This window comes from Buchnera aphidicola (Neophyllaphis podocarpi) (genome assembly GCF_964059055.1).
GTDB classification, from domain to species: domain Bacteria; phylum Pseudomonadota; class Gammaproteobacteria; order Enterobacterales; family Enterobacteriaceae; genus Buchnera_M; species Buchnera_M aphidicola_A.
Genome location: NZ_OZ060386.1, coordinates 403,698 through 519,040 on the forward strand (window position 1 = coordinate 403,698; position 115,343 = coordinate 519,040).

Below are 115,343 nucleotides of genomic sequence, written 5' to 3' on the forward strand. Positions count from 1 at the left end.
TGCAAATACATGATGAATTGATATTTGAAATTAATAAAAATAATATTTATAAATATTGTGAAAAAATTAAAAAAATAATGGAAAATAATAAAAAACTAACTGTACCAATTAATATAAATATAAAAACTGGAAAAAATTTACTAGAAATGAAACTAATAAAAATATTAAAATAAAAATATTAGTATCTAATTAATACCTTAATTAGTAAATTAAAAATATATTAATTAATTTTTATATTAAATTTAATTTTTAGACCATAAATCTAACATATTAGATAATTTTTTAACACTATCTTTGTTAAAAATTGAAAATAATTCAACTGTTATTGTATTGTTATAATCTTGAAATATAATATGTTTTATCTGAATTAAAACTTTTTTTTGTAAGCTAAATGATATTTTGTCAGATTTAGTCAATAAAATTAAAACTTGTATTTTATTTAAAAATGCTAGTTTAATAACTTCTTGATCTATTTTTTTCATAGGATGACGAATATCCATAAAAACAACTATACCCTGTAAAATAGTACTTGTATTTAAATATCTAAATACTACATTTTTGAAATTTGAATTAATTAAATAAGAATATTTAACATATCCATAACCAGGAAAATCTAATAAATAAAATCCTTTAAATACTTCAAAAAAATTAACTAGTTTAGTACAACCTGGAACTTTACTAGTACGTGATAATTTTTTTTGATTAGTTAGAAAATTTAAAGCACTAGATTTTCCAGAGTTAGAATAACCTAAAAATGCTACTTCAATTCCTGAATTTATATTTTTATAAGTTATATTAGGTTCGCTTTTTAAAAATCTAGTTTGGTGATAATTATATTTTGACAATTATTATATCCATAATTTTTAGAAAATTATAAAAATTAAATTATTTAATATTTTACATGATAAAATAAATTAAATAAAGTTATTAAAATTAATAAATAATAAAAATATTAAAAGTTTAATAGAGAGGTAAATAAAATTAAACAATGATTAAAAGAATTAGAAACATAGCTGTGATAGCTCATATTGATCATGGAAAAACTACTTTAATAGAAAAAATATTAGAACAGTCAGATACTTTTAAAAAAACACATAAAACAATTAATAAGATAATGGATTCTAATGTAATAGAAAAAGAAAGAGGAATTACTATATTAGCTAAAAATACCTCAATTACATGGAATAATCATACTATAAATATAATAGATACTCCTGGTCATGCAGATTTTAGCGGTGAAGTGGAAAGAATTATTTCTATGGTAGATTCAGTTCTTTTAATTGTAGATGCATTAGAAGGTCCTATGCCTCAAACTAGATTTGTTACAAAAAAAGCATTTGAAAACAACATAAAACCAATTGTAGTAATAAACAAAATAGATAGAAAAGATGCTAGGCCTGATTGGGTGATAAATGAAATTTTTGATTTGTTTATAAACTTAAACGCAACAGATGACCAGCTAGATTTTAAAGTAGTATATACTTCAGCATTACTAGGATCATCAGGAACTGAAATAAATAAAATCAAAAATAATATGGATGCTTTATATAATAGCATAATTAAATATGCTCCTTATCCTAAAGTAAAATTAAACGGTCATTTTCAAATGCAAATTTCACAATTAGATTATGATAATTATTTAGGAATTGTAGGTATAGGTAAAATTAATAGAGGGATAGTTAAAACAAATCAACAAGTTGCAATTATAAATAGTAAAAATGAAATTAAATACGGAAAAATAAATAAAGTTTTAAAATATCAAGGAATAAATAAATTTGAAAGTGAATCAGCAAAAGCAGGAGATATTATCGCTATTACTGGTTTAAATAATATCAAAATTTCTAATACAATATGTGATTATAAAAACATAGAAATAATGAAAGAAATAAAGATTGAAAAACCTACTGTAACAATGTTTTTTGGAGTTAATACATCACCTTTCTCAGGTAAAGAAGGTAAATATATTACATCTAGAAAAATATTAGAAAGATTAAAAAAAGAAACTATAAATAATATAGCTTTAAAAGTAGAAGAAACTAAAAAAAATAACGTTTTTAGCGTATCAGGTAGAGGAGAATTACATATTTCAATATTAATAGAAAATATGAGGAGAGAAGGATTTGAATTAGAAATTTCTAGACCAAAAGTAATATTGAGAAAGATCAATAATATTATAAAAGAACCATTTGAAGATGTATTAATAGAAATAAAAGAAAAACATCAAGGAATAATTATGAAAATAATGGGAGAAAGAAAAAATGATCTAAAAAGTATAAATAAATCAGAAAATAAAGATAGAGTACGTATGCACTATACAGCAACAAGTAGATCTTTGATAGGATTTAGATCAGAATTTATAAATATAACATCTGGAACAGGAGTATTATACTCGTCTTTTAGTCACTATGATAACTTACAAAACTATAATAAAAAACAAAGAGAAAACGGAGTATTAATTTCTAATAAAGAAGGAACATCTATTGGATTTGCTTTATTTAATTTACAAAATAGAGGAAAGCTCTTTATAGGACCAGGAGAAAAAGTTTATGAAGGTCAAATTATTGGAATACATAATAGAAATAATGATTTAACTGTAAATTGTTTACTTGCAAAAAAACTTACTAATATGAGAGCATCAGGTTCTGATGAAGCTATTAATCTAACAACACCAATTAGAATGAGCTTAGAGGAGTCATTATCATTTATAAATGATGATGAATTGATAGAAGTAACACCTAAGAATATTCGTTTACGAAAAAAATATTTGACTATAAATGCAAGAAAAAAAACAAGTAAATATATTAAATAATTTTAATTAAAACTTATAATAAAAAGGTAAGTAATATAATTCAAAATTTATTAAATTATAATTAATAATAAAAATTATATTACTTACTAAAAACACTAAAAATGTATAAATTATCAACAATAATTAATTCATTATAATTACTTAGATAATAAATATAAAAATAATAAATAATTAATTATTTAAAAGTTCATTAATTAAAAGTTTATATTTAATTTTCTGGCGATTAGTAGATAAACGTTCTGCGCAAATAATATTTCTTAAATTAATTATAGATGAATTAAAATTATCATTTATGATTAAATAATCATATTCAACATAATGATTCATTTCTAAAACAGATTTAGACATACGTTTTTTAATAATATTATTACTATCTTGAGAACGAAATAATAATCTATTATACAATTCACTTTTTGAAGGAGGAAGCAAAAAAATACTCTTAGAATCAGGAATTTTATCTTTTATTTGTTTAGCTCCTTGCCAATCTATATCTAAAAAGATATCCATACCTTCTGATAAAACTTTATAAACATTTAATTTAGAAGTTCCGTAATAATTATTAAATACTTTAGCATATTCTAAAAATTGTTTTTTTTTAATCATATAAAAAAATTCTTCTTTAGATATAAAGTAATAATGTTGACCATTATTTTCACCTGGTCTAATTGTTCTAGTAGTATGCGAAATAGATACTTTAGTATCATAAATTAATTTTGTTTTTAACAAAGCATTAATTAAACTAGACTTACCAGCTCCACTAGGAGCCGAAATAATAAAAATTTTTCCTATAGACATAAAATTTAATTTATTTAATCATAAAAATATATTTGTATTTAAAAAATAATTATACATTTTAAAATATTTTTTTATTTAAATTTTATATAAAATTAAAAATAAAAATAATAAAAATTATAAAAATAATATATATTATATTATTTTCAATAAAATATTTGTTTTATAAATACGTAATTTAATATCATTAACTAAATTTTTATCTAATACTCCCTGAATTATAAAATATATATTACTTACTGTTATAATATTTAAAATTTTTCCTGCAATATACCATTTACCAAAAACTTGTTTTTCAATTAAATTACTATTAACATATAAATTATTATATTTTCCAAATAAACAATACAAAGATTTTTTATTAGATTTAGAAAAATTAATTTTAGAAATCATTTCCTGTCCAATATAACAACCTTTATCAAAACTTAAACCATGATTAGAAGCTAAATTTAAATTCTGAGGAAAAAACTTACCAATGATTTTATTATTTATGATAGGGAAATTAGATCTAATTAACAAACTTAAAAAGTAAGAATTATCATAAGAAACAATGTTTTTATTTAATTGCTGAATACGATTATTAAAGTTATCAACATGTATAATTATTAAAAAATGTTTAATAGGATATTTAAAACTTAAAACAAATATATCTTTATTGCATATTAATAAATTATTAAATTTATTAAACTTAATTTCAAAATTTTCTTCTAAGAAACTAACAGCTTTAAAACCTAAAACACCAATCAATACTAATTCAGAATTTTGTTCAATATTTAATCTAGAAAAAATGGAATATTTTTTTAATTCAAAAATTTGTTTATTAGTAATATTAGAAGGCTGAATATAATAAAAATCTTTTAAATATTTGAATATGTAAAAAACACTTAAAATCTTTCCTTTATTATTGCAATGAGCAGAAATTAAATAGTTATTTTTATTTAGTAATTTAATATCAATAGTAAATTGACTTTGCAGATAATTAAAACTATCAATACCACATATTTTAATTATTTTTAATTCATTCAATAAAAATAATTTTAACGGTACATCTTTTTTTAAAATAGTATTTAAATCAGAAAAAGTATCTAAAACCATAAAATGTCGCCTAGAAATATTTTTATATACAATAAATAGTATTAATTGTAAATAAATATATCATATTGTACAAAAACATATAAGTTTATATAAATAAAATAATATAAAATTAAAAAATATTATATAATTTTTAATATTTTATTCAAAAAAGAAAAATATAATATGAAAGATATATATATAATTAAAAATAAAATAAATTATATAAAAAAAAATATAAAAATAATAAAAAAAAATTTACAAATTAATAAAAAAAACAAACGATTAAAAAAAATAAATCAAGAATTAGCAACACCGCAAATTTGGAAAAATAATAAACTTTATGCAAAAAATTTAAATAAAGAAAAATATAATTTAGAAAAAATTATAAATAAAATTAACATAATACAAACAAGTATTAATGATATTAATGATATAATTATTTTTTCTTTAAAAGAAAAAGATAAATCTTTATTAAAAGAGACAGAAAAATTATTAAAAGATCTGGAAAAAAGAATAAAAAAAATTAAAATACAGCAAATGTTTTTTAAAAAAAATGATAAAAATAATTGTTATATAGATATTCAACCAGGATCAGGCGGAATAGAAGCTCAAGATTGGGCTAAAATGCTATTAAAAATGTATTTAAAATGGGCTGAAAATAAAAATTTTAAAAGTGAAATAATAGATATATTACCAGGAGAAATAGCTGGAATTAAATATGCTACATTAAAAATAGAAGGAAAATATGCTTTTGGATGGATGAGAACAGAAAACGGTATACATCGTTTAGTACGCAAAAGCCCATTTGATTCTACAGGAAAAAGACATACATCATTCAGTTCAATTTTTGTTTATCCTGATATAAATAATAAAGATATAAATATAGATTTTAATCTTTCTGATATCAGAATAGATGTATATAGAGCTTCAGGAGCAGGAGGTCAACATGTTAATAGAACAGAATCAGCTGTAAGAATAACCCATATACCAACTGGCATAGTAACTCAATGTCAAAATGATAGATCTCAACATAAGAATAAAGAAACAGCTATTAAACAAATGAAATCTAAATTATATAAATTAGAACTTATTAAAAAAAATATAGAAAAAAAAAATCTAGAAAAACAAAAATCAGATATTAGATGGGGTAATCAAATTAGATCTTACATATTAGACGATTCTAGAATTAAAGATATAAGAACTAATATAGAAAGCAGAAATATACAAGCAATACTAAATGGAGAATTAGATATATTCATATTAGAAAGTCTAAAATTAGAACTACAAAAGGATTATGAAAATGATAGAAAAAAAAATAAATAAAAACAATAATGAATTTCAAGTCAGGTTAAATAAATTACAAGATATAAAAAGAAAAGGTATAGCTTTTCCTAATAATTTTAAAACTAGTGATAATATTTATACAATAAAAAAAAAATATATATCTGAAAGTAATGAAAAATTAAAAAAAATAAATAAAAAATTTTGTATAGCAGGAAGAATAGTAAATCAAAGGAAAATAGGTCAAGTGACATTTCTTTCACTGCAAGATATAAATGGAACAATTCAGATATATATAAAAAAACAAGTAATAACCAAAAAAATTTATGATAAAGAAATAAAAAAATTAGATTTAGGAGATATAATTGGAGTTAAAGGTAAATTATTTAAAACTATAACTAAAGAACTTACTATCTATTGCGAAAAATTTCAACTTTTAACTAAATGTTTAAGATCTTTACCAGATAAATTTCATGGATTAGCTAATAAAGAAATAAAATATCGAAAAAGATATTTAGATCTTATAACTAATAGAAATATATGTAATATCTTTAAAAAAAGGTTTTTGATTATAAAATCAATTCGTAAATTTATGGATAATAATGATTTTATAGAAGTAGAAACTCCTATGATGCAAAATATTCCAGGAGGAGCTATAGCTAATCCTTTTATCACATATCATAAATCTTTAAATATAAATTTATATCTAAGAATATCACCAGAATTAAGTTTAAAACAATTAATTATAGGAGGATTTAATAAAATATTTGAAATAAATAGAAATTTTAGAAATGAAGGTTTATCTCTTCGTCATAATCCAGAGTTTACAATGATGGAATTATACATATCATATATCACATATGTTGAAATGATGCAATTTGCTGAAAATTTATTAAAATATTTAGTAAAAAAAATCTTTAAAAAAAATAAAATAAAATTTAAAGGATATAACATTGATTTTAGTAAAAAATTTCAAATATTAACAATGAAAGAGTCTATTTTAAAATTTTATCCAAAAATAAAAATAAATGACTTAAAAAATAAAAATGAAATTATAAAAATTGCTAATTATTTAGATATTAATGTAGAAAGTAACTTTACTAAAGAAAGAATTATATTGGAAATATTTGAAAAAAAAATAGAAAATAAATTAATAGAACCTACATTTATCACAGAATATTCATTAGAATCTTCTCCTCTTGCTAGAACAAATGATAACAATCCTAATGTAGCTGATAGATTTGAATTATTTATAGGAGGAATGGAAATAGGCAATGGTTTTTCAGAATTAAACGATTCTGAAGATCAAAGCAATAGATTCAAAAAACAATATATTGAAAAATATAAAAATAAAAATATAGAAAAACAATTCTACGATAAAGAATATATAAAAGCTCTTGAATATGGTCTGCCTCCTACTGCTGGTATGGGTATAGGTATAGATAGAATAGTTATGTTATTAACAAATAGCTATAATATAAAAGATGTTATATTATTTCCAATATTAAAACCAATAAAATAAAAACAAAAATGAAAGAAATAAATAAAAAAAAATTTATAAGTAATAATAAAATTATTAGTATAATGAAAAAGATAAAAAAACCTATATGGATATATAATGAAAAAAAAATATGTGAAAAAATTAAAGAACTAAGCAATTTTGATATAGTTAGATATGCACAAAAAGCATGTTCAAATATACATATATTATCTATAATGAAAGAAAATGGACTTAAAGTAGATGCAGTTTCTTTAGGTGAAATAGAAAGAGCTTTAGCTGCAGGTTACAGTACGCAAAACGAAGATATAGTTTTTACTTCTGATATTTTTGATATAAATACGCTAAAAAAAGTTTTAAAATTAAATATTACAGTTAATGTTGGTTCAATAGATATGATTCATCAAATAGGAGAAACATCACCAAATCATAATATTTGGATTAGAATTAACCCAAGATTTGGTCACGGACATAGCAAAAAAACCAATACTGGAGGAGAAAATAGCAAACATGGTATATGGTATATAAAAGAAGCTAAAGAAGCTATAAAAAAATATAAATTGAAATTAAAAGGTTTGCATATGCATATAGGTTCAGGAGTAGATTATAAGCACTTGAAAAAACTATGTCAATCAATGGTAGAACAGGTAAAATATTTAGATCAAGATATAAATTTAATATCAGCAGGAGGAGGATTACCTATTCCATATAAAAAAAATGATAAGTCTATCAACATAAAACACTACTTTAAATTATGGAATAATGCAAGAAAAGAAATAGAAAAATATTTAGGTCACAAAATAAAATTAGAAATAGAACCTGGGCGTTTTTTAGTAGCTGAGTCAGGTCTACTTATAACTCAAATTAGAGCAATAAAAAAAATAAAAAATAGAAGATTTATTTTAGTAGATGCAGGATTCAATGATTTAATGAGACCAATTATGTATGGAAGCTACCATCATATATCAATAATACCGCATAATAGTAGAAAAATAAAAAAAGATGAGTTAATTGAAACAGTAGTAGGAGGACCATTATGTGAATCAGGAGATATTTTCACACAAACAGAATTAGGAGATATTGAAACTCGTTTACTTCCAATTGCATATCCTGGAGATTATTTAATATTTTATGATACTGGAGCATATGGAGCTTCTATGTCATCAAATTATAATAGTAGACCATTAATTCCAGAATTTTTATTAAAAAAAAGTAATATATTATTTCAAATAAGAAGACCGCAAACTATAAAAGAATTATTAATGCTAGAAAGAATTAAAAAAATATTTTAGTAAAATTATAATGAATTTTTCTTTAAACTTTCAGTTATATAATTATGTTATTTTTTTAACTAAAAATATACCTATAAATTGGTATGGATTAATGTATATTTTTATATTTTTAATATATATAGTGTATGGAACTAAAAAATCAAACATTCCAAATTTTTTTTTAACAAAAAAAGAAATAGAAAATTTGTTATTTTATGGTTTTTTAGGTATGCTAGTAGGAGGTAGAATAGGATATATAATATTATATAATATAAAATTTTTTATTATTAATCCTATTTATATATTCAAAATATGGATGGGAGGCATGTCATTTCACGGAGGATTAATAGGAATATTAATCTCATTGTTATTTTTTTCTTATAGAACTAAAAAAAACTTCTTTTATATTTCTGATTTTATTACCCCATTAGCACCATTAGGAATTACTTTAGGAAGATTAGGCAATTTTATAAATGGAGAGTTATGGGGAAGAATATCAGTTAATAATAGTTTTTCAATATTATTTCCTAATTCAAAATATGTAGATCTAAAAGAAACAATAATCCATCCCCAATATAAAATATTTATAAATAAATTCGGGGTAATTCCTAGACACCCATCTCAATTATATGAACTTTTATTAGAAGGAATAATTTTATTTTTATTACTAAATAAAATGAATAAAAAAAATAAAAATCCGGGATACATATCTTCACTGTTTTTAATATTTTATGGAATACTAAGATTTATATGTGAATATTTTAGAGAACCTGATTATCAAATTAAATTTATAATAAATTATTTTACAATAGGTCAAATTTTATCTTTTCCAATGATTATATTAGGTATAGTAACTATTACAAAATGTTACATAAATTCATTCATTAAAAAATTAAAATAAAATGAAACAATATATAAAACTATTAAAAAAAATCATTAAACATGGAAAAAATAAAGACGATAGAACAGGTATAGGTACAAAATCAATTTTTGGCTATCAAATGAAATTCAATTTAAAAGAAGGTTTACCTATACTTACAACAAAAAAATGTCATATACCTTCTATTATTCATGAATTACTTTGGTTTTTAAGTGGAGATACAAATATAAAATATCTTCAAAAAAATAAAATCTCAATTTGGAATGAGTGGGCAGATAAAAATGGTAATTTAGGTCCTATATATGGTAAACAATGGAGAAAATGGACAAATAATGAAGGAAAAAACATAGATCAAATAGCTAATATAATAAAAGAAATAAAACATAACCCAAATTCGAGAAGAATAATAGTATCTTCATGGAATGTAGGAGAAATTGATAAAATGCTTTTACCTCCTTGCCATATAATATTTCAATTTTATGTTATAAACAGGAAATTAAGTTGTCAAGTATATCAAAGATCTTGTGATGTATTCTTGGGATTACCGTTCAATATAACTAGCTATTCAATATTACTATCTATGATAGCTCAACAATGTAATTTAAATATAGGAAAATTTATATGGACAGGAGGTGATGTACATTTATATAAAAACCATATAAATTTAGCAAAAATTCAAATTTCTAGAACTCCATCTAAATTACCTGAATTAATTATTAATAAAAAACCTTCTTCGATATTTAAATATAATTTTAATAACTTCGAAATAAAAGGATACAAACCACAATCTACAATTAAAGCAAAAGTAGCTATTTGAAAAAATTTAAAATAAAAATATATAAATAAAATAAAATATGAACAAAAAAATACATATAAAAACCTGGGGATGTCAAATGAACGAGTACGATTCATTAATTATCACCAGGACACTACAAAAAGATAAATATACTATAACAAAAGTAGCAGAAGAAGCAGATGTTTTAATTTTAAATACTTGCTCTATACGTGAAAAAGCACAAGAAAAATTATTTCACCAATTAGGTAGATGGAAAAAAATAAAAGAAAAAAAACCTAAATTAATAATTGCTGTAGGAGGTTGTGTAGCTGCACAAGAAGGTAAAAAAATTAAATTAAGAGCAAAATATATAGACATAATTTTTGGTCCTAGAACATTAAATTTATTACCTAATATGATTAAACAAATAAGTCAAAAAAATAATTTTGTAATAAATATAGATTCACCTAAAATAATTAAAAAATTTAATATCAATTTAAAAAAAATAAATAAAGGAATAAAAACATCAATTTCTATAATGGAGGGATGTAATAAATATTGTAGTTTTTGTATTGTACCACATACAAGAGGAACAGAAATTAGTAGACCTCATAATAGTATTATATCTGAAATATCAGAATTATCACATAATGGAACAAAAGAAATAACTTTATTAGGCCAAAATGTAAACGCTTATAGAGGAAAAAACGAACACGGAGAAAAATGTAATTTTGCTGATTTAATAAGACGTATATCTTTAATAAAAGAAATTAAACGTATAAGATTTATTACTAGTCATCCTGTAGAATTTAATGAGGAAATTATAAATTTATATAAAGAAATACCTAAGTTAGCTAGCTTCTTACATCTTCCTGTACAAAGCGGATCAGATAAAATACTTAAACTTATGAAAAGAAGACATACTATTAAAGAATATAAAAATATAATAAAAAAAATATTGAAATTTAGACCTAACATGCAATTTAGTTCTGATTTTATAATAGGATTTCCAGGAGAAACAGAATCAGATTTTAATAAAACATTAAAGTTAGTTAAAGAAATAAAATTTGATTTTAGTTTTAGTTTTATATATTCTCCTAGACCAGGAACTCTAGCATGTAATTTTGTAAATAATACAACATTAAACGAAAAGAAAAATAGACTTAATATATTACAGAAACAAATACTTAATCAAGGTAGAATATGGACTAAAAGTATGCTAAATACAAAACAAGAAGTTTTGGTTGAAGGATACACAAAACAAAAAAATAATGAGTTTTTTGGAACAACAGAAAATAATAGAACTATATATTTTAATAGCGATTATAATATAATAGGAAAATTAGTTATAGTAAAAATAAAAAATATTTACAAAAATAAAATTTTAGGAAAAATTATATAATCAAAAATAATTTTATGATACATATACTAAATACAAAAACAATGAAATTATAATGAAAAAAATTATTGTAAATGTACAAATAGCCTGTAAAAAAAAAATATACCAGAGAAAACAAAATTAATATACTGGATTAAATATATATTTAAAAAATTCAAAAAAAAAATAAATATAACAATAAGAGTTGTTAGTATAAAAGAAATAAAAAATTTAAATCAAAAATATAGAGGAAAAAATACACCTACAAATATATTATCTTTTCCTTTCATAAATCATCCTTATAAAAAATCATTGTTAATAGGTAATTTAATTATCTGTAATAAAATTATGCAAATTGAAGCAAAAAAGCAAAGAAAAGAAATAAATGAACATTGGGCACATATTATAATACATGGAGGATTACACTTAATGGGATATAATCATATAAAAAACAAAGAAGCAAATACTATGGAAAATTTAGAAATTAAAATTTTAAAAAAAATGGGTTATAAGAATCCATATATTAAATAATACATTACTAAATTAATTAAAAGAGAAACAAAAAAATATATGAACGATGATAGTTGTTCAAAAAAAACAGATAAATCCAATAGAAAAGGTTTTTTTTCTTTATTGTTACATCAAATATTCAATGAAGAACCAAAAAACTGCGAAGACTTATTAAAATTAATTCGTAATTCAGAACAAAAAGAATTAATAGATCATGACACAAGAGATATGATAGAAGGAGTATTACATATAACTAAAAAAAGAGTAAGAGAAATAATGATTCCAAGAACACAAATGGTTACATTAAAGTTAAATTTCAGTTTAAGTAAATGTTTAAATATAATCATAAAATCTGCTCATTCAAGATTTCCTGTAATAAGTGAAGATAAAGATCGTATAGAAGGTTTTTTAATTGCTAAAGATTTACTACAATTTATGCATAATGAAAAAAATTTTTTAATTAATAAAATATTAAGACCAGCAATTATAGTACCTGAAAGTAAATATGTTAATCAAATGTTGAAAGATTTTAAATCTAAAAGATATCATATGGCAATAGTTATAGATGAATTTGGAGCTTTATCAGGATTAGTAACGATAGAAGATATTTTAGAGTTAATTGTAGGAGAAATAGAAGATGAATATGATAAAAAAAATCAGGAAGATAAAAATATAAATCAGCTTAGTAAAAATACTTACAAGATAAAATCTTTAACTTTAATAAAAGATTTTAACGAGATATTTAATACTAATTTTAGTTATGAAGAAGTAGATACAATTGGGGGTTTAGTAATGCAAAAATTTGGAAGATTACCAAAAAAAGGAGAAAATATTAAAATTAATAAATATAATTTTAAAATTTCAATAGTAAATAGTCATCGTATAATACAAGTTGTTGTTATGATTCCTAAAGACATGCCTATTCCCAAAAAATTACTAGATATTTGATACTCATAATAATTTTAATAAAAAAATAAAAATGTTAATAAAAAGATAATAGTTATGTATTATAATTAAATAATATATAACTATTATCTTTAAAAATAAAAAAAAATGAAAAAAGAATATAATTTTAAATCTATAGAAAGCAATATCCAAAAATACTGGGAAGAAAATAAAATTTTTAAAGTCAAAGAAGAAAAAAATAGAAAAAAATTCTATTGTTTATCTATGTTACCTTATCCTTCTGGAAATTTACATATAGGTCATGTTAGAAATTACACAATAGGAGATGTAATATCAAGATTTTATCGAATGTTAGGGAAAAATGTTTTAAATCCTATAGGATGGGATGCTTTTGGATTACCAGCAGAAGAAGCAGCTATTAAAAATAATACATCAGCAAAAATATGGACTAAAAAAAATATTTCATATATGAAGAAACAATTAAAAAAATTAGGATTTTCATTTGATTGGAGTAGAGAAATAAATACATCTAAAAAAGAATATTTTATATGGGAGCAATGGTTTTTTATACAATTATATAAAAAAAAATTAGTTTATAAAAAAAAATCATTAGTAAATTGGTGTCCTACAGATAAAACTGTATTAGCAAATGAGCAAGTAATTAATAAAAGATGCTGGCGTTGTAATTCAGAAATAAAATTAAAAAATATGTATCAATGGTTTATAAAAATTACAAAATATGCTGAAGAATTATCAGATGATTTAAATAGTCTAAATGATTGGCCTAAGAAAGTTAAAAAAATGCAAAAAAACTGGATTGGAAAATCAAAAGGAATGGAAATAATATTCAATGTATATAATAAAAGTAGTAAAATATCAGTTTACACTACTAGAATAGAAACATTAATGGGAACAACATGTATATTATTATCTTATAAACATGATTTTGTAAAGAAATATTTAAATAAAAACTTAAATATTACCAATTTTATAAAATCTCATGATTTAGATAAAGATAAATATCTTTATAAAAAAAATGAAAAAATAGGAATAAATACTAATGAAATAGCTATAAATCCTATAAATCAAGAAAAAATACAAATATGGATTGTGAATTTTATTTACTCAGATTATGGAACAGGAGCAGCAATATGTGTTCCAGCTCACAATAAAAATGATCTTGAATTTGCATTAAAATATAATATACCTATAAAAAAAGTTTTATTAAAAAATGATAATAAAAATAAATTAAAAAAAACAGATGAAAGCATACTATGTAATTCAGGTGAATTCAATGGTTTAAGTATTACAAAAGCGAATAAAATAATTTCAGAAAAAATAATCAAAATGAATAAAGGAAAAAAAAGAATTTTTTTTAAACTTAAAGATTGGTGTATATCAAGACAAAGATATTGGGGAACACCTATTCCTATGGGTGTAATAGATAATAAAAAAATTACATATGTTCCTGAGAATAAATTACCAATAACTCTAAATACAAAATCTTATAATAAAAAAAAATTATGTAATAATAATATTATAATTAATGATAAAAAAAATATAATTTTAGAAAAAGATACATTTGATACATTTATAGCATCATCATGGTATTATGCTAGATATACATGCCCTAAATTCACAAAAGGTATGCTTAATCCTAAAAAAACAAGTTACTGGTTACCAGTTGATTTATATATAGGAGGAATTGAACACGCAATAATGCATTTACTATATTTTAGATTTTACCATAAATTAATGCGTGATTTTAAACTAGTAAAAGGAAATGAGCCTGTAAAAAAATTATTATGTCAAGGTATGGTATTATCTGATGCATTCTATTATACAACAAAAAAAGGAGAACAAAAATGGATTAAAAAAAATGATGCCTTAATAACATACAACAAATCAGGAAAAATAAAAAATGCATATTTAAAAAACACAAAACAAAAATTGATACATGTAGGAATGACTAAAATGTCTAAATCTAAAAACAATGGGGTAAATCCAAATGAAATAATAAAAAAATATGGCTCAGATACTTTACGTTTATTTGTAATTTTTGCAGCTCCAATAGAAAATAATTTAGAATGGAATGAAGCAGGAATAAGAGGTATGAGTAGATTTTTAAAAAAAATATGGAGAATAACATATAATTATATAAATCAAAAAATAGAAAAAAAAATTGAATGTAATAACAAAAAAAACGAAATAAAAGAAATAAATAAAATACAACAAAAATTACATGAAACTATTAAAAAAGTATCAGAAGATATAAAAAATAAAAATTCATTAAACACTGCTATATCTGCAATAATGAAATTTACTAACAAAATTAGTGAAATCAATTTAATTACAAATAAAAATAATTCATTAATTAAAGAATCAATAATATCAATTATAAAAATGTTATATCCTTTTGCTCCTCATTTTAGCTGTGCTCTATGGAAAGAAATACAAGGAAATTATAATATAGAAGATCATAAATGGCCTGTATTAAATAAAAAATTACTTGTTTGTAATAAATACTTAATTATCATACAAATAAATGGTAAAACTAGAAGAAAAATTAAAATAAATAAAAATTTTACTAAAGAAGACATTTTTAATAAAATTAAAAAAGATAAATTAGTAGATAAATATATTGAAAATAAGAAAATAAAAAAAATTATATTTATTCCTAAAAAAATTATAAATATTGTTATATATTAATAATATGTTCAAAGACAAAAAATATAAGATAATAGTATTAATTTTATTAATTAATATGTTTATGATATCTGGATGTGTATTAGAAGAAAATGCATTAATTAAAATAGATCCTATAATTAATATATTATTAGATGATAGCAGAATAAATGATAACTCTATTAAGGAAATAATAAGAGAAAAATTTAGTTATTATAATGTAAGTATATTAAATAAAACAAAAGAAAATAAAAACACGCCAGAATTAATTATTTTAGATATAAAAGAAAAAAAGAAATCCGATAACTTAAGCAATAAAAATAATTTATATGAATATTATATTCATATTAAAATAAATTATATTATCAATATAAATAATCAGTCATGTAAAAATAGTATTAAAATTGTAAAATCGTTTATAAGTTGTAGTAAATTTATATATGAAAAAGAAGAAATTTATGAAAATTTAAAGAAAACAATAAAAAAAGATGCTATAGAAAAATTAATACAAAAAATTTTAATTGAATATTTAATAAATAAAAATAATATTCAAAAATGTTATATAAATTAAGGCTTAAAATAAAATGACAAATTATATAAATAGCATAGAATTTTATAAAAACGCTTTTTTTAAAAAAAATTTTTATTTTTTAATAGGTAATGAAACTAAAGTTACGCAGGAAATCACAGAAAAAATAATTTTAAATTGTAACAAAAAAAATTTTAACAAAATTAAAAACTTCTATGTAGAAGATCATAAAATTTTTAATAAAATATTTTATAAAATTCATGAACAAGATTTTTTAGAAAAAAAACAAATTATAATAATCAAAACTGATATAAAGTCATTTAGCATAAAGATAAAAAAAAAATTCAACACTTAGTATCAATAAAAAATAAAAACATAATATGTATTATTTTTTTTGAAAAAAATATATTAAATAATAAAAATTATTTAGAAATGTTAAAAACAAATCAAGACATAGTTTTTATAAAATGCAATAAACCCAAAATAAACGAATTATATGAATGGATTAAATTTAAATCTAAAAAACTAAAAATAAAAATTAGCAAGATAAATCATGAGTTAATAATAAAAAATTATATAGATAACTTTACAGGTTTAATTAATTTTATAAATATAATATCTCTTATATGGCCAAATAAAAAAATAAATAGAAAAAAAATTCAACAAATTATAGAATGTGAAAATAGATTTACATACTCACAATGGATTAATTATATTATTAAAGGAAACCAAGAAAAAACTATAAAAATTCTACAATATTTTAAAATACAAAATTATAGTCCGGTAATATTAATTAGAGTATTACAAAATTTTATATTAAATATTATAAATTTAAAAAGAAAAACTAAATATTGTATTTATGAAAATTATTTAAACAAAAATATTTTAACAAAAAATAATAATTTAGAAGAAAAATCAAAAAAAATAAATAATAAAAAATTATATAATTCAATAAAATTAATAAGTTTAATAGAATTAAAAATCAAAAGAAATTTTAAGAAAAATGTTTGGTTAGAACTAATTAATTTATCATTAACATTATGTTAATAACTAAATGAAAATTATGAAAAAAAATACTTTAAATATAATTTTAGGAGGAACTTTTGATCCTATTCACTATGGTCATTTAAATATATCAAAAACATTAGCAAAAGAACTACAATCAAAGAAAATAACTTTAATACCCAATAAAAAATCATTAAATAAAATTAAGTCTACTGCATCTATAAAACATAGATTAAAAATGATTAAATTAGCTATAAAAAATAATAAAATGTTTAATTTAAATTATTTAGAAATAAAGTCAAATAATACATTTTATACTATAGATACATTAAAAAAAATAAGAAAAGAAATAGGTTATAAAAAATCTTTAGCTTTTATAATTGGAGAAGATAATTTAATTGAATTATATAAATGGCATAAATGGAAAAAAATATTGAAAATAAGTCATTTAATAGTTTATAGAAGAAAAATTATTAATAAAAAAAATAAAATTTTTTTTGAAAAAAAAATAACTCCTTATATAACAAATAAAAAAAATATGCTAACTAATCATGCGTTTGGATTAATATTTATATCTAATGCCCCTTTTATTAATTTATCTTCAACACAAATAAGAAAAAATATAAAAGAAGGCATATCATGCAATAACATGCTACCTAAAAAAGTATTAAATTACATTAATAAAAAAAATATATATTTCTAAAATATAAAATTAATATAAAAAATTAAAATATTTAACCTTATAAGACTAAGATATATAGAAATATTAATAATAATTAAAAATATTATAAATATAAACGTTAATTTATTATGATAATTACTAATAATTTAATTAATAAAAAGAAATTATATAATTATATAAAATAATTATATTAATATAGGAGTTAAGTTTTATTTTAAATATATTTAATTATTGTTTAATTAATATATTTAACATTCTTCTAATAGGTTCAGCTGCTCCCCATAATAATTGGTCTCCTACAGTAAATGCTGATAAATATTTTTTCCCAATATTAAGTTTTCTAATACGACCTATTGGAATATCTAAAGTACCAGAAGTAACAGAAGGATTTAGTTTTGAAATAGTAGATTCTGAATCATTAGGTATAATTTTTACCCATTTATTATGATTATATATTATTTGAATAATATCATTAATATGAATATCATGCTTTAATTTTATTGTAAAATATTGACTATGACAACGTAAAGTACTAATACGTACACATATTCCATCTATTAAAAATAAATTTTCATTATCTATTCCTAAAATTTTATTTGTTTCAAACTGACCTTTCCATTCTTCTTTACTAATACCGTAGGAAAAAGTCTTATCAATCCAAGGTATTAAACTACCAACTAAAGGAACTTTAAAATTATTTTTAGGTAATCTATCAGAATTAATTAAATTAGTAACTTTACGATCTATACTTAAAATATTTGAAGATAAATCATTTTTTAAGTCTAAATCAATATATTTAGATAAAAAATTCATCTGTTTTAACAATTCAAACATATGTTTAGATCCTGCTCCAGAAGCAGCTTGATATGTAGCAACAGAAATCCATTCAATTAATTTATCATTAAATAAACCACCTAAAGCTAATAACATCAAACTAACAGTACAATTTCCACCTACAAAAGTTTTAAAACCTTCATTAATTTTATTAATAATTAAATCATAATTAACAGGATCTAAAACAATACAAGAATCATTACGTGTACGCAAATAAGAAGAAGAATCTATCCAATAACCTTCCCAACCAGAAGATCTAAGTTTATCATATATCTTTTTAGTATAATTAGTTCCTTGGCAAGTCAAGATAATATCTTGTTCTCGTAATAATGAAATATCGAATGCATCATACAAAACTTTATTTATAAAACTACTATTTATATTAGGAACAGTACTTCCAATTTGAGAAGTTGAAAAAAATATAGGAATAATATTATTAAAATCTTTTTCCTCTTTCATTCTATCTAAAAGAACAGAACCAACCATACCTCTCCAACCAATAAATCCCACAGATTTCATGATAATTTTCTCTTTTTTTGTTATAAAATAATATTTAATATTAAAAATAATAAAAAATAATTATACTATGAATATTTTTATTTAAAAAGCAAAAAATAATTTCATAAAAACAAATTTTAATAAAATATTTATAAGTTTATTTATTATAAAAATAGTAAAAGAAAAAATAAAAAATAAGGAAAAAAATATGAATGATATGATATCTTCAATTATATTACTATTATTAATTATGGATCCATTAGGTAATTTACCAATATTTATGTCTGTATTAAAAAATTTTACACCTAAAAGAAGAAAGATTGTATTAATTAGAGAAATGATAATAGCGCTAATTATTATGATATTATTTTTATTTGCTGGAGAAAAAATATTATCTATACTAAATTTAAGAACAGAAACGGTATCTATTTCAGGAGGAATAATATTATTTTTAATAGCTATTAATATGATTTTTCCTACTAAAGAAAACAATAATAATGGAATATCAGTTGGAGAAGAACCATTTTTAGTACCATTAGCTATTCCATTAGTTGCTGGTCCTTCATTATTAGCAACTTTAATGCTATTATCACATCAATATCCTAATCAAATGATTTACTTATCTGTATCATTAATAATAGCATGGATTATCACATTAATTATATTATTATTGTCAGGTGTATTTCTTCGTATTTTTGGATCTAAAGGAGTAAATGCGTTAGAACGTCTAATGGGATTAATTTTAATAATGTTATCTACACAAATGTTTTTAGACGGAATTAGATCTTGGTTTAAAATATAACATATAATTGATTCACAATTTAAAAATTTAGTAAATATAAAATAAGAAAAATATGATTAAAATAACTGATTTAAACATAAATAACAAAAGAGTTCTCATAAGATCTGATTTAAATGTTCCAATAAAAAATAAAAGAATAAAGTCTTATGCAAGAATTGAAGCATCTTTGCCAACAATAAAATATGCTTTAAGTAAAAACTCTCAAGTAATACTATTATCTCATTTAGGTAGACCTATAGAAGGTAAATATGATGAAAATTTATCTTTAAAGATAGTAAGTTTATATCTTAAAAAAATATTAAAAAATATAGAAATTATATTTATTAAAGATCTTCCAGAAAAAATTGAATTTAAGAAAAAAACTTTAATTATTTTAGAAAATGTTCGTTTTAATATAGGAGAAAAAAGTAATAGCTCAGAACTAGCAAAAAAATATGCAAATCTATGTGATGTATTTGTAATGGATGCTTTTGGATGTATACATAGATCCCATGCTTCAACTCACTCATTAGCTAAACAAGCAAAGAAAACTTGCGCTGGTCTATTATTGACCCAAGAACTAAAATACTTAAAAAAAGCATTGATCAATCCAATTCGTCCTATGGTATCAATAGTCGGAGGAGCTAAAATATCTACAAAATTTGGAATATTAGATAAATTATTACAAATTTCAGACTATGTTATCGTAGGAGGAGGTATAGCAAATACTTTTTTAGCAATAAATAATAATATAGGAAAATCATTACATGAATCAAAGTTTATAGATAAGGCAAGAATATTAAAACAAAAATACAATAATCTTATTTTACCACATGACTCAAAAGTAGTAAGTGAATTTAATGAAAACGCTGATTTCATAACAAAAAAAGTTTTTAATATATCCAACAATGAAGAAATAATAGATTTTGGAAATGATAGTGCTATAAAAATGGCAAAAATAATAAAAAAAGCAAAAACAATAATATGGAATGGGCCTGTTGGTGTTTTTGAATTTAAAAAATTTAGAGAAGGTACGGAAATTATAGCTAAAGCTATAGCAAAAAATAAAGGTCTATCTATTGCTGGAGGAGGAGATACTTTAGCAGCAATCGAAATGTTTAAGATAAAAAATAAATTATCTTATATATCTACAGGAGGAGGGGCATTTTTAAAATTAATAGAAGGTAATACATTACCAATTATAGAAGAACTAGAAAAAAGAAGTATATTTTAAAAAAAAGGAATAAAATGCAAAAAATATTTAATATTTTAAAACCTGGGGTTCTTAATGGGTATGAAGCAAATAAATTGTTTAATTTTGCAAAAAAAAATAAATTTGCTATACCGGCTGTAAATTGTATAAATACAGATTCAATTAATTCAACTATGGAAGCAGCCAGCAAATCAAATTCTCCGATAATTATTCAATTTTCTCTAGGAGGATCTGCTTTTATTGCAGGTAAAGGCATAAATAATGCTAACTATAAAAATCATCAAATATCTATTTTAGGAGCAATATCAGGTGCATATCATGTACATTTAATGGCTGAACATTATAATATTCCTGTAATTCTTCATACTGATCATTGCAATAAAAAATCACTACCATGGATTGATGGATTAATAATTAAAGGAGAAGAATTTTTTTATAAAACTGGTAAACCATTATTTACATCTCATATGTTAGATTTATCTGAAGAAAATATAGAAGAAAATTTAAAAATATGTAAAAAATATTTTAAAAATATGAATAAAATTGATATGGCTTTAGAAATGGAATTAGGATGTACTGGAGGAGAAGAAGATGGAATAGACAATTCTAAAATTAAAAAATCTTTTTTATATACAAAACCAAAAGATGTAAATTATGCATTTGAAAAGTTAAATGAGATTAGCGAAAATTTCACTATAGCTGCATCTTTTGGTAATGTTCATGGAGTATATAAACCAGGAAGCATAAATCTTAAACCATCTATTTTAAAAGAATCTCAAATTTATGTAAGTAAAAAACAAAAAATAAAAGATAACAAACCACTTAAATTTGTATTTCATGGTGGATCAGGATCTAATATAGAAGATATACAAAAATCTATAAAATATGGAGTAATAAAAATAAATATAGATACAGATATACAATGGGCTACATGGTTAGGAGTATTTAAATATTATAAAAAAAATAAAGAATATTTAAATAAACAAATAGGGAACAAAAAAAATAAAAATAGTCCTAACAAAAAATATTATGATCCTAGAAGCTGGATACGTTATGCACAAAAATCTATAATAAATAGATTGAATATTTCATTTGAACAAACAAATTCTAAAAATACTTTATAAGAATAAATAAATCAAATTATACAATTGTAAATATTAACTAACATTTTTAAAAAAATAACAGAGAGTAATAAAAAAATATCTCTGTTATTTTTTATAAAAATATATTTTTGTTAGATCTTTAGAGCTATAAAATAAAAATGGAAAAATTTAATTTAATATATGATATTTATCATATAAATGATTGGGTAACAATAAATAGAGAATTATTAATACATTATATTATAAATATAATCTGGGCTATAGCCATTTTTATTATTGGTAAATCAATTGCAAAGATTATATCTAATGGAATAAATAAAGTGTTAATTTTAAGAAATATTGATATTACTATTTCTAATTTTATATCCTCAATCATGCGTTACAGTATAATTACATTTACAGTAATTGCTTCATTAAGCAAAATAGGAGTACAAACAACTTCAATAATTGCGGTATTAGGAACTGCGGGAATGGCAATAGGTTTAGCTTTACAAGGATCTTTATCTAATTTATCTGCAGGAATTATTCTAGTAACATTAAGAACATTACGTACAGGAGAATATGTTGATTTAGGAGGTATATTAGGCACTATTTTAAATGTACATATTTTTTATACTATATTAAAAACAGTAGACGGTAAAATAGCAGTAATACCTAATAGTAAAATAATTAATGGAAGTATTATAAACTATTCAAGAGAACCTATAAGAAGAAATGAATTTATAATTGTTGTATCATATAATTCAGATATTGATTTAGTAAAAAAAATAATACAAAAAGTGATAAATGAAGAAAATAGAGTAATAAAAGATAAAGATATAATAATTGGAATAAAAAAAATTGATTTAGAAGCTATATATTTTACTATTAGATGTTGGAGTAAAATAGATGAATATAATTCAGTATACTGGGATTTAATGAGCAAATTTAAAAAATCATTAGATAAAAATAACATTAATATTAACTGTAATAAAATAAATATAAACGTATTTTTATAAAAACATTAATATTTAATATAATTATCTCTGGAAAAAATAATGTTTAATATATATTATTCTAATCAATTAAATATTCTAATTAAAAAAATAGATAAAGTTATTAAAAAAACACCAGCAAAAAATTTATTAAAACCTGAAATTATATTAGTTCCTAGTACAAAATTAATACAACCAATACAAATACTAATAACTAAACATATAGGAATATGCGCTAATATAGAAATTATGTTATTTAAAAATTTTTTGTTAAAATATTTTAACATATTTTTTTTTAAAAGAATATTTTTGGATGATGAATTACTAACATGGAAATTGTTTTCTTTAAATAATTTTAAAAAAATAGTAAAAGATAATAAAGAAATAAAAGAAAAAGAAATTATAAATTATGAATTACAAAATTTTAGCTTAGCAAAATATATAGCAAAATTATTCAAACAATACATGTTATATGATCCTTTATTTTTAGAAAAAATATCAAACAAAAAAAAAATAAATAGTCAATATATATGGCAAATAAAATTATGGAAATGTATTTTTAATAAAAAAAATAAAAACAATAAAGAATCATTTAATACATATAATTTTTTTGAAAAAGAGATTTTAAAGTCTAAAAAAAATAAATTAATTCCTAAAAGATTTTTTTTATGTTGTATAAATTTTTTAGAACCTATTTATATTATAATATTAAAAATTTTAAATAAGTATAGTGATATTTATATACTAATTAGTAATAGCATTTTTTATAACAAAAAAACTACTAATTTTACAGAAAGTAAGATCAAAGGAAAAATATTTAAAACAATTTCATTAGTAGAACAGAACAAAAATATATTTATATCTAAATTAAAATGTAAAAATATAAAAGAAAAGAAATTCTTCATAAGAACAGAAAAAAATATCTTAAATACAATTAAAAAAGAAATTTTAAATAAAAAATTTAATTCTTTATTTAATGGTAATAACATAAACAAAAAAGAGATAAAAGAAAATAATACTATAGAACTTGAAGATAGTTCTTTTTGTGTAAAAGCAACAAATAATATAAGAGAAGAAATAGAAAAATTATATGAAAATATTAAAAAAATTTTAAATAAAAAAAACGATATTTTACCACATGAAATTATTGTGATGAGCAATAATATTAAAAAATACTCTCATATTATAAAATCAGTTTTTAAAAAAAACTTTAAAGTTAAAATTATAGATGAAAAATTTAGTGATAAAAGTATATTATTTAATAATTTTTATAAGTTAATGAAATTAGGAGATAGTCAACTATCTAATATTCAAATAATTGAGTTTTTAGAAATGGATAGTATTTCAAAAAAATTTAAAATTAATCAAGAAGAATATAAATTATTATATAAATGGATAAAAGAATTAGGTGTACAATGGGGTTTTGATCAAAAGCATATAAACAAAAAAATTAATTTAAAAAATATAAATATTAATACATGGAAAGTAGGAATCAAAAAAATTTTATTAGGATATGCTATGGATCAAGATAATATATTTGATAATATAATACCTTATTATGAACCTAATAATTTGTTTAATAGGTTAATTGAAAAGTTTATAATTTTATTGATAAAATTAAACAAATGGCGAAAAATTTTTCAAAAACCCAAAACAATAAAATATTGGATAAAAAAATATCAAAAATTTACTAGTGATTTCTTTGATAAAAAAGAAGATTCAAAAAAAGAACTAAAACTTATAGAAAAAACTTGGAAAAAAATTTTGTATAATGGACTAAAATCCAAAAATAAAGATAAAATATCAATTAATCTATTAAGAGAAGAAATATTAAATAATATAAATAAAAAATCAAATAATCATATAATAGATGGTTCAATATGTTTTAGTAATATAAATTATTTAAGCTATTTTCCTTTTAAAGTTGTTTGTATAATAGGTCTAAATCAAAAATTTTTTATCAAAACAACAATTAAAAATAAATATTATTTTTTAGTAGATTCAATTAAAAAAATAAATAATAACTTAAATTATTTAAATTATAATAAAATATTTTTTTTAAATTCATTGATATCTGCACAAAAAATATTTTACATTAGTTACATAAAAAAAAACTCTCAGAATATAATAAATACTACTTCAGTATTAAATAAATTAATAAATTATATAAAATATAAATTTTATATAAAGAAAAAATCATTAAAAGAAAATAAAATAAAAAAAATTAACACAAAAAAAATAAATAAAATAAGCAAAAAAAATATATGTTATAAAAATAAATATTTAATAGAAAAACAATTCTATAATATAGAACAAATTGAAAAAAAAATATCTTTTAAAAATCTGTTAAAATTTTGGAAAAATCCAATACGTTTCTTTTTTAATTATAGATTACAAATTAAAAATTTTTATCAAATAGAAAACTTATATGAAAATGAAATATTTCAACCAAATAATCTAGATATTTATAAAATCAACACAGAGATCTTAGATAAAATTTTATATAAAAAAGATATAAATATACTTTTTAAAAAATATAAAACAAACAATCAATTACCAATAGGTAAATTTGGTGAAATAATATGGAACAAACAAATAAAAGAAATGGAACAAATAGCACAAAAAATAAATAATTATGTAGATATCAATACAGAAAAATACATAAATTCAGAAATTAAGTTACTAAGGATCGAAAATAATTATTTAAAAACATATAAAACAGGATTAGTACGCTGGAGACCAGGTATATTAAATATATATGACGGATTATCTTTATGGCTAGAACATCTTGTGTATTGTCTTTCAGGAGGATTAGGAAATAGTATTTTTATTGGACAAAAAAATACAAAATGGTATTTTTCAAATATAAATAAAGAAATAGCTTTTAAGAATTTAAAAAAATATATTAAAGGATATAAAGAAGGTTTAATGACACCAATCCTATTAACAAAATCTGGAGAAAAATGGTTAAGTACTATATATAATACTAAGAATAATAGTTTATCGAAAAATAATCAAGTACATAAAAAAGCAGAAAAAAATTTATTAAATACGTGGTTTGGAAATTTTATAATATATGGAGAAAGAGAAGATATATATATTAGTAAAATTATAAATAAAATAGATGATTACTATATAAATAAAATATGTAGTGCATCAAAAAAATGGTTAATGCCAATTTTAAAAAATAATACTAACTTAAAAATAAACTAATAAATGCAAAAGAAAATAGATATAATAAATATCAATATTAATGAAGATATGATAATTGAATCATCAGCAGGAACAGGTAAAACTCATGCTATATCATTAATATATTTAAAATTATTATTAGGTATAGATTATCCTAAAAGTTTACCAGTAGAAAAAATTTTAATTATAACATTTACTAATTTAGCTGTAGATGAGCTAAAAAAAAGAATTAAAAATAATGTATATGAATTAAAACTAGCTTGCTTTAAAAAAAAAGTAATATTAAAGAAATAAATGAACTATTCAAAAAAATAAAAGATATAAAAAAAGCTATATCTTTACTGACAAAAGCAGAAAATACATTAGATAATTCTTCAATATATACAATACATTCATTTTGCAAGAAAATATTAGAAATAGATATATTTCAACATGAATATATAACTACTAATAATAGAATTATTTATAATGAAGAAGAGATATATGAAACTGCAACAACAGACTTCTGGAGAGAAAATTTTTATAATTTATCTACTTCATTAACTAATATTATACATACAGAAATCAAAAATCCTAAAAAGCTATTAAATAATATAAAACCTTATTTAAATAATACTTATGTAGATATAAAATATCCTAATTATACAAAATATCAAATAAAATATATAAATAAAAAAATATTATCTAATATAAATATTTTTAAAAAATATTGGATAGACAACGAACTAATTTTAATAAAAAATATAATATCAAAAATAAAAAATAAATTTTATAAAAAAACTATTATAAACTATTCAAAAAAAATCTCTAATTGGGTAAAAAATGATGTTTTATATTATAAAATACCTAAAGAATTAGAATATTTCTCAATAAAAGAAATAAGTAAAAAAAATAAAATTATTAATAGTGAAGAATTATTTTTTTTAAAAAATATAGAAAATTTTCTAAAAAAACCTATATTTCTAATAGATATTATATATGCTAAATCTATCAAAGAAATAAGGAAAAAAATAAAAGAAATTAAAAAACAAATTTCATTAATAGAATTTAGTGACATAGTAAGATTATCAAAATATATATTAAAAAATAAAAATAAATCAAAAAATATCTTAAAATATATAAGAAAAATATATCCAATAGCTATAGTTGATGAATTTCAAGATACAGATAATGAACAAAATATAATTTTAAAAGAAATATATATTAATAGTAAAAATGTTATATTAATATTAGTAGGAGATCCAAAACAATCTATATATAATTTTAGAGGAAGTAATATATTTAATTATTTCAATATAAAATCAAAAATCAAAAACCATTATTATTTAAATAATAATTGGAGATCATCAAAAAGCATGATAAGTAGTATAAACTATTTATTTTCAAGAATAAAAAAACCTTTTTTTATAAAAGAATTAGAGTTTATTCCAGTAAAATATACTAAAAATAGTAATAAAATAAAAATAGAAGTAAATAATAAAGAATATTCTGCTTTAAAAATTTGGATGTATAAAAATTGCAAAACAAATATAAAAGAATATACTGAATGGTCATCAAAAATATGTGCTAAAGAAATAAATTATTTATTACAAAAAAGTATTGAAGGTAAGGCTATATTAAAAAAAGGAAAAGTAACAAAAAAAATAAAAGAAAAAGATATAGTTATATTAGTTAGTAACAAAAACGAAGCTTTAAAAATACAACAAGCTATGAATAAATACAATATAAATACATTATATTTATCAGAAAAAAATAGCGTATTTTCAACATTAGAAGCAAAAGAAATATTATGGATATTACAAGCTTTAGCTAATCCCCCTTCAAAAAAATTTATAAATCAAGTATTACTTTCTAGTATTTTTCAAAATAAAATAAAATCTTTAGACAAATATGATAATAATAAAAAATATAATTATCAGAATTTAGCTAAAAAGCTTTATAAATATAAAATTATATGGAATACACTAGGAATATTAGAACTAATAAAAAATTTAATAGAGTACATGTTAAAAAATAATTTAAATAAACATTTTATATCAAAACAAAAAATAAATAATTTTTTACATTTAGGAGAATTAATTCAAAAAAAATCTGAAAAAATTAAAAATAAAACTTATTTAATATATTGGATTCAAAGAAAAATAACAAATACAAAAAAAATAAAAGAAGAAGAAATTATAAAAAACAATGATTTAAATTCTGTAGTTATTAATACCATACATAAATCTAAAGGAATGCAATATCCTATAGTATGGTTTCCTTTTGCTATTAATTTTCTAAAAGTTCAAAATGGAACTTATTATAATCCAAAAACTAAAAAAAATACTTTAAATTTCAAAGTTACAAAAAAAAATATCAATAAACATATAAATGAAATGATGTCAGAAAAATTAAGATTAATATATGTAGCATTAACAAGATCAATATGGCACTGTAGTTTGAGTATATCACAAGAATTAATCAATGATAAAAATATAAAATATTATAAAAAGTACAATATAAAATATTCTAGCCCTATAGGTTATTTGCTAAAAAATAATAAAGATTTAACAATTAATGAAACAATTAATAAATTAATAAGAAAAAAAAATAGCAATATAGAAATATTAACAAATAATTTATATAAAAAAGAAAAAATTACAGAAATTAAATCAGATATGATAGATTTTAAAAAAACAAATACTGATATAAATTTAATAAAAAAAGAAAAATGGAGTATTTTAAGCTATTCAAATATAAAAAAAAATAATAAATTAGAGTTTAATAATAAAAAATTAAATAAAAATATAAAAAATAAAAATAATTTAACAATTAAAAACTTTCCTCAAGGATTAAATACTGGTTTATTAATGCATGAAATTCTAAAAAAAATAAACTTTAAACAAAAAATAAAAATAAAACTAATACATCAAATATTAAAAAAATACAATTTTAATTATAAATGGTTAAATATAGTTTTACAATGGACTAAATATATTTTAAATAAAAAATTAAATATTAAAAATTTATATCTATGTAAAATTAAAGAAGAAAATTTAATAAAAGAATTAAACTTTTATTTGCTTATAAAAAATAGAATAACTGAAATAAAGTTTAATGAAGTAATTAAAAAATTTGATAATATATCAAATGCTTCTAAAAATATAAAATTTACTGATACAAAAGGAATTTTTTACGGAAAAATTGATCTAATATTTAAGTGGAGTAAAAAATATTATATTCTTGATTACAAATCAAACTGGATAGGAGAAAACAATCAAAATTATAAATTTGATTATTTAATTAAAGAGATAAAAAAATATAGATATGATATACAATATCACATATATAGTTTAGCTCTACATAGATATTTAAAAAGTAAAATAAAAAAATATGATTTCAAAAAATATTTTGGAGGTATATTTTACTTCTTTATAAGAGCAGCTAAAAGTAAAAATATAAAAGAAGGGATATTCTATAAAATACCTGAAGAAAATTTAATTAAAAGTTTAGATAAATTATTTGATTAATGAAAAACACAAAGATAATAAAATTATTAAAACAAGCAGCTAAAAAATCAATAATTAATTATATTGATATATATTTTGCCGAATCTATATGTAATATAGAAAATAAAAAAATATTCATATCTATAGTATGTTTAAGTCATAATTTTCAAAAAGGAAATAGTTGTTTACCTATTAGTAAAATAAATCCAAAATTATTTAATAATAATAATTTAATAAAAAAAATATTTGATATTATAGGAAATAATATAAATTGGAATTTAAAACTGAAAAGCAGCAAAATAATTGGTGATAAAAAAAATTTTCTTAATAAACCAATTATTTTAAATAATAAAAAACTATATCTAAATAAAATTTGGAAAGAAGAAGTACAAATTTTTGAATTTATAAAAAAAAATATTAATATAAATACAAAAATAAATAATAAAAAATATAATAAAATTATATATAAATTATCTAATAATGAAAATTATGATTTAACACAAAAAAAAGCTATTAGCATGGCCTTAAAACGTAAAATAACATTTATTATAGGAGGGCCTGGAACAGGAAAAACAACTACTATATTTACAATATTAAAATATTTTATAAAACTATCAAAACCAAATACAAAAATAAAACTATTAGCTCCAACAGGTAAAGCAACTTTTAGATTAAAAGAATCTATAAAAAATTCTATTAAACTAGATAAATTATTAAATAAACAAATAATAAATTATAAAATAGAAACTATACATAAATTTTTAGAAAAAAATAAAAAAAATGAAAAAGAAAATATAATAAACAAAAAAAAAGAATTTTTAAATATCATAGATTTAATTATTATAGATGAATCTTCTATGGTTGATTCATATATAATGAGTAAATTACTAAACATAATAAATAGGGATACTAAAATAATATTTGTTGGAGATCCTAATCAATTATACCCTGTCAAACATGGATCATTTTTAAAAGATGTATCTTATTTTTACAATATAACAAAAAAACAAAATAATAATTTTATAAGAAACAATATATGTAAATTAAAAGAAAATTATAGATTTTCATCTAAATCTGATATTCACAATTTAGCAGTAGCAATATATAAAAAAGAAATACATAAAATATATAAAATAATAAATAAAAAAAATAGTAAAATTATTTTTTTTGATGTTAAATCAGATTATGAATATAATAATATGATCATAAAAATAGTAAATAACTATAAATTATACTGGTTATCTGTAAAAAATGAATTAAATCCAAAAAAAATTATTAAAATATTTAATCAAAACAAAGTATTATGTATGATGAGAATAGGAAAACTAGGAATAAAAAAAATAAATAAAAAAATAGAAAAACAAATGATGAATGAAAATATTATTCAATATGACAAAATTAATGATTGGTATATAGGAAAACCTATAATGATAATCAAAAATAACAATGAACTAAAATTGTCAAATGGAGATATTGGAATAACAATTAAAGATAAAAACAAAGAAATGAGCGTATGTTTTATTAAAAATAATAATATTAAAAAAGTAAAAACATATTTAATTAATGAATATGAAACAGCATGGGCTATAACTGTACATAAATCACAAGGTTCTGAATTTGAAAATATATCACTAATTATTCCGGAAAAATTTTCTAATTTTTTAACAAAAGAATTAATTTTCACAGCAGTAACAAGAGCAAAAAAAACTGTATCGATTTATTCAAGAAAAAAAATATTAAATAAAATTATAAACAATGAAGGAAGAAGAGATAGTGGAATGGTGGAAAAATTTTTATATTTAAATAAAAGAAAATAAAAAAATTTTTTGTTGAAAAAAATTATTTGTGGTTGCGGGGGTTGGATTTGAACCAACGACCTTCGGGTTATGAGCCCGACGAGCTACCAAACTGCTCCACCCCGCGATCAAATTTTAATTTATATTGTATACTATACATAAATATACTTATATAATATGTGTATATTATATATAATATAAATTAAAAAATCAAGTATATATTTTATAAGTTATATTATATAATTTCAAATTATATAATATAACTTATAAAATATATATGAAAATAATTCAAAGTGATTTCATTGCGTTAAATGCAAAAATAGCAATTTTGACTACTCATGTAAATAACTTTATTAATGAAAATTTGTTAAGAAATAGTATAGATACTTTAATTAGAATAGGAAAAATAAAAAAAGATAACATAACAATCATAAAAGTTCCAGGATCTCAAGAATTACCTTTGATTACAAATATCATTGTAAAATCAAAAAAATATGATGCAATCATAGTACTAGGAAGTATTATTAAAGGTAAAACAATGCATTTTGAATTGTTAGCAACCTCAGTTACAAATGAAATATCTAATATTAGTATTCAAAATAATATACCAATTACTTTAGGTCTTATTACAGCAGAAAATGTTATACAAGCTATAGATAGATCAGGAACAAAATATGGAAACAAAGGACATGATGCAGCTTTAGCATGTTTAGAATTAATAAACATAATTAATAAAATCAATAAATTATAAAATTTAAACCAAGATTTATTTAACAAAAATTTTTACATAAAATGTTTGCATGAAAACTAAATTAAAAAATTTCATAAAATAAATTATGCTATACAATGAATTTAAAATAATTAAACAATTTTTTAATAAAAAACAAAAAAAAACTAAAAATTTAATTAAAGGCATTGGTGATGACAGTGCATTAATCAATATTCCATCAAAGTATAACCTAGCAATTAGTACAGATACATTAGTAGAAGGAGTACATTTTTTAAAAAATATAAAACCACAAGACTTAGGATATAAAGTATTAGCTGTAAATCTAAGTGATATGGCGGCAATGGGAGCAGTTCCTAAATGGATAACTATAGCTATTACAATACCTAAAATAAATTCATATTGGTTAAAAAATTTTACTAAAGGTCTTTTTTTATTATTAAATAAATACAATATGAAATTAATAGGAGGAGATACCACTAAAGGAAATTTAAGTATTAACATAAGCATTTATGGAATGGTTCCTAAAAATAATGCTTTATTGAGAAATGGGGCTAATAAAGGAGATTTAATATACGTAACAGGCACATTAGGTGATAGCGCAGCAGGATTATTTTTACTAAAACAAAATAATAAAAAAAAATATAAAAAAAATAAAGAATTAATTAAACGTCATTTAAACCCGATACCTAGAATTGAACATGGTTTAGCTTTAAGAAATATTGCAAGTTCTGCAATTGATATATCTGATGGTTTAATAAAAGACCTATCTCATATTTTGAAATCTAGTAAATGTGGAGCAAATGTATATTTAGAATCATTACCTATATCAAAAATGTTACGTAATAATTTTAAAGAAAAAAAGTGGTTAAATTGGGCTTTAAGCGCAGGAGAAGATTATGAAATATGTTTTACTGTACCTAAAAAAAATAAAACAAAATTAGATATAGCTCTTTATAATTTAAAAGTACCCTATACCTGTATAGGAAAAATTAACAAATCATGTAAAATTAAATTATTTTATCAAAAAAAAGAAATTTATATAAAATACAAAGGATTTGATCACTTTCAAAAAAAATAACAAATAATTATACTATTTTATAAAGAATTAAATAAAGAGAATTAAATATGAACGATATAATTTACATGAAAAAAGCTCTAATGTTAGCAAAAAAAGGGCAGTTTAGTGCTGCACCAAACCCTAATGTCGGATGTGTTATTGTTAAAAATGGAAAAATAATAGGAGAAGGTTGGCATATTAGACAAGGAGAACCTCATGCAGAAATAAATGCTTTAAAAAAACTAACAGAAAATGCGTATGGAGCAACAGTTTACATAAACCTAGAACCTTGTTCACATTTTGGATATACTCCTCCTTGTTGTAAATCATTAGTTTTAGCAGGAATTAAAAGAATAGTAATAGCTATGATAGATCCTAATCCTCTGGTATCAGGAAAAGGAATTAAATACATGAAAAAACATGGAATATCAATTTCTTGCGGTTTGATGAAAAAAGAAGCAGAATCAATAAATAAAGGATTTAATAAAAGAATGAAAACAGGATTACCATGGATTCAATTAAAAATGGCTTCATCGATAGATGGAAAAATATCAATGTCAGATGGAAATAGTAAATGGATTTCTTCTGTAGAATCTAGAAAAGATGTACAATATTTTAGAGCAAAAAATCAAGTGATATTAAGCACAAGTAAAACTATTATAAAAGATAATCCATCTTTAAATGTAAGATATTCTGATATGAATCAAAAAACACAATCTTATTTTCTTAATGCAAAAATTAAACAACCTATTAGATTAATAATAGATAGCAATAATCATATTAAACCTTTCCATAATGTAATTCAAACACAAGGAAAAATATTATTAGCAAGGTTAAAACCTGATAAAGAAAAATGGCCAAAAAACACGAAACAAATAATAATAGACAAAGATAACAATAATAAAATAGATTTATTATCTTTAATTTATAAATTAGGGAGTAAAAAAATTAATAATGTATGGGTAGAAGCAGGATCTCAACTAGCTGGATCGTTAATTAATATTAAATTAGTAGATGAGTTAATAATCTATCTATCACCAAAAATACTAGGAGAAAAATCTAAAGATATATTTACATTAAAAAAAACATTAAAAATATCTGAAACTATAGACTTTAGATTTAAAAAAATAAAAAGAATAGGAAAAGATTTAAGAATAATATTAAAGCCAAAATTAAAATCAAAATCATATAATAAAGAAACATATTATGAAAAAAAGTTATCGTAGACAAGCAAGAGAATTTGCTTTACAAGCAATTTATTCATGGCAAATATCTAAAAACAATATTAAAAATATAGAAATAGAATTTATAATAGAAAAAAAAATAAAAAATGCTGATATTGTTTATTTTCGCTGTTTAATATTCGGAGTGACATCAAAATATTATAAAATAGACAAAATTATGCAAGATTATTTATCTCGAAAATTAAAAGAAATAGATCAAATAGAAAAAGCAGTTTTAAGAATTGCTTTTTATGAATTATTATATAGAATAGATATTCCATATAAAGTTTTAATTAATGAAGCAATAGAATTAACTAAAAAATTTGGAGCTAATGCCAGTCATAAATTTATAAATGGAGTATTAGATAAAGCAGCTTATAAAATAAGGATTAAAAAAGAAGATAAACTATAAAATCATTACACATATATAAAAAATTATAAAATATTATTAGTAAATAATATTTTATATTAAGATAACCATATACTAATTTGTTTTAAAATTCCATTTTTATCTAATTTGTAATCTTTTTTAATTTCATCCTGTGTTCCATGAGGAATGAATTCATCAGGTAATCCAATATTTAAGACTGAAATATTGATACGACTATACATTAAAAACTCATTTACACTGCTTCCAGCGCCTCCTGAAATCATACCTTCTTCTATAGTAACAAAATATTTATGATTTTTAGATAATTTTAAAATCATCAAAGTATCAAGTGGTTTTACAAATCTCATGTCTATTACAGTAGCATTTAAATTTTGAGCAACTAATAAAACTGTAGATAATAAAGAGCCAAAATTTAAAATAGCAATATATTTTCCTGTACGTTTTATTAAACTCTTACCTATAGGTATAGAAGACATAGGTTCTAATTTAGCGCCTATTCCATGACCTTTAGGATATCGTACTACAGAAGGACCTCTTTTATAAAAATATCCTGTATATAACATTTGTCTACATTCATTTTCATCACTTGGAGTCATAATTATTATACCAGGAATACATCTTAAATATGATAAGTCAAAAACTCCCTGATGAGTTTGACCATCAGATCCAACAATTCCACCTCGATCTACAGCAAATAATATAGGAATTTTCTGTATAGCAACATCATGAATAACTTGATCATAAGCTCTTTGTAAAAAAGTTGAATAAATTGCTAAAACTGGTTTATATCCGCCTAAGTAGAGACCAGCAGCAAAAGTTACGGCATGTTGTTCAGCAATTGCAACATCAAAACATTGATCAGGAAATAATTTAGAAAAATTATTCATACCAGAACCTTCAATCATAGCAGGACTTATAGCAATTAACTTCCTATCATTTTTAGCTATCTCGCATAACCAATCACCAAAAATACTTGAATAACTAGGAAATTTATCATTTTTGGAATATACTAATTCTTTAGAATTAAGATAATTTTTTGAGACAGAATGCCATTTAATGGGATCTTTTTCTGCAGAACTATGACCTTTGCCTTTTTTTGTTATTATGTGCAAAAATTTAGGACCTTTATATTTTTTTATTTTAGTAAAAACATCTATTAAAACAAAAATATTATGACCATCATAAGGACCAAAACATTTAAAGCCTAAATCTTTAAAAAAATTATAAGAAAATTTTTTATAGGCAAAATTATAATTTTTGTTACTTAAATTAATAAAATTATGTATTTTAAATAAATATTTGTTTATAGCACCTAAATTTTTAGAAATAGACATTTGATTATCATTCAATATAATTGATAATTCTGATTTTATATCTCCTAAATGATTTATTGCTTCAAAAGACATCCCTGAAGTTATAGCTCCATCTCCAATAACGCATAATGTAAATCTATTTTCATTTTTTTTTGCTGCAGCAATAGATAAACCTAGTCCAGCACTAATAGATGTAGAAGAATGACCAACACCAAATACATCATATTTACTTTCTGTTCTAGACGGGAAAGAATGTAAACCATTTTTTTTTCCAATAGTTTTAATTAAATTTATTCTATTAGTTAAAATTTTATGAGGGTATGCTTGGTGACCAATATCCCATATTAAATGATCAAAAGGAGTATTATATACATAATGTAATGCCACTGTTAATTCAATTACCCCTAGCCCAGATGCAAAATGTCCACTAGAACAACTCATAATATCAATTAAATATTCACGAAGCTCATTGCATAATTCAGGTAAATTATTTACTGATAACATTCTTAGTTTATTAACAGAATTAGCAAAATATAAAGTAGGATACTTTAAAATATTCAAACTCATTATAATAGCTCTTTATAAGAAATTATTTATCAAAATTAACCATGTATTTAGTAAAAGATTTTAATAATTCTATTTTTAGATAATTTTTTTTTGCAAGTTTTTTTAAAATAAATATTGCTTTATTATATAAATCTAATACTCTAAATTTAGCTCTATCTAAACCTACCAATGAAACGTAATTGTATTTTTTATTTTTAAACTTTTTATTAACAATTTTATCATATTTAAAATCAGATATATCATCATTTATTTGATATGCTAAACTTATTATAGTAGAATATTTATATAAATCTTTATTGATTTTATGATTTCTAGAAATATTTTTATTTAAACAAACTAATTTAATTGATGTATTAATAAGTAAACATGTTTTGTAAAAAAAAACTTTTTCTAAATAGTCTTTAGTAATAACTACATCTTTACTTTTTAAATCTAAATATTGACCCATACATAAACCTGATATACCTATAGATTTTGACAATTCATATATCATCTTTAAACGTATACTACTTGAAACTTTAAACATGGATTTGCTTGACAGAATACTAAAAGCAAGACTTTGTAAAGCATCTCCGGAAAGAATAGCAGTAAATTCATTAAATTTTGCATGACATGAAGGCTTGCCTCTACGAACCAAACTATTATCCATAGATGGTAAATCATCATGTATCAATGAATAAGAATGAATGACTTCAATAGTAGCAGCTATAACATCTAAATTATTAAGATTTACATTTAGAATATCTCCAATAAAATAGATGAGACAAGGACGAATCCTTTTACCTCCAAGTAAAGTACTATACTTCATAGCATCAAATAATTTAGAATTTTTGAAATCTATGTTATTAAATACACTGATCAAAAAATTATTAATTCTTTTATTATAAAAATTTAAGTAATCTATAAACATATAATATACAATAAAAATTATTATTTATAATTTACAATATAATAACACTATTTTAAATATAAAAAATATATTAAATAAATTTTATATATTAATTATTAAAAGGATAAATATAAATTATATGAAAAAAATAAACAAAATATTAACAGTAACATCTATTCTTAAAAATGAAATTATTTTAGATATACGATCTGAAGAAGAAAGAGAAAAATTTCCATTAAAAATAAAAAAACAAAAAATAAAATACATGTCTTTTTATAATTTACATAAAAATTTTAAAAATTTAGACCAAAAAAAAACATGGTTATTATACTGTAATAGAGGAGTAATGAGTAAAATACAAGCAATATATTTATATGAATTAGGTTTTAAAAATATAAAAATATATAAAATTAATTAAATAAAAATTTAATTAATTTTATATAAAATAAAAAATTTTTATAATCTTACTTATAAAATATAATTATAAAAAAAAACCATATAAAAGAAATTAATAATGTTAATATAAAAATAAATTTTAATCCTAATAAATTAATAATCAAACCTCCTAAAATACCTCCAAAAGCAGAGCCAATAAATTGACTAGTAGAAAAAATTCCCATTGTAAGACCTTTATATTTTTTGCAAGAAAGTTGATTAATTAATGAAGGTAATAAAGATTCTAAAATACTAAAAGAAAAGAAAAATAACTGAATACCAAATATAAAAATTTTTAAATTATTAAAATTAAAAAAAATAAGCTCAGAAATAAAAAATGAAACTATAGAACTAATTATAATTGTTTTAGTATATTTTTTTATATCAATAAAATAAATTAAAATAATAACAATTATAGAAGAAATAATAAGCAAATAAAAATATAATTTCCAATGATATAATAAATTTAATCCTAAAATCTGTAATTTAATTGGAAGAACTAAAAAATTAAAAGTCAGCAAAAAATGCAACAAAAAAACGCTAAAATTTATTATGATTATTTTTGTATCATAAAAAACTATTTTAATAAAATTAGAATTAAAAGTATATAGATCTTTTTTTTTAGTATTAGGAAGTAAATAAGCTACTAAAATAATAGTCACTAGTGATATAATAAATATTAACCAAAATATAAAATTAAATCCAAAATTTAAAAAAATAACTGGGCTTAAAATCATAGCTGATATAAATGATATACCAAAAGTAACACCTACAAAAAACATAACCATAAAATTATGTTTTTTATTTACCAAATCTGACAATAATGTAACAATAATAGAAGAAATAGCACCAGAACCTTGTAAAGATCTACCTATTAATAAACTAAAAATAGAATCAGAAAATGCACAAAAAAAACTACCTATAGAAAATAAACATAAACCTAAAATTATGATTGATTTTCTTCCTACAATATCAGAAATAAACCCTAAAGGAATTTGTAAAATAGATTGAAATAAACTATAAATTCCTAAACATAGACCTATTAAAAATTTTGTAGAATCTTTTAAAGATAAAACATAAACTGAAACAATAGGAAATAAAAAAAAAGTACAAAAAGATCGCAAAAAGATAATCATAAATAATATTAAAATTATTAAAAATCTAAAATTAAAAATATTTTTCATATGAGTAAAAATTCCAAACATAATAAAAAAATATCAATTAAAATTTGAATTATATATAAATATTGTATAATGTATACAAATATATTTATATATAAAATATTTACTAATATGATTCATAAAAATAAAAAAAAATATTTAGATATTTATCTACAATGGAATAAAAAAAAAGCAATTGATATAGCTAAAAAAGAATTAATATCAATGAATAAAAATCATTGGGAAATAATATTTTTATTAAGAAAATTCTATAAAGAATTTAATTTTACACCTAATATTAGAATGTTTATTAATTTCGCAAGAAAAATACTAAAAACAGAAAAAATAAATAGTATATATTTATTTAAATTATTTCCAAAAGGCCCAATACATCAAGGAAGTAAGATTTCTGGTATTCCAAAACCAAGCAGATGTTTGTAAATAAAATTTATGAATTTTATAGTATAAATATACCTATACATTATAGTCTAAGGAAATAATTAAATTAAATATCATTATGATTATTAAAGAAAATAAAAACATATTTTTAGACCAAATCAAAATATTACTATTTAAACAATTATTAAAAAATATATATAACCAAATAAAATTACAAATTAACATAATTATCAAATAATAATACCCTGCAAATTTAAAAAGAAATAATAAAAGTGTTAAAAAAAAGAAAACTAAAATAGATAATAAGATATATTTTTTTGTTACTAAATTACCTTTAATTAGAGGAAGAACAGGTATATTAGCACTATTATAATCATTAGAATATAAAATAGCCAAAGAATAGGAATGAGGTATTTGCCAAAAAACAAAAATTAAAAATAAAATTAAAGATTTAAAATCTAGAGAATTACTGAAAGAACAATAACCTATTAAAGGAGGCATAGCACCTGCTATACTACCAACTAGTATAGCAAAAATGGAATTTTGTTTCATATATAAACTATATATAATAACATAAATAAAAAAACCAAATACAGATAAAAATAAACTTAATAAATTAACAAAAAAATAAAGTAATATACAACCTAAAAAAAACAAAGTTAATGCAAAAAAAACAAAAGTAGATAAGTAATTTTGATTATTTACCAAAAATCTATCTTTAGTTCTATTCATTTTTTGGTCTATATCAATATCTATTATATTATTAAATATACAACTAGATGAAATTATACAAAAAGTACTCATTAAAGTAAAAATAAGTAAGTGTATATTTAAGTTTCCCTTAGAAGCAAATAAAAAAACACTAATAACTGATATTAAATTGCCAAAAACTATTCTTGGTTTTAAAACTGTAAAATATTTATTAAACATTATTTATGGATTCTCAATTAATATATAATTCTATAGAAAAATTAATTATTACTATTTAAATGATACATAATCCATATAGATCCAAAAATAATAATAAAAATTATTAATATCACAAAGAACAAAGAAATATGATATATAAAATCTTTTTTTAAAATATGAATACTAATAAAATATTTAAAATGTAATAAAATTTGTAAAACAGCACATAAAATTATTAATGAGATAACTATTTTTTTTGGATAAAAATGATACTCAAATAATAAAAAAGGAACTGAAGTTAAAAATACAGAACTAATAAAACCTATTAAATAATATCTAATAATTTTAAAAATATAATTGATATCTAAATTATTATTCATAACAAAGTTCCGATAAGATAAATGATACTAAATACACATATCCATATAATATCAATAAAGTGCCAAAATATACTTAAACAAAATATTTTATTTATAATATTTTTAGAAATTTTTTTAATATACAATAATTCAAATATAATAGAAATTATCCATATAATACCTATTATCACATGTAATCCATGAATTCCTATAATAGTAAAATATATAGAAAATAAACTATTAAACTGAGGACCATAATGATGAATAATTAAATTATGAAATTCATAACCTTCTATTAAGACAAATAATAAACCTGCAAATAAAGTTAAAAATAAACTAATTATAATATAATAATATTTGTATAACTTAAGAAATACAACTGCAAAAGAATACATAATAGAACTAAATAAAAGCAAAAAAGTTTCAAATATTACCAGAGGAATATTAAAAATACTTTTTAATAAAAATAAATCCTTGCTAGTATTAATAATAACTGCATAAGTTGCAAAAAGGACTGCAAAAACTATACAATCACTCATAAGATAAATCCATAAACCTAAAAATGATTTATTCTCAGATATTGAATGATTTGCAAAATTATATTTTAATTTAGATTTAATAAAAAAACTTAAATTAGAAATTTTTAATAACATAATTTAAGACCTATTTTTATATGAATTAATATTCAGTTTACTATCTAATTTCTTCATTTCTAAGGCTGTAATTATATAACTTATATTATTATCTAAACTTTTAAATACTATAAAAACTAAAATAATAAATAAAGAAAATAAAAACAACCATAATATATGCCAAACAGCTGAAAAACCTAATAAAGTAGAAAAAATTCCAATAAAAAAACCAGAAACAGTATTTTTTGGCATTTTTATATCAGAAAAAAATGTTTTATTTAATTTATCTTTATTTAATTTATCTTTATTTAATTTATTAAACCAAAAATTATCTCTTGATAAAACTTTAGGTATAACAGAAAAATTATAAAAAGGAGGAGGTGATGATATAGACCATTCCAAAGTTCTACCATTCCAAGGATCACCACTAATATCTAAATTTAATTTACGATTTTTAAAAGAAACTACAAACTGAATAATCTGAGAAATTATTCCTAAACCTATTAGAAATACACCAAAAAATGCAATAGTTAACATATCGTGAAATTTATGATCAATATTTTGACTAATACGTCTAGTCATACCAAGTAATCCTAAATAGTATAAAGGCATAAAAGCAAATAAAAAACCAAAAATCCAAAGATAAAATGATCTTTTTCCCCATTTTTCATCTAAAATAAAACCAAAAACTTTAGGAAACCAATAATTTATTCCAGCAAAACATCCAAATACAACTCCGCCAATTATTACATTATGAAAATGAGCCACAAGAAATAAACTATTATGTAGTAAAAAATCTGCAACTGGTAATGATAACAAGACACCAGTCATACCACCAATAGAAAATGTAATTAGAAAACCAATAGTCCAAAGCATAGAAGAATGCATATGTATACGTCCTTCATACATAGTAAATAACCAATTAAAAATTTTAACACCTGTAGGAATAGCTATTATCATTGTAGCAATACCAAAAAAAGCATTAACATCAGCTCCGGCACCCATAGTAAAAAAATGATGTAGCCAAACTACAAAGGATAGAATAGTTATTGAAAAAGTAGCATATACTAATGATTTATAACCAAATATAGCTTTTCTAGAAAATGTAGATACTATTTCAGAAAAAATACCAAATGCAGGTAATACTAATATATAAACTTCTGGATGACCCCATATCCAAATTAAGTTTACATACATCATAGCATTACCTCCAAAATCATTTGTAAAAAAATGAAAATTAAAATATCTATCTAATGTAAGTAATAATAGAGTTGTACTTAATACTGGAAATGATGCAACAATTAAAATGTTAGAACAAAATGATGTCCAAACAAATATTGGCATTCTCATTAAATACATACCAGGAGATCTCATTTTTATTATAGTTACCAAAAAATTTATTCCTGTTAATATAGTTCCTGCTCCAGAGATTTGCAAACTCCATATCCAGTAATCTACACCAACACCAGGATTATATTCAATACCAGATAATGGAGGATAAGCTAACCAACCTGTTTGTGCAAACTCACCCACTCCTAAAGAAATATTGATTAATAATGCTCCGCTTATTGTTAACCATAAACTTAAGTTATTTATAAAAGGGAAAGCTACATCTCTAGCTCCAATTTGTAAAGGTAATACAAAATTCATTAATCCAATAATTAAAGGCATAGCAACAAAAAAAATCATGATTACCCCATGAGCAGTAAATATTTGATCATAATGATGTTGAGGTAAAAAACCATGACTAAAAACAGAAGAAGATAAGAACTGTTGAGTACGCATCATAATAGCATCAACAAATCCTCTAATTAACATCACAAAAGATAGTATAATGTACATTATACCAATTCTTTTATGATCTACTGACGTAACCCAATCATTCCATATAATTTTCCATTTACGAGAATACGTAATAATAGAAAAAATAATTATCATAAAAGAAATAATAATAAAATATGTAAATACTATAATGGGTTCATGGTAAGGAATATCATTTAATGATAATTTTCCCAACATACTTTCTCCTTTAAAAAACTAGAATTGCATAAAAAAATGTTTTTATTTAATAAATGTTGAAAATTATTTGTTGAATTTATTAACTATTTTATTAAATAATCCAGGTACAACATTAGAAAAATATTTTATGGAGTAATCTTCATTAGGCATAGAAATATTTTTAAAAAATAAATAATCATTTAAATAGTTATTTTTATGTTGAATATTTTTAATCCATGATAAAAATTTATCATTATCATTTGTTATTTTAACAGCAAAATTCATATTTGAAAAACCTCTACCACTATAATTTGCAGAAAAACCATTAAACTTTCCAGGTTTATTTGCAATTAAATGCAAGCAAGTTTTCATTCCAGGCATAGAATATATTTGACTACCGAGAGAAGGAATGAAAAAAGAATTCATAACAGAATTAGATGTTATATTAAACTTTATTTCATTATTTACAGGAAAAACTAATTCATTTATTGTAGCAATTTTATATTTAGGATATATAAATAACCATCTCCAATCTAATGAAACAACTTCAATTTCTATAGGAGGTTTAGTATTATAAAATAATTCTTTCCTAGGATCTAGTTTATGAGATGAAAACCAAGATAAACTAGATAAAAACAATACAATTAAAATAGGAATTATCCAAATAATAATTTCTATTTTTGAAGAAAAGGACCAATTAGGATTATATTTAGCATATATATTTGACTCTCTATATTTAAAAACAAAAAAAAATGTCATAAATATAACTGGTATTACAACTAATAACATGGTTATAAGAGATATTAAAATTAAGTTATTTTCTTCTAAAGCAACATATCCGCTAGAACTTGATGATTTAAAATTATAACCACTAAATATAAAATTAATTACTGCTAAAATTAAGTATTTAAATTTATTATTAAATTTCATTTTAAAAATCACAGTTAAACAAGTTAATTAATATAATATAAAAATATTGACAAATTTGATATAAAAATAATATTTCAACAAAAATAAAATTAGCAAATAAATTAAACTTAGCATAAAATTTAAAATATAATAAGATTTAAGATTAATATTTTATATAAATTGAGAAAAAAATAAAATGATAGTAAAGATTATAGAAGCAAAATTGAAAAAAAAATTTAATCCATGCAAAATTTTGTTATATAATGAAAATAAAAAACATAGAAAAAATTCAAAAAAAATACACATAAAAATAATAATTATAAGCAATTATTTTTTAGAAAAGTCTATTATAGATAGACATAATGAAGTACATTTAACAATTTTTCAAGAAATAAAAAACCATATTAATTCATTAGATATGTATACATATACATACAATGAATGGAAAACAAAACAAAATATATTAACAATAAAAAAAACATGTTTAAAAAAATAATTTTTAATAAAAAATGAATAAATTATGAATAAAATAGAAAAAATTTTTTTAATAAAAATAAAAAAAAACGAAATAAAAAAAGAAAAAAATAAAATTATAAAAAATAAAAATTCATTTTCAGTAAACGGTTTCAGAAGAGGAAAAATACCTGAAAAAATAATAAAATCAAAATATAAAGATTACATAGAAAAATCAGCAATTAAAGAAATTTTAAAAAATAAAATAGCAAAAATTTTATATAAAAAAAATATTAATATAGATACAGAGGTTAGTATATCCGAATTACATAATAATACATCTGATGAATTAACATATAAAATTTATGTAAATACTTATCCAAATATAAATTTAAGTAAAATATTAGATTCAATTGAAATAGAAAAAAATGTTTTAAAAATTACAGATGAGGATATTCAATATACAATAAATTCACTTAGATATTTAAATGCTAAATGGAAAACAAAAGAAAAAACCATACAAAAATCAGATAAAATCAAAATAGAATTAAAATGTTACTACAAAAATAAAATACTAAAAAAATTTAGTATTAAAAATTTAGAATTTATAGTAGGAAATAATAATCTTATAAAAGAAATAGATAAAATAGTAATTAATAAAAAATTACATGAAGAATTTAAAATTAATAATGAATTTATAAATGAAAAATATAATAATAAATTTAATAAAAAAAATTTAAAGATATTTATTAAAATAAACAAAATAAAAGAAATGATATTACCTAAAGTTAATAAAAAATTTATTCAAAAAATTGGAATAAAAAAACCATCAATAAAAAATTTTCATGAAGAAATAAAACAAATAATACAAAATGAAACAAAAAAAATTGTACAAAAACAGATAAAATTTAGAATTATTCAAAAAATAATAAAATTAAATCCAATAAATTTTCCAGATACAATAATAAAAAAAGAAATAAGCAAAATAAAACATTTAAATATAAAAAATGAAAAACAAAGTATACTGACTAGGTTTGTTACAGATAAAGAATATTATGAAACTGCTATATACAACATATACTATAAATTAATTCTAAAAGAAATAAAAGAGCTATATAAAAAAGAAAATAAAAATTATAAAAGCAAAATATTAAACAAAAAAAATAAAATATTAAATAATAATAAATTTAAAATAGAAGAAAAAACAACCAATACAAAATTAATAGAAGAATTAATAATAGAAAATCATGCAATTAAAAATTTGCTAAAAAAAATTAAATTTAGAAAAAAAATATGTTCTTTTAAAGAATTAATAAAACAATAAATAATTTAAAAAATTAAAAGGAGTATAAAAATGTTAATCAGAAACAATTCTTTTAATTCAGCTCTAATTCCAATTGTTATAGAAAAAAATAATCAAGGAGAGCGTTCTTATGATATATATTCTCGTTTATTAAAGGAACGTATAATATTTATCACTGGAATAATTGAAGACAAATTATCTGAATTAGTAATCGCTCAACTGCTATTCTTAGAATCTGAAAATCCAAAAAAAGATATAAGTTTATATATAAACTCACCAGGAGGTGTAATTACTGCAGGTCTTTCTATTTACGATACCATGAAATTTATAAAACCAGATATTAGCACTATATGTATAGGACAAGCATGTTCTATGGGAGCACTTATTTTGTCATCAGGAACAAAAAATAAAAGATTCTGTTTACCTAATTCTAGAATTATGATCCATCAACCAATAGGTGGTTATAAAGGTCAAGCAAGTGATATAGAAATTCATGCAAATGAGATTATTAAAGTTAAGAAACAAATTAATCAAATTATATCAAATAATAGCGGTAAATCACTAAAAAAAATAAAAAAAGATACAGAAAGAGATTACTTCATGTCACCAGAAGAAGCATTAAAATATGGTTTAATAGATTCAATACTATTGAATAGAATATAATTCTAATTAAATTAAAATATAAAGTTTGAGGTAATAATGAAAAATAAAGGATTAGGAGAAAAAGAAAAAAAAACATATTGTTCTTTTTGCGGAAAATCTCAAAAAGAAATCCAAAAATTAATAGCTGGACCATCAGTTTTTATATGTAATGAGTGTGTATATTTGTGTAATGAAATTATAAATAAACAAATAAACAAAAAAGAAAAAATAAAAGAAAAATATTTATTAAAACCTCATGAAATTAAAAAAAATTTAGATGATTATGTCATTGGACAAGAAAATACAAAAAAAATATTATCTGTTGCTGTGTATAATCATTATAAAAAGTTAAATTATATAAAAGATAAAAAAGAAAAAATTAAATTAGGTAAAAGCAATGTTTTATTGATTGGATCTCCCGGAAGTGGTAAAACATTATTAGCAGAAACTCTAGCTAACATATTAAACATACCTTTTACAATATCAGATGCGACAACTTTAACAGAAGCAGGATATGTAGGTGAAGATGTAGAAAATATTATTCAAAGATTATTGCAAAAATGTAATTATGATATAGAAAAAGCAGAAAGAGGAATAATTTATATAGATGAAATTGATAAAATATCTAGAAAATCTGACAATACTTCAATTACTAGAGATGTATCTGGAGAAGGAGTACAGCAAGCTTTATTAAAAATAATTGAAGGAACAGTTGCTTTAATTCCTCCAAAAGGAGGAAGAAAACATCCAAACCAAGAATTTTTAAGAGTTGATACATCTAATATTTTATTTATATGTGGTGGTGCATTTACAGGATTAGATCAAATTATATCTCAAAGAACAGAAAGTTTAAATAGTATAGGTTTTAGAGCAAAATCAATAGAAAAGAATAAAAAAATTATAAATAATAATTTATTTAAAAAAATAACACCAAAAGATCTAATTAAATTTGGTTTAATTCCAGAATTTGTAGGAAGATTACCTATAATAACAGTATTAAATGATTTAAATGAAAAATCTTTAATAGAAATTCTATGTAAACCTAAAAATTCATTAGTAAAACAATATAAAAAATTATTTGAAATTGATGGAATTGAACTAAATTTCAACGAAGAATCAATTAAAGAAATAGCTAAACAAGCAATTTCTAAAAAAATAGGTGCTCGTGGTTTAAGAACTATTATGGAAGAAATCTTATTAGATACAATGTATGATTTACCTTCAATAAAAAATAAAAAAACAATATTAATTAACAAAGATGTAATTAAAGGTCATGAAAAACCTTTTATAAAATAAAAATTTAATAAATTTTTAAAACAAATTATTAATTTGAATAAATATTCTATTTTTTTATTAAATGCTTAACTTTGAATATCAAAAATCTATCCTAATATACTCAGATTTTTTGTGGGCCTAACAACTGCACATATAATAATATTTTTGTAGTTTCAGTACTTAGCATAAATTAACTAAGAGAGAGCTCTATGAATACTGAGTGTTCAAAATATATCGAAATTCCTGTGTTACCATTACGTGACGTTGTAGTATATCCATATATGGTAATTCCTTTATTTGTAGGAAGAAAAAAGTCTATAAAGTGTATTGAAGCATCAATGAAACAAAAAAAACAAATTATATTAATAGCACAGAAAGATGCATCTCAAGAAGAACCAGATATTAATGATTTATTTAACGTAGGTTCTATAGCTTCTATTTTACAAATGCTAAAATTACCAGACGGTACTGTTAAAGTATTAGTAGAAGGTTTGCAACGTGCTCGTATTGTAAAATTAAAAGACAAAAAAGAATATTTTTTAGCAAAAGTAGAATATATAATTTCATCTATTTCAAATGAAAAAGAAAATAAAATACTAATAAAAACATCTATTAACCAATTTGAAAAGTACATAAGAAGTAACAAAAAAGTATCTCTAGAAATTTTAAATACAATCAAGAATATAAATGATATTGATAAAATAGCAGATATAATAGCTTCAAATATGCCGTTGAAAATAAAAGAAAAACAAACTATCTTAGAAATGTTAAATACAAATGAAAGATTAGAATACTTAATGGCTATTATGGAATCTGAGATAGATCTATTACAAATAGAAAAAAAAATACGTGATAGAGTAAAAAAGCAAATGGAAAAAAGCCAAAGAGAATACTATTTAAATGAACAAGTTAAAGCGATACAAAAAGAACTAGGAGATATGGATGATACACCTGATGAATATCAGGTATTAAATAGAAAAATTAAAGAAGCTAGAATGCCTAAAGAAGCAAAGAAAAAAACAATATCTGAATTACAAAAATTAAAAATGATGTCTTCTATGTCTGCAGAAGCAACTGTAGTACGTAGTTATATAGACTGGATGATACAAGTTCCATGGAATAAAAGAAGCAATATAAAAAAAGATCTAACTAAAGCAAAAGAACTATTAGACAAAGATCATTTTGGATTAGAAAAAGTTAAAGACAGAATATTAGAATATTTAGCAGTACAAAATAGAATCAAAAAAGTTAAAGGTCCTATTTTATGTTTAGTAGGACCTCCTGGAGTTGGAAAAACTTCACTTGGTAAATCTATAGCCAAAGCTACTGGAAGAAAATATATTAGAATGGCTTTAGGAGGAGTAAGAGATGAAGCAGAAATTAGAGGTCATAGACGTACATATATTGGATCTATGCCAGGAAAGTTAATCCAAAAAATGGCTAAAATAGGAGTAAAGAATCCTCTATTTTTATTAGATGAAATAGATAAAATGTCATGTGATATGAGAGTAGATCCTACTGCTGCATTATTAGAAGTTTTAGATCCTGAACAAAATATATCATTCAATGATAACTATTTAGAAGTTGATTATGATCTTTCAGATGTAATGTTTGTAGCAACATCTAATTCAACAAATATTCCAGTAGCTTTACTTGATAGAATGGAAATAATTCGTATATCTGGATATACAGAAGACGAAAAACTAAATATAGCTCAAAAACATTTAATTAAAAAACAAAAAGAAAGAAATGCTTTAAAAAAAAATGAAATAGATATTCAAGATAGCGCTGTTATTAATATAATTCGTTATTACACAAGAGAATCAGGCGTCAGAAATTTAGAAAAGGAAATAGCAAAATTATGTAGAAAAACTGTTAAAAATTTATTATTAAATAATATGATAAAAAATACCATAATAAATAAAAAAAATTTAAAAGATTTTCTGGGAATAGAAAGATTTGATTTTGGAAGAAAAAGTAAAAAAAATCAAATAGGACAAGTAGTTGGTCTTGCATGGACAGAAGTAGGAGGAGATTTATTAACAATAGAAACAGCATCAGTAAAAGGTAAAGGAAAATTAATTTATACAGGATCACTAGGCGAAGTCATGCAAGAATCAATACAAGCAGCTTTAACAGTAGTAAGACATAGATCAAATAAACTAAAAATTAAAGATAACTTTTATGAAAAATATGATATACATGTACATGTTCCAGAAGGTGCTACACCTAAAGATGGTCCAAGTGCAGGTATAGCTATGTGTACTGCTATAGTATCTTCATTAACAGAAAACGCGGTTAAAGCTGAAATAGCTATGACAGGAGAAATAACATTGAGAGGACAAGTTTTACCTATAGGAGGATTAAAAGAAAAATTATTAGCTGCTCATAGAGGAGGAATTAAAATAGTCTTAATACCTAATGAAAACAAAAAAGATCTAGAAGAAATACCAAAAAACATAATAAAAAACTTGCATATACACCCAGTAAAATATATTGAAGAAGTATTAGAACTTGCCCTTGAGCGCTCACCTTATAAATTAAAAAAATAGTTAAATTTTAAATAAATTAAAAAAAATGGTAAAACTTTTTATAAAAGTTTTACCAAAAATTTTGCAACACAAAATAATTTATAAATAAATTAAAATAATTTATGCTTAATAAAAATTTATAAGGATTTAAATAATGCAAATAATAAATTCCTCTTCGAATAAAAAAGTAAAATTAATCTTATACTTTATAATATTAATTATTGTTGTTAGTGGATTAAGTAATTTTGTTATTTCAAATAATGAACCTTACATTGCAATAGTAAATGGAGAAAAAATATTAAAAAAACAATTTGATTATATCTATAATATAGAAATACAAAAACAAAAAAATTTTTTTGGTAAAGATTTTGATAAAATAAAAAATAATTTTTATTATATAAAACAAATAAAACAGCAAATATTAAATAAATTAGTAAATGAATTAATTTTAATACAATATGCAAATAAATTTAAAATTAATGTTTCAGATAGCAAAATCAAACAAATAATTCTTTCAGAACCTATGTTTCAAAAAAAAGGAAAATTTGATTCAAAAAAACAATTATTAATTTTAGAAGAAGCTGGTATAAGTCTAAAAGACTATATAAAAGAAATAAGAAAAAAAATTATCACTGAAAATTTTATAAATATGATAGAAAAAACTGAATTTACTTTTGATAATAATGTAGAAAACTATATAAAATATATAACAGAAGAAAGAACAGTAGAAAAATTAATATTAAATAAAAAAAATTACAACAAAAAAATAAAAATTACAGACAAAAATATTAAATTATTTTATAAAAAACATAATAATATTTTTAATATTCCAGAAAGAATTAAAATTCAGTATAAAAAAATAAATATGTATGAAATAAATAAATATTATACTTTAACAAAAAATACATTTGATAAAATCATAGATAAAAATATAAAATTTGATATAAATATAGATAAAATAACTAAAAAAAAGATAAATAATAAAATATCAAAATTTAATATAACACCTTGGTTTAATAAAAATTATTTAATTGATAGAATTAAATTTATAAAATCTGAAAAAATAAAAAATTATATATTCGAAATTTTAATAAAAGAAAAAAGTAAAAACTATAAAATAATACCAATCAATAATAATCAAGTATTAATTTTAAAAATCTATGATTATAAACCAAAACATAAAAAAAATATTGAAGAAAATAAAAAGGATATAATCTCACATTTAAAAAATTTATTAATAGAAAAAAATACAATAATTCAAGCATATAAAATAATTAATCAATTAAAAGAAAATAAAAATCAATTATTAAATAAATTTAAGTTAAAGTTTAATAAACAAGAAACATTTAAAAGAAATAGTGAAAACTATATTAATAAAATTGTATTTTCTATGAATAATTTTAATAACAAAAAAAATAAATATAAGGTAATAAAAGATTTAAAAGGAAATATTACTATATTAAAATTAAAATATAAAAAATTTCACAAAATTAAAAAAGAACAAAAAGAGATAATAGCTCAAAATATCATTAAAAATGACATTGAATCAATATTTTATGCTCTTATAAATTCATTAAAAAACCAATCAAAAATTGAATTTATTAATAATAATTAATAGTATATATTTAATTTATAAAATGTTTAATATATAAAAATTAAATATAAGATTATTTAAATAATTATATGTTATATAAATTTATATATAATAATTTTATAAATTTATAAACGTAAAATATTCCAATTAAATAAAATTTACAATAAGATAATATTTATATATTGAATAATTTTAAAATATAAATTTATAATAAAATTATTAGATCATAAAAATATATAATTATTACAAATAAATTTTAATTAAAAGGAATATTAGGTGAAACTATTTAAACAATTAAAATGGTATTTTAATAAAGAATGGAAAAGATATTTAGGATCTATTATTTTATTAACAATAGTTGCCATTTTACAATTAATACCACCTAAAATAGTTGGTATAATAGTAGATTTAATGGAAAGAAAAAAATTTATAGAAAAAAAAATATTAATGTGGATTATTATTATGTTAATTACATCAATTTTAATATATTTTTTTCGTTATTTATGGAGAATTCTTTTATTTGGAGCCTCATATAATTTAGCCATTGAATTAAGAAAAAAATTTTATTGTCATATAAGCAAGCAACCTCCAGAATTCTATCTAAAACATAGAACAGGTGATTTAATGGCAAGAGCAACAAATGATATAGATAGAGTTGTATTTGCTGCAGGTGAAGGAGTATTAACCCTTGTAGATTCTTTAGTAATGGGAATACTAGTATTGATAATTATGAGTACTCAAATAAGTTTTATTTTAACAATTATCTCATTAATTCCTATGCCTATTATGGCAATTTTTATAAAAAAATATGGAGAAATGCTGCATATCAGTTTCAGAAAATCTCAAGCTGCTTTCTCAGAACTAAATAATCAAACACAAGAAAGTTTATCATGTATACGAATGATAAAATCATTTGGATTAGAAAAACAAGAATTAAATAAATTCTTGAAGTTTGCTAGTAATGCAGGAAAAAAAAATATGAAAGTAGCGAAAATAGATGCTAAGTTTGATCCAACTATATATTTATCTATTGCATTTTCTAATTTACTAGCTGTTATACAAGGAGGTTATCTAGTATGGAACAATATAATAACTATAGGACAATTAACTAGTTTTATCATGTATCTAGGATTAATGATATGGCCTATGTTAGCTATAGCATGGATGTTTAATATAGTACAAAGAGGAAGTGCTGCATTCGATAGAATAAACTTGATATTTAAAGAAAATAATTGTATTAAAAATGTAAAACAAAAAAAAATATCAAAAAATAAAATATTAAAAATTAAAATTGATAAATTTTATTATAAAAATCATAAAAACTTTTTTTTAAAATCAATAAACATAAAATTAATTCCAGGAAATATTTTAGGTATATGCGGCCCAACAGGATCTGGAAAAAGTACAATAATAGGATTAATTCAAAGGCATTTCAGTATAAATAAAGGAAATATTTTTTATGACAACATATCTATTTTAGATTTTAATATAAACGAATGGAGAAAAAAATTAGCAATAGTAAATCAATCTTCTTTTTTATTTTCAGACACAATTTTAAATAATATTAGTTTAGGTAAACCTAACATAGGTTATGAAAAAATAGAAAAAATTACAAGAATAGTTAATCTTCATGATGAAATAACTAAATTACCTAAAGGATATAATACAGAAATAGGGGACAGAGGAATAGTATTATCAGGAGGACAAAAACAAAGAATTGCTATAGCAAGAGCTTTATTATTAAAGAGAGAAATACTAATATTAGACGATTCATTATCAGCTATAGATAATTATACATCTAAAAAAATCTTAAGAAACTTATTTTTAAATAAAAATAAATATTTTAATACAATGATTATTAGTACACATAGATTAAATATTTTAATAAAATCAAATGAGATAATTGTAATTAATAATGGTAAAATTATAGAAAGAGGAAATCATAAAACATTAATTAGTAAAACTAATTGGTATCAAAACATATATAGTTACCAAAAAAATAATAAAAATTATATATAAAAAGTAATGTTTAATAAAATGAAAATAAAAAAGATGTTAAATTTAATTAAAATATCACCTACACTACATAGATTATTATCTTATGCTTATCCTTGGAAAAAATCAATATTTATTGCATTAATAATGCTAACTGGAGCTTCAATTTCTGAAACAATATGTCCTTTATTAATTAGTTATTTTATTGATGATATAATAGCTAAACATAAATTTATACCTAAAATTTTTATTTTATTACTTTTTAGTTTTATTATATTACAAATAATATCTATTATATTACACTATTTTCAAAATTTGATATTAAGTAAAATAGCTATAGAAATATTAAAAAAAGTAAGAATTGATGTAATGAAATCTGCTATTTTACAACCTTTAAGTAAGTTTGACAAACAGCCTATTGGTCAAATTATAGCAAAAGTAACAAATGATACAGAACTAATAAAAGATCTATATGATACAGTTATAATTTCAGTACTCAGAAGTTTTATATTAATTTTTACAATTCTTATAGCTATGTTTACTGTAAAATGGGAAATGGCTGTAATAACAATAATTGTTTTTCCTTTAATAATTATTGTTATGATAATATATCAACATTATAGTATTCCCATCTTAAGAAAAGTTAGATCGTACTTAGCAAACATTAATAATAGTTTTAACGAAGCAATTAAAGGAATGAAAATTTTACAACAATTTAGACAAGAAGATAGATTTGGCAAAAAGATTCAAAAACATAGCAAGTTTCACTATAAATTTAGAATGCAAACACTGCGTTTAGATGGTTTTTTATTAAGACCATTACTCAGTCTATTTTCAGGTTTAGTGTTATGCGGATGGATAATTTTGTTTAGCTTCTATCCTAAAGGAACATTTGAAATAGGAATACTTTACGTTTTTATAAATTATTTAAGCAGACTAAATGAACCTTTAATAACAATAACAACTCAGCAATCTATATTACAACAAGCAATAGTATCAGGAGAAAGAATCTTTCAATTAATAGATTCTCCTAAACAAAAATATGGAAAAGATAATAACTCAATATCAGAAGGAAAAATTAATATTAAAAATCTTAATTTTTCTTACCATATCAAAGATGAAAAAATATTAAAAAATATTAATTTAAAATTTAGATCGAAAGAATTCATTGCATTAGTAGGACGAACAGGAAGCGGAAAAAGCACTTTAGCAAATTTATTAATGGGATATTATCAAATTAATGATGGAAATATATACATTGATGGAAGAAAAATAAATGATCTTAGTCAAAAATGCTTAAGAAAAGGTATATCAATGGTTCAACAAGAACCATACATTTTAGCTGATAGTTTATTTTATAATATAACATTAGGAAGAAATATTTCAGAAAATACTGTATGGAAAATATTAGAAATAGTTCAAATGAAAAAATTTACTGAATCTATGAAATATGGAATTCATTCTATATTAGGAGAAGAAGGAAATAATCTATCAATAGGACAAAAACAATTATTATCTATTGCTAGAGTACTAGTAAGTTATCCAAAAATTCTAATACTAGATGAAGCAACAGCAAATATTGATTCAGAAACAGAAATAGCAATACAAAAAACTCTAAAAAAAATCAAAAAGAAAACAACTCTTATTATAATAGCGCATAGACTTTCTACTGTTACAGAAGCAGATTCTATTATAGTTTTAAATAAAGGTGAAATAGTAGAACAAGGATCTCATGAAGAATTAATGAAAAAAAAATCAAATTATTGGAATATGTATAAACTAAAAAATAAAATTTAATTTTTTAAAATTAAATAATTAAAAATTATATATAAAAAGAGGTCTTGATAGCTGGATATAATTACCGAACTTATTTGTTATGGATGCTTCTTTCCAGACCTGACCTAGTTAACAAAAAGCAAGTAAAAATATACTAAACAAGAACCTCTATCTGTAAAGATATCAATTTAGCTACCAATATGTCAAGTAATTTATATTAAAATTTAAAAATAAATTATTATATAAAAAAATGAAAAAAATAAATTATACTGCTCTTGCTAGAAAATGGAGACCTAAATTATTTAAAGAAGTAGTAGGGCAAAAATATATTATTAATGCTATATCAAATGGATTATTTTTACAAAAAATTCATCATTCTTGGTTATTTTCAGGAACTAGAGGAGTAGGAAAAACTACTATTGCTAGAATATTAGCTAAAAGTTTAAATTGTGAAAAAGGAATTAGTCCTACACCATGTAGAAAATGTTCAAATTGTAAAGAAATAGAAGAAGGTAACTTTATTGATTTTATTGAAATAGATGCTGCTTCAAGAACTAAAGTTGAAAATATAAGAGAATTATTAGATAATATGAAATATTTACCAGTAAAAGGTAAATTTAAAATTTATTTAATAGATGAAATACATATGTTATCTAAAAGTAGTTTTAATGCTTTATTAAAAACATTAGAAGAACCACTTTCACATATAAAAATAATTTCTGCTACAACAGAAATTAATAGAATTCCTCTAACATTTATTTCAAGATGTTTGTATTTCAATTTAAGATTAATATCTAAAACAGAAATATTAAATTATTTAAAAAATATTTTAACAATAGAAAAAATTGATTTCAAAATAGAAGATCTTAAAAAAATTGCAGAAGAAGCACAAGGTAGTATGAGAGATGCTCTAAATATAACAGAAAAATCTATAAGTGTTAAAAAAAATAATGAAAGTATAGAAAATATTTATATAAAAATTGAGAATGAAATTAAACAAAAAGATATATCTAAAATTATATTTTATTTAATAAAATGTCAATCATATAAAGTAATAAAATTTTTAAATAGATCAGAATTATATAATTTAAATTGGGATAATTTTCTTTCAGAGATATTATATGTATTACATAATATGGCCTTGATGAAAAATTTTCCTATAATGGAGAAAATTCAAATAGAAAATAAAATTAGTAATATTCAAGAAATAACTAAAGAAATAAAAATAAAAGAAATTCATTTATTATATAAAACTATTCTAAAAGCAAAAAAAGATATAAAATATGCTCCAAGCAAGAAAATAGGAGTAGAAATGATATTTTTAGAATTTTTAAGTAAAATAAAACAAAATACAGAAATCGAAAAAAAAAATAGAAACTAACAAATTCATAAAAATAAAAAATAATTTAATAAAAATAAAATATAAGAAAGAAAAAATAAGAGAATTAAAAACATAACAAATAAAACTATCAATAAATTCATAAATCTAAAAAAATTGAAAAAATACAGAAAAAAACAAAAAATAAAATTATTGATCAAAATATTGTTTTGATAAAAAAACATTTGATGCTGAAATAAAAAAATAATAATATATTTTAACAAATGAAACATTTTTATGGAGAAAATTTAATATGTTAAATAAAGGAGGAATAAATAACCTCATGAAGCAAGCACAAAAGATGCAAGAAAAGATGTCTAAAGTTCAAAAAGAAATATCAGTTATGGAAGTAACAGGTGAATCAGGAGCTGGTTTAGTAAAAATTACTATAAATGGATCATATAACTGCATAAAAACAGAAATAGATCCCACTTTATTCAAAGAAAATGAAAAAGAAATGCTAGAAGATTTAGTAGTAGCAGCATTTAATGATGCTTCAAGAAAAATCTCAGAACTACAAAAAAATAAAATGTCCTTAATTTCAAATAATATGAATTTACCAAATGGTTTTAATATGCCTTTTTAAAAAAAGAGATAAAATTTTATGAAAGAAAATAAAACATATAAATTTAAATCAGAAGTAAAACAATTATTGAATTTAATGATAAATTCATTATATTCGAATAAAGAAATATTTATGAGAGAACTGATATCAAATGCATCAGATGCTATAGATAAATTACGTTTTAAAATAATATCTGAACCTAAAATATATAAAAATAACAATGAAAATAAAATACGTATATCTGTAAATAAAGATAATAAAACTTTGATAATTAAAGATAATGGTATAGGTATGAGTTATGATGAAGTTATTGAAAATTTAGGAACTATAGCTAAATCAGGAACAAAATCTTTTATTGAGTCATTAACATCAAATAAAGATAATAATAATCAATTAATAGGAAAATTTGGAGTAGGTTTTTATTCATCATTTATTGTATCTAAAAAAGTACAAGTTAAAACCAGATCTGCCAAATTAAAAAAAGAAGAAGGAGTATGTTGGGAATCTAAAGGAGAAGGAGAGTACTCTATTAAAAAGATAATAAAAGAAGATATAGGAACTGAAATAATTTTAAGTATTAAAAAAGAAAATATAGAATTTCTAGATACTTGGAAAATACAAAGTATTATACATAAATATTCAGATCATATATCAATACCTGTAGAGCTACAAATTTTAGATGAAAAAAATAAAGATCTTTATTGGAAACAAATAAATCAAGCTACAGCACTATGGACTAAAGAAAAATCAAATATTAGCGAAAAAGAATATCAGGAATTTTATAAATATATATCAAAAGATTCAAATGCACCAATATATTGGACTCATAATAAAGTAGAAGGAAATCAAGAATATATAAATTTATTATATATTCCTAGTAAAGCACCATGGGATATATGGAATCGTGAAAATAAACATGGATTAAAACTATATGTAAAACGTGTTTATATCATGGATGATGCAGAGCAATTTTTACCTAATTACCTTAGATTTATAAAAGGATTAATAGATTCAGATGATCTTCCTTTAAACATTTCTAGAGAAATTCTTCAAGATAGTAGTCTAATTAATAAATTAAAAAAATCTTTAACAAATAGATCATTAAAAATGTTAGAAACACTGTCTATAAAAGACAAAAAAAAATATGAAACATTTTGGAAAGAATTTGGTTTAGTTTTAAAAGAAGGAATAGCTGAAGATTTAAATAATAAAGACAAAATAGCTAAATTAATACGTTTTGCATCTATTAAAAATAAAAGTAATATACAAAATTTATCATTAGATGATTATATAAATAACATGATAAAAAATCAAGAAAAAATATATTTTATTACAGCTGATAGTTATAATTCTGCTATAAATAGTCCTCACTTAGAATTTTTTAAAAAAGAATCAATAGATGTTTTATTGCTATCAGATAAAATAGATGAATGGATGATGAGTTATCTTACAGAATACAAAGGAAAAAAATTTCAATCTGTAAGTAAAAAAGATGAATCATTAAAAAAAATATTGGATATTAAAGAAAATAAAAAAACAGAAAAAGTTAACTTTAAAATGTCTAAATTTTTAGAAAATGCAAAAAAAATACTAGGAGATAAAGTTAAAGATGTTAGTTTTACAGATAGATTAATAAAAGTACCTTCTATAGTTATTACTGATAACGATCAAATAAGCACACAGATGGCTAAATTATTTGCATCAGCGGGCCAAAAAGTACCTGAAATTAAATATATTTTTCAAATAAATCCTAATCATTTTTTAATAAAAGAAATTATAGAAATAAATAATGAAGAAAATTTGTCTGAATGGATAAATTTATTACTAGAACAAGCTTTATTTATAGAAAAAGGAACATTAAATGATCCTAATAAATTTATAAATAGAACAAATAAATTAATGGAAATATTATTTAATAAAAATAATAATAAAATTATATTATAAATATATAAATAAAAATACCTTACCTGTTTTAAAAAATAGTAAAATTATATGTTTTTAGTATAAAAATGATGTAAAATTTTTAAAAGTTTAATAAAATTAAATAATAAGAGAAACTAAAAAACTATGCGTATTATTTTACTAGGTGCACCTGGAACAGGTAAGGGAACTCAAGCCAAATTAATTTCTGATATATACAAAATTCCTAATATCTCTACAGGAATAATTTTAAGAAAACAAATAAAAAAAAATAAACAAATAAAAAAAATTATAGAATCAGGAAAATTAGTAAGTGATGAAATAGTTATTTCATTAATAAAAAAAAGAATATCTCAAATAGATTGCAAAAAAGGATTTATATTGGATGGTTTTCCTCGAACAATATTTCAGGCCGAAGCGATGCAAAAAGAAAAAATTAAAGTAGATTATGTTTTAGAATTTAAGCTATCAATTAATCAAATTATAAAACGAATTACAGGAAGAAGAATTCATTTAAAATCGGGAAGATCTTATCATATTCAATTTAAAAAACCAATATTAGAAGGAAAAGATGATATAACAGGAGAAAGTTTAGAAATACGTAAAGATGATAATATATTAATTTTAAAAAAAAGACTAAAAGAATATAAATTTAATAGAATATTATTAATGAATTTTTATCTTAAAGAAAAAAACAAAAAAAAACTAAAATACAAAATAATAAATGCTAATGAAAACACGGAAACAATTACATCTAAAATAAAAGATATAATCTCTAAAAAATATTAAAATATGATAGTTTTGAAAACTAAATAAAAATCTTAGTTTTTTTGCGCTTTACTGGATTCGAACCAGTGACCTACGGCTTAGAAGGCCGTTGCTCTATCCATCTGAGCTAAAAGCGCTTGTAAAAAAAATTATTAATCTTAAAAAAATATTAACTCTAAATATTATAATATTTTAAAAAAATAAAATCAATTAAAATTATATTTATAAAAATAAAAAATTTATATTATAAATATAATTAGAGTATAAAAAATGAAAAAATCAAAAATTATAGATGGTATAAAAATTTCTAATGAAATTATAGATAAAATAAAAAATCAAGTAAAAAAAAGAATTCAAAAAAAAGCAAAAATTCCATATTTAGCTGTAATTATTATAGGAGATAATCCGGCATCTAAAATATATGTCCAAAAAAAAGAAAATAAATGCAAAGAAGTAGGTTTTATATCAAAAACTTTTTATTTTTCTAAAGAAGTAAGAGAAACTAAAGTTATAAATCTAATAAAATCTTTGAATAAAGATAATAATATAGATGCTATATTAGTACAATTACCATTACCTAATCATATTAATAAAAATAAAATTATAAATAGTATTTCAATATATAAAGATGTAGATGGCTTTAATCCATATAATACAGGTAGTTTATGCCAAGGTACTCCTAAGCTAAGACCTTGTACTCCCAAGGGAATTATGAGTTTACTAAATGCATACAATATAAAAACTCACGGATTAAATGCAGTAGTAATAGGAGCTTCAAATGTAGTAGGAAGACCTATGGGATTAGAACTACTATTAGCAGGTTGTACAACTACTATAACACATCGTTTTACTAAAAATTTAAAAGAATATACTAAACTTGCAGATTTGTTAATAGTAGCAGTAGGAAAAGCAAATTTTATTAATAGTGACTGGATAAAAGACAAAGCTATAATAATAGATGTAGGAATAAATAAATTAAAAAACGGTAAAATAGTAGGAGATGTTAACTTTAAATCTATGTTATTAAAAGCCTCTTATATAACTCCTGTACCAGGAGGAGTAGGACCAATGACAATAGCATCTCTTTTAGAAAACACATTAGAAGCATGTAAAAATTTATCTAAAATAAAAAATTAAAAAACTATTTATAAATAAATCTTTATTTCCATTTCCATAAAGTTCCTTCTGGTGTATCTTCAAGTATAACACCCAAAAGTGATAATTTATGACGTATATAATCTGCATAATGCCAAGAACTATTAATTCTTGCATGTTTTCTTAAAAGAACTAAGTTTTCAATTTCAGATATAGATTGATTTTGTCTAGTTTTTTTATTATTAAAAAAATCAACAGAACTTTGAAGTAATAAACCCAAAATGTTTGATAATAATTTTAATTTAAAAGCTAATTTTTGTGTTTCAAAATCATTATTTAATAATTTACTACGATTTATTTTATGAGCTAAAGAAAATAATACTCTTAAAGCTTTTGGTGTGTTGAAATCATCATTCATAGCTTCGTAAAAAGAATGCTCAAATTCAAGTCCAATTATTTCTTTATTTAATTTCATATATGATGAAGAAACAATTATTTTATCAGCTTTAGTACCACGCATTGCAATATATAAACGTTCTAAAGATAAACGTGATTGAAATAATTTTTCTTTATTATAATAAATAGGATGTCTATAATGACTAGAAATTATAAACAAACGAATAGTTTCATGATCATATAATTTTAGCAACTCTCTTATAGTTAAAAAATTTCCATATGATTTAGACATTTTTCTGTTTTGAGTAATAATCATACCAACATGCATCCAATAATTAACATATTTACAATTATTAAAACAAGTTGATTGAGATATTTCATTTTCATGATGAGGAAAAATTAGATCAGACCCTCCACCATGAATATCCAAATTAGAACCAAAGTATTTATTAATTATAGCAGAACACTCTATATGCCAACCAGGTCTACCTTTACCCCATGGAGATATCCATGATGCACCTTCCTTTATAAAAGAAGAAATTTTATTATTTTTTAAACATTTCCATAGAACAAAATCTAAAGGATTTTTTTTATGAACATTCAATTTAATACTAGAACCTATTTTTAACTTTTGAATTTTTTGTCTAGATAACTTTCCATAATCTATGTAACTATCAATAGAAAACATAACATCACCATTATTAGATATATATGCATAATTATTATCTAACAAGCAACCAATCATATTAATAATGTCATTAATATGATTGGTTGCTTTAGGTTCATAACTTGGTTTTATCATTTTTAAATCATTAAAGTCTTTATGCATATTATTAATCATATTTTTAGTAAATGAATGAATATTTTCTTTATTGATAATAGATTTATCAATAATTTTATCATCTATATCTGTAATATTTCTCACATAATTTACATTATAACCAATATGAACAAAGTAACGATATACAATATCAAATATTATAAATGTTCTAGCATGTCCTAAATGACATAAATCATATACGGTTACACCGCATACATAAATATTAATGTTATTTTTAATATTAGGTTTAAATTTTTCTTTTTTATGAGTTAATGTATTAAAAATATTTAACATATTAATCCTTTAAATTAATATAAAATATTGTATAAAAATGATATAATTTTTAAGATTAAAAAATTTATAGTAATATTATTTTAATAATAAAATATTTTAATAAAATTAAACATAGATAATTTTATTATTTAATACGATATAAAAATTAAAATATAAAAATTATAATTTAATTAAATAAATTTTTTAAGATTAATTAATTTATTAATTAAGCAAATAGAGAATAAAATGAAAAATAAATTACATGAATTAATTAAATTTCCTTGTAATTTTACTTATAAAGTAATAGGAATGGCTCATCCGGAACTTGTAGATAAAATTATCAGAGTGATACAACTACAAATTCCAGGAGACTATGCTCCTGTAGTAAAAAAAAGTAATAGAGGAAATTATCTTTCTATATCGATTACAATATTTGCTTCAAATATCAATCAAATAGAACATTTATATTACGAACTTAGTAGAATTAACATAGTAAGAATAGTATTATAATTTTCAAATTAGTAAAAATAAGAAAGTGCAGTTATATTTGAATATATTCTGCACTTAATTTTATTAGGATTTAAGATTTTAATAAAAATAATTATAATTATTAATATAATATTAATTTATTTATAAACTAACTACATTAGTAGCCGAAGGACCTTTAGCACCTTCAGTAATCTCAAATTCTACACTTTGACCTTCTGACAAAGTTTTAAATCCATTACTCTGAATAGCAGAAAAATGAACAAAAACATCTTTACTCCCATCTTCTGGAGTAATAAAACCGAATCCTTTGGATTCATTAAACCATTTAACATTACCTTTAATCTTGGACATCTTTATTACCTTAAATTAACAATAAACTTAACATTGAAACTTTTTAAAAACTTAATTATATAAGTTAATTTTTATACTAAATAAAATTTGGATTCTAACATATTCAATTAATAAATTTTAAATCAAAATGTAATTTTATTTCATTTAAAAAAATTATATTTTTATTAAATTATAAAATTTTATTAAATAAAATATATTGATACCTGGCATTTTCCTACTCTCACACAGGGAGAGCCCTGCACTACCATCGGCGTTACGACGTTTCACTTCTGAGTTCGGTATGGTATAAAATTCAGGTGGTACCATCGTGCTATTGATGCCAGGTATATAAAAATTGACAAATTGTTAAAATATCTAGGAACAAGCTTTTTTAAACAATATAATAAAACACCTATGGTGTTGCAAGATTAAGCCTCTTGGGTAATTAGTACTAGTTAGCTCAACATATTGCTATGCTTACACACCTAGCCTATCAACGTTGTAGTCTTCAACGACCCTTCAGTAAAAAATAAATATAATATTTATTTTTTCAGGGAAGACTAATCTTGGGGTGAACTTCGTGCTTAGATGCTTTCAGCTCTTATTTCTTCCGCATGTAGCTACCGGGCAATGCCATTGGCATGACAACCCGAACACCAGTGATGCGTCCACTTCGGTCCTCTCGTACTAGAAGCAGCTCCCCTCAATCTTCCTAACGCCCACGGCAGATAGGGACCGAACTGTCTCACGACGTTCTAAACCCAGCTCGCGTACCACTTTAAATGGCGAACAGCCATACCCTTGGGACCTGCTTCAGCCCCAGGATGTGATGAGCCGACATCGAGGTGCCAAACACCGCCGTCGATATGAACTCTTGGGCGGTATTAGCCTGTTATCCCCGGAGTACCTTTTATCTGTTGAGCGATGGCCCTTCCATACAGAACCACCGGATCACTAAGACCTGCTTTCGCATCTGCTCGCGTTATCACGCTCGCAGTCAAACTGGCTTATGCCTTTACACTAACCTCACGATTTCTGACCGTGATTAGCCAATCTTTGTGCTCCTCCGTTACTCTTTGGGAGGAGACCGCCCCAGTCAAACTACCCACCAGACACTGTCTCCATACCGGATAACGGTATTGGGTTAGAATATTGAGCTTTAAAGGGTGGTATTTCAAGCTTGACTCCATACAAACTAGCGTTCATATTTCTTAGTCTCCCACCTATCCTACACATTAAAGAACGACATTCAGTATCAAGCTATAGTAAAGGTTCACGGGGTCTTTCCGTCTTGCCGCGGGTACACTGCATCTTCACAGCAATTTCAATTTCACTGAGTCTCGGGTGGAGACAGCCTGGCCATCATTACGCCATTCGTGCAGGTCGGAACTTACCCGACAAGGAATTTCGCTACCTTAGGACCGTTATAGTTACGGCCGCCGTTTACCGGGGCTTCGATCAAGAGCTTTGAAAATTTTAATTTCTAACCCCATCAATTAACCTTCCGGCACCGGGCAGGCGTCACACCGTATACTTCCACTTTCATGTTTGCACAGTGCTATGTTTTTAATAAACAGTTGCAGCCAGCTGGTATCTTCGACTAAATTCAGCTAGGAAAGTAAATTTCTTCACTAATTTTAGCGTGCCTTCTCCCGAAGTTACGGCACTATTTTGCCTAGTTCCTTCACCCGAGTTCTCTCAAGCGCCTTAGTATACTCTACCTGACCACCTGTGTCGGTTTGGGGTACGATTTAACATTACCTATAGCTTAGAGGATTTTCTTGGAAGCTTGGTATTAGTTACTTCATCAAATAAATGATTCGTCATCACGCCTCAGTGTAAAGATAATCGGATTTTCCATACTATCACTCCTACACGCTTAAACCAGGATAACCGTCACCTGGATAACCTAACCTTCTTCGTCCCCCCATCGCAGCTAATATTAAGCACAGGAATATTAACCTGTTGTCCATCGACTACGCCTTACGGCCTCGCCTTAGGTATCGGCTCACCCTGCCCCGATTAACGTTGGACAGGAAACCTTGGTCTTTCGGCGAACAGGTTTTTTACCTGTTTTATCGTTACTCATGTCAGCATTCGCACTTCTGATACCTCAAATATACTTTACAATATATCTTCATAAGCTTACAGAACGCTCCCCTACCCAATAATTTAATCTTTATAAAAAGATAAAGAACTATTGCCGCAGCTTCGGTGCATAATTTAGCCCCGTTACATCTTCCGCGCAGGACGACTAGACCAGTGAGCTATTACGCTTTCTTTAAATGATGGCTGCTTCTAAGCCAACATCCTGGCTGTTTATGCCTTCCCACATCGTTTCCCACTTAATTATGACTTTGGGACCTTAGCTGGCGGTCTGGGTTGTTTCCCTTTCCACAACGAACGTTAGCACCCGCTGTGTGTCTCCCGTGATAACATTATATGGTATTTGAAGTTTGCATCGGATTGGTAAGTCAGTATGACCCCCTAACCGAAACAGAGCTCTACCCCCATATATGAATTACACGAGGCGCTACCTAAATAGCTTTCGGGGAGAACCAGCTATCTCCCGGTTTGATTGGCCTTTCACCCCTAGCCATAGGTCATCCGCTGATTTTTCAACATCAGTCGGTTCGGTCCTCCGGTTGGTTTTACCCAACTTTCAACCTGCCCGTGGCTAGATCACCGGGTTTCGGGTCTGTACCTTGCAACTAATTCTATAATAATAGAAGACGCCTATTTAGGACTCGGTTTCCCTACGGCTCCCTTAAATAAAGTTAACCTTGCTACAAAGTACAAGTCGCTGACCCATTATACAAAAGGTACGCAGTTACCTAATACTTTTTATTAAAACTTCAAAGGCTTCTACTGCTTGTACGTATACGGTTTCAGGTTCTATTTCACTCCCCTAACCGGGGTTCTTTTCGCCTTTCCCTTACGGTACTAGTTCACTATCGGTCAATCAGGAGTATTTAGCCTTGGAGGATGGTCCCCCCATCTTCAAACAAGATTTCTCGTGTCTCGTTTTACTTTTTGAATTCACAAAATAGATGTTTTCGTATACGGGGCTATCACCCTGTTTCACTTATTTTTCCAAATAATTTTACTAACATATAAATTTGATTATAATTCTGGGCTTTTCCCTTTTCGCTCGCCACTACTAAGGGAATCTCGGTTGATTTCTTTTCCTCGAGGTACTTAGATGTTTCAGTTCCCTCGGTTTGCTTTATTAACTTATTTATTCAATTAATAATGATACATATAAAATGTATCGGGTTTCCCCATTCGGATATCAACGGATAATAACGCTTCATATCAGCTCACCGTTGCTTTTCGCAGATTAGCACGTCCTTCATCGCCTCTGATTGCCAAGGCATTCACCATATACGCTTAATTGCTTAATCTTGCAACACCATAGATGTCTTTTTTATAAAACTTAAAATGAAATAAAATTTGATAAAAAACAAATATGAATTTTAGTATTATTAGCTTGTTCCAAATTGTTAAAGAGCTCAGTTTTAAAAAACTTTAAAAAGTGAAAGTTAAAGATTAATGTCCCTTAGGGGAATTGAACCCCTGTTGCCGCCGTGAAAGGGCGATGTCCTAGACCTCTAGACGAAAGGGACAAGATCAAAATTATTTTCAAAAAAATAATTTGAATATATTTTTAAATTTATAAAACTTATTAAGTAAAATCATTCTAATATTTTATATATACTATGTCAAGTATAATACTAAAATATTTAAATAAAATAAAATTTATAAATTTATTGAACTAATATTACATGTTTACAAGGTAATAAGATAGAGTCAAGCATTTTATAATAAAAATATTTAATAATTAATTATTTTTTATATTTTTAACGACAATATTAATAATAGAATTAATATCAGGTAAAAAACCAAACCAATTATAAAATGAATAAGCTGCTTGAGATACTAACATACCTAGACCATCAGAAAATTTTTTTATACCCAAACCAATACAAAAATCTAAAAAAGGAGTATTATAAGAACTATAAAAAACATCATAACAACAAGAATTAAGATTAAATTTTATATTTTTAGGAAAACAAGGAACTACATTATTCATACTACTAGATGTAGCATTAATTACTAAATCAAAATTATTATTCAAACTGGGATCAAAAATAAAAATTTTTCCATATTTTTTATATTTTAAAACAAAAGACTCAATTTTAAATTCAGTTCTATTAAATACATAAATAGAACAACCAAAATTTAATAAAGGTATGATAATATTATTAGATGTATCTCCAACGCCAAGCAATAATATTAAACTATCAGATTTAATAAAATTTAATCTCTTTAAATCATACAGTAAACCTATTCCATCTGTATTATCTCCTAAAATTTCACTAGAATTAAATGAGATTCTTTGTATTACATTTACAGAACCAGAAGCAAGAGCTCTATCTGTTAGTTTATTACATAAATAAAATGCTTTATTTTTAAAAGGTACTGTTATATTTAATCCGTAATTACTTTTTTTGCTACAAAAAAAATCTAACAATATTTCTTTAAAGTTGTTAACAGGGACTAATTTTTTAGAATAATTATATTTTATACCTGTTTGTTCAGAAAATAAACCATGAATCATAGGAGACAAAGAATGATTTATAGGATTACCAAAAACTTTACATCTTATATTTTTTTTTATGAAATCAATCACGTATTAATTCTCCATTAATTAAATTCAAAATTCTAGAATTTTTATTATTCAATCCTAATTTTCCTGGTAATAAAGGAATATTTAAATTAAATTGTTTAATTAGCTCTAATTCAGAAGTACAAGACTTTTTTCCTGTAATATTAGCACTAGTAGATATAATGGGTTTACCAAAATAATTACATAAATTTATAATAGAAATATGACTACTAATTCTTACAGCAACATAAGAAGAGTTACCAGTTATCCAAAATGGAACAGTACTTTTAGCGGGTAATAAAAAAGTTATGTTATACAAAGACCAATAAAATAACATACGTTGTTTAATAAACAATGAAATTTTAGATTCTTCTATATAGGGTTTTAACTGATCATAATTAGAAGCAACTAATATAAAACCTTTACTTATATCACGTTTTTTAATATTCAATAGTTTATATATAGCTTGTTTACTATCAGGATTACATCCTAAACCAAAAACAGATTCTGTTGGATATGCAATAACCTCATCAGTATATAATTTATATAAACAGTAATTTAAACAAGTTAAATAATGATTATTTTTCAATTTAAACACCTATTTTAAACTAATAATTTTATTAAATAATTTATAAAAATAAAAAAACATTAACTTTATAATTGACATATGCAAATAAAAATAATAAATTTGATACATTTAAATACAAAAAATAAAATCAACACAAATATATTTTTACAAAATAAAAAATATAAATATGCAATTATTTAAAATAATAAAATATCCAGACAAACGTTTAAGAAAAATTGCTAAACCTGTAAAAAAAATAAATAATAAAATAAAAAAAATAATTCAAAAAATGTTTTTAACAATGTTATATAATCAAGGAATAGGATTAGCAGCAACACAAATAGATATAAATTTAAAAATTATTGTAATTGGTAATATAGAAGAAAAATATAAAAACATAGTACTAATTAATCCAGAAATTATTGAAAAAAGAGGAAGATATAGTATAGAAGAAGGATGTCTTTCTATACCTCACAAAAAAGCTTTTATAAAAAGATATAAATATATAAAAATAAAAGCATTAGATTATAACGGAAAAAAAATATTTATAGAAGGGGAAAAATTATTGTCGGTATGTATACAACATGAACTTGATCATTTGATAGGAAAATTATTTATTGATTATTTATAAAATAAATGATTATAAATATTAAAGGAAAAAAATATTGAACAAATCATTAAAAATTATTTTTGCAGGAACTCCAAATTTTGCGGTTACTCATCTAAAAAAAATAGTAGAATCAAACTATAAAGTAGTATGCGTTATAACAAGACCAGATAAAATATCAGGAAGAGGCAAAAAATTAAGAAGTTCACCAGTAAAAGAATTTGCTATAAAAAATAATATTGAAATTAACCAACCTAAATCATTAAACAATAATAAATTTATAGAATATATAAAAGAAAAAAATGCACATATGATGATCGTAGTAGCTTATGGACTAATTATACCAGAAACTATTATTAATTTATTTAATATGGGATGTATAAACGTACATGCATCTTTGTTACCAAGATGGAGAGGTTCATCACCTATACAATATGCAATAATAAACGGAGATATAAATACAGGAGTTACAGTAATAAAAATGGATAAAAAGATAGATCATGGAAAAATAATTGATTCAATTGAATATAAAATAAAAAGTAATGAAACTAGTATTACTCTAGAAAAAAAACTATCTAAAATAGGCTCAAAACTCATAACAAAAGTTATTAATAATTTAATTTATAAAAATTTTTCTCTAAGAGAACAAAATCATAATTTTGCAACATATACAAAAAAAATTAAAAAAAAAGATGGAATAATAGATTGGAAATTAAATGCTAAAAAAATAGAAAGGCAGATTAGAGCTTTTAATCCTTGGCCTACAAGTTATTTTTTTGTAAAAAAAAAGATAATAAAAGTATGGGAAGCAAACTATATTGAATCAAATAAAAAATATAAAATAGGTAAAATAATAGAAATTAACAAGAATGGAATGCAAATAAGCACAGGAAACGGAATCATAAATATTAAAAAAATACAATTTTCAGGAAAAAAAACAGTAAGTATTAAAGATATCTTAAATTCTAATAATAATTTTTTAATAAAAGATCTAAATTTAGTAGAATAGAAAAAAAAAGAATTAATTTTATTTTTATAATAAAAAATTAATATACTTGATAAAAATAATCTTAAGAGGAACGGCAAATACCGGTCCTCAAACATGTAAAATTAATTTATATTCAAAAATAATATTTTATTAGTTCACAACAGATGATTTTTTATCATTTATTTTTTCTAATGAACGGTCAACAAAACTTAAATAAGCCATCATAGCATTATCACCAGTACGAAAACCGCATTTTAATATACGTGTATAACCTCCTTTACGATTTAGAAAATGAGGTCCTAAATCATTAAATAATTTAGTTATAACTATATTATTTTTAATACAAGAAAACATTAATCGCCTATTAGATACTGTATCATTTTTAGACAAAGTTATCAATGGTTCAATCATACGTCTTAATTCCTTAGCTTTAACAAGAGTAGTTTTAATACTTTCATAAATAACTAAAGAACAAGCCATATTCTGTAACATTGCTTTTAAATGACTCCTATTTCGATTTAATTGACGACCACTTTTATTATGTCTCATAAAACTTATTTATCCTTATTAATCGTCTATAATACTTAACGGAGGCCAATTTTCTAAATACATACCTAAAGATAAACTACGTGAAGCTAAAACATCTTTAATTTCTGTTAAAGATTTCTTTCCCAAATTAGGAGTTTTTAATAATTCTACTTCGGTCTTTTGTACTAAATCTCCAATATAATGAATAGATTCAGCTTTAAGACAATTAGCAGATCTTACTGTAAGTTCTAAATCATCTACAGGACGAAGAAGTATAGGATCAAATTCTGGTTTATCATCTTTAATTTCTGGTTGACTAACATCTCTTAAATCTACAAAAGCTTCAAGTTGTTCTGATAAAATTGTAGCAGAACATCTAATAGCTTCTTCAGGATCAATTGTACCATTAGTTTCTATTTCAATTATTAACTTATCTAAATCAGTTCTTTGTTCTACTCTAGCTGCTTCAACATTATATGATATCCTATGAATAGGACTATAACAAGCATCTAACAATAATATTCCTATAGGTCTATCTATATTTATTCTAGATGATGCAGGGACATAGCCTCTACCACGTTCTACTTTTATCCTCATAGATATAGATGTATTATCATAGGTAATATTACAAATTAAATGATTAGGATTGATAATTTCAACACTACCATCATGTTGTATATCTGATGCTAAAACAGGACCAGATCCAGATTTATGTAAAGTAAGAATAACATCATTTTTACCATATAGCTTAATTGCTAATTTTTTTAAATTTAGAAGTATTTCTAAAATATCTTCTTTAATTCCTTCTTTAGTACTGTATTCATGTAATATACCATCAATTTCTACTTCAGTAACTGCAAAACCAGGCATTGAAGAAAGTAATATACGACGTAAAGCATTACCTAAAGTATGACCTAAACCTCTTTCTAATGGTTCTAAAATAACTTTAGCATGAGTAGAACTAAACTGTTCAATATCAACTAATTTTGGTTTAAGAAATTCTGTAACTGAAATATACATTATATACTCTTCTTTATGAAATATTTATCTTGAATATAATTCAATAATTAAATGTTCATTAATTTCTGCAGAAATATCTGCACGTTCAGGAATACGTTTAAATATACCTTCCATTTTTACAGAATTTACTTCTAACCAAATAGGTTTTTGTCTCTGTTCAAATAATTCTAAAGCTGCTTTAATACGATTTTGATTCTTAGATTTTGTACTAATACTAATTATATCATTACATGAAACTTGAAATGAAGGTATATTAACAATATTACCATTAACTAAAATAGATTTATGACTAACCAATTGTCTAGATTCAGATCTAGTTGCACCAAAACCCATTCTATAAACAACATTATCTAATCTTTTTTCTAATAAAAAAAGTAAATTTTCTCCAGTATTACCTTTTAAACTAGAAGCTTTTTTATAATAATTATGAAATTGTCTTTCCAAAATACCATATAAACGACGTAATTTTTGTTTTTCTCTTAATTGTATTCCGTAATCAGATAATCTAGGTTTTTTATTACCATGTTGACCTGGTAAATTTGCAATTTTGCATTTAGATTCAATAGATCTAAAACCTGATTTTAAAAATAAATCAGTACCTTCTCTACGACTTAGTCTTAATTTTGGTCCCAAATATTTAGCCATTTTAAATAACTTCTCATTAAAAAATTAATAAAATTTTATACGCGACGTTTTTTAGGTGGTCTACAACCATTATGAGGAATAGGCGTAACATCCGTAATATTAGTAATACGAAAACCTGCAGCATTTAAAGCTCTAATAGTAGATTCTCTTCCTGGACCCGGACCTTTAACCATAACTTCTAAATTTTTAATACCGTAATCTTTTACAATATTAGCACACCTCTCAGCAGCTATTTGAGCTGCAAATGGAGTAGACTTACGCGAACCTCTAAAACCAGATCCTCCTGAAGTAGCCCACCCCAAAGAATTACCTTGTCTATCAGTTATAGTTACAATTGTATTATTAAAAGATGCATGAATATGAGCTACACCATCTGTTATTTGTTTTTTTATACGTTTTTTAATGCTAATAGATTTTTTTTTAGTCATTATAATTTTAGCCATTTATTATGAAATTTTATTTTTTTATAGGTTTACGTGGACCTTTACAAGTACGAGCATTAGTTTTAGTACGTTGACCTCTTACAGGTAAACTTCTTCTATGACGTAATCCACGATAACATCCTAAATCAATTAATCTTTTTATATTTAAATTAACCTCTCTTCTTAAATCTCCTTCAACAATTATTTTAGAAATTATTTCTCTTAATTTTTCTATCTGAATTTCAGATAAATTAATTATTTTAACATCTTTAGATATTCCGGACTTTAAGCAAATTTTTTTGGAAAGATTTTTTCCAATTCCATATATTGAGGTCAATGCAATAATAGTATGCTTATTATCGGGAATATTTATACCTGCAATACGTGCCATAAAATAAACTCCTGATAATTTATTACAATTAAATTTCATTAAAATATTTAATACAAAATAAAAATGACTAAAATCATAAAATTTATAGATTAATTAATCTCTTTATTTAATATAATATTATTATCCTTGACGTTGTTTATGCTTCAAATCAGAACTACAAATTACACGAACAACATTATTACGACGTAAAATTTTACAATTACGGCATAATTTCTTTACAGATGCTCTTACTTTCATTTTTTTATATATACCCCAAATACATATATAACATGTAAAAACTTAAATTTTATTTAAATTTAAATTTGATTTTTTTAAAACAGAAGAATATTGATTTGACATTATTATTGTTTGTATTTGAGCAATAAAGTCCATAATTACAACAACAACAATTAATAAAGAAGTACCTCCAAAATGAAATGAAACATTAATTAAATTACGTAATAATTCAGGAACTAAACAGATAAATGTAATATAAATAGAACCAATAAATGTTAACTTTAACATAATCTTTTCAATATATTTAGCAGTCTGTTCCCCGGGCCTAATACCTGTTAAAAAAGCACCTGATTTTTTTAAATTATCAGCAGTTTCTTTAGGATTAAATACCAAACCAGTATAAAAAAAACAAAAAAATATAATAAAAATAGAATATAAAATAATATATAAAGGTTTACTAGGTTGCAAATATGATGAAATTATAAAAATCCAATTTGAATGATTTAATAATCCACCAAACCAAGAAACTATAGTTGCAGGAAACAAAATTAAACTTGAAGCAAATATAGCAGGAATAACTCCAGACATATTTATTTTTAATGGTAAATGTGTACTTTGTTGTATAGCATAAAATCTATATCCTTGTTGACGTCTTGCATAATTAACTATAATTTTTCTTTGACCTTTTTCAAAAAAAACAACAAAAAAAGTTACGCAAAATATTATTATTATAACTAAGATTAAAATGTAAATATGTAAATTACCAATTCTTGTTTCTTCTATAGTATTAAGTATAGAGGAAGGAAGACCTGCAATAATTCCGGTAAAAATAATAATTGATATTCCATTTCCTAGTCCTTTTTCAGTAATTAGTTCTCCTAACCACATTAGAAAAACTGTACCTGTCACTAAACTAATAACAGAAGTAAAATAAAAACAAAATCCAGGATCAATAACTAAGTTATTCATTCCAGGCATATGAGGTAAACTTATAGATATTCCTATAGATTGTGATATAGCTAAAATTATTGTAATATATCTAGTATATTGATTTATTTTTACACGTCCAATTTCTCCTTCTTTTTTTAATTCTGATAAAAATGGATTAATTAATGTTAGTAACTGTATAATAATTGAAGCAGAAATATAAGGCATAATACCTAAAGAAAAAATAGATGCTCTATTCAAAGCTCCACCTGAAAATATATTAAACATTTCAATAATAGTGCCATGTTGACGATCTAGTATTCTTGATAGTAAATTAGTATTAATTCCAGGAATTGGAATAAAAGAACCAATGCGAAAAATAACTAAAGCAATAACAACAAAAAATAATCTATGTTTTAATTCGCTAAAATTATTATTAGAACCATGAATACCTGATGTATTTTTTTTAATAGACATTATTTTTATAACTATTCCTCTATTTAATTTTTTATATTTCCACCAGCCAATTCAATAGCTGAACGAGCTCCTTTAGTAACATTTATACCAACAATAGTTAATTGTGTCATAATTTTTTTATCAAAAATTATTTTTACATATTTAATTTTACGACTTACGATACTATGTTCTTTTAAGAAATTTAAATCGATGATTTTTTTAAAAAAATTTTCTAAAGTAGAGAGTTTAACTTCTGTTCTAAATTTATTTTTCTTAGATTTAAAACCAAATTTAGGAACTCTACGATAAATAGGCATCTGGCCTCCTTCAAAACCTATACGAACTTTACCTCCAGTTCTAGATTTTTGACCTTTATGACCTCTACCAGAAGTTTTACCAAAACCAGAAGCAATACCTCTACCAACCCTTTTAATTTTTTTTTTAGAACCAGGAGTTGGAGATAAAGTATTTAAATACATTTTATTTACATTCCTCAACTGTTAACATATAACTCACAGAATTTATCATACCACGTATAGAAGGAGTATCTTTTAAATATACAACATGTCCTATATGACGTAAACCTAAACCTATTAAAGTAAGTTTATGCTTAGGAATACGTCCTATCGAACTTTTTATTTGTGTTAATTTAATTCTTTTTTTCATCTATATTATCCATTATATCTTCAATAGATTTATTACGTTTTTCTGCTATCATTTTTGGTGACATCATACAACTTAATCCTTTCATAGTAGCTCTAACTACATTAATAGGATTAGTTGAACCATAAGTTTTTGCTAAAACATTATGTATACCGGAAACTTCTAAGACAGCACGCATAGCTCCACCTGCAATAATTCCGGTACCTTTTGAAGCAGGTTTCATAAAAATATTAGATCCTGTATAAGAACCTTTGATTTCATGTTGCAAAGTACCATTCTTTAAAGGAATATTTATCATATGTTTCCGCGCTTTCTCCATAGCTTTTTGTATAGCAGCTGGAACTTCACGTGCTTTACCATAACCAAAACCGATTTTACCATGACCATTACCTACTACTGTTAAAGCAGTAAAAGAAAAAACACGACCTCCTTTAACTGTCTTAGAAACACGATTAACAGAAATTAATTTTTCTTTTAAATCATTAAATTGTTTTTCTATATTTGCCATATTAAAATACCTTAAAAATTGAGACCAAAATCTCTTGCAGTTTGTGCTAAAGCTAAAATTCTACCATGATATTTAAAACCAGAACGATCAAAAGAAACCTTGTTTATTCCTTTTTCTAATGCACGTAATGCAATATATTTTCCAATAATAGATGCAGCATCTTTATTTCCAGTATATTTAATAAGATTAGAAATATCTTTTTCTAAAGTAGATGCAGAAACTAGCACATCAGAATTATTAGAAGAAATTATTTGAGCATAAATGTGACGTGAAGTACGATGAACTACTAAACGTACAGAATGCAATTTTTTTAACTTACTTTTTGTTTTCATAGCTCTATGTAAACGATAACATTTTTTACTTCTAAATTTCATTTTACTTTTTTTTAGCCTCTTTAATACGTATAAATTCATCTGAATAACGAATACCTTTACCTTTATAAGATTCAGGAATACGATAAGAACGTAAATTAGCAGCTACTTGGCCTAATAATTGTTTATTAGAACTTTTTAATACAATTTCAGTTTGAGAAGGAACATTAGCAAATACACCATCAGGTAATTCATAATTTATAGAATGAGAATAACCTAAAGACATGGTAAGCAAACTGTTTTTATTAGATAAAGATACCTTATATCCAACACCAGATAAAAATAATTTTTTTTCAAAATTAACTTTAATGCCTACAATCATAGAATTTATTATAGAACGAGCAGTTCCTACATGAGACCAAAAATTATCATAACCTAAATTAGTGCTAAAAGATAATATGTTATTATTATAAACAATTTTAACTGATTTATGTAATTTATACTTTAATTCTTCACTTTTACTTTTAATAAGTACTAATTGTTTATTTATTTTTATTTCTATATCAGTAGGAATAAAAATAGGTAATTTAGCAACACGAGACATTTTTTCTCCTATTAAGAAATATAACAAACAACTTCACCGCCAATACCTTGTTTTCTAGCTTCTCTATCAGTCATAACACCTCTAGAAGTAGAAATTACTGCTATACCCAAGCCTTCTAATACTTTAGGTAATTTATGTTTATTTCTATAAACACGTAAACTAGGACAACTTACACGATTAATATTTTCTATAACAGGTTTATCATTAAAATATTTTAAATATATTTGAATTGATGGTTTCTTTTCACTGGATATTTCGTAATTTTCAATATAACCTTCTGTTTTCAACAAAATGCTAATAGCTAGTTTAAATCTAGAAAAAGGTATGATAACTGAAATTTTATTAGCAAATTGAGCATTTCGAATACGTGTTAGCATATCAGATATAGGATCTTGCATACTCATAAAATATTACCTCTATATAATTAAAAAATGATTACCAGCTAGCTTTTTTTAATCCTGGTATTTCTCCTTTCATTGCAGCCTCTCTAACTTTCAATCTACTTAATCCAAATTTTCTTAAAAAAGCATGAGGTCTACCTGTTTGTCTACATCTATTTCTTTGACGAGAAGGACTTGAATCTCTAGGAAGTTTTTGCAATTGTAAAACTGCGTTCCACCTTATCTCTTTTGTTTTATTAATATCTAAAATTATAGATTTTAATTTCATACGTTTATTAAAAAATTTATTAGATAATTTTACACGTTTTATTTCACGTGATTTCATAGACTGTTTTGCCATATAATAATTTACTCCTAAAATTTTAATTACGAAAAGGAAAACCAAATTCTTTTAACAATGTATAAGATTCTTTATATGAATTAGTAGTAGTAGTAATAGTAATATTCATACCACGAATACGATCTATTTTATCATAATCTATCTCAGGAAAAATAATTTGTTCACGTATTCCTATACTATAATTACCATATAAATCGAATGATTTAGAAGATAAACCTCTAAAATCTCTAATACGAGGTAAAGCTATTTTAATTAAACGATCAAGAAAATCCCATTTTCTTTTTCCTCTTAAAGTAACTTTACATCCTATAGGATATCCTTGACGTATTTTAAAACTAGCAATAGACTTTCTTGCTTTTGTAATTATAGGTTTTTGACCCGAAATTTTAGATAAATCAAGCATAGCCTTATCTAAAACTTTTTTATCACTTGTAGGTAACCCAACACCCATATTTAATGTTACTTTTTCAATTGTAGGAACTTGCATAATAGAACTATAACTAAATTTAGATACGAAATTTTTTATTACTGTAGATTTATAATAACTATAAAGATTTTCCATAAAAAATACTCTTTATTATTTAATAATTTTATTATTAGATTTAAAAAAACGAACTTTTTTACCGTTTTCAAATCTAAAACCTATACGATCAGACTTTTGTGATTCATCATTAAAAATTGCAACATTAGAAATATCTATACTAGCTTCTTTTATGAAAATTCCACCTTGTTTATTCTGTGAAGGATTAGATTTTTGATGCTTTTTAACTAAATTTATACCTTCAACAATAATTTTTTTAGAAGATAAAATAACCTTAACAATACCAACCTTTTTTTTATCTTTTCCAGTTAAAATAATAACTTTATCATTACGACGAATTTTAAATGACATAATATATACCTTTACATTTAAACTACTTCAGGAGCCAAGGAAATTATTTTCATAAATTTTTCTATTCTTAATTCTCTTGTAACAGGTCCAAAAATACGAGTTCCTATAGGTTGTTCATTAGTATTATTTAAGATTACACAAGCATTGCTGTCAAAACGTATCACAGATCCATCAGAACGACGTATACCTTTTCTAGTACGTACTATTACAGCTTTCAGTACATCGCCTTTTTTTACTTTACCTCTAGGTATAGCTTCTTTAATAGCAACTTTTATAATATCTCCTATTCTAGCATAGCGACGTCTAGATCCACCTAAAACTTTTATACACATTGCTTTACGAGCACCTGAATTATCAGCTATATATAAAATAGTCTGTTCTTGAATCATAAAATGAGCCTTAATAAAATTAAAATCGTTAAAATAAAATAAAAAATAAATAGAACAAACAATTAAAATATAAAAATAAATATTTGTTTGTTCTAAAATATTTTTAAAAAATTGATTTTTCTAAAATTCGAACTAAAGTCCATGATTTAGTTTTAGAAATTGGTCGACATTCACAAATTTCAATTTTATCACCAATAGAACATTCATTATTTTTATCATGAATATGAATTTTAGTAGTTCTCTTTACAAATTTTTTATAAATTGGATGTTTAATAAAACGTAAAATAGAAACAACAGCTGATTTATGCATTTTATTACTAATAACTATTCCATTTAAAGTACGTTTATTTACAATCATTTTTAACGCCTTTTTCAACTAATATAGTCTTAACTCTTGCAATATTGCGCCTTACTTTTTTTAATAAATGAAATTTTTGCAATTTACCAGATGAAAATTGTATATTCAAGTTAAATTGCTCTCTTAATAAACTAATTAATTCTTTAAATAAGTCTTCAATTTTACTTTCTCTCATTTCTTTTAGTAGCATAATAAATCACCATTTCTTTAAAAAAATAGTTTTAATAGGTAATTTAGAGGATGCTAGTTTGAAGGCTTCTTTGGATTCTTCTTCAGATACTCCATCTATTTCGTATAATATTTTACCTGGTTTAACCATGGCAACCCAATATTCAACATTACCCTTTCCTTTTCCCATTCTAACTTCTAAAGGTTTTTGAGTTATAGGCTTATCAGGAAATATACGAACCCATATTTTACCTTGTCTTTTAACAGCTCTAGCAATTACTCGTCTTGCTGATTCTATTTGACGAGCTGTAATACGACCTCTAGTAATAGCTTGAAGACCAAATGAACCAAAAACAAGCTCTGAATTAATAAAAATACCTCGATTACGACCCTTGTGCATTTTTCGATATTTAGTTTGTTTAGGTTGTAACATATTAAGTATTCTCCTTCCTATATTTCCTATAATGCCTACGATTAGGTTTTTTAGGTTTAATAGCAAGTTTTTTTTCTGATTCTTTTACAGTAGTCATACCACCTAATATTTCACCTTTAAATATCCAAACTTTAACTCCTATAACTCCATAAGTAGTATGAGCTTCTGAAAAATTATATTCAATATCAGCCCTTAAAGTATGCAAAGGTACTCTACCTTCTCTATACCATTCTCTACGAGCTATTTCAGCTCCTCCTAAACGACCACTAATTTCTACTTTTATTCCTTTTGCTCCTTGACGCATAGCATTTTGTACAGCTCTCTTCATTGCACGACGAAACATAATACGTCTTTCTAGTTGAGAAGTAATATTATCAGCAACTAATTTAGCATCTAATTCAGGTTTTCTTATTTCTGAAATATTTACTTGAGCTGGAACTCCTGTAATACGAGAAATATTAATTCTTAATTTCTCTACATCTTCTCCTTTTTTACCAATAACAATACCTGGTCTAGCTGTATATATAGTAACTTTAATACTTTTTGAAGGTCTTTCAATTATAATACGAGATATAGATGCTTTAAACAATTCTTTCATTAAAAAATTACGAACTCTAAAATCACTATCTAAATTATTAGCAAAATCTTTACTATTAGAAAACCAAATAGAATTCCAAGATTTGATAATACCAAGTCTCATACCATTAGGATGAACTTTTTGACCCATTATTATTTATTCTCCATAATTATTACGTATTAGAAACAAATATAGTAATATGACTAGTGCGTTTTAAAATACGATCTGATCTACCTTTAGCTCTTGGCATTGTACGTTTCATAACAGGACCTTCATCTATTAAAATTTTTGATATTTTTAATAAGTCTGCATCTATACCATAATTATGTTCAGCATTAGCTATAGCAGATTCTAAAACTTTTTTTACAAATTTTGATGCTTTTTTATTTGTATAAGTCAAAATATCTAATGCACGTAATGCTTTTTTTCCTTTAATTAAATTAGCTACTAATCTAACTTTTTGAGCAGACGAACGTGCTCTACAATGTTGAGCAAAAGTTTCCATATTCAATTTTTACCTTACAATTTTTTTTACTTTTTTATCAGAAACATGACCTTTATATGTGCGTGTAGTTGCAAATTCACCTAATTTATGACCAACCATTTCATCAGTAATAAATATTGGTATATGATGACGACCATTATGAACTAATATATTCAAACCTACCATATTAGGAAATATAGTTGATCTACGAGACCATGTTTTAATAGGTTTTTTATCTCTATTTTTTATAGATTTTAAAACTTTATTAAATAAACTAACATCAATAAAAGGACCTTTTTTAAGAGAACGAGGCATATTTTGATATCCTTAATAAAATTATTTTACATTACGATGACGCAAGATAAATTTTTCAGTTCTCTTATTATTACGAGTTTTTTTACCTTTTGTCTGTAAGCCCCATGGAGTTACTGGATGTTTCCCAAAATTTCTACCTTCTCCACCACCATGAGGATGATCTACTGGATTCATAGCTGTTCCACGAACCGTAGGACGAATACCCCTCCATCTAGAAGAGCCCGCTTTACCTAGAACTCTTAACATATGTTTGGAATTACCAACTTCTCCTATTGTAGCTCTACAATTAGATAGAATCTTTCTCATTTCTCCAGAACGCAATCTAACAGTTGCATAAAAATTATCGCATGCAATAATTTGAACACTACTACCAGCAGAACGAGCAATTTGACCGCCTTTACCAGGCTTCATTTCAACATTATGGACTATTGTACCAACTGGAATAAATTTTATAGGCAAAGAATTACCTATTTTAATTGGAGAATTTATACCAGATAAAATTTGAGATCCTATTTTTATATTTTTAGGAGCAAGAATATAACTACGTGATCCATCTTTATACAATAATAAAGCTATATTAGAAGATCTATTAGGATCATATTCTAATCTCTCTACAATAGCACTAATATTATCCTTACAACGTTTAAAATCTATAATTCTATATTTTTTTTTATGACCACCACCAATATGTCTAGTAGTAATACGACCATTATTATTTCTACCACCAGTTTTATTGCATTTTTGTAAAAGATAAGAAATAGGTTTTCCTTTATAAAGATTTTTATTAACTAATTTAACTAAATGTCTACGACCAGGAGAAGTAGGTTTACATTTTACAATTGCCATTATTAAATTCCTGTAATTTTACTATCAAGAATTACCAATAAAATCTAAATTTTGACCAATTTTTAAAGTAACATAAGCTTTTTTCCAATTACTTTTTTTTATATTACGATTACCTTGTTTTTTTATTTTTCCTTTAGATAAAATAGTATTTACATTTTTTACATCTACATCAAATATCTTTTTAATTGCATGTTTTATTTGAACTTTTGTTGAATTTTTATTTACTTTTAGTACAAAAGTGTTTGAATTATCTTTAATTGTAGATGTTTTTTCAGATATATGAGCACCTTTTAATACTTTTAATAATAGTTCTTCATAAATCATTCCAAAATCTCCTCTAAGCTTCTCAATGCCTCAACAGTAATAATAATTTTTTTGCAAGAAATTAACATCAATGGATTAATTGAATTTACTTGACATATGTTTATATTATATAAATTACGAGAAGCAAGAAATATATTCCTATCATATTTATAAGTAATTATTAAAATTCTATTAAAAGATATTTTTTTTACCTTTTCTAATAATAATTTTGTTTTAGGATAATCTATTTTAAAAGAGTTAAAAATTAATAATCTATTTTTACGAAGTAATTCAGAAAAGATACTTTTTAAAGAACCTTTATACATTTTTTTATTAACTTTTTGACTATAATCTCTAGGTTTAGCAGCAAAAGTAACCCCTCCAGAACGCCATATAGGACTACTAAAAGATCCTGCACGAGCTCTTCCAGTACCTTTTTGCCTCCAGGGTTTTCTTCCTGATCCTTTCACTTCAGCACGATTTTTTTGAGCTTTACTACCCTGTCTAGATTTAGCTCGATACGCAACTGTTATTTGATGTATCAATGATTTATTATATTCATAAGTAAAAATATCAGAAGAAATATGTATTAATTCTTTAGAATCATATAATTCTAATTCCATAAAACACCTCTTATATCTTTAATAGCAGGTTTAATAATGACATTAGAACCAGAAAATCCAGGAACAGCACCTTTTATAAGAATTAAATTATTTGTTAGATCAATTTTTACAATTTTCAAATTTTGTACTGTTACACGAACATTACCTAAGTGACCAGCCATTTTTTTACCTTTAAAAACTCTGCCAGGAGTTTGATTTTGACCTATAGATCCTGGAACTCTATGAGATAAAGAATTTCCATGAGTGGCATCTTGAGTATGAAAATTCCAACGTTTTACAGTACCAGCAAAACCTTTACCTTTAGAAGTACCAGTTACATCAACTTTCTTAAAGTTAACAAAATTTTTTAAATTAATAACTTGTCCTAAAATAAACTTTTTACTATTAGAAATTCTAAATTCCCACAATCCTCTACCTGCAATTACATTAGATTTAATAAAATGCCCAGAAATAGATTTATTTAAAGAACCAGGTTTACATGTTCCAGTTGTTACTTGAATAGCACAATAATTATCTGTTTCTAAGCGTTTTATTTGAGTAATACGATTCTCTGTAACTTCAATTACTGTTATTGGAATAGAATTACCTTCTTTAGTAAACATACGAGTCATACCGATTTTTTTACCAACTAAACCAATCATTTTGTTTTCATACCTTGTTATTTTATTACTTATATTAAAAATAACTAACCTAAACTAATCTGGACATCTACACCAGCTGCTAAATCTAACCTCATTAATGCATCAACAGTTTTTTCAGTAGGTTCAACAATATCAATAAGTCTTTTATGTGTTCTAATTTCATATTGATCACGAGCATCCTTATTAACATGAGGAGAAACTAATATAGTAAAACGCTCTTTCCTAGTGGGAAGAGGAATAGGGCCTTTGACTTGAGCTCCTGTACGTTTAGCAGTTTCGACTATTTCTGTAGTAGACTGATCTATTAATCGATGATCAAAAGCTTTAAGACGAATACGAATTCTTTGGTTCTGCATAATATCAGAACTCCAATTAAATTATATTAACTAAAAAAAATATTACTTTCATAATAATATCTATTAAGAAAGCAAAGGCTGAATTTATAAAATTAAATTATAAATTAAATTTAAATAAGATTATTTCATTAGAAATATATTTTTATAATATATTTAAAATAAAATTTATAATAAAAAAGTTTTATAAAAAATATAATAATATATATAAAGAATCATAAATAACATAAATAAATAAATAATTTTATTATGAAAATAATAAAGGTTGAAAATTATATTTAAACTATTTTACATTAAAAAATAACATTAAGTTAATAAAAATCAAAATTTTATATTAACTTTACATTTAAATTTTTATAAATTATGTAATAATTTAATATTATCAAATTAAATACATAAAATTAAACATTGAGTTTTAATAAAACAATTGGTCATATAAATAGCAATAATAGCTATTTTATTGACCAATTTTAATAATTTAAAAATTTTTTTTAATACTAACTAAAAACTTTAATAACAACGCCAGCTCCAACTGTACGACCACCTTCTCTTATAGCAAAACGTAAACCATCTGCCATAGCAATAGGATGTATTAAATTTACAATCATTTTAATATTATCTCCAGGCATTACCATTTCAATTCCTTCAGGTAATTCAACGGATCCAGTAACATCAGTAGTACGAAAATAAAATTGAGGTTTATATCCTTTAAAAAAAGGAGTGTGACGACCACCTTCTTCTTTAGATAAAACATAAACTTCAGATTCAAATTTAGTATAAGGTGTAATAGTTCCAGGTTTAGCTAATACCTGTCCTCTTTCAATATCATCTCTTTTAACACCTCGCAATAAAATACCAACATTTTCCCCTGCCCTTCCTTCATCTAAGAGTTTTCTAAACATCTCAACTCCTGTACAAATAGTTTTATTAGTAGGTTTAATACCAACTATTTCTACTTCTTCTCCTACTTTTATTACACCTTTTTCAACTCTTCCAGTAACTACCGTACCTCTACCAGATATAGAAAATACATCTTCTATAGGTAATAAAAAAGGTTTATCTATAGCACGTTTAGGTTCAGGAATATAATTATCTAAATGATTAGCTAAGTCAATAATTTTATCTTCCCATTCTTTAACTCCTTCCAAGGCTTTTAGAGCAGATCCTCTAATGATAGGAGTTTCATCCCCAGGAAAATCATACTGAGTTAATAAATCTCTTACTTCCATTTCAACTAATTCTAATAATTCTTCATCATCTACCATATCGCATTTATTTAAAAAAACTATAATAAAAGGAACTCCAACTTGACGGCCTAAAAGAATATGTTCTCTAGTTTGAGGCATAGGACCATCTGTTGCTGCTACAACTAAAATAGCACCATCCATTTGTGCAGCACCTGTAATCATATTTTTAATATAATCAGCATGACCAGGACAATCAACATGAGCATAATGTCTATTACCTGTATCATACTCTACATGAGAAGTATTAATAGTAATTCCTCTAGATTTTTCTTCAGGAGCATTATCTATCTGATCAAAAGCAAAAGCTGCACCTCCATATCTTTTTGATAAAACAGTTGTAATAGCAGATGTTAAAGTAGTTTTTCCATGATCTACATGACCAATTGTTCCAACATTTATATGAGGTTTTAATCTATTAAATTTTTCTTTAGACATAATATATTATATCCTTTAAATTAGATAATTTATAAAATTATTGCAAAAACATAAAAAATTATAAAATTCATTTACATCTTGATTCAGTAATAATCTTAGAAATATGATTTGGCGCTTCTAAATATTTTAAAAATTCCATGGAATATGACGCTCTACCTTGAGTTTGAGAACGTAAATCAGTAGCATATCCAAACATTTCAGACAAAGGAACTCTAGCTTTAATAATTTTACCTAAAGAATTATCGAACATACCTTCTATAATTCCTCTACGACGATTTAAATCACCTATAACTTCGCCCATATAATCTGAAGGAGTTTCGATTTCTACTTTCATAATAGGTTCTAAAATAATAGGTTTTGCTTTTTTAAAACCACTTTTAAAAGCTATAGCTGCAGCCATTTTAAACGCAAGCTCAGAAGAATCAACATCATGGTAAGAACCAAAATACAAACGTACTCCTAAATTAACTACAGGATATCCTGCTAAAGGACCAGAATTTAACTGTTCTTTTATACCTTTTTCTATAGCAGGTATATACTCGCTGGGAATAGATCCTCCTTTTATATCATTTATAAAAGTATAGTTAGATTGATTATCTTTAATAGGAAATAAATCAATGAGTACATGACCATATTGACCTCGTCCACCTGATTGTTTTATATACTTACCTTCTATTCCTTTTATATTTACACTAATAGTTTCTCTATATGCAACTTGAGGTTGTCCTATATTAGCTTCTACACTAAATTCTCTTTTCATACGATCAACAATTATTTCAAGATGTAATTCACCCATTCCGGCTATAATAGTCTGATTAGACTCTTCATCAGTCCAAACTTTAAAAGAAGGATCTTCCTTAGCTAATCTTCCTAAGGCTAAACCCATTTTTTCTTGATCTATTTTAGTTTTAGGTTCTACAGCTATAGAGATTACAGGTTCAGGAAATTCCATACGTTCCAAAATTATTAAATTATTTGGATCGCACAAAGTATCTCCAGTTGTTACATTTTTTAATCCTATAGCTGCAGCTATATCTCCAGCATATACTTCTTTAATTTCTTCTCTTTTATTAGCATGCATTTGTACAATTCTACCAAAACGCTCTCTTTGAGATTTAGTAGCATTTATTACAGAATCTCCAGATTTAACAATTCCAGAATATACTCTAAAGAAAGTTAGATTTCCTACAAAAGAATCAGTTGCTATCTTAAAAGCTAATGCAGAAAATGGCTCTTTATCACTTGACTTTCTAATTATAATAGAATCTTTATTATTTTTTAAAGTACCTTTTATAGATTCTACGTCAGAAGGAGAAGGTAAATATTCAACTATAGCATCTAATAAAGTTTGAACTCCTTTATTTTTAAAAGCTGAACCACATGTAACTAAAATAATTTCATTATTTAATGATCTTTTACGTAAAGATTCTTTAATTTCTATTTCTGAAAGTATATTAGTATTTAAATATTTTTCCATTAATTCTTCATTAGTTTCTGCTGCATATTCAATTAAATTATTATGCCATTTTTTAGATATTTCAATCATATCATCTGGTATTGTTGTATAATTAAATGTAATACCTTTATCACTATCACACCAATTAATAGCTTTCATTTTAATTAGATCTATAACACCTACAAATTTTTCTTCTGAACCTATTGGTATCTGTAAGGGAACTGGAGTAATCATTAATCTTGTTTCTATCTGTTTTATTACCTTAAAAAAATCAGCTCCCATTCTATCCATTTTATTAATAAAAGCAATTCTAGGCACTTTATATTTGTTAGCCTGACGCCATACAGTTTCAGATTGAGGTTGAACTCCTCCAACAGCACAATAAATCATCACTACACCATCTAATACTCTCATAGATCTTTCAACTTCTATGGTAAAATCTACATGACCAGGAGTATCAATAATATTTATTTTATGAGGTAAAAATTGTTGAGCCATTCCAGACCAAAAAGCAGTAGTTGAAGCGGAAGTTATGGTAATTCCTCTTTCTTGTTCTTGTTCCATCCAATCCATAGTAGCAGTACCATCATGAACTTCACCAATTTTATGATTTATTCCTGTATAAAATAAAATTCTTTCAGTAGTAGTAGTTTTACCTGCATCTATATGAGCGCTAATTCCTATATTGCGATATTGATTAATAGGTGTTGTTCTAGCCATTATATTCCTTTTATTATTTATTAAACATTTAAAACAATTAAAAAACTATTTATCAAGAGCATAACTAGTAGAACAACTATAAAACTTTTTATAGTTAATAAATTCGCAAAATTATATTTTATTACCAGCGATAATGAGCGAAAGCCTTATTAGCTTCTGCCATTTTATGAATTTCTTCACGTTTTTTAACAGCTGCACCTTTATTGCTTAAAGCGTCAAATAATTCACCAGTAAGACGCAAAGACATAGACTTATCAGAACGTTTTCTCGCAGCATTAATAATCCATCTCATAGCCAAAGCATTACGTCTAATTGGACGTACTTCAACAGGAACTTGATATGTGGATCCTCCAACTCTTCTTGATTTTACTTCAACTGTTGGTTTAACATTATCTAGAGACATCTCAAAAGCAACAATTTCAGATTTTTTAGAAAGTTTAGATAATTGAAATAATGAAGAATATACTATTTCTTCAGCTATAGATTTTTTACCATCAATCATTAATATATTAATAAACTTAGCTAACAATTCTGATCCAAATTTAGGATCTGGTAATATTTTTCTATTACCAATAACTTTACGACGAGGCATACCCTTATTCCTATAATTTAGAGCTTCAATTAAATATAATTTCAAATTTAAATTTATGTTTTTTTATTTTTAACACCATATTTAGATCTAGATTTTTTTCTATTTTTTACTCCAGCACAATCTAATGATCCTCTAATTACATGATATCTAACTCCAGGCAAATCTTTTACTCTACCACCACGAATTAAAACAACTGAATGTTCTTGAAGATTATGTCCTTCACCCCCAATATAAGCAGTAACTTCAAAACCATTAGTCAATCTAACTCTACAAACTTTACGTAATGCTGAATTGGGTTTTTTTGGAGTTGTTGTATATACTCTGGTACATACACCTCTTTTTTGAGGACAATTATTCAAAGCAGGAACATTGCTTTTAAAAACTTTATTGATTCTAGGTTTACGAACTAACTGATTAACTGTAGACATTATATTCCCTTAGTTTTATCTATCATATTTTTATATTTTTATAATTTAATTTTATTGTAATAAAATTATAATAGAAAATAAGCAAAGTAAAAATTTTAGATTACCAAAAATGATTTATATACTTATAATATAATTTTATGAATAAATATTATTACAAAATAATTTAAGATCTGTTTTTAATTGTTAAAGAAACAAATAATTTATAACAAACTAATTTAAATTTGCTAGAAATATAATATAAAATACATATTTATTATAAATATTATTTAAAATATAAAAATTAAAAACTTAAAATGATTTGGTTTAAAAATATTTTTTAAAGAAATAATAATATAATCTTATATCAATAATAAATTTATTATTTTTTACATACAAAATAAAATAATAGTTAAGTATCATTAATAGAAAGAGATTTCGTAAAATATTTTACATAAAATTCCAAAATTAAAAAATAATAATATGATTGGAATTATGCATATTTTTCAATAATTTTATATTTAATATTTGTAAATAAAAACATTTTATAAAGATATATTTATTTTATAATTAAAATATTTTTTATTTAAAATTTGTTTCAAATTAAATTTTTTAATTTATCAAAAAGTTAATACTTTAAAAAAAACACAATTACAAAAAAATTTTTTTTGAGTTATAATTTTTGAATCAAATGAATAATACTACCATAATAAAAAAAGATGAATCAGATCTTATATTGAATAATACCATTATAAAATATATACTTTCTTTATTTTTCTATTGAGACATAAAACAAATTAGAAAATAATAGCTAAAAATTTTATAAATTATTAAAGTATTTATCAGAGAAACTTTTATGAATAATACATATTTTAATCGAAGATGCAATATATATATTAAGTTTAAATTTAAATTTAATATGTAACTTTTTTATTAATTTATTAAATTAAAATGAATAAAATTTCTAAAAAATTTTACTAATATTAAAATTCAATAAAAAAACAAAAAATAATAAAAAATATAAATTAATAAAAAAAATAAATCTTTAAAAAACAATAATGAACTATTAGAATCTTAAACACTATATAGCAAACCAATAATAATTAACTTATATTTCATTGCAAAAATTTAAAAATATAAAATAATTTATTAAATTCTTTTTAATGATATTTATTTTATAATCTAAATGTTTTAAAATACTATTTTATATTTAATAACTCTACATCAAATATCAATGTTGAATTTATTGGAATACCTGGTAATATATTTTTCCCATAAGCAAGAGTTGGCGGTATGACTAATTTGATTATACCTCCTTTTTTAATTAATTTTATACCTTCTTGTAAACCATTAATTAAGTTTTTTAATAAAAAATGTGCTGAATAGTCTTTTCTATAATAAGAACTATCAAATACAGATTTATCTATTAAAGTACCTATATATTTGATATATATTACTGAACTATCTATTGCAAAATTTCCTTTTCCTATTTTTTTTATTAAATAAGCTAAACCGCTTTTAGTTTTTTTAACACCTTCTTTTTTACAAAATTTATTTATATAATTTTGGCCTCTAAAAAAATTATCTCTAGATTCTTCCTCTAAAACAACTTTATTAGCCTGTTTAAGTTTATTATCTAATAATAATAAAGAATGCGATATTTCTGAATCAGATAATTTAACTTTATCAATAATAGAATCTTCTAATCCTAAAATTAAGTTTTTTTTATTCAAAAAAATACCCATTTTTTCTTGATCTTCAAAAAAATTTTTTATATAACGACCAAAAAAAACCCCTAATGAATAATCAGAAAAATATTTTTTTTTTAAATAAAAATTATCATCTTTTAAATTAACACCAAAAGATGATAAACAAAATATTCTTAAATAAATTAATATGATTATAATTACATAAAATGTAAATTTCATCTATTCTCCAGATAAAAATTTTATACAAGTAAAAAATTTTAACAAATTAAAGTAATTATTGTTGGTCTATTCATATATAATTGATTTATTGAAATATAATTATTTTAAAATAAATTAATAAAAAATATGTTAATTATTATAAAAAATTTTATATTAAAAGTATAATATAAAAAATTTTAATACAATTTAACAAAAAATAATAGCTAATTATGATTTTTACCAAATTTATTTTTATAAATAAAATATTAAAGATAATTTAAATTAAGAAAATCTTTATTAAGATAAATTTAAAAACTTAATTAATAAACATTTATTAAAAAGAGAAAGATAATGAAAAACTATAACCGTATTGGTCTCACTTGGATTGGTTACTTTTCTTATGCATTAGCAGGAGCTCTAGTTGTCGTCACAGGTATGGTTATGGAAACAATAGCTAAAAATTTTAATTTATCAATTATAAAAACAAGCAATATATTTACTTTTCTAAATGCAGGAATACTAGTTTCTATTTTAGTTAATAACTATTTAATAAAAATTATATCTATCAAAAAACAAATAATATATGGTTTTTTTTTAGTAATAATATCATTATTTTTAATAATTAAATTTAATAATATTTTTTTATTTTCATTAAGTATATTTATACTAGGTATAGTTAGCGGAATGACAATGTCAATTAGTACATATTTAATAACTTATTTATATGATGAAAAAAAAAGAGTATCAATATTATTGATAAGTGATTCATTTTTTAGTATGTCGGGAATTTTATTTCCTTTTATTACAAGTTTATTATTATCAAATAAAATTTGCTGGTCATGGATATATGTAATAATAGAAATTATATATTTAGTTATTTTTTTAATTTCAATAACAATTAATTTTCCTAAAATAAATAAAATTAATAAAAAAAAATCATCAAATATTAACATATTTAATATAGAAGTTATAATATTATCATTATCAGCATTATTATATATTTTAGGTCAATTAAGTCTTGTTTCATGGATTCCAGAATATGCAATTAAATCATTAAAAATAGATATTAGTATAGCAGGAAAGTTAATAAGCAATTTTTGGACATTTTACATGATTGGTATGTGGTGTTTTAGTGCAATAATTAGATTTTTTGATTTAAAAAAAATTATAATAATATTAACAGGAATTTCTGCAATATTAACTTTTATTATTACAAAAACTATGAATATAACAATATTTAAATATGCAATAACTGCTTTAGGGTTTTTCTCAAGCTCTATATATACTATAATAATAACATTAGGTTCAATGCAAACTAAAATATCATCCCCTAAAATTATTAATATAATATTAACATCAGGAACATTTGGTACTTTATTAACTTTTATTATTACGGGTCCTATTGTAGATATCAAGGGAATCAACATATCTTTAAGTATTTCTAATATATTATATACGTTTGTATTTATTTTATATATAATATACTTTTTGTATAAAAATCAAAAAAAAAATACTAATAACTAATTAATTGCATTAAAAACTTTAATTAAGGTTTTTTTAGCAATAATTTTAGCTGCATTAGCGCCACTATTAATTATTTTTTTTAAATACTTTTCATTTCTGCGATAGAAATAAAATTTCTTTTGTAATTTATTTATTTTTGAAGTAATTGCATTAATAAGTGATTTTTTAAAATAACAATAAGACTTGCCTTTAAAAATATTTTCTAAATAATTTATTTCTTTATCTGTTATACAAGAAAAAATTTCTAATAAATTTGAAATTCCAGGTTTAATAATTGGATTATATATAATTCTAGGAGGAAAATCCGAATCAGTAACAGCTTTATGTATTTTATTATGAATTATTTTTATATCATCTAATAAGAAAATAACATTATTAACATTATTATCAGATTTTGACATTTTTTTATTAGGATTTAGTAAAGACATAATTCTAGAACCGCAATTAGGTATTAAAAAATTAGGAATAGTAAAAACTTTACCATATATTTTATTGAATCTTTTTGCTATTCTTGAAACTAATTCTAAATGTTGTATTTGATCCTCTCCTATAGGTACAATATTAGATTGATATAATAAAATATCAGATGCCATTAAAATAGGATAGTTTAATAAACCAGCATTAATATTACTACTATTTTGCATAGATTTATTTTTAAATTGAGTCATACGCATAAGTTCACCAAAATATGTATAACAATTTAATATCCATTGAAGTTCAGTGTGCTCTTTAACATAAGATTGAACAAAAATAATGCTTTTATTAGGATCTATTCCGCAAGATAAATATAATGCCAAAGTATCAAATACTCTATTTTGTAAACTGCTAGAATAATTTCTAATAGTCATAGAATGCAAATCAGATATACAATATATACAATTATAACTATTTTGCATAGAAGACCATTTTGATAATGAACCTATATAATTTCCTAAAGTTAACTGACTAGTAGGTTGTATACTACTAAATACAGTTTTTTTAAAGGAGTCCATATAAAATTAATTCCTTAAAATTTAAGAATATTACTAACATAAATAAAATAATTAATAACAAAAGATATTTAATGGAAGGATTTAGAATTTAATTTATTTAATTTTAATCTGAATTTTTGTATTATATTTTTATAATTATCACAAGAAAAAATAGCCGAACCAATTATAAACATATCAGCTCCAGAAAATGCAATATCATATATATTATTCAATTTAATACCACCATCAACAGCTAAAATAATATTTTTTTTATTGATATTAAGTATATTTTTTACTTGTTTAATTTTATCTAACATTTTTAAAATAAAATCTTGATTAGATAAACCTGGGTTAACAGACATTATTAAAACTAAATCTAACTTGTCTAGAATATAATCTAAATAATTCAAAGATGTAGATGGATTAAATACTAATCCTGATTTACAACCATATCTTTTAATTAAATTTAATGTTTTATCTATATGATCAGTAGACTCTGGATGAAAAGTAATAAAATTGGCTCCTGCTTTTGCAAACATGGGAATAAGATTATCTACAGGTTTAGTCATTAAATGAACATCTATAGGAACATTAATGTTATTATCGCGTAAAGATTTTAAAACCATAGGACCTAAAGTTATACTAGGCACATAATGATTATCCATAACATCAAAGTGAATAAGATCTCCACCTGCAGAAATAACTTTTAAAATTTCATCGCCTAGTTTAGCAAAATTAGCTGACAAAATTGATGGTGCTATTAAAAATTTTCTCATTTATAAAACCTAAAAATATTAAAATTAATATTGTATAATAAGTAACTTCTATAAAATGAACTTATAATTAAATACCAAACTATTTTAAATATAATCTAAAATTTAATAATTGAATAATATAAAAAACTATTTAATAAAATAATTTTGGCATTTTTGTATAGACAAACATATAGTATTAATAGAAACAAAATCATTAATAATAGCTTTTCCAATAGATACAGGTATAACTAGTCTAATTTTGTTAGAAACTATTTTTTTATCCCTTTTCATAATATTAATATAATTAGATTCATTCATACTGCTAGGTCCTTTAACAGGTAATCCAGTTTTTAATAATAAATTTAGAATACGTAAGGTATCATTATGTTTTAAAAATCCTAATAATTCGGATGCAAATGATGCCATAGCAATTCCTACAGAAACAGCTTCTCCATGCAACCAAGAACTATACTTTGTATAACTTTCGATAGCATGCCCATAAGTATGACCTAAATTTAATAATGATCTAGAATCAGTATCACGTTCATCAATCTCAACAATTTTAGATTTTAATTCACAACATTTATTAATACAATATAAAATAGATTTTTTATCTAAAGATATAAGATTATCAATATTTTTTTCTAACCATAAAAAAAATAATTTATCAAATATTATAGCATATTTAATTACTTCGGCTAAACCAGATATTAATTGTTTTAATGGTAATGTTACAAGAAAATCTATATCTATAATTACTGAAGAAGGATGCCAAAAGGAACCAATCATATTTTTACCTAAAACATGATTAACTCCAGTTTTACCTCCAATAGAAGCATCTACCTGAGATAATAAAGTTGTAGGTACTTGAATAAATTTAATTCCTCTTTGATATATAGAAGCAACAAAACCAGTTAAATCACCAATTACTCCTCCACCTAATGCAATTAATAAAGTATTATTTCTATTATAACATTTAGTTATCAATTGAGTTATAATATACTCGGCTTGAATAAATGTTTTGCTATTTTCCCCATCTGGAATTATTAAAATATCTAAATTTATATCATATTTGCTAAATAAGCTAATTTTTTTTTCTGACAAAATTTTATGTAAAACATTATTAGTTATTAAAACAACTTTTTCTTTCTTTTTAAAAATTGAAAAAGTATATTTATCTTCTATTAAACCACCAGATGAAATCATGATAGAATAACTAAAATTTTTTAAATTAATATCTATCTTTTTCATTAAAATATACACCAACTGAATAATTTTTATATAAATTTTAATTATTTTTTTCTAATAAATTTATAATTTTTATAGCGACAATTTTAGCGCTATGTTCATCAGTACGAAATGTAAAGTCAGCTATTTCTTTATATAAAGGATCACGTTCTGAGGATAAAGATCTTAAAACATCGATAGCTGGAACATTGACTTGTAATAAAGGTCTTTTCTTATCTCGTTGAGTTCTATGTAATTGTTTTTCAATAGTTGTACATAGATATATAACTAAACCTCGAGAAGAAAGTCTATTTCGGGTAAGTTTAGATATCACAGAACCACCACCTGTAGCAAGAATAATACCGTTTAATTTAGTAAGCTCATTAATTATACGTTCTTCTCTAGCACGAAACCCTGATTCTCCTTCTAAATCGAAAACCCAGCTTATATCTGCTCCAGTACGTTTTTCAATTTCTTGATCAGAATCATAAAATTCCATATTTAACTGTTGAGATAACTGACGACCTATAGTACTTTTACCAGCACCCATAGGTCCTATTAAAAAAATATTACGTTTATCTGCCATCTTTTAAATTACTAATTCAAAATTATTTAAAAAAATAACAACACTTATTAAATGAAAAATATTAAGTAGTTGAAGAGAATAAAAAATAAGATAAATCTTATTTGTACTATTAATAAAAATTATTAATATCTAATAAAAGACTACTAATTTTAGAAAGAAAAATCAAGTATTATATAATTAATATTTGTTAATTATTAAAAATACTTGATTAATTTAAATTTAATCATTATAGTTATTAACTATTTTTAAATTTATATATAATATCAAAAAGGTGAGATGTCTGAGAGGCTTAAAGAGTACGCTTGGAAAGCGTATGTATGGAAACGTACCGAGGGTTCGAATCCCTCTCTCACCATATATTATAAAATAATTAAGAAAAATTTATTTTAACTAAAATAACTCAAAACAATAAAATTGATTCTAAAGCTAAATTGATCATTTTATTTAGTTTACTTTCTCTATCTATATAGTTTAAACTTTTAGACGTATTAATAATATCAGAGACTGTACAAACAGAAATAGCTTGAACGTTTAATTCGGATGCAATACTATAAATTCCAGCTGTTTCCATATCAATACCAAGTATATTATAATTCTTAATTAATTTAAAAAGGATAGGATCAATAGTATAAAAAAAATCTGTAGAAAATAAATTTCCTATATGAACTTTATAATTTAATTTTTTAGATGTTTCAAAAAATTTATTAAGCATATCAAAATCAGCTATAGCAGCATAATCATAGTTGTTAAATCTTAATCTGTTAAATGAAGAATCTGTACAAGCACCCATACCAATAATTATATCTTTTAAATTTATACCTTTAATTATAGAACCACAAGTTCCTAATCTAATAATTTTTTTTACATTATAAAAAGTCAATAATTCTTTAATGTAAATAGCACTAGAAGGAATACCCATTCCATGACTCATAATAGAAACTTTAATATCCTTATACATACCAGTAAATCCTAACATAGAGCGCACATTACTAATTTCTACTACATTTTTTAACCAATTAAAAGCAATATATTTGGTTCTAATTGGATCTCCTGTTAAAATAACAATATCAGAAAAATCTGTTTTATTAGCATTTATATGAGGTGTAATCATATGTAATCCTTTAAATCATAAATAAAATTATTAAAATTAAAATAAAATATTCTTACCGTATTTCATATCAGATAAATTAAAATAATGTGCCAAAGTTTGGGCAATATCTGAAAAAGTATTACTATATCCTAAATAGCTATTTTTTTTATGATTTGAATATATAAGTATAGGTATATATTCTCTAGTATGATTAAAACCTATCCAAGTAGGATCGCAACCGTGATCAGAAGTTATAATTAATAAATCATTATCTTTAATTAATGATAAAATTTTTGGAAGCAGGAGATCAAAATATTCTAAATCTCTTGCATAACCAGCTACATTACGTCTATGACCCCATAAAGAATCAAAATCTACAAAATTAGCAAAAACAATAGAGTTGTTTGGAGCTATTTTAATTTCATTAATAGTTTTATTAAAAATATCATATATACCATCAGCTTTTACTGAATAAGTAATTCCATAATTATTATAAATATCTGAAATTTTTCCAATACCAACAACTTGACCTTGTTTTTCAATCAAAAGTTTTTTCATTATAGTTATATCATGTGGCTTGACAGAAAAATCTTTACGATTCATAGAACTACGAATGTAATTTTTATTATTTTTACCAGAAAAAGGCCTAGCTATTACACGAGCAACATTATATTTACTTTTATTAAGAATATTCCTAGAAACTTTACATAAAGAATAAAGAGAATCTAAACCAAAATAATCTTCATGACAAGCTATTTGAAACACTGAATCAGAAGAAGTATAAAAAATTGGTTTTTTAGTTTTAATATGATCTTCACCTAAATCACTAATAATAGATGTACCAGATGAATGACAATTTCCTAAATAACCAGATAAACTATTTATATTAACTATTTCATTTAATATTTTATCAGGAAAACTATATTTTTTATCCTTAAAATAGTGCCAATCGTATAGTACTGGAACTCCTGCAATTTCCCAATGACCTGAAATTGTATCCTTACCAAAAGAAATTGGACTTGCATAACCATAATTAGCAATTATTTTAGTATTTTTATTAAGACCAAGAGGAAAATTTCCAGAAGCTGCTTCTGAAGCTAAACCAATTCCTAAAGATGTCAAATTAGGAATAAATAAAGAACCTCTTCTTCCAAAATTAGCCTTTCCTTTATAACAAAACTCAGCTATATGATTAAGTGTATTAGAACCTTCATCACAGAATAGGTGAGAATCTTTTGTATGACCTATTCCTAAAGAATCTAAAACTAATATAAACGCTCTTTTCATTAAATTACCAAATACTAGTAAATTTATAAAAATATTTTAATAATAATGATTAATTATATCATTATTAGATAAAAGATTTAAATATCTAATGAGTTAAATGAAGAAAATAATTAAATTAATAAAATATATTTCAGTAAATATATTGTTAATTTTCAATAAATAATAATATAAAGGATTAATTGATTTTATTTTAAAAAAAAGCTAAATTAACCAATAAAAATTAATCTTATTATTTTAATAATATAAATATAAAAATGAAAAAAAAATCGATATATATATCTTATACTGGCGGGACAATTGGTATGTTAAAAACAAAAAAAGGATATGTACCAGAACCTGGAAATTTACAAAATAATATAATATATATGCAAGAATTTCTAAAAACGGAGATACCTAAATTTAAAATAAAAGAATATAACCCTTTAATTGATTCTTCTAATATGACTCCTCAATAATGGATAATAATAGCTAATGATATAAAAAAAAATTATAATAAATATGATGGATTTATAGTTTTACATGGTACTGATACTATGTCTTACACAGCTTCTGCTCTGTCTTTTATTTTAGAAGATCTAAATAAACCAGTAATAATAACAGGATCACAACTTCCTATTTCAGAAATACGTTCAGATGGAAGAAATAATTTATTAAATTCATTAATAATTGCTGCAAAATATCCCATTAATGAAGTAACAATATTTTTTAATAATTGGCTATATAGAGGTAACAGAACGACAAAGATAAATGCTAATGGATTTCATGCTTTTGATTCACCAAATTTTCCACCTCTATTAGAGGCAGGAGTTAAGATACGTGAAATATATAATAATAAAAAAAAATCAAAAAAAAATAAAAAAAAACAAATTAAAGTTAATAATATTTACCCGCAACCTATTGCTATAATTTCAATATACCCTGGAATATCTTACAAAATAATTAAAAATTTTCTACTAAAGCCTATTAAAGCATTAATATTATGCTCTTACGGTATAGGAAATGCACCACAAGATAAATATTTTTTGAACTCATTAAAAAATGCAATTAAAAATCAAATAATTATATTAAATTTAACGCAATGTATCTCAGGTAAAGTAAATATGAATAGATATGCTTCTGGAAGCTCTTTAGCTGATATAGGAGTTATAAGCGGACATGACTTAACCATTGAAGCTGCATTGACTAAATTACATTTTTTATTTAGTCAAAATTTTTCTATTGAATTAATAAAGAAAAAAATAGAAATTAACATTAGTGGGGAAATAACAACGTCTTAGCATAAATATAAGTCAAAAATTTATATTTTAAAAAATAAATCAAATAAAATTTTAAATAAAAACTCAAAATCACAAATAAGAATGTTTTCCATATCTATGATTAGTTATATCCTTGACTCCTTTTAATTCAGGAAAGCAAGATAACAATTTCTTTTCAATTCCTTCTTTGAGAGTTAAATTAATCATAGAACAACCATTGCATCCGCCAGTAAATTTTAAAAAAACATATCCTTCTTTAGTTAGATTAACTAAGAATACTTTACCTCCATGAGATAATAAATTAGGATTAATTTCCATATCTAAAAAGTTATTTATTTTATCTATTAAATTGTTGTTATTAAATGTTTTTTTTCTAGCATAAGGAGCTTTCATAGTCAATTGACTTGACAATTCATCTTCTACAATATCAATTTCTGAATCTTTTAAAAAATCACAACTATTAAAATCAACATATACATAAAATTGTTTAAAATCTAACTTTATATCCGTAGTATCTACTTCATTTTGTAAACAATATGAAACGCCACATTCTGCGTTTTTTTCACCTGGATTATTAACAAATACTCTAATTTGAGTTCCTTTTTTTTGTTTAGATAATAAATCTATAAAATGTTTTTGTGCATTTTTTGTAATTTTAATCATATCTTATATTTTATATAAATATTTTTTAAAATTATACTACAATTTTTAAAAAATATTAATAAAAAGATATTTTTTTGTTAAAATTTAATTTTTAAAAAATAAAATAATATGAAAAAATTACATTGGGAAACTATAGGTAATGGGAGTATAAATTTAATTTTATTGCACGGATGGGGTCTAAATAATAATGTATGGTTATTTATAATAAAAAAATTATCAAATCACTTCAAATTATATTTAGTTGATCTTCCTGGATTTGGTTATAGTAATGCATTAAATGATTGTTCATTTAATGAAATTTCAGAAATATTATTCCAAAGTATGCCTAAAAAATCTATTTGGTTAGGATGGTCTATGGGAGGATTATTTGTAAACAATATAGGTTTAAATCATTCTAAACAAGTAATAGCTTTAATAAATATATGTTCTTCGCCTTGTTTTATATCTAAAAAAAACTGGCCAGGGATTAGTGATTCAAAACTAATGCGTATGTTTAACCAATTAAATAAAAATTATAAGAAAATTATATATTACTTTATAGAAATACAAAATCAACAAACAAAAGAAGAAAAATTAAGTATAGATTTTTTCAAAAAAATAATTTTTTCTAAACCAATACCAGAAATAAATACATTAAAAAACGGACTAAAAATTCTAAAAAACATCGATTTGAGAGAAAAAATGATTAAATTAAAAGTACCTCTATTAAGAATTTATGGAGAATTAGATAATTTAGTACCAATTGAAATTAATAATATTCTAAATGTTAAATGGCCTAATACATATTCTTATATAATAAAAAAATCAGGTCATGCTCCTTTTATTTCTAATCCAGAAATATTATGTAATATCTTAATAAAATTTAAAAAAAAAATAAAAATGAATCTCCAATAGATTTTGAGGATGATATACCATTTTAAATCTATATTTTTGTAAATGTAAAAGCCTCATATTGCAATGAGGCTTTTACATTTACAAAAATATAGATTTAAAATGGTATATCATCCTCAAAATCTATTGGAGATTCATTTTTATTAAAAGAATTTTCATTTAGATTTAAATCTGAAGACTTGTGATTTTTATTAATAATTTTATTATTAGATGAAGAACTTAAGTTTTTAGATTTTGATGTAGAAACATTAGAATTACTAAAAATTCCAGAATTACGGTTACCTAACATTTGCATAGTACCGTTAATATTTACAACTACTTCAGTAGTATAACGATCTTGACCATTCTGATCTTGCCACTTTCTAGTTTGTAAAGTACCTTCTATATAAACTTGAGAACCTTTGCGTAAATAATCACCAGCAATTTCAGCTAATTTACCAAATAAAACAACACGATGCCATTCTGTCCTTTCTTTACTTTCACCTGTATTTTTATCTTTCCAATTCTCAGAGGTTGCTAAAGTCATATTAGCAACAGCACCACCATTTGGCATATAACGAATTTCAGGATCTTGACCTAAATTACCTATTAATATTACTTTGTTAATTCCTCTGCTTGCCATATTTAAATCTCTTAAAATTTAATTATCAAATTAAAATTGTAACATAATTTTTAAAAAAAATTAAAATTAAAAAATAAGAATAAGCAAAATTAAATTAAGTAGATAATAAATACCAAATAGATCATTAACTGAAAATTAGGTTATAATTATTTTATAAAATAATAAAATTAAAGAAAAAATTAAATATGAAAATAAATAAAATAAAAAATAAAACAGATAAAATATATAAAAATAATGATATAAAAAAAATAAAAATACCTCCTCATTCTTTAGAAGCAGAACAGTCAGTTTTAGGCGGTTTAATGCTAGATAATGAAAGATGGGACTCGGTATCAGAAAGAATAACAGAAAATGATTTTTTCAGCAGAGCTCATAAATTAATATTTAGAGAAATGCAAAGTCTATTAGATTTAGGTAATCCCATTGATTTAATCACACTATCAGAATCACTAGAACAAAAAGGAGAATTGGATAATGTGGGAAGATTTGCATATTTAGCAGAACTATCAAAAAATACTCCTAGTACAGCAAATATAAAAGCATATGCTGATATAGTAAAGGAAAGATCAATAGTAAGGGAAATAATATTAGTTGCAAATAAAATTGCTAATGCAGGATATGATACAAAAGGACGTAAAAGTGAAGAATTACTTGATTATGCAGAATCAAGTGTATTTAAAATTTCAGAAAAAAGATCAAATACAAATGGGGGACCAAAAAATATAGAAGAAATATTAGATTCTACAGTTGAAAACATAGAAAGGTTAATAAAAAACCCTCATGATGGAGTAACGGGAATAAACACAGGATACGCAGATTTAAATAAAGAAACCTCAGGTTTACAACATTCAGATTTAATAATTATAGCTGCAAGACCTTCAATGGGTAAGACTACATTTGCAATGAACTTATGCGAAAATGCAGCAATGATATATGAAAAACCAGTATTAATTTTTAGTTTAGAAATGCCTGGAGAACAAATAATGATTAGAATGTTAGCTTCATTATCTAGAGTTAAACAAACTAAAATTAGGACAGGACAATTAAGCGATGAAGATTGGTCAAGAATCTCAGGAACTATAAACATTTTATTAAAAAAGAAAAACATATATATAGATGATTCATCAGGATTAACACCAAGCGAAGTTAGATCTAGAGCAAGAAAAATATACAGAGAAAATAACGGATTAAGTTTAATAATGGTAGATTATCTACAACTTATGAGGGTTCCATCTTTATCTGATAATAGAACACTAGAAATAGCAGAAATTTCAAGAACTTTAAAAGCTTTAGCAAAAGAACTTAAAGTTCCTATTATAGCCTTATCGCAACTAAATAGATCTCTAGAGCAGAGAGCAGATAAGCGTCCAGTTAATTCAGATTTAAGAGAATCTGGTTCAATAGAACAAGACGCAGACTTAATAATGTTTATATATAGAGATGAAATATATCATGAAAATAGCGATCTAAAAGGTGTAGCGGAAATAATAATAGGAAAACAAAGAAATGGACCTATTGGAACTATTAAACTAACATTTAACGGTCACTGGTCAAGATTTGATAACTATGCAGGAACAAAATATGAAAAATAAATTAAAATATTTAAAGCATTTTTTTGCATAAGATATATTTAAAAAATAGCAATTATTTAAATTAGATTTTAATTTTTAAATTAAATATGTAATAATTGATTAATAAAATTTCAAAAAAAATAAGAAATATGAAAATAAAACTTGGTATTGTAATGGACTCTATAAAGCTTATAGACATAGATAAAGATTCAAGTTTTGCTATGTTAATAGAAGCGCAAAATAGAAAATATGAAATCTATTATATGGAAGAAAAAGACTTATTTTTAGAATCAGAAAACGCTTTTGCAAAAAGTAAAAAAATTAAGATAAAAAAAGATAAAAAAAAATGGTTCAATTTTATTGATAATAAAAAAATTAATTTATGTGAATTAGATGTAATCTTAATGAGAAAAGATCCTCCTGTAAATATGCAATTTATATATACTACATATATTTTAGAAAAAGCTGAGAAAAAAGGAACGATAATAATAAATAAACCAAAAAGTTTACGTAATTTTAATGAAAAAATATTTATATTCGATTTCAAAGAAATAATACCTAAAACTATAGTAACAAAAGATATAAAAATAATTAAAAATTTTATAGAAAAACAAAAAGAAATTGTATTAAAACCACTAGATCTAATGGGAGGAAAATCTATTTTTAGAATAAAAAAAAATGATCCAAATTACTTATCAATTGTAGAATTAATGACTAACTATGAAAAAAAATACTGCATGGCTCAAGAATATATATCTGAAATTAACAACGGAGATAAAAGAATAATCGTAGTCAATGGAAAAATTATTCCTTGGTTGTTAAAAAGAATTCCAAAAAACGGAGAAACTAGAGCTAATATAATGAGTGGAGGTAAAGGAATAGTAGAAAAAATAAATGAAAAAGATTTAAAAATTGCTAAAATAATAGCAAAAAAACTTAAGTTGAATAAAATATTTTTAGCTGGAATTGATATTATAGGAGATAAATTAACAGAAATAAATATTACAAGCCCAACATGTATTGTAGAAATACAAAAATTCTCAAAAGTGCCTATTTGTAAAATAATAATGAATGAAATAGAAAATCAAATTAAAATTAAAAAACAAAAAAGTTAAAATAAAAATGTTTATTATTGCAATAGATTTTGGAACTAAAAGTATAGGAATAGCTATAGGGCAAAAAATAACTTATACAGCTAACCCATTAAAAACAATAAAATGTAAAAATAAAATTATATTTTGGAAAAAAATAAAAAATATTTTAGAAAAATGGAAACCTATATTTATAATAGTAGGATTACCTTTAAACATTGATGGATCAATACAAAACATCACAAAAAAAGCAATAAAATTTTCGAAAGAAATTAAGTCAAAATTTAATATTGATGTAAAATTACAAGATGAAAGACTAACTACAATAGAAGCCAAATCTATTATATTTAAACAAAAAGGATTTAAGCATCTAAAAAAAAATAAAATAGATTCTATGTCTGCTGTAATAATATTAGAAAGTTGGTTAAATAAACAAAGAAGAAAGTAAAAAATAATTTAAAAAATAAAAAAGTAATTTGAAAAATGAATAATTCTATATCAAAAAATATAAAAAAAATAAAAATAAAAATACAAAAAACAGCAGAAAAATATAAAAAAGATAAAAAAAAAATAAGATTATTAGCGGTCAGTAAACAAAAATCGATCATAGAAATAGAAAAAGCAATAAATAGCAATCAATTTGATTTTGCAGAAAACTATGCTCAAGAAGCAATAAAAAAAATAAAAATTTTAAATAAAAAGAAATATAAAATAATATGGCATTTTATTGGAAAAATACAAAGTAATAAAACTAAGATAATTGCTCAAAACTTCTCTTGGTGTCATAGTATATGTAATTCTAGAATAGCAATAAAATTAAATAATTATAGAACAAAAGAATTATTACCTTTAAACTCGTTAATACAAATTAATATAAAAAAAAACAATGAAATTGATGACAAAGAAATATATAATATTTCTGATATTATAAAATCTTTGCCTAATTTAAAGTTAAGAGGAATAATGGCAATTCCTAATAAACTAAACAAAAACAAAGAAAAAGAAATAAAAGCAACATATAAAAAAATAGAAAAAATATATAATAAACTAAAAGAAAAATATTCATCAATAGATACTTTATCATTAGGAATGAGTAATGATATAAGAATAGCTATAAAAAATGGAAGTAATATGCTAAGAATAGGTAAATCAATATTTGGTAACAGAAAATAACAAAATTTATTTATATAATATAACTAGAGAAATTTATGCTAATATTAATTTTATTCAGTAAAAAAATAATTGACATATACATTATGATAATAATACTACGTATATGGATCAATTTATTAAATAATGATTTACATGATAATTTGTCTAAATTTATAATAAAAGCAACAGAACCTCTTATAAATTTAATTAATAAATTAAGTATAAGTAAAAATACTAATTACATAAATATATATTTAATATTGATATCTTTAGTAATAACAACAATAAAAAATTCTATTATTATGTTCGTAAGTACCGGATATTTTTATATAAATCCAATAAACTTAATTGTAAATATAGCTTCATTATTAAAATTAATAGGTAATTTAATATTTTACTTAATAATAACACGTTCATTTATTAGTTTTATTAAACAAGAGTATAGTAGCATAAACTACTTATTAGTAAAGTTAACAGATCCTTTAATATTACCAATCAAAAGAATAATTCCAGATGTAGGTAATCTAGATTTTGCACCAACAATACTAATAATATTTCTATATTTATTAAATTTTTTAGGAAATATAATTTTTTTTAAAATATGGAATTTTATATAATAAAAATATAAAAATGATAAATTATCTACCTCCATTAAGCTTATATATACATATACCCTGGTGCTTAAAAAAATGTGATTACTGTGATTTTAATGTACATAAATATCAGAAAAAGATTGATCAGAATAATTACATAAAACACGTAATATTAGATTTAAGAAATAATTTACCATTAATATTAAATAGAAATATTAAAACAGTATTTATTGGAGGTGGTAGTCCTGGATTAATTAAAATTGAAATCATAAAAAAACTAATAAACAAAATAAAAGAAATACTAAAAATAAAAAATAAAATAGAAATAACAATAGAAATAAACCCAAACAAAAAAGAAATTTACAAAATAAATCAATTTGTTAAAGCAGGTATTAATCGTATATCAATAGGAATACAAACATTTAATAAAAAAAATATGGTTTTAATAGGAAGAAATCAAGAACTAAAAAATATAATGCGATCAGTAAAAATTGTTAAATCAACAAATTGTAAAAACTTTAACATAGATATAATATACGGATTGCCTAATCAAACTATAGAAGAAGCAATATATGATATAAAAAAAGCTATTAAACTAAAACCGGATCATATATCATGGTATCAGTTAACAGTAGAAAAAAATACAATTCTTTATTATAAAAAACCTATTCTACCAAACGAAAATGTTTTATATAAAATAACAAAGTTAGGTAATAAAATACTTAAAAATAATGGATTTTACCAATATGAAATTTCTTCATATGCAAAAAAAAATAAAAAATGCAAACATAACTTAAACTACTGGAGATTTGGTGATTACTTAGGAATAGGTTGTGGTGCTCATAGTAAAATAACTCAATCAAATAATAAAATATTAAGAATAATAAAAAATAAAAGACCAATAGATTTTATAAAAGGAAAATACATAAATAAAAAGTACGAAATCTTAAAAAAAGACAAAATAATAGAATATTTTATGAATTATTTTAGAATTTATGAAAAAGTATCAATAAAAAAATTTAGTAAATATACAAATATTAAAGAAAAAGATATTTTACCTAAAATTCAAAAAGCGATAAAACATGGATATATAACTAAAAATAAAAACAATTTAAATACAACTAAAAAAGGAAAATTATTTTTAAATGATTTATTAGAAATATTTATTTGATATGTTAATTTTTTTCAAAAACTAAATTAAATAACCTTTTTCCATTTAATTTACTTTTTAATTCAAACTTAGTCTTTTCCCTACAGTTAAACAATAGATGATGTTTTTTATGTGATATATTTTTAAAACTTGTAATTTTAGAAATAATTTTTAGAATATTATTAACATAAGATTCAGAATCAGTAATAATATGTAGTATACCCTTAAAAATTAACTTAGCAAAAATTAAATCAATAAAATCTTTTTTTAATATTCTACGTTTATTATGTCTTCTTTTAGACCAAACATCAGGACAAAAAATTTGAAACTTTAATATAGAATTATCTTTAATCATATAGTACAATACATCAAACGCATCATAATAAATTAATTTTAAATTTTTTATATTGAGTGAGTTTATCTGTTTTAAACAATAGATAATACCAGGTAAATATACTTCTATTCCCAAAAAATTCTTAGAAAAATTTTTAGAAGCAATATCAACGAGAGCGTTACCATAACCAAAACCTATATCTACTATTAAAGAGTTATTAAAATCAAATAAATTATTAATATTAATTTTTTTAGTTAAAAAATTTATACCTGAATAGTTCCAAAATTTATTTAAAATATTTGTCTGATCTGTAGTGATTTTTCTTTTACGAATAACATAACTACGGATAGTACGTTTATAAGATAATTTTTTTTTAAACATAATTTAATATACAATTAAAAGTTATTATTCTAAAAATCAAAAAATATTATTCCATAGCAATATTATCAGTATTTTAATAAATAAACAATAAGAGTTATAAAAATAATGAAAAATAAAATTTTTTGCAAATTTCTAAAAAAAATATCAAAAAAACAAGAAAATAAAGTATATCCAGGAAAATTAGGAGATAAAATATTTAAAGAGATATCTGAAGAAGCATGGAAAATATGGACACTACAACAAACTATTATAATAAATGAAAAACAGCTAAATATGTTAAAAAGAGAAGATAGAAAAATAATAGAAAATGAAATGATAAATTTTTTATTTAAAAATAAAAATTAAAAAGCATAATATTAAATTTTATGAAAAATAATTTTATATACATAATTAGAATAATCCTCTATATTTTTAATTATACGAATAATATTAAAATCAAGCATATATTTTTTAGATAAAAAAAATAAATGTTCTCTATATAATTTAAAATAATTTTTGTTTAATTTATTTTTACAATGTAATATCCAATTATTTTTTTCTTCAATATCTAAAGTATTTTCAAAGTTTCTAGATCTATAAAAAAATAGTAATAAAGTTAGTCTTTCATCAAAATTACATTTAGATAAATTTATCTTACTCAATTTAAAACAATTAGATTGTCTAATGTGATTTATTATACATTTATCACGTGTACTAAAAAAATTTTTATAAAGCTGAGATTCCACATCAGAATAAACAAGACTATTATTAATCTGGGAAAAAAAATTATATATTTTTTTTATAAAAAAAGAATTTTTTTTTAATATAGAAATATTATTAAATATAAATTCTAAATTTATATTCAAACGTAATAAATCATCTGATCTAAGACAATTTAAAGACAAAATAACAGGACATTTATTAATGTACACAAAATTAATTGGTAAATAATACTTAAATCTCTTATTAAAAATATCTTTAATTTTATATTTATTAAGAATATTAAAATTTATTTTACTTAAATGATTTAAATCTTCTAATAAATTACATGTTACTAATATATTTGCATTTTTAGGATGCCATATCAAAGGTGAAACAATCCCAATATTGTTTTTTTTAGCTCCAAAACAATTAGAAACATAAACCAAAATTTTTTTGTTACTATTTAAAATATTTAAAAAACTATTTTTTCTTCTATTTTTAAATAAAAATAAAAATAACTTATTATAATTAATCTTTATTAATTTTGCTAATTTAAGAGTAGCATAAACATCTGATATAGCATTATGAGAATTTAAATGAGGTATATTATTAATATTAGTAATATCCTCTAATTTAAAACTAACATGACCATATTTATTAACTGGCCAACGTATTAATCCATCATAAGGTCGTAAAGCATGACAGGCTCTTAATAAATTCAAAACATCCCATCGAGAGTTACCATTTTTCCAGCTCCAAGAGTAAGGATCTAAAAAATTTCTATAAAAAATATTCCTAGTAAATTCATCATCAAAATTAATATTATTATAACCTAAAATACAAGTATTTGGTTTATTAAAAATATCATAAATTAATTTAGCAAATTCGGATTCAATAAAACCATAACGTTGTACATATTGAGGAGTTATACGTGTAATTATTATTGAGTTAGGATCAGGTAAATAATCTAGAGGTAATTTACAATAATAAAATATAGGATCAGAAATAATATTAAATTCTATATCTGTTCTAATACAAGCAAATTGAGAAACCTTATCTTTTATAGGATCAGTGCCAAATGTTTCGTAATCATAAAATAAAAAACTAGGATTAAACATTAAATTTATATTTAAAAATGATTATTAAATATATAATACATAATTATTAATAAAATATAAATAAAAATAATAATATTATTAATAATTAATATATAATATATATTAATTATTAATAATAAAATAAAAAACAAAAACATGAATAACAATCAACAAAAAAAATCTTTTTCTAATGTAATAAAATTTGTACAAATGTTCAGGAGAAAAAATAAATTACAAAGAGAAATAACTGATGTAGAAAATAAAATAAGAGATAATCAAAAGAGAATATTATTACTAGATAATTTACTAGAATATATTAAAACTGATATGAGCATTAAAGAAGTAAAAAAAATAATTAAAAGTATGAAACAAGATTATGAAGATAGAATTTATGATTATTTTTTAAAAAATGCAGATTTATCTAAGGAAAGAAAAGAAATTATGAAAGATATTAAAAATTACAAATAAATTAATAATAATTTTTACAAAGTTAAAACAAAATTTAAGTATATAACTCCTCCGACTGGACTCGAACCAGTGACATACGGATTAACAGTCCGTCGTTCTACCAACTGAACTACAGAGGATTATTAAAATAATTATAATAATATTTTTTATTTTGTCAAGTGATCTTTATGCGAAAAAATTATTTTAAAAAAATAAAGTATACAAATATTATTTTTTATTGTATAATTAACGTTAAATTCAGTTATTCTGTTTAAGATATATATAAAAATTTTAAAAATAATAAAATTATGGCCCTTTAGCTCAGTGGTAAGAGCAGGCGACTCATAATCGCTTGGTCGCTGGTTCAAATCCAGCAAGGGCCAAAAGTATTTATTTATTAAGCTAATTAAATTAAAAATTATAATATAACTGAGTTAATAATGAATTTATTAATAAAAAGAAATAAAAACATACGCCCGATTAAATTTATAAAAAACTATATTAAATTCAATAAAAGCTCGGTATTAATAGAATCAGGAAATACTAAAGTAATATGCAATGCATCAATAGAAAAAAAAATTCCTAAATTTTTAAAAAATAAAAAATCAGGATGGTTAAGAGCAGAATACAGCATGTTACCTTATTCAACAAGTATAAGAAATAATAGAGAAATATTTAAAGGTAAACAAAGCGGAAGAACTATAGAAATACAAAGATTAATATCTAGAATACTAAGAATGTCTATTGATTTAAAAAAATTAGATAACAAATCTACTATAGTAGTAGATTGTGATGTAATACAAGCTGATGGAGGTACAAGAACAGCTTCAGTAAATGGATCTTCAGTAGCTTTATATATTTTATTAAAAGAACTATATACTCAAAAAAAAATAGAAAAAAATCCATTTAAAAATTTAGTCGCAGGTATTTCAATTGGAAAAAAAAATAATAAACTATTCTGTGATATGAATTATAAAGAAGATTCATCAACAGAAATAGATGTAAATATATTTATGAATGAAAAAAAAGAAATAATTGAAATTCAAGGAACTTCAGAAAAAAAACCTATATCTAAGAAAAATTTTTTTCATATATTAGAATTAGCAGAAAAAAATATTCCTTTGATTCTAAATGCTCAAAAAAAAATATTAGAAAAAATATAAAAGTAGTTTTGATAAGACAAAGTATAATAATATGATATATATTAAAAACAAATTTATTAATTTAATAATAAAAAAAAAGTATTACAATTTGGAAAATTTAAATTAAAATCAGGAAGAAATAGTCCATATTTTTTTAACTCTGGAATTTTAAATACAGGTAAAGAACTACATATTTTAGGTAAAATATACGCAAAAATAATAGTAGAATCAAAAATTAAGTTTGATGTAATATTTGGAACAGCTTATAAAGGTATTCCTATAGTTACAGCAACAGCAATAGCTTTATCAAAATATTATAATTTAGAAATTCCTTATTGTTTTAACAGAAAAGAACAAAAACAATATGGAGATAAAGGAGAATTAATAGGAAGTAATATTAAAGAAAAAAAAATTATAATAATAGATGATGTAATAACAGCAGGAACATCTGTTAAAAATTTAGAAAAAATTATAAAAGAGAAAAAAGCACAAGTAAAAGGAATTATAGTTGCATTAGATAGACAAGAAAAATTTCATGGAGAAGAAAATATATCACAATACATAAAAACAAAATATGCATGTAATCTAATATCAATTATTACAATACAAGACATTATATCTTACATATCTAAGGAAAAAAATAAGAAACTATTTAGAAACTTAGAAAAAATGTGTAAATACTATATTAAATATAGTTTATAAAAAATAATAAACACAAATATTCATATTCCGGTATGTCCAAATCCTTTTTTTCCTCTTGTACTAATTTTAGTAAATTCACTAACTACATTTAATTCCACTTTTAATATAGGTATAAATACTATTTGAGCAATACGATTCCCTGGATGAATGGTAAATGATTTATTACTACGATTCCATAAAGAAATCATTAAAGATCCTTGATAATCAGAATCAATTAAACCAATAGAATTACCTAATATAATTCCATGGATATGACCTAATCCTGATCTAGGTAAAATTAAAGCAGTAATCAAAGGATCTTCAATAGATATTGCTATACCAGAAGACAACAAAACAGATTTATTAGGTTTTAAATTTATTATATGATCATTACAAGATAATAAATCTAAACCAGAAGATCCAATAGTCTTATAAGAAGGTAAAGGAAATATATTGCCTATACGTTTATCTATAATTTTAATATTTATTTTTTTTTTCATAAAAAAACCATTAATAAAAAATTAAAATATTTTAAATTTTTACAATTCAATAATATAATTATTAAAAATCTTATTTTATTAATTGTATTAAATTTAAAATAATAAATTTGTGTATATTATTTTTTATTTAAAATCATCATATTTAAAAATATAACATGATGATTATATAATAATTTTATTAAAAACAATATAAATTAAAAAATACTAAAAATTTTACATAATTATGTTTAAAAGAATAAATATTTATTTAAATAAAAATTTTAAACAGTAGTAAAAATATATATTTTATTTTAAAAATTTTTAATTATTGATATCTTAATTAAATAAAAAACGTAAATTCAATCAAATAAATCTATTAAATTTTATATAAGAACTTAAAAAAAATTATTTCTTAGATATAGCATTTACAATAAATGTAGTAGAAATATTTTTATAAGGACTAAAAACTACCTCATACTTTCCAACACTTCGTATTGTATTTGACAATAAATTAATTTCACTTTTATGAACTATAATACCTAAAGATTGTAAAGTATTAATTATGTCTCTTACACCTATAGAACCAAAAAATTTTCCATCTATACTAGATTTAGAAGCAATATTTATCATCCCTATAGATTTAATTTGATCAACTTTATTTTTAGAAGAAATAATTTTTTGATCTATTTGTTTTTTTATCTCTAATTTTTTATTTTCAAAATATGTAATATTTTTTTTAGTAGCTAATACAGCTTTTTTACTTGGAATTAAAAAATTATTAGCATATCCAGGTAATACTTTAACAATATCTCCCTTATTACCTAAATTTGAAATTTTTTCTAATAAAATTATTTGCATTATATAAAATCCTTAAAATTTTAAAATAAATTAAAATAATAAATTGAATAATCAATTATGTTTATCAGTATAAGGTAATAAAGATAAAAATCTAGCTGTTTTAATAGCTTTAGATAATTGACGTTGATATTTAGCTTTTGTACCAGTAATGCGACTAGGAACTATTTTACCACTTTCTGTTATATAATTTTTCAACATAACTATATCTTTATAATCTATTTCTGTAATTCCTTCAGCTGTAAAACGACAAAATTTTCTACGACGAAAGTAACGTGCCATTTTTTTTCCTTATTAAAAATTCGAAATAAAAAACTAATTTTACATTAAATTTTATTTAAAATTTTATAATTCTAAAAGATAAATTTTTATAAACTAACAAAAGATTTATTTTGAATGATATCTTTTTTATCAAAATTATCATCTTTTAATTTTGCAATAGGAGAAATTTCTGTATATGCTTTTTTTACTTTTATAATTAAATTTCTAATAATATATTTGTTAAATCTAAAATTATCTTCTAATTTTTTTATTGTATTTAAATCTACCTCTAAATTCATTAAAATATAGTGCGCTTTATGCAATTTATTTATAGTATAAGATAATTGACGTCTACCCCAATCTTCTAAACGATGCAATATACCATTATTATCTTTTATAATTTTTTTATAATTTTGAACTATACTTGTAATTTCTTCGCTTTGATCAGGATGAATTATCAATATAATTTCATAATGCCTCATGAAAGTATCCTTATATAAATTTATAAAATATTTTATATTGAATTGTTTGAATAATAAATAACTTTTTACAATATAAAATTTATTTTTTAAATTTAATTAAATTTTATAATATAATTTTATTTTAAAAAATTTAATTAAT

General features: G+C 22.4%; 118 protein-coding genes, 6 tRNA genes, 2 rRNA genes and 3 pseudogenes (1 of these 129 only partly in view). 60 read left to right on the plus strand and 69 right to left on the minus strand.

All coding sequences use genetic code 11. The features are described from left to right. Positions 1-173 (plus strand): annotated as a pseudogene (gene polA, locus AB4W60_RS01915) (DNA polymerase I); it begins 2,550 nt to the left of the window's first position. A gap of 69 nt (positions 174-242) precedes the next feature. Here the strand turns inward: polA and yihA are convergent. Continuing rightward, a complete protein-coding gene (gene yihA, locus AB4W60_RS01920; protein ID WP_343188504.1) occupies positions 243-845 on the minus strand; it encodes a ribosome biogenesis GTP-binding protein YihA/YsxC in 603 nt (200 codons plus the stop codon). Between the two features lie 143 nt (positions 846-988). On the opposite strand from yihA, the gene typA reads away from it, so the two are divergent. Beyond that, a complete protein-coding gene (typA, locus tag AB4W60_RS01925; RefSeq protein WP_367676060.1) occupies positions 989-2,809 on the plus strand; it encodes a translational GTPase TypA in 1,821 nt (606 codons plus the stop codon). A gap of 171 nt (positions 2,810-2,980) precedes the next feature. Here the strand turns inward: typA and gmk are convergent, their stop codons facing one another. Next, complete coding sequence (gene gmk / locus AB4W60_RS01930; protein WP_367676061.1) at positions 2,981-3,604, minus strand: guanylate kinase; 624 nt, start codon at positions 3,602-3,604, stop codon at positions 2,981-2,983. Between the two features lie 132 nt (positions 3,605-3,736). Further along, a complete protein-coding gene (ygfZ, locus tag AB4W60_RS01935; RefSeq protein WP_367676062.1) occupies positions 3,737-4,696 on the minus strand; it encodes a tRNA-modifying protein YgfZ in 960 nt (319 codons plus the stop codon). 162 nt (positions 4,697-4,858) lie between these two features. Between ygfZ and prfB the strand changes: the two genes are divergently transcribed. The 13 genes from prfB to nadD all read left to right on the plus strand — a co-directional run bounded on the left by prfB (position 4,859) and on the right by nadD (position 18,096). After that, on the plus strand, positions 4,859-5,998 hold the full coding sequence (gene prfB, locus AB4W60_RS01940; protein ID WP_367676063.1) for a peptide chain release factor 2: 1,140 nt from the start codon (positions 4,859-4,861) through the stop codon (positions 5,996-5,998). Further along, the gene (gene lysS / locus AB4W60_RS01945) at positions 5,970-7,478 is read left to right on the plus strand and encodes a lysine--tRNA ligase (protein ID WP_367676064.1); all 1,509 of its coding nucleotides are present in this window, start codon (positions 5,970-5,972) and stop codon (positions 7,476-7,478) included. Before prfB ends, lysS begins: the two co-directional genes overlap by 29 nt. A gap of 8 nt (positions 7,479-7,486) precedes the next feature. Further along, positions 7,487-8,746, plus strand: a complete 1,260-nt coding sequence (lysA, locus tag AB4W60_RS01950) for a diaminopimelate decarboxylase (RefSeq protein ID WP_367676065.1) — start codon at positions 7,487-7,489, stop codon at positions 8,744-8,746. A 10-nt stretch (positions 8,747-8,756) separates the two neighbouring features. Beyond that, entirely contained in the window at positions 8,757-9,626 is an 870-nt protein-coding gene (lgt, locus tag AB4W60_RS01955; RefSeq protein WP_367676066.1) for a prolipoprotein diacylglyceryl transferase, read from the plus strand. A gap of 1 nt (position 9,627) precedes the next feature. Beyond that, entirely contained in the window at positions 9,628-10,422 is a 795-nt protein-coding gene (gene thyA / locus AB4W60_RS01960; RefSeq protein ID WP_367676067.1) for a thymidylate synthase, read from the plus strand. 37 nt (positions 10,423-10,459) lie between these two features. Further along, positions 10,460-11,782, plus strand: a complete 1,323-nt coding sequence (gene miaB, locus AB4W60_RS01965) for a tRNA (N6-isopentenyl adenosine(37)-C2)-methylthiotransferase MiaB (protein ID WP_367676068.1) — start codon at positions 10,460-10,462, stop codon at positions 11,780-11,782. A gap of 99 nt (positions 11,783-11,881) precedes the next feature. Next, positions 11,882-12,289: an rRNA maturation RNase YbeY gene (gene ybeY, locus AB4W60_RS01970; protein WP_343188884.1), complete on the plus strand. Its 408-nt coding sequence runs from the start codon at positions 11,882-11,884 to the stop codon at positions 12,287-12,289. Between the two features lie 39 nt (positions 12,290-12,328). Then, entirely contained in the window at positions 12,329-13,216 is an 888-nt protein-coding gene (gene corC, locus AB4W60_RS01975; protein WP_343188514.1) for a CNNM family magnesium/cobalt transport protein CorC, read from the plus strand. 105 nt (positions 13,217-13,321) lie between these two features. Further along, positions 13,322-15,883, plus strand: a complete 2,562-nt coding sequence (leuS, locus tag AB4W60_RS01980) for a leucine--tRNA ligase (RefSeq protein ID WP_367676069.1) — start codon at positions 13,322-13,324, stop codon at positions 15,881-15,883. A 4-nt stretch (positions 15,884-15,887) separates the two neighbouring features. Then, the gene (locus tag AB4W60_RS01985; protein WP_367676070.1) at positions 15,888-16,430 is read left to right on the plus strand and encodes a hypothetical protein; all 543 of its coding nucleotides are present in this window, start codon (positions 15,888-15,890) and stop codon (positions 16,428-16,430) included. Between the two features lie 13 nt (positions 16,431-16,443). Then, complete coding sequence (locus AB4W60_RS01990) at positions 16,444-16,743, plus strand: hypothetical protein (protein ID WP_343188517.1); 300 nt, start codon at positions 16,444-16,446, stop codon at positions 16,741-16,743. Between the two features lie 77 nt (positions 16,744-16,820). Next, a complete protein-coding gene (locus AB4W60_RS01995; protein ID WP_367676071.1) occupies positions 16,821-17,435 on the plus strand; it encodes a hypothetical protein in 615 nt (204 codons plus the stop codon). A 16-nt stretch (positions 17,436-17,451) separates the two neighbouring features. Further along, positions 17,452-18,096 carry a nicotinate-nucleotide adenylyltransferase gene (gene nadD, locus AB4W60_RS02000; RefSeq protein ID WP_367676072.1) on the plus strand — a complete coding sequence of 215 codons (645 nt, stop codon included), beginning with the start codon at positions 17,452-17,454 and terminating at the stop codon, positions 18,094-18,096. 207 nt (positions 18,097-18,303) lie between these two features. Here the strand turns inward: nadD and asd are convergent, their stop codons facing one another. After that, positions 18,304-19,431: an aspartate-semialdehyde dehydrogenase gene (gene asd / locus AB4W60_RS02005; protein WP_367676330.1), complete on the minus strand. Its 1,128-nt coding sequence runs from the start codon at positions 19,429-19,431 to the stop codon at positions 18,304-18,306. Between the two features lie 184 nt (positions 19,432-19,615). Between asd and AB4W60_RS02010 the strand changes: the two genes are divergently transcribed. The 8 genes from AB4W60_RS02010 (at position 19,616) to recD (ending at position 31,975) form a co-directional block, all read left to right on the plus strand. Further along, complete coding sequence (locus tag AB4W60_RS02010) at positions 19,616-20,209, plus strand: YhgN family NAAT transporter (RefSeq protein ID WP_343188520.1); 594 nt, start codon at positions 19,616-19,618, stop codon at positions 20,207-20,209. 52 nt (positions 20,210-20,261) lie between these two features. Beyond that, the gene (locus AB4W60_RS02015; protein WP_367676073.1) at positions 20,262-21,422 is read left to right on the plus strand and encodes a phosphoglycerate kinase; all 1,161 of its coding nucleotides are present in this window, start codon (positions 20,262-20,264) and stop codon (positions 21,420-21,422) included. A 14-nt stretch (positions 21,423-21,436) separates the two neighbouring features. Further along, positions 21,437-22,525 carry a class II fructose-bisphosphate aldolase gene (fbaA, locus tag AB4W60_RS02020; protein WP_367676074.1) on the plus strand — a complete coding sequence of 363 codons (1,089 nt, stop codon included), beginning with the start codon at positions 21,437-21,439 and terminating at the stop codon, positions 22,523-22,525. Between the two features lie 137 nt (positions 22,526-22,662). Continuing rightward, entirely contained in the window at positions 22,663-23,502 is an 840-nt protein-coding gene (gene mscS, locus AB4W60_RS02025; protein WP_367676075.1) for a small-conductance mechanosensitive channel MscS, read from the plus strand. Positions 23,503-23,541: 39 nt separating this feature from the next. Then, complete coding sequence (locus tag AB4W60_RS02030) at positions 23,542-26,691, plus strand: exodeoxyribonuclease V subunit gamma (RefSeq protein ID WP_367676076.1); 3,150 nt, start codon at positions 23,542-23,544, stop codon at positions 26,689-26,691. Between the two features lie 3 nt (positions 26,692-26,694). Beyond that, positions 26,695-26,964, plus strand: coding sequence for a UvrD-helicase domain-containing protein (locus AB4W60_RS02035; protein ID WP_367676077.1), 270 nt, complete (start codon positions 26,695-26,697; stop codon positions 26,962-26,964). A gap of 47 nt (positions 26,965-27,011) precedes the next feature. Further along, a complete protein-coding gene (gene recB, locus AB4W60_RS02040) occupies positions 27,012-30,179 on the plus strand; it encodes an exodeoxyribonuclease V subunit beta (protein ID WP_367676331.1) in 3,168 nt (1,055 codons plus the stop codon). Further along, complete coding sequence (gene recD, locus AB4W60_RS02045; protein ID WP_367676078.1) at positions 30,179-31,975, plus strand: exodeoxyribonuclease V subunit alpha; 1,797 nt, start codon at positions 30,179-30,181, stop codon at positions 31,973-31,975. Before recB ends, recD begins: the two co-directional genes overlap by 1 nt. A gap of 29 nt (positions 31,976-32,004) precedes the next feature. On the opposite strand, the gene AB4W60_RS02050 is transcribed toward recD, so the two are convergent. Continuing rightward, positions 32,005-32,081 (minus strand) — tRNA-Met (locus tag AB4W60_RS02050). Between the two features lie 150 nt (positions 32,082-32,231). On the opposite strand from AB4W60_RS02050, the gene ribH reads away from it, so the two are divergent. The 4 genes from ribH to nusB all read left to right on the plus strand — a co-directional run bounded on the left by ribH (position 32,232) and on the right by nusB (position 35,376). Next, complete coding sequence (ribH, locus tag AB4W60_RS02055; protein WP_343188527.1) at positions 32,232-32,705, plus strand: 6,7-dimethyl-8-ribityllumazine synthase; 474 nt, start codon at positions 32,232-32,234, stop codon at positions 32,703-32,705. A gap of 85 nt (positions 32,706-32,790) precedes the next feature. Next, the gene (gene thiL, locus AB4W60_RS02060; RefSeq protein WP_367676079.1) at positions 32,791-33,762 is read left to right on the plus strand and encodes a thiamine-phosphate kinase; all 972 of its coding nucleotides are present in this window, start codon (positions 32,791-32,793) and stop codon (positions 33,760-33,762) included. A gap of 47 nt (positions 33,763-33,809) precedes the next feature. Further along, positions 33,810-34,967 (plus strand): bifunctional diaminohydroxyphosphoribosylaminopyrimidine deaminase/5-amino-6-(5-phosphoribosylamino)uracil reductase RibD, encoded by a 1,158-nt coding sequence (gene ribD / locus AB4W60_RS02065; RefSeq protein WP_367676080.1) that lies wholly within the window; start codon positions 33,810-33,812, stop codon positions 34,965-34,967. After that, entirely contained in the window at positions 34,948-35,376 is a 429-nt protein-coding gene (gene nusB / locus AB4W60_RS02070) for a transcription antitermination factor NusB (protein ID WP_343188530.1), read from the plus strand. The genes ribD and nusB overlap by 20 nt, the downstream gene beginning before the upstream one ends. 56 nt (positions 35,377-35,432) lie before the next feature. Here the strand turns inward: nusB and dxs are convergent, their stop codons facing one another. Beyond that, positions 35,433-37,235, minus strand: coding sequence for a 1-deoxy-D-xylulose-5-phosphate synthase (gene dxs, locus AB4W60_RS02075; RefSeq protein WP_367676081.1), 1,803 nt, complete (start codon positions 37,233-37,235; stop codon positions 35,433-35,435). Positions 37,236-37,257: 22 nt separating this feature from the next. Next, positions 37,258-38,145, minus strand: coding sequence for a polyprenyl synthetase family protein (locus tag AB4W60_RS02080; RefSeq protein WP_367676082.1), 888 nt, complete (start codon positions 38,143-38,145; stop codon positions 37,258-37,260). 103 nt (positions 38,146-38,248) lie between these two features. Between AB4W60_RS02080 and thiI the strand changes: the two genes are divergently transcribed. Then, positions 38,249-38,542 (plus strand): thiazole biosynthesis protein, encoded by a 294-nt coding sequence (gene thiI, locus AB4W60_RS02085; RefSeq protein WP_343188887.1) that lies wholly within the window; start codon positions 38,249-38,251, stop codon positions 38,540-38,542. A gap of 46 nt (positions 38,543-38,588) precedes the next feature. On the opposite strand, the gene AB4W60_RS02090 is transcribed toward thiI, so the two are convergent. Beyond that, complete coding sequence (locus AB4W60_RS02090) at positions 38,589-39,743, minus strand: MFS transporter (protein WP_367676083.1); 1,155 nt, start codon at positions 39,741-39,743, stop codon at positions 38,589-38,591. A 108-nt stretch (positions 39,744-39,851) separates the two neighbouring features. Here AB4W60_RS02090 and AB4W60_RS02095 point away from each other — a divergent pair, with 108 nt between their 5' ends. Further along, positions 39,852-40,160, plus strand: coding sequence for a TusE/DsrC/DsvC family sulfur relay protein (locus tag AB4W60_RS02095; protein ID WP_343188534.1), 309 nt, complete (start codon positions 39,852-39,854; stop codon positions 40,158-40,160). 33 nt (positions 40,161-40,193) lie between these two features. Here the strand turns inward: AB4W60_RS02095 and cyoE are convergent, their stop codons facing one another. The 5 genes from cyoE to cyoA all read right to left on the minus strand — a co-directional run bounded on the left by cyoE (position 40,194) and on the right by cyoA (position 44,946). Beyond that, positions 40,194-41,048: a heme o synthase gene (gene cyoE, locus AB4W60_RS02100; protein ID WP_367676084.1), complete on the minus strand. Its 855-nt coding sequence runs from the start codon at positions 41,046-41,048 to the stop codon at positions 40,194-40,196. A gap of 41 nt (positions 41,049-41,089) precedes the next feature. After that, positions 41,090-41,407 (minus strand): cytochrome o ubiquinol oxidase subunit IV, encoded by a 318-nt coding sequence (locus tag AB4W60_RS02105; protein WP_343188536.1) that lies wholly within the window; start codon positions 41,405-41,407, stop codon positions 41,090-41,092. After that, entirely contained in the window at positions 41,404-42,039 is a 636-nt protein-coding gene (locus AB4W60_RS02110) for a cytochrome o ubiquinol oxidase subunit III (RefSeq protein ID WP_367676085.1), read from the minus strand. Before AB4W60_RS02110 ends, AB4W60_RS02105 begins: the two co-directional genes overlap by 4 nt. A gap of 3 nt (positions 42,040-42,042) precedes the next feature. Further along, positions 42,043-44,037 (minus strand): cytochrome o ubiquinol oxidase subunit I, encoded by a 1,995-nt coding sequence (cyoB, locus tag AB4W60_RS02115; RefSeq protein WP_367676086.1) that lies wholly within the window; start codon positions 44,035-44,037, stop codon positions 42,043-42,045. 63 nt (positions 44,038-44,100) lie between these two features. Beyond that, complete coding sequence (cyoA, locus tag AB4W60_RS02120; protein ID WP_367676087.1) at positions 44,101-44,946, minus strand: ubiquinol oxidase subunit II; 846 nt, start codon at positions 44,944-44,946, stop codon at positions 44,101-44,103. Between the two features lie 175 nt (positions 44,947-45,121). On the opposite strand from cyoA, the gene AB4W60_RS02125 reads away from it, so the two are divergent. From AB4W60_RS02125 to AB4W60_RS02180, 12 genes are all read left to right on the plus strand, one after another. Beyond that, positions 45,122-45,421, plus strand: coding sequence for a BolA/IbaG family iron-sulfur metabolism protein (locus AB4W60_RS02125; protein WP_367676088.1), 300 nt, complete (start codon positions 45,122-45,124; stop codon positions 45,419-45,421). A 24-nt stretch (positions 45,422-45,445) separates the two neighbouring features. Further along, positions 45,446-46,702, plus strand: coding sequence for a trigger factor (locus AB4W60_RS02130; protein WP_367676089.1), 1,257 nt, complete (start codon positions 45,446-45,448; stop codon positions 46,700-46,702). A 30-nt stretch (positions 46,703-46,732) separates the two neighbouring features. Further along, the gene (gene clpP, locus AB4W60_RS02135; protein WP_367676090.1) at positions 46,733-47,344 is read left to right on the plus strand and encodes an ATP-dependent Clp endopeptidase proteolytic subunit ClpP; all 612 of its coding nucleotides are present in this window, start codon (positions 46,733-46,735) and stop codon (positions 47,342-47,344) included. A gap of 36 nt (positions 47,345-47,380) precedes the next feature. Beyond that, complete coding sequence (gene clpX, locus AB4W60_RS02140; protein WP_367676091.1) at positions 47,381-48,619, plus strand: ATP-dependent Clp protease ATP-binding subunit ClpX; 1,239 nt, start codon at positions 47,381-47,383, stop codon at positions 48,617-48,619. A gap of 188 nt (positions 48,620-48,807) precedes the next feature. Then, the gene (gene lon, locus AB4W60_RS02145; RefSeq protein WP_367676092.1) at positions 48,808-51,150 is read left to right on the plus strand and encodes an endopeptidase La; all 2,343 of its coding nucleotides are present in this window, start codon (positions 48,808-48,810) and stop codon (positions 51,148-51,150) included. 133 nt (positions 51,151-51,283) lie between these two features. Beyond that, on the plus strand, positions 51,284-52,744 hold the full coding sequence (locus AB4W60_RS02150; RefSeq protein ID WP_367676093.1) for a SurA N-terminal domain-containing protein: 1,461 nt from the start codon (positions 51,284-51,286) through the stop codon (positions 52,742-52,744). Between the two features lie 255 nt (positions 52,745-52,999). Then, the gene (locus AB4W60_RS02155; protein ID WP_367676094.1) at positions 53,000-54,742 is read left to right on the plus strand and encodes a SmdA family multidrug ABC transporter permease/ATP-binding protein; all 1,743 of its coding nucleotides are present in this window, start codon (positions 53,000-53,002) and stop codon (positions 54,740-54,742) included. Positions 54,743-54,760: 18 nt separating this feature from the next. Then, positions 54,761-56,515 (plus strand): SmdB family multidrug efflux ABC transporter permease/ATP-binding protein, encoded by a 1,755-nt coding sequence (locus tag AB4W60_RS02160; protein WP_367676095.1) that lies wholly within the window; start codon positions 54,761-54,763, stop codon positions 56,513-56,515. A gap of 238 nt (positions 56,516-56,753) precedes the next feature. After that, entirely contained in the window at positions 56,754-57,875 is a 1,122-nt protein-coding gene (gene dnaX, locus AB4W60_RS02165; protein WP_367676332.1) for a DNA polymerase III subunit gamma/tau, read from the plus strand. Between the two features lie 250 nt (positions 57,876-58,125). Then, a complete protein-coding gene (locus tag AB4W60_RS02170; protein WP_343188548.1) occupies positions 58,126-58,458 on the plus strand; it encodes a YbaB/EbfC family nucleoid-associated protein in 333 nt (110 codons plus the stop codon). An 18-nt stretch (positions 58,459-58,476) separates the two neighbouring features. Beyond that, positions 58,477-60,381 carry a molecular chaperone HtpG gene (htpG, locus tag AB4W60_RS02175; RefSeq protein WP_367676096.1) on the plus strand — a complete coding sequence of 635 codons (1,905 nt, stop codon included), beginning with the start codon at positions 58,477-58,479 and terminating at the stop codon, positions 60,379-60,381. Between the two features lie 123 nt (positions 60,382-60,504). Beyond that, a complete protein-coding gene (locus AB4W60_RS02180) occupies positions 60,505-61,146 on the plus strand; it encodes a nucleoside monophosphate kinase (RefSeq protein ID WP_343188550.1) in 642 nt (213 codons plus the stop codon). 42 nt (positions 61,147-61,188) lie between these two features. Here AB4W60_RS02180 and AB4W60_RS02185 read toward each other — a convergent pair. Further along, a tRNA-Arg gene (locus tag AB4W60_RS02185) sits at positions 61,189-61,262 on the minus strand. Positions 61,263-61,395: 133 nt separating this feature from the next. Between AB4W60_RS02185 and folD the strand changes: the two genes are divergently transcribed. Then, complete coding sequence (gene folD, locus AB4W60_RS02190) at positions 61,396-62,262, plus strand: bifunctional methylenetetrahydrofolate dehydrogenase/methenyltetrahydrofolate cyclohydrolase FolD (RefSeq protein WP_343188551.1); 867 nt, start codon at positions 61,396-61,398, stop codon at positions 62,260-62,262. 22 nt (positions 62,263-62,284) lie between these two features. Here the strand turns inward: folD and cysS are convergent, their stop codons facing one another. After that, the gene (gene cysS / locus AB4W60_RS02195) at positions 62,285-63,730 is read right to left on the minus strand and encodes a cysteine--tRNA ligase (RefSeq protein WP_367676097.1); all 1,446 of its coding nucleotides are present in this window, start codon (positions 63,728-63,730) and stop codon (positions 62,285-62,287) included. A 225-nt stretch (positions 63,731-63,955) separates the two neighbouring features. On the opposite strand from cysS, the gene ybeD reads away from it, so the two are divergent. Further along, positions 63,956-64,219 carry a DUF493 family protein YbeD gene (gene ybeD, locus AB4W60_RS02200; RefSeq protein ID WP_343182977.1) on the plus strand — a complete coding sequence of 88 codons (264 nt, stop codon included), beginning with the start codon at positions 63,956-63,958 and terminating at the stop codon, positions 64,217-64,219. A gap of 120 nt (positions 64,220-64,339) precedes the next feature. Here ybeD and cspE read toward each other — a convergent pair whose 3' ends face one another. The 6 genes from cspE to AB4W60_RS02230 form a co-directional block, all read right to left on the minus strand. Continuing rightward, positions 64,340-64,549 (minus strand): transcription antiterminator/RNA stability regulator CspE, encoded by a 210-nt coding sequence (cspE, locus tag AB4W60_RS02205; RefSeq protein ID WP_343182978.1) that lies wholly within the window; start codon positions 64,547-64,549, stop codon positions 64,340-64,342. A gap of 201 nt (positions 64,550-64,750) precedes the next feature. Further along, positions 64,751-64,873 (minus strand): 5S ribosomal RNA (rrf, locus tag AB4W60_RS02210). A 79-nt stretch (positions 64,874-64,952) separates the two neighbouring features. Further along, a 23S ribosomal RNA gene (locus AB4W60_RS02215) occupies positions 64,953-67,932 on the minus strand. A gap of 149 nt (positions 67,933-68,081) precedes the next feature. Beyond that, positions 68,082-68,154: transfer RNA gene (locus AB4W60_RS02220), tRNA-Glu, on the minus strand. 215 nt (positions 68,155-68,369) lie between these two features. Continuing rightward, positions 68,370-69,221 (minus strand): shikimate dehydrogenase, encoded by an 852-nt coding sequence (gene aroE / locus AB4W60_RS02225; protein ID WP_367676098.1) that lies wholly within the window; start codon positions 69,219-69,221, stop codon positions 68,370-68,372. Beyond that, positions 69,214-69,786 carry a Sua5/YciO/YrdC/YwlC family protein gene (locus tag AB4W60_RS02230; RefSeq protein WP_343188554.1) on the minus strand — a complete coding sequence of 191 codons (573 nt, stop codon included), beginning with the start codon at positions 69,784-69,786 and terminating at the stop codon, positions 69,214-69,216. The genes aroE and AB4W60_RS02230 overlap by 8 nt, the downstream gene beginning before the upstream one ends. Before the next feature lie 166 nt (positions 69,787-69,952). Here AB4W60_RS02230 and def point away from each other — a divergent pair, with 166 nt between their 5' ends. Together def and fmt are read left to right on the plus strand one after the other, a co-directional pair. Beyond that, positions 69,953-70,396 (plus strand): peptide deformylase, encoded by a 444-nt coding sequence (gene def, locus AB4W60_RS02235; RefSeq protein ID WP_367676099.1) that lies wholly within the window; start codon positions 69,953-69,955, stop codon positions 70,394-70,396. A gap of 34 nt (positions 70,397-70,430) precedes the next feature. Next, positions 70,431-71,381: a methionyl-tRNA formyltransferase gene (gene fmt, locus AB4W60_RS02240; protein ID WP_367676100.1), complete on the plus strand. Its 951-nt coding sequence runs from the start codon at positions 70,431-70,433 to the stop codon at positions 71,379-71,381. Between the two features lie 129 nt (positions 71,382-71,510). On the opposite strand, the gene rplQ is transcribed toward fmt, so the two are convergent. The 33 genes from rplQ to fkpA all read right to left on the minus strand — a co-directional run bounded on the left by rplQ (position 71,511) and on the right by fkpA (position 91,956). Then, a complete protein-coding gene (gene rplQ, locus AB4W60_RS02245; protein WP_367676101.1) occupies positions 71,511-71,909 on the minus strand; it encodes a 50S ribosomal protein L17 in 399 nt (132 codons plus the stop codon). Positions 71,910-71,927: 18 nt separating this feature from the next. Continuing rightward, a complete protein-coding gene (gene rpoA / locus AB4W60_RS02250; protein ID WP_343188558.1) occupies positions 71,928-72,908 on the minus strand; it encodes a DNA-directed RNA polymerase subunit alpha in 981 nt (326 codons plus the stop codon). Between the two features lie 24 nt (positions 72,909-72,932). Further along, positions 72,933-73,553 (minus strand): 30S ribosomal protein S4, encoded by a 621-nt coding sequence (gene rpsD, locus AB4W60_RS02255; protein ID WP_367676102.1) that lies wholly within the window; start codon positions 73,551-73,553, stop codon positions 72,933-72,935. A gap of 35 nt (positions 73,554-73,588) precedes the next feature. Further along, positions 73,589-73,981 carry a 30S ribosomal protein S11 gene (gene rpsK, locus AB4W60_RS02260; protein WP_343188560.1) on the minus strand — a complete coding sequence of 131 codons (393 nt, stop codon included), beginning with the start codon at positions 73,979-73,981 and terminating at the stop codon, positions 73,589-73,591. A 28-nt stretch (positions 73,982-74,009) separates the two neighbouring features. After that, positions 74,010-74,366, minus strand: coding sequence for a 30S ribosomal protein S13 (gene rpsM / locus AB4W60_RS02265; RefSeq protein ID WP_343188561.1), 357 nt, complete (start codon positions 74,364-74,366; stop codon positions 74,010-74,012). 120 nt (positions 74,367-74,486) lie between these two features. Next, positions 74,487-74,603, minus strand: a complete 117-nt coding sequence (gene rpmJ / locus AB4W60_RS02270; protein ID WP_343182988.1) for a 50S ribosomal protein L36 — start codon at positions 74,601-74,603, stop codon at positions 74,487-74,489. A 42-nt stretch (positions 74,604-74,645) separates the two neighbouring features. Then, on the minus strand, positions 74,646-75,986 hold the full coding sequence (gene secY, locus AB4W60_RS02275; protein WP_367676103.1) for a preprotein translocase subunit SecY: 1,341 nt from the start codon (positions 75,984-75,986) through the stop codon (positions 74,646-74,648). 23 nt (positions 75,987-76,009) lie between these two features. Next, positions 76,010-76,444, minus strand: coding sequence for a 50S ribosomal protein L15 (rplO, locus tag AB4W60_RS02280; RefSeq protein ID WP_343188563.1), 435 nt, complete (start codon positions 76,442-76,444; stop codon positions 76,010-76,012). 1 nt (position 76,445) lies between these two features. Next, a complete protein-coding gene (gene rpmD / locus AB4W60_RS02285) occupies positions 76,446-76,631 on the minus strand; it encodes a 50S ribosomal protein L30 (RefSeq protein WP_343188564.1) in 186 nt (61 codons plus the stop codon). Beyond that, a complete protein-coding gene (rpsE, locus tag AB4W60_RS02290; protein ID WP_343182992.1) occupies positions 76,615-77,136 on the minus strand; it encodes a 30S ribosomal protein S5 in 522 nt (173 codons plus the stop codon). The genes rpmD and rpsE overlap by 17 nt, the downstream gene beginning before the upstream one ends. An 11-nt stretch (positions 77,137-77,147) precedes the next feature. Then, complete coding sequence (rplR, locus tag AB4W60_RS02295; protein ID WP_367676104.1) at positions 77,148-77,510, minus strand: 50S ribosomal protein L18; 363 nt, start codon at positions 77,508-77,510, stop codon at positions 77,148-77,150. 1 nt (position 77,511) lies between these two features. After that, positions 77,512-78,051: a 50S ribosomal protein L6 gene (gene rplF / locus AB4W60_RS02300; RefSeq protein WP_343188566.1), complete on the minus strand. Its 540-nt coding sequence runs from the start codon at positions 78,049-78,051 to the stop codon at positions 77,512-77,514. Positions 78,052-78,062: 11 nt separating this feature from the next. Beyond that, the gene (gene rpsH, locus AB4W60_RS02305) at positions 78,063-78,455 is read right to left on the minus strand and encodes a 30S ribosomal protein S8 (protein ID WP_343188567.1); all 393 of its coding nucleotides are present in this window, start codon (positions 78,453-78,455) and stop codon (positions 78,063-78,065) included. 31 nt (positions 78,456-78,486) lie between these two features. After that, positions 78,487-78,792 (minus strand): 30S ribosomal protein S14, encoded by a 306-nt coding sequence (gene rpsN, locus AB4W60_RS02310; protein ID WP_343188568.1) that lies wholly within the window; start codon positions 78,790-78,792, stop codon positions 78,487-78,489. A gap of 22 nt (positions 78,793-78,814) precedes the next feature. Continuing rightward, entirely contained in the window at positions 78,815-79,354 is a 540-nt protein-coding gene (gene rplE, locus AB4W60_RS02315) for a 50S ribosomal protein L5 (RefSeq protein WP_343188569.1), read from the minus strand. Positions 79,355-79,369: 15 nt separating this feature from the next. Next, positions 79,370-79,684: a 50S ribosomal protein L24 gene (gene rplX, locus AB4W60_RS02320; RefSeq protein ID WP_343188570.1), complete on the minus strand. Its 315-nt coding sequence runs from the start codon at positions 79,682-79,684 to the stop codon at positions 79,370-79,372. Between the two features lie 17 nt (positions 79,685-79,701). Beyond that, a complete protein-coding gene (gene rplN, locus AB4W60_RS02325) occupies positions 79,702-80,073 on the minus strand; it encodes a 50S ribosomal protein L14 (protein ID WP_343188571.1) in 372 nt (123 codons plus the stop codon). Positions 80,074-80,176: 103 nt separating this feature from the next. Beyond that, positions 80,177-80,431 carry a 30S ribosomal protein S17 gene (gene rpsQ / locus AB4W60_RS02330; RefSeq protein WP_343183000.1) on the minus strand — a complete coding sequence of 85 codons (255 nt, stop codon included), beginning with the start codon at positions 80,429-80,431 and terminating at the stop codon, positions 80,177-80,179. Continuing rightward, complete coding sequence (gene rpmC / locus AB4W60_RS02335; protein WP_343188572.1) at positions 80,418-80,621, minus strand: 50S ribosomal protein L29; 204 nt, start codon at positions 80,619-80,621, stop codon at positions 80,418-80,420. Before rpmC ends, rpsQ begins: the two co-directional genes overlap by 14 nt. A 6-nt stretch (positions 80,622-80,627) precedes the next feature. Further along, a complete protein-coding gene (gene rplP, locus AB4W60_RS02340) occupies positions 80,628-81,032 on the minus strand; it encodes a 50S ribosomal protein L16 (protein ID WP_367676105.1) in 405 nt (134 codons plus the stop codon). Between the two features lies 1 nt (position 81,033). Further along, complete coding sequence (rpsC, locus tag AB4W60_RS02345) at positions 81,034-81,759, minus strand: 30S ribosomal protein S3 (protein ID WP_343188574.1); 726 nt, start codon at positions 81,757-81,759, stop codon at positions 81,034-81,036. Positions 81,760-81,781: 22 nt separating this feature from the next. After that, positions 81,782-82,114 carry a 50S ribosomal protein L22 gene (rplV, locus tag AB4W60_RS02350; RefSeq protein ID WP_343188575.1) on the minus strand — a complete coding sequence of 111 codons (333 nt, stop codon included), beginning with the start codon at positions 82,112-82,114 and terminating at the stop codon, positions 81,782-81,784. Positions 82,115-82,123: 9 nt separating this feature from the next. After that, complete coding sequence (gene rpsS, locus AB4W60_RS02355; RefSeq protein ID WP_367676106.1) at positions 82,124-82,408, minus strand: 30S ribosomal protein S19; 285 nt, start codon at positions 82,406-82,408, stop codon at positions 82,124-82,126. Between the two features lie 21 nt (positions 82,409-82,429). Continuing rightward, a complete protein-coding gene (rplB, locus tag AB4W60_RS02360) occupies positions 82,430-83,254 on the minus strand; it encodes a 50S ribosomal protein L2 (RefSeq protein ID WP_367676107.1) in 825 nt (274 codons plus the stop codon). Positions 83,255-83,278: 24 nt separating this feature from the next. After that, complete coding sequence (gene rplW, locus AB4W60_RS02365; protein ID WP_343188578.1) at positions 83,279-83,578, minus strand: 50S ribosomal protein L23; 300 nt, start codon at positions 83,576-83,578, stop codon at positions 83,279-83,281. Then, positions 83,575-84,180 (minus strand): 50S ribosomal protein L4, encoded by a 606-nt coding sequence (rplD, locus tag AB4W60_RS02370; RefSeq protein ID WP_367676108.1) that lies wholly within the window; start codon positions 84,178-84,180, stop codon positions 83,575-83,577. The genes rplW and rplD overlap by 4 nt, the downstream gene beginning before the upstream one ends. Then, a complete protein-coding gene (rplC, locus tag AB4W60_RS02375) occupies positions 84,171-84,821 on the minus strand; it encodes a 50S ribosomal protein L3 (RefSeq protein WP_367676109.1) in 651 nt (216 codons plus the stop codon). The genes rplD and rplC overlap by 10 nt, the downstream gene beginning before the upstream one ends. A gap of 44 nt (positions 84,822-84,865) precedes the next feature. Continuing rightward, on the minus strand, positions 84,866-85,177 hold the full coding sequence (gene rpsJ / locus AB4W60_RS02380) for a 30S ribosomal protein S10 (RefSeq protein WP_343183010.1): 312 nt from the start codon (positions 85,175-85,177) through the stop codon (positions 84,866-84,868). Positions 85,178-85,671: 494 nt separating this feature from the next. Next, on the minus strand, positions 85,672-86,856 hold the full coding sequence (tuf, locus tag AB4W60_RS02385) for an elongation factor Tu (RefSeq protein WP_343188581.1): 1,185 nt from the start codon (positions 86,854-86,856) through the stop codon (positions 85,672-85,674). Between the two features lie 67 nt (positions 86,857-86,923). Beyond that, entirely contained in the window at positions 86,924-89,032 is a 2,109-nt protein-coding gene (fusA, locus tag AB4W60_RS02390; RefSeq protein WP_343188582.1) for an elongation factor G, read from the minus strand. A 121-nt stretch (positions 89,033-89,153) separates the two neighbouring features. Further along, positions 89,154-89,624, minus strand: a complete 471-nt coding sequence (gene rpsG / locus AB4W60_RS02395) for a 30S ribosomal protein S7 (protein WP_343188583.1) — start codon at positions 89,622-89,624, stop codon at positions 89,154-89,156. Positions 89,625-89,677: 53 nt separating this feature from the next. Beyond that, positions 89,678-90,052, minus strand: a complete 375-nt coding sequence (gene rpsL, locus AB4W60_RS02400; protein ID WP_343183014.1) for a 30S ribosomal protein S12 — start codon at positions 90,050-90,052, stop codon at positions 89,678-89,680. A gap of 1,175 nt (positions 90,053-91,227) precedes the next feature. Beyond that, positions 91,228-91,956: an FKBP-type peptidyl-prolyl cis-trans isomerase gene (gene fkpA, locus AB4W60_RS02405; protein ID WP_367676110.1), complete on the minus strand. Its 729-nt coding sequence runs from the start codon at positions 91,954-91,956 to the stop codon at positions 91,228-91,230. A gap of 330 nt (positions 91,957-92,286) precedes the next feature. Between fkpA and tsgA the strand changes: the two genes are divergently transcribed. Then, positions 92,287-93,459, plus strand: coding sequence for an MFS transporter TsgA (tsgA, locus tag AB4W60_RS02410; RefSeq protein ID WP_367676111.1), 1,173 nt, complete (start codon positions 92,287-92,289; stop codon positions 93,457-93,459). Here the strand turns inward: tsgA and trpS are convergent. The 4 genes from trpS to aroK all read right to left on the minus strand — a co-directional run bounded on the left by trpS (position 93,456) and on the right by aroK (position 96,998). After that, a complete protein-coding gene (trpS, locus tag AB4W60_RS02415) occupies positions 93,456-94,451 on the minus strand; it encodes a tryptophan--tRNA ligase (protein WP_367676112.1) in 996 nt (331 codons plus the stop codon). The two genes, tsgA and trpS, sit on opposite strands and share 4 nt — an antisense overlap. Positions 94,452-94,519: 68 nt before the next feature. Beyond that, positions 94,520-95,206 (minus strand): ribulose-phosphate 3-epimerase, encoded by a 687-nt coding sequence (rpe, locus tag AB4W60_RS02420; RefSeq protein ID WP_343188587.1) that lies wholly within the window; start codon positions 95,204-95,206, stop codon positions 94,520-94,522. 126 nt (positions 95,207-95,332) lie between these two features. Then, positions 95,333-96,436, minus strand: a complete 1,104-nt coding sequence (gene aroB, locus AB4W60_RS02425; RefSeq protein ID WP_343188588.1) for a 3-dehydroquinate synthase — start codon at positions 96,434-96,436, stop codon at positions 95,333-95,335. Positions 96,437-96,473: 37 nt separating this feature from the next. Then, positions 96,474-96,998, minus strand: coding sequence for a shikimate kinase AroK (gene aroK / locus AB4W60_RS02430; RefSeq protein WP_343188589.1), 525 nt, complete (start codon positions 96,996-96,998; stop codon positions 96,474-96,476). A gap of 270 nt (positions 96,999-97,268) precedes the next feature. On the opposite strand from aroK, the gene AB4W60_RS02435 reads away from it, so the two are divergent. Further along, positions 97,269-97,353, plus strand: a tRNA-Ser gene (locus AB4W60_RS02435). Positions 97,354-97,398: 45 nt separating this feature from the next. Here the strand turns inward: AB4W60_RS02435 and deoD are convergent. After that, entirely contained in the window at positions 97,399-98,109 is a 711-nt protein-coding gene (deoD, locus tag AB4W60_RS02440; protein WP_367676113.1) for a purine-nucleoside phosphorylase, read from the minus strand. 36 nt (positions 98,110-98,145) lie between these two features. After that, positions 98,146-99,375 carry a phosphopentomutase gene (locus AB4W60_RS02445; protein ID WP_367676114.1) on the minus strand — a complete coding sequence of 410 codons (1,230 nt, stop codon included), beginning with the start codon at positions 99,373-99,375 and terminating at the stop codon, positions 98,146-98,148. Between the two features lie 254 nt (positions 99,376-99,629). Between AB4W60_RS02445 and ansA the strand changes: the two are divergent. Continuing rightward, positions 99,630-100,652: pseudogene (gene ansA / locus AB4W60_RS02450) on the plus strand (asparaginase). A gap of 69 nt (positions 100,653-100,721) precedes the next feature. Here ansA and AB4W60_RS02455 read toward each other — a convergent pair. After that, positions 100,722-101,294 carry an NfuA family Fe-S biogenesis protein gene (locus tag AB4W60_RS02455; RefSeq protein ID WP_367676115.1) on the minus strand — a complete coding sequence of 191 codons (573 nt, stop codon included), beginning with the start codon at positions 101,292-101,294 and terminating at the stop codon, positions 100,722-100,724. A 108-nt stretch (positions 101,295-101,402) separates the two neighbouring features. On the opposite strand from AB4W60_RS02455, the gene bioH reads away from it, so the two are divergent. Continuing rightward, the gene (bioH, locus tag AB4W60_RS02460; protein WP_367676116.1) at positions 101,403-102,188 is read left to right on the plus strand and encodes a pimeloyl-ACP methyl ester esterase BioH; all 786 of its coding nucleotides are present in this window, start codon (positions 101,403-101,405) and stop codon (positions 102,186-102,188) included. A gap of 94 nt (positions 102,189-102,282) precedes the next feature. Here bioH and AB4W60_RS02465 read toward each other — a convergent pair whose 3' ends face one another. Continuing rightward, positions 102,283-102,807 (minus strand): single-stranded DNA-binding protein, encoded by a 525-nt coding sequence (locus tag AB4W60_RS02465; protein WP_367676117.1) that lies wholly within the window; start codon positions 102,805-102,807, stop codon positions 102,283-102,285. Positions 102,808-102,992: 185 nt separating this feature from the next. Between AB4W60_RS02465 and dnaB the strand changes: the two genes are divergently transcribed. From dnaB to hemW, 6 genes are all read left to right on the plus strand, one after another. Then, positions 102,993-104,399, plus strand: a complete 1,407-nt coding sequence (gene dnaB / locus AB4W60_RS02470) for a replicative DNA helicase (protein WP_343188595.1) — start codon at positions 102,993-102,995, stop codon at positions 104,397-104,399. A 107-nt stretch (positions 104,400-104,506) separates the two neighbouring features. After that, entirely contained in the window at positions 104,507-105,493 is a 987-nt protein-coding gene (gshB, locus tag AB4W60_RS02475; protein ID WP_367676333.1) for a glutathione synthase, read from the plus strand. A gap of 7 nt (positions 105,494-105,500) precedes the next feature. Beyond that, complete coding sequence (gene ruvX / locus AB4W60_RS02480; RefSeq protein ID WP_367676118.1) at positions 105,501-105,917, plus strand: Holliday junction resolvase RuvX; 417 nt, start codon at positions 105,501-105,503, stop codon at positions 105,915-105,917. 35 nt (positions 105,918-105,952) lie between these two features. Beyond that, a complete protein-coding gene (locus AB4W60_RS02485) occupies positions 105,953-106,642 on the plus strand; it encodes a YggS family pyridoxal phosphate-dependent enzyme (protein WP_343188598.1) in 690 nt (229 codons plus the stop codon). Between the two features lie 35 nt (positions 106,643-106,677). Further along, positions 106,678-107,238, plus strand: coding sequence for a YggT family protein (locus tag AB4W60_RS02490; RefSeq protein WP_343188599.1), 561 nt, complete (start codon positions 106,678-106,680; stop codon positions 107,236-107,238). 16 nt (positions 107,239-107,254) lie between these two features. Beyond that, positions 107,255-108,385 carry a radical SAM family heme chaperone HemW gene (gene hemW, locus AB4W60_RS02495; protein WP_367676334.1) on the plus strand — a complete coding sequence of 377 codons (1,131 nt, stop codon included), beginning with the start codon at positions 107,255-107,257 and terminating at the stop codon, positions 108,383-108,385. Positions 108,386-108,389: 4 nt separating this feature from the next. On the opposite strand, the gene trmB is transcribed toward hemW, so the two are convergent. Continuing rightward, positions 108,390-109,079 carry a tRNA (guanosine(46)-N7)-methyltransferase TrmB gene (gene trmB / locus AB4W60_RS02500; RefSeq protein ID WP_367676119.1) on the minus strand — a complete coding sequence of 230 codons (690 nt, stop codon included), beginning with the start codon at positions 109,077-109,079 and terminating at the stop codon, positions 108,390-108,392. A gap of 105 nt (positions 109,080-109,184) precedes the next feature. Here trmB and AB4W60_RS02505 point away from each other — a divergent pair, with 105 nt between their 5' ends. Continuing rightward, positions 109,185-109,424 (plus strand): oxidative damage protection protein, encoded by a 240-nt coding sequence (locus AB4W60_RS02505; RefSeq protein ID WP_367676120.1) that lies wholly within the window; start codon positions 109,185-109,187, stop codon positions 109,422-109,424. A gap of 11 nt (positions 109,425-109,435) precedes the next feature. Here the strand turns inward: AB4W60_RS02505 and sbcB are convergent, their stop codons facing one another. Beyond that, entirely contained in the window at positions 109,436-110,878 is a 1,443-nt protein-coding gene (sbcB, locus tag AB4W60_RS02510) for an exodeoxyribonuclease I (RefSeq protein WP_343188602.1), read from the minus strand. A 135-nt stretch (positions 110,879-111,013) separates the two neighbouring features. On the opposite strand from sbcB, the gene AB4W60_RS02515 reads away from it, so the two are divergent. Further along, positions 111,014-111,325, plus strand: coding sequence for a DUF496 family protein (locus AB4W60_RS02515; protein WP_343188603.1), 312 nt, complete (start codon positions 111,014-111,016; stop codon positions 111,323-111,325). Between the two features lie 46 nt (positions 111,326-111,371). Here AB4W60_RS02515 and AB4W60_RS02520 read toward each other — a convergent pair. Next, positions 111,372-111,444: transfer RNA gene (locus AB4W60_RS02520), tRNA-Asn, on the minus strand. A 170-nt stretch (positions 111,445-111,614) separates the two neighbouring features. Between AB4W60_RS02520 and AB4W60_RS02525 the strand changes: the two genes are divergently transcribed. The 3 genes and pseudogenes from AB4W60_RS02525 to pyrE all read left to right on the plus strand — a co-directional run. Then, positions 111,615-111,687, plus strand: a tRNA-Ile gene (locus tag AB4W60_RS02525). A gap of 57 nt (positions 111,688-111,744) precedes the next feature. After that, on the plus strand, positions 111,745-112,467 hold the full coding sequence (gene rph / locus AB4W60_RS02530; protein WP_367676121.1) for a ribonuclease PH: 723 nt from the start codon (positions 111,745-111,747) through the stop codon (positions 112,465-112,467). 60 nt (positions 112,468-112,527) lie between these two features. Then, a pseudogene (pyrE, locus tag AB4W60_RS02535) lies at positions 112,528-113,148 on the plus strand (orotate phosphoribosyltransferase); the annotation flags it as partial. 20 nt (positions 113,149-113,168) lie between these two features. Here the strand turns inward: pyrE and dut are convergent. The 4 genes from dut to rpsF form a co-directional block, all read right to left on the minus strand. Next, on the minus strand, positions 113,169-113,627 hold the full coding sequence (gene dut / locus AB4W60_RS02540; protein ID WP_367676122.1) for a dUTP diphosphatase: 459 nt from the start codon (positions 113,625-113,627) through the stop codon (positions 113,169-113,171). Positions 113,628-114,011: 384 nt separating this feature from the next. Next, a complete protein-coding gene (gene rplI, locus AB4W60_RS02545) occupies positions 114,012-114,464 on the minus strand; it encodes a 50S ribosomal protein L9 (RefSeq protein ID WP_367676123.1) in 453 nt (150 codons plus the stop codon). A gap of 51 nt (positions 114,465-114,515) precedes the next feature. Then, entirely contained in the window at positions 114,516-114,743 is a 228-nt protein-coding gene (gene rpsR / locus AB4W60_RS02550; RefSeq protein ID WP_343183038.1) for a 30S ribosomal protein S18, read from the minus strand. Between the two features lie 86 nt (positions 114,744-114,829). Continuing rightward, entirely contained in the window at positions 114,830-115,204 is a 375-nt protein-coding gene (rpsF, locus tag AB4W60_RS02555) for a 30S ribosomal protein S6 (protein ID WP_367676124.1), read from the minus strand. Positions 115,205-115,343 lie beyond the last annotated feature (139 nt).

What these genes read in the sequence shown, in the direction of transcription:
- typA (WP_367676060.1), top strand. Translation starts at nt 989, where the DNA reads ATGATTAAAAGAATTAGAAACATAGCTGTGATAGCTCATATTGATCAT.
- gmk (WP_367676061.1), bottom strand. Translation starts at nt 3,604, where the DNA reads ATGTCTATAGGAAAAATTTTTATTATTTCGGCTCCTAGTGGAGCTGGT.
- ygfZ (WP_367676062.1), bottom strand. Translation starts at nt 4,696, where the DNA reads ATGGTTTTAGATACTTTTTCTGATTTAAATACTATTTTAAAAAAAGAT.
- prfB (WP_367676063.1), top strand. Translation starts at nt 4,859, where the DNA reads ATGAAAGATATATATATAATTAAAAATAAAATAAATTATATAAAAAAA.
- lysS (WP_367676064.1), top strand. Translation starts at nt 5,970, where the DNA reads ATGAAAATGATAGAAAAAAAAATAAATAAAAACAATAATGAATTTCAA.
- lysA (WP_367676065.1), top strand. Translation starts at nt 7,487, where the DNA reads ATGAAAGAAATAAATAAAAAAAAATTTATAAGTAATAATAAAATTATT.
- lgt (WP_367676066.1), top strand. Translation starts at nt 8,757, where the DNA reads ATGAATTTTTCTTTAAACTTTCAGTTATATAATTATGTTATTTTTTTA.
- thyA (WP_367676067.1), top strand. Translation starts at nt 9,628, where the DNA reads ATGAAACAATATATAAAACTATTAAAAAAAATCATTAAACATGGAAAA.
- miaB (WP_367676068.1), top strand. Translation starts at nt 10,460, where the DNA reads ATGAACAAAAAAATACATATAAAAACCTGGGGATGTCAAATGAACGAG.
- corC (WP_343188514.1), top strand. Translation starts at nt 12,329, where the DNA reads ATGAACGATGATAGTTGTTCAAAAAAAACAGATAAATCCAATAGAAAA.
- leuS (WP_367676069.1), top strand. Translation starts at nt 13,322, where the DNA reads ATGAAAAAAGAATATAATTTTAAATCTATAGAAAGCAATATCCAAAAA.
- AB4W60_RS01985 (WP_367676070.1), top strand. Translation starts at nt 15,888, where the DNA reads ATGTTCAAAGACAAAAAATATAAGATAATAGTATTAATTTTATTAATT.
- AB4W60_RS01990 (WP_343188517.1), top strand. Translation starts at nt 16,444, where the DNA reads ATGACAAATTATATAAATAGCATAGAATTTTATAAAAACGCTTTTTTT.
- AB4W60_RS01995 (WP_367676071.1), top strand. Translation starts at nt 16,821, where the DNA reads ATGTTAAAAACAAATCAAGACATAGTTTTTATAAAATGCAATAAACCC.
- nadD (WP_367676072.1), top strand. Translation starts at nt 17,452, where the DNA reads ATGAAAAAAAATACTTTAAATATAATTTTAGGAGGAACTTTTGATCCT.
- AB4W60_RS02010 (WP_343188520.1), top strand. Translation starts at nt 19,616, where the DNA reads ATGAATGATATGATATCTTCAATTATATTACTATTATTAATTATGGAT.
- AB4W60_RS02015 (WP_367676073.1), top strand. Translation starts at nt 20,262, where the DNA reads ATGATTAAAATAACTGATTTAAACATAAATAACAAAAGAGTTCTCATA.
- fbaA (WP_367676074.1), top strand. Translation starts at nt 21,437, where the DNA reads ATGCAAAAAATATTTAATATTTTAAAACCTGGGGTTCTTAATGGGTAT.
- mscS (WP_367676075.1), top strand. Translation starts at nt 22,663, where the DNA reads ATGGAAAAATTTAATTTAATATATGATATTTATCATATAAATGATTGG.
- AB4W60_RS02030 (WP_367676076.1), top strand. Translation starts at nt 23,542, where the DNA reads ATGTTTAATATATATTATTCTAATCAATTAAATATTCTAATTAAAAAA.
- AB4W60_RS02035 (WP_367676077.1), top strand. Translation starts at nt 26,695, where the DNA reads ATGCAAAAGAAAATAGATATAATAAATATCAATATTAATGAAGATATG.
- recD (WP_367676078.1), top strand. Translation starts at nt 30,179, where the DNA reads ATGAAAAACACAAAGATAATAAAATTATTAAAACAAGCAGCTAAAAAA.
- ribH (WP_343188527.1), top strand. Translation starts at nt 32,232, where the DNA reads ATGAAAATAATTCAAAGTGATTTCATTGCGTTAAATGCAAAAATAGCA.
- thiL (WP_367676079.1), top strand. Translation starts at nt 32,791, where the DNA reads ATGCTATACAATGAATTTAAAATAATTAAACAATTTTTTAATAAAAAA.
- ribD (WP_367676080.1), top strand. Translation starts at nt 33,810, where the DNA reads ATGAACGATATAATTTACATGAAAAAAGCTCTAATGTTAGCAAAAAAA.
- nusB (WP_343188530.1), top strand. Translation starts at nt 34,948, where the DNA reads ATGAAAAAAAGTTATCGTAGACAAGCAAGAGAATTTGCTTTACAAGCA.
- dxs (WP_367676081.1), bottom strand. Translation starts at nt 37,235, where the DNA reads ATGAGTTTGAATATTTTAAAGTATCCTACTTTATATTTTGCTAATTCT.
- AB4W60_RS02080 (WP_367676082.1), bottom strand. Translation starts at nt 38,145, where the DNA reads ATGTTTATAGATTACTTAAATTTTTATAATAAAAGAATTAATAATTTT.
- AB4W60_RS02090 (WP_367676083.1), bottom strand. Translation starts at nt 39,743, where the DNA reads ATGAAAAATATTTTTAATTTTAGATTTTTAATAATTTTAATATTATTT.
- AB4W60_RS02095 (WP_343188534.1), top strand. Translation starts at nt 39,852, where the DNA reads ATGATTCATAAAAATAAAAAAAAATATTTAGATATTTATCTACAATGG.
- cyoE (WP_367676084.1), bottom strand. Translation starts at nt 41,048, where the DNA reads ATGTTTAATAAATATTTTACAGTTTTAAAACCAAGAATAGTTTTTGGC.
- AB4W60_RS02105 (WP_343188536.1), bottom strand. Translation starts at nt 41,407, where the DNA reads ATGAATAATAATTTAGATATCAATTATATTTTTAAAATTATTAGATAT.
- AB4W60_RS02110 (WP_367676085.1), bottom strand. Translation starts at nt 42,039, where the DNA reads ATGTTATTAAAAATTTCTAATTTAAGTTTTTTTATTAAATCTAAATTA.
- cyoB (WP_367676086.1), bottom strand. Translation starts at nt 44,037, where the DNA reads ATGTTGGGAAAATTATCATTAAATGATATTCCTTACCATGAACCCATT.
- cyoA (WP_367676087.1), bottom strand. Translation starts at nt 44,946, where the DNA reads ATGAAATTTAATAATAAATTTAAATACTTAATTTTAGCAGTAATTAAT.
- AB4W60_RS02125 (WP_367676088.1), top strand. Translation starts at nt 45,122, where the DNA reads ATGATAGTAAAGATTATAGAAGCAAAATTGAAAAAAAAATTTAATCCA.
- AB4W60_RS02130 (WP_367676089.1), top strand. Translation starts at nt 45,446, where the DNA reads ATGAATAAAATAGAAAAAATTTTTTTAATAAAAATAAAAAAAAACGAA.
- clpP (WP_367676090.1), top strand. Translation starts at nt 46,733, where the DNA reads ATGTTAATCAGAAACAATTCTTTTAATTCAGCTCTAATTCCAATTGTT.
- clpX (WP_367676091.1), top strand. Translation starts at nt 47,381, where the DNA reads ATGAAAAATAAAGGATTAGGAGAAAAAGAAAAAAAAACATATTGTTCT.
- lon (WP_367676092.1), top strand. Translation starts at nt 48,808, where the DNA reads ATGAATACTGAGTGTTCAAAATATATCGAAATTCCTGTGTTACCATTA.
- AB4W60_RS02150 (WP_367676093.1), top strand. Translation starts at nt 51,284, where the DNA reads ATGCAAATAATAAATTCCTCTTCGAATAAAAAAGTAAAATTAATCTTA.
- AB4W60_RS02160 (WP_367676095.1), top strand. Translation starts at nt 54,761, where the DNA reads ATGAAAATAAAAAAGATGTTAAATTTAATTAAAATATCACCTACACTA.
- AB4W60_RS02170 (WP_343188548.1), top strand. Translation starts at nt 58,126, where the DNA reads ATGTTAAATAAAGGAGGAATAAATAACCTCATGAAGCAAGCACAAAAG.
- htpG (WP_367676096.1), top strand. Translation starts at nt 58,477, where the DNA reads ATGAAAGAAAATAAAACATATAAATTTAAATCAGAAGTAAAACAATTA.
- AB4W60_RS02180 (WP_343188550.1), top strand. Translation starts at nt 60,505, where the DNA reads ATGCGTATTATTTTACTAGGTGCACCTGGAACAGGTAAGGGAACTCAA.
- folD (WP_343188551.1), top strand. Translation starts at nt 61,396, where the DNA reads ATGAAAAAATCAAAAATTATAGATGGTATAAAAATTTCTAATGAAATT.
- cysS (WP_367676097.1), bottom strand. Translation starts at nt 63,730, where the DNA reads ATGTTAAATATTTTTAATACATTAACTCATAAAAAAGAAAAATTTAAA.
- ybeD (WP_343182977.1), top strand. Translation starts at nt 63,956, where the DNA reads ATGAAAAATAAATTACATGAATTAATTAAATTTCCTTGTAATTTTACT.
- cspE (WP_343182978.1), bottom strand. Translation starts at nt 64,549, where the DNA reads ATGTCCAAGATTAAAGGTAATGTTAAATGGTTTAATGAATCCAAAGGA.
- def (WP_367676099.1), top strand. Translation starts at nt 69,953, where the DNA reads ATGCAATTATTTAAAATAATAAAATATCCAGACAAACGTTTAAGAAAA.
- rplQ (WP_367676101.1), bottom strand. Translation starts at nt 71,909, where the DNA reads ATGAGACATAATAAAAGTGGTCGTCAATTAAATCGAAATAGGAGTCAT.
- rpoA (WP_343188558.1), bottom strand. Translation starts at nt 72,908, where the DNA reads ATGTATATTTCAGTTACAGAATTTCTTAAACCAAAATTAGTTGATATT.
- rpsD (WP_367676102.1), bottom strand. Translation starts at nt 73,553, where the DNA reads ATGGCTAAATATTTGGGACCAAAATTAAGACTAAGTCGTAGAGAAGGT.
- rpsK (WP_343188560.1), bottom strand. Translation starts at nt 73,981, where the DNA reads ATGACTAAAAAAAAATCTATTAGCATTAAAAAACGTATAAAAAAACAA.
- rpsM (WP_343188561.1), bottom strand. Translation starts at nt 74,366, where the DNA reads ATGGCACGTATTGCAGGTATAAATATTCCCGATAATAAGCATACTATT.
- rpmJ (WP_343182988.1), bottom strand. Translation starts at nt 74,603, where the DNA reads ATGAAAGTAAGAGCATCTGTAAAGAAATTATGCCGTAATTGTAAAATT.
- secY (WP_367676103.1), bottom strand. Translation starts at nt 75,986, where the DNA reads ATGTCTATTAAAAAAAATACATCAGGTATTCATGGTTCTAATAATAAT.
- rplO (WP_343188563.1), bottom strand. Translation starts at nt 76,444, where the DNA reads ATGTATTTAAATACTTTATCTCCAACTCCTGGTTCTAAAAAAAAAATT.
- rpmD (WP_343188564.1), bottom strand. Translation starts at nt 76,631, where the DNA reads ATGAAAAAAAGAATTAAATTAACACAAATAAAAAGTTCGATAGGACGT.
- rpsE (WP_343182992.1), bottom strand. Translation starts at nt 77,136, where the DNA reads ATGGCAAATATAGAAAAACAATTTAATGATTTAAAAGAAAAATTAATT.
- rplR (WP_367676104.1), bottom strand. Translation starts at nt 77,510, where the DNA reads ATGAAATTTAGAAGTAAAAAATGTTATCGTTTACATAGAGCTATGAAA.
- rplF (WP_343188566.1), bottom strand. Translation starts at nt 78,051, where the DNA reads ATGTCTCGTGTTGCTAAATTACCTATTTTTATTCCTACTGATATAGAA.
- rpsH (WP_343188567.1), bottom strand. Translation starts at nt 78,455, where the DNA reads ATGAGTATGCAAGATCCTATATCTGATATGCTAACACGTATTCGAAAT.
- rpsN (WP_343188568.1), bottom strand. Translation starts at nt 78,792, where the DNA reads ATGGCAAAACAGTCTATGAAATCACGTGAAATAAAACGTGTAAAATTA.
- rplE (WP_343188569.1), bottom strand. Translation starts at nt 79,354, where the DNA reads ATGGAAAATCTTTATAGTTATTATAAATCTACAGTAATAAAAAATTTC.
- rplX (WP_343188570.1), bottom strand. Translation starts at nt 79,684, where the DNA reads ATGTCATTTAAAATTCGTCGTAATGATAAAGTTATTATTTTAACTGGA.
- rplN (WP_343188571.1), bottom strand. Translation starts at nt 80,073, where the DNA reads ATGATTCAAGAACAGACTATTTTATATATAGCTGATAATTCAGGTGCT.
- rpsQ (WP_343183000.1), bottom strand. Translation starts at nt 80,431, where the DNA reads ATGATTGTAAATAAACGTACTTTAAATGGAATAGTTATTAGTAATAAA.
- rpmC (WP_343188572.1), bottom strand. Translation starts at nt 80,621, where the DNA reads ATGCTACTAAAAGAAATGAGAGAAAGTAAAATTGAAGACTTATTTAAA.
- rplP (WP_367676105.1), bottom strand. Translation starts at nt 81,032, where the DNA reads ATGTTACAACCTAAACAAACTAAATATCGAAAAATGCACAAGGGTCGT.
- rpsC (WP_343188574.1), bottom strand. Translation starts at nt 81,759, where the DNA reads ATGGGTCAAAAAGTTCATCCTAATGGTATGAGACTTGGTATTATCAAA.
- rplV (WP_343188575.1), bottom strand. Translation starts at nt 82,114, where the DNA reads ATGGAAACTTTTGCTCAACATTGTAGAGCACGTTCGTCTGCTCAAAAA.
- rpsS (WP_367676106.1), bottom strand. Translation starts at nt 82,408, where the DNA reads ATGCCTCGTTCTCTTAAAAAAGGTCCTTTTATTGATGTTAGTTTATTT.
- rplB (WP_367676107.1), bottom strand. Translation starts at nt 83,254, where the DNA reads ATGGCAATTGTAAAATGTAAACCTACTTCTCCTGGTCGTAGACATTTA.
- rplW (WP_343188578.1), bottom strand. Translation starts at nt 83,578, where the DNA reads ATGATTTATGAAGAACTATTATTAAAAGTATTAAAAGGTGCTCATATA.
- rplD (WP_367676108.1), bottom strand. Translation starts at nt 84,180, where the DNA reads ATGGAATTAGAATTATATGATTCTAAAGAATTAATACATATTTCTTCT.
- rplC (WP_367676109.1), bottom strand. Translation starts at nt 84,821, where the DNA reads ATGATTGGTTTAGTTGGTAAAAAAATCGGTATGACTCGTATGTTTACT.
- rpsJ (WP_343183010.1), bottom strand. Translation starts at nt 85,177, where the DNA reads ATGCAGAACCAAAGAATTCGTATTCGTCTTAAAGCTTTTGATCATCGA.
- tuf (WP_343188581.1), bottom strand. Translation starts at nt 86,856, where the DNA reads ATGTCTAAAGAAAAATTTAATAGATTAAAACCTCATATAAATGTTGGA.
- fusA (WP_343188582.1), bottom strand. Translation starts at nt 89,032, where the DNA reads ATGGCTAGAACAACACCTATTAATCAATATCGCAATATAGGAATTAGC.
- rpsG (WP_343188583.1), bottom strand. Translation starts at nt 89,624, where the DNA reads ATGCCTCGTCGTAAAGTTATTGGTAATAGAAAAATATTACCAGATCCT.
- rpsL (WP_343183014.1), bottom strand. Translation starts at nt 90,052, where the DNA reads ATGTCTACAGTTAATCAGTTAGTTCGTAAACCTAGAATCAATAAAGTT.
- fkpA (WP_367676110.1), bottom strand. Translation starts at nt 91,956, where the DNA reads ATGAAATTTACATTTTATGTAATTATAATCATATTAATTTATTTAAGA.
- tsgA (WP_367676111.1), top strand. Translation starts at nt 92,287, where the DNA reads ATGAAAAACTATAACCGTATTGGTCTCACTTGGATTGGTTACTTTTCT.
- trpS (WP_367676112.1), bottom strand. Translation starts at nt 94,451, where the DNA reads ATGGACTCCTTTAAAAAAACTGTATTTAGTAGTATACAACCTACTAGT.
- rpe (WP_343188587.1), bottom strand. Translation starts at nt 95,206, where the DNA reads ATGAGAAAATTTTTAATAGCACCATCAATTTTGTCAGCTAATTTTGCT.
- aroB (WP_343188588.1), bottom strand. Translation starts at nt 96,436, where the DNA reads ATGAAAAAGATAGATATTAATTTAAAAAATTTTAGTTATTCTATCATG.
- aroK (WP_343188589.1), bottom strand. Translation starts at nt 96,998, where the DNA reads ATGGCAGATAAACGTAATATTTTTTTAATAGGACCTATGGGTGCTGGT.
- deoD (WP_367676113.1), bottom strand. Translation starts at nt 98,109, where the DNA reads ATGATTACACCTCATATAAATGCTAATAAAACAGATTTTTCTGATATT.
- AB4W60_RS02445 (WP_367676114.1), bottom strand. Translation starts at nt 99,375, where the DNA reads ATGAAAAGAGCGTTTATATTAGTTTTAGATTCTTTAGGAATAGGTCAT.
- AB4W60_RS02455 (WP_367676115.1), bottom strand. Translation starts at nt 101,294, where the DNA reads ATGATTAAAATTACAAAAAATGCACAAAAACATTTTATAGATTTATTA.
- bioH (WP_367676116.1), top strand. Translation starts at nt 101,403, where the DNA reads ATGAAAAAATTACATTGGGAAACTATAGGTAATGGGAGTATAAATTTA.
- AB4W60_RS02465 (WP_367676117.1), bottom strand. Translation starts at nt 102,807, where the DNA reads ATGGCAAGCAGAGGAATTAACAAAGTAATATTAATAGGTAATTTAGGT.
- dnaB (WP_343188595.1), top strand. Translation starts at nt 102,993, where the DNA reads ATGAAAATAAATAAAATAAAAAATAAAACAGATAAAATATATAAAAAT.
- ruvX (WP_367676118.1), top strand. Translation starts at nt 105,501, where the DNA reads ATGTTTATTATTGCAATAGATTTTGGAACTAAAAGTATAGGAATAGCT.
- AB4W60_RS02485 (WP_343188598.1), top strand. Translation starts at nt 105,953, where the DNA reads ATGAATAATTCTATATCAAAAAATATAAAAAAAATAAAAATAAAAATA.
- AB4W60_RS02490 (WP_343188599.1), top strand. Translation starts at nt 106,678, where the DNA reads ATGCTAATATTAATTTTATTCAGTAAAAAAATAATTGACATATACATT.
- trmB (WP_367676119.1), bottom strand. Translation starts at nt 109,079, where the DNA reads ATGTTTAAAAAAAAATTATCTTATAAACGTACTATCCGTAGTTATGTT.
- AB4W60_RS02505 (WP_367676120.1), top strand. Translation starts at nt 109,185, where the DNA reads ATGAAAAATAAAATTTTTTGCAAATTTCTAAAAAAAATATCAAAAAAA.
- sbcB (WP_343188602.1), bottom strand. Translation starts at nt 110,878, where the DNA reads ATGTTTAATCCTAGTTTTTTATTTTATGATTACGAAACATTTGGCACT.
- AB4W60_RS02515 (WP_343188603.1), top strand. Translation starts at nt 111,014, where the DNA reads ATGAATAACAATCAACAAAAAAAATCTTTTTCTAATGTAATAAAATTT.
- rph (WP_367676121.1), top strand. Translation starts at nt 111,745, where the DNA reads ATGAATTTATTAATAAAAAGAAATAAAAACATACGCCCGATTAAATTT.
- dut (WP_367676122.1), bottom strand. Translation starts at nt 113,627, where the DNA reads ATGAAAAAAAAAATAAATATTAAAATTATAGATAAACGTATAGGCAAT.
- rplI (WP_367676123.1), bottom strand. Translation starts at nt 114,464, where the DNA reads ATGCAAATAATTTTATTAGAAAAAATTTCAAATTTAGGTAATAAGGGA.
- rpsR (WP_343183038.1), bottom strand. Translation starts at nt 114,743, where the DNA reads ATGGCACGTTACTTTCGTCGTAGAAAATTTTGTCGTTTTACAGCTGAA.
- rpsF (WP_367676124.1), bottom strand. Translation starts at nt 115,204, where the DNA reads ATGAGGCATTATGAAATTATATTGATAATTCATCCTGATCAAAGCGAA.